The sequence below is a fragment of the Curtobacterium pomorum genome (assembly GCF_044497295.1).
In the GTDB taxonomy this organism is placed as follows: domain Bacteria; phylum Actinomycetota; class Actinomycetes; order Actinomycetales; family Microbacteriaceae; genus Curtobacterium.
This window is the reverse complement of record NZ_CP172409.1, coordinates 1,416,510-1,528,128: the sequence shown is the minus strand read 5'-3', so window position 1 is coordinate 1,528,128 and position 111,619 is coordinate 1,416,510. Positions and strand designations below refer to the sequence as shown.

The 111,619-nt window shown below is 69.8% G+C and carries 112 protein-coding genes, 1 tRNA gene and 3 rRNA genes (1 of these 116 running past the window's edge); 43 read left to right on the top strand and 73 right to left on the bottom strand.

All coding sequences use genetic code 11. The annotated features are described in order from the left end of the window. The 8 genes from ACGH48_RS07390 to ACGH48_RS07355 form a co-directional block, all read right to left on the bottom strand. A protein-coding gene (locus ACGH48_RS07390; RefSeq protein ID WP_396290833.1) for a beta-galactosidase crosses the window boundary here: on the bottom strand, positions 1 to 294 show its beginning. It extends 1,722 nt beyond the left edge of the window; only the first 294 of its 2,016 coding nucleotides appear in the window; its start codon is at positions 292 to 294; its stop codon lies beyond the left edge, outside the window. 92 nt (positions 295 to 386) lie between these two features. Then, positions 387 to 1,517, bottom strand: a complete 1,131-nt coding sequence (locus ACGH48_RS07385; protein ID WP_396290832.1) for an ROK family protein — start codon at positions 1,515 to 1,517, stop codon at positions 387 to 389. Between the two features lie 97 nt (positions 1,518 to 1,614). Beyond that, a 5S ribosomal RNA gene (rrf, locus tag ACGH48_RS07380) occupies positions 1,615 to 1,731 on the bottom strand. 147 nt (positions 1,732 to 1,878) lie between these two features. Further along, positions 1,879 to 5,006, bottom strand: a 23S ribosomal RNA gene (locus ACGH48_RS07375). Positions 5,007 to 5,425: 419 nt separating this feature from the next. Continuing rightward, a 16S ribosomal RNA gene (locus ACGH48_RS07370) occupies positions 5,426 to 6,947 on the bottom strand. Together the 16S, 23S and 5S rRNA genes form the textbook arrangement of a ribosomal RNA operon. 417 nt (positions 6,948 to 7,364) lie before the next feature. Continuing rightward, entirely contained in the window at positions 7,365 to 8,597 is a 1,233-nt protein-coding gene (gene rlmN, locus ACGH48_RS07365) for a 23S rRNA (adenine(2503)-C(2))-methyltransferase RlmN (RefSeq protein ID WP_123314398.1), read from the bottom strand. 90 nt (positions 8,598 to 8,687) lie between these two features. After that, on the bottom strand, positions 8,688 to 9,584 hold the full coding sequence (locus tag ACGH48_RS07360) for a C40 family peptidase (protein WP_396290830.1): 897 nt from the start codon (positions 9,582 to 9,584) through the stop codon (positions 8,688 to 8,690). A gap of 241 nt (positions 9,585 to 9,825) precedes the next feature. After that, a complete protein-coding gene (locus ACGH48_RS07355; protein WP_396290829.1) occupies positions 9,826 to 10,572 on the bottom strand; it encodes a pyridoxamine 5'-phosphate oxidase family protein in 747 nt (248 codons plus the stop codon). A gap of 34 nt (positions 10,573 to 10,606) precedes the next feature. On the opposite strand from ACGH48_RS07355, the gene ACGH48_RS07350 reads away from it, so the two are divergent. Then, complete coding sequence (locus ACGH48_RS07350) at positions 10,607 to 12,070, top strand: PLP-dependent aminotransferase family protein (RefSeq protein ID WP_396290828.1); 1,464 nt, start codon at positions 10,607 to 10,609, stop codon at positions 12,068 to 12,070. Between the two features lie 55 nt (positions 12,071 to 12,125). On the opposite strand, the gene ACGH48_RS07345 is transcribed toward ACGH48_RS07350, so the two are convergent. The 3 genes from ACGH48_RS07345 to ACGH48_RS07335 all read right to left on the bottom strand — a co-directional run bounded on the left by ACGH48_RS07345 (position 12,126) and on the right by ACGH48_RS07335 (position 13,824). After that, positions 12,126 to 12,638: a hypothetical protein gene (locus ACGH48_RS07345; protein WP_396290826.1), complete on the bottom strand. Its 513-nt coding sequence runs from the start codon at positions 12,636 to 12,638 to the stop codon at positions 12,126 to 12,128. A 98-nt stretch (positions 12,639 to 12,736) separates the two neighbouring features. After that, on the bottom strand, positions 12,737 to 13,612 hold the full coding sequence (locus ACGH48_RS07340; RefSeq protein ID WP_396290825.1) for an alpha/beta fold hydrolase: 876 nt from the start codon (positions 13,610 to 13,612) through the stop codon (positions 12,737 to 12,739). Positions 13,613 to 13,656: 44 nt separating this feature from the next. After that, positions 13,657 to 13,824 carry a hypothetical protein gene (locus tag ACGH48_RS07335; protein ID WP_185021522.1) on the bottom strand — a complete coding sequence of 56 codons (168 nt, stop codon included), beginning with the start codon at positions 13,822 to 13,824 and terminating at the stop codon, positions 13,657 to 13,659. 153 nt (positions 13,825 to 13,977) lie between these two features. On the opposite strand from ACGH48_RS07335, the gene ACGH48_RS07330 reads away from it, so the two are divergent. Together ACGH48_RS07330 and ACGH48_RS07325 are read left to right on the top strand one after the other, a co-directional pair. Next, positions 13,978 to 14,328 (top strand): GntR family transcriptional regulator, encoded by a 351-nt coding sequence (locus tag ACGH48_RS07330; protein WP_396290824.1) that lies wholly within the window; start codon positions 13,978 to 13,980, stop codon positions 14,326 to 14,328. Further along, positions 14,325 to 15,296: a DUF1648 domain-containing protein gene (locus tag ACGH48_RS07325; RefSeq protein ID WP_396290822.1), complete on the top strand. Its 972-nt coding sequence runs from the start codon at positions 14,325 to 14,327 to the stop codon at positions 15,294 to 15,296. The genes ACGH48_RS07330 and ACGH48_RS07325 overlap by 4 nt, the downstream gene beginning before the upstream one ends. 159 nt (positions 15,297 to 15,455) lie before the next feature. Here ACGH48_RS07325 and ACGH48_RS07320 read toward each other — a convergent pair whose 3' ends face one another. Further along, positions 15,456 to 16,217, bottom strand: a complete 762-nt coding sequence (locus tag ACGH48_RS07320) for an SDR family NAD(P)-dependent oxidoreductase (protein WP_396290820.1) — start codon at positions 16,215 to 16,217, stop codon at positions 15,456 to 15,458. 80 nt (positions 16,218 to 16,297) lie between these two features. Here ACGH48_RS07320 and ACGH48_RS07315 point away from each other — a divergent pair, with 80 nt between their 5' ends. Further along, a complete protein-coding gene (locus tag ACGH48_RS07315) occupies positions 16,298 to 17,905 on the top strand; it encodes a hypothetical protein (RefSeq protein WP_396290819.1) in 1,608 nt (535 codons plus the stop codon). Here ACGH48_RS07315 and ACGH48_RS07310 read toward each other — a convergent pair. The 6 genes from ACGH48_RS07310 to ACGH48_RS07285 are packed head-to-tail and all read right to left on the bottom strand — an operon-like array spanning position 17,880 to position 24,066. Next, complete coding sequence (locus ACGH48_RS07310) at positions 17,880 to 18,797, bottom strand: phosphogluconate dehydrogenase C-terminal domain-containing protein (protein ID WP_396290818.1); 918 nt, start codon at positions 18,795 to 18,797, stop codon at positions 17,880 to 17,882. The genes ACGH48_RS07315 and ACGH48_RS07310 overlap by 26 nt on opposite strands. Beyond that, entirely contained in the window at positions 18,794 to 19,639 is an 846-nt protein-coding gene (locus tag ACGH48_RS07305) for a sugar phosphate isomerase/epimerase family protein (protein WP_396290817.1), read from the bottom strand. Before ACGH48_RS07305 ends, ACGH48_RS07310 begins: the two co-directional genes overlap by 4 nt. Beyond that, entirely contained in the window at positions 19,636 to 20,436 is an 801-nt protein-coding gene (locus ACGH48_RS07300) for a triose-phosphate isomerase family protein (protein WP_396290816.1), read from the bottom strand. Before ACGH48_RS07300 ends, ACGH48_RS07305 begins: the two co-directional genes overlap by 4 nt. Then, positions 20,436 to 20,921, bottom strand: coding sequence for a ribose-5-phosphate isomerase (locus ACGH48_RS07295; protein ID WP_111086530.1), 486 nt, complete (start codon positions 20,919 to 20,921; stop codon positions 20,436 to 20,438). The genes ACGH48_RS07300 and ACGH48_RS07295 overlap by 1 nt, the downstream gene beginning before the upstream one ends. Positions 20,922 to 20,947: 26 nt before the next feature. After that, the gene (locus ACGH48_RS07290) at positions 20,948 to 22,672 is read right to left on the bottom strand and encodes a dihydroxyacetone kinase family protein (RefSeq protein ID WP_396290815.1); all 1,725 of its coding nucleotides are present in this window, start codon (positions 22,670 to 22,672) and stop codon (positions 20,948 to 20,950) included. Beyond that, positions 22,669 to 24,066 carry an MFS transporter gene (locus ACGH48_RS07285; protein ID WP_396290814.1) on the bottom strand — a complete coding sequence of 466 codons (1,398 nt, stop codon included), beginning with the start codon at positions 24,064 to 24,066 and terminating at the stop codon, positions 22,669 to 22,671. The genes ACGH48_RS07290 and ACGH48_RS07285 overlap by 4 nt, the downstream gene beginning before the upstream one ends. A 169-nt stretch (positions 24,067 to 24,235) precedes the next feature. On the opposite strand from ACGH48_RS07285, the gene ACGH48_RS07280 reads away from it, so the two are divergent. From ACGH48_RS07280 to ACGH48_RS07265, 4 genes are all read left to right on the top strand, one after another. Continuing rightward, on the top strand, positions 24,236 to 24,985 hold the full coding sequence (locus tag ACGH48_RS07280) for a FadR/GntR family transcriptional regulator (RefSeq protein ID WP_123314411.1): 750 nt from the start codon (positions 24,236 to 24,238) through the stop codon (positions 24,983 to 24,985). Between the two features lie 198 nt (positions 24,986 to 25,183). Beyond that, positions 25,184 to 25,867 carry a class I SAM-dependent methyltransferase gene (locus ACGH48_RS07275; protein ID WP_396290812.1) on the top strand — a complete coding sequence of 228 codons (684 nt, stop codon included), beginning with the start codon at positions 25,184 to 25,186 and terminating at the stop codon, positions 25,865 to 25,867. Between the two features lie 10 nt (positions 25,868 to 25,877). Continuing rightward, complete coding sequence (locus tag ACGH48_RS07270; RefSeq protein WP_396290810.1) at positions 25,878 to 26,714, top strand: DUF6807 family protein; 837 nt, start codon at positions 25,878 to 25,880, stop codon at positions 26,712 to 26,714. Next, positions 26,711 to 27,196 carry a tetratricopeptide repeat protein gene (locus tag ACGH48_RS07265; protein ID WP_396290809.1) on the top strand — a complete coding sequence of 162 codons (486 nt, stop codon included), beginning with the start codon at positions 26,711 to 26,713 and terminating at the stop codon, positions 27,194 to 27,196. Before ACGH48_RS07270 ends, ACGH48_RS07265 begins: the two co-directional genes overlap by 4 nt. A gap of 508 nt (positions 27,197 to 27,704) precedes the next feature. Here the strand turns inward: ACGH48_RS07265 and ACGH48_RS07260 are convergent. Continuing rightward, on the bottom strand, positions 27,705 to 29,141 hold the full coding sequence (locus tag ACGH48_RS07260; protein ID WP_396290807.1) for a protein kinase: 1,437 nt from the start codon (positions 29,139 to 29,141) through the stop codon (positions 27,705 to 27,707). 117 nt (positions 29,142 to 29,258) lie between these two features. Further along, positions 29,259 to 31,157 carry a family 43 glycosylhydrolase gene (locus tag ACGH48_RS07255; protein ID WP_396290805.1) on the bottom strand — a complete coding sequence of 633 codons (1,899 nt, stop codon included), beginning with the start codon at positions 31,155 to 31,157 and terminating at the stop codon, positions 29,259 to 29,261. A 106-nt stretch (positions 31,158 to 31,263) separates the two neighbouring features. Here ACGH48_RS07255 and ACGH48_RS07250 point away from each other — a divergent pair, with 106 nt between their 5' ends. Continuing rightward, entirely contained in the window at positions 31,264 to 31,863 is a 600-nt protein-coding gene (locus ACGH48_RS07250; protein ID WP_396290803.1) for a dihydrofolate reductase family protein, read from the top strand. Here ACGH48_RS07250 and ACGH48_RS07245 read toward each other — a convergent pair whose 3' ends face one another. The 3 genes from ACGH48_RS07245 to ACGH48_RS07235 form a co-directional block, all read right to left on the bottom strand. Continuing rightward, a complete protein-coding gene (locus tag ACGH48_RS07245; protein WP_396290801.1) occupies positions 31,864 to 32,343 on the bottom strand; it encodes a hypothetical protein in 480 nt (159 codons plus the stop codon). Between the two features lie 130 nt (positions 32,344 to 32,473). Next, positions 32,474 to 33,340 (bottom strand): ABC transporter permease, encoded by an 867-nt coding sequence (locus tag ACGH48_RS07240; protein WP_396290799.1) that lies wholly within the window; start codon positions 33,338 to 33,340, stop codon positions 32,474 to 32,476. Next, the gene (locus tag ACGH48_RS07235; protein WP_123314435.1) at positions 33,337 to 34,269 is read right to left on the bottom strand and encodes an ABC transporter ATP-binding protein; all 933 of its coding nucleotides are present in this window, start codon (positions 34,267 to 34,269) and stop codon (positions 33,337 to 33,339) included. The genes ACGH48_RS07240 and ACGH48_RS07235 overlap by 4 nt, the downstream gene beginning before the upstream one ends. Positions 34,270 to 34,359: 90 nt before the next feature. Here ACGH48_RS07235 and arr point away from each other — a divergent pair, with 90 nt between their 5' ends. Further along, a complete protein-coding gene (gene arr / locus ACGH48_RS07230; protein WP_396290796.1) occupies positions 34,360 to 34,770 on the top strand; it encodes an NAD(+)--rifampin ADP-ribosyltransferase in 411 nt (136 codons plus the stop codon). 93 nt (positions 34,771 to 34,863) lie between these two features. On the opposite strand, the gene ACGH48_RS07225 is transcribed toward arr, so the two are convergent. The 4 genes from ACGH48_RS07225 to ACGH48_RS07210 all read right to left on the bottom strand — a co-directional run bounded on the left by ACGH48_RS07225 (position 34,864) and on the right by ACGH48_RS07210 (position 37,897). Continuing rightward, on the bottom strand, positions 34,864 to 35,406 hold the full coding sequence (locus ACGH48_RS07225) for a cysteine hydrolase family protein (protein ID WP_396290794.1): 543 nt from the start codon (positions 35,404 to 35,406) through the stop codon (positions 34,864 to 34,866). A 26-nt stretch (positions 35,407 to 35,432) separates the two neighbouring features. After that, positions 35,433 to 35,918, bottom strand: coding sequence for a hypothetical protein (locus ACGH48_RS07220; RefSeq protein ID WP_396290793.1), 486 nt, complete (start codon positions 35,916 to 35,918; stop codon positions 35,433 to 35,435). 35 nt (positions 35,919 to 35,953) lie between these two features. Continuing rightward, positions 35,954 to 36,730 (bottom strand): hypothetical protein, encoded by a 777-nt coding sequence (locus tag ACGH48_RS07215; RefSeq protein WP_396290792.1) that lies wholly within the window; start codon positions 36,728 to 36,730, stop codon positions 35,954 to 35,956. A gap of 315 nt (positions 36,731 to 37,045) precedes the next feature. Beyond that, positions 37,046 to 37,897, bottom strand: a complete 852-nt coding sequence (locus ACGH48_RS07210) for an SDR family NAD(P)-dependent oxidoreductase (protein ID WP_396290790.1) — start codon at positions 37,895 to 37,897, stop codon at positions 37,046 to 37,048. 102 nt (positions 37,898 to 37,999) lie between these two features. Here ACGH48_RS07210 and ACGH48_RS07205 point away from each other — a divergent pair, with 102 nt between their 5' ends. Beyond that, complete coding sequence (locus tag ACGH48_RS07205) at positions 38,000 to 39,211, top strand: MFS transporter (protein WP_396290788.1); 1,212 nt, start codon at positions 38,000 to 38,002, stop codon at positions 39,209 to 39,211. On the opposite strand, the gene ACGH48_RS07200 is transcribed toward ACGH48_RS07205, so the two are convergent. Genes ACGH48_RS07200 through ACGH48_RS07190 form a run of 3 tightly spaced genes read right to left on the bottom strand, consistent with a single transcriptional unit; the run spans position 39,208 to position 42,491 of the window. After that, positions 39,208 to 39,744: a GNAT family N-acetyltransferase gene (locus ACGH48_RS07200; RefSeq protein ID WP_396290787.1), complete on the bottom strand. Its 537-nt coding sequence runs from the start codon at positions 39,742 to 39,744 to the stop codon at positions 39,208 to 39,210. The two genes, ACGH48_RS07205 and ACGH48_RS07200, sit on opposite strands and share 4 nt — an antisense overlap. A 4-nt stretch (positions 39,745 to 39,748) precedes the next feature. Next, a complete protein-coding gene (locus ACGH48_RS07195) occupies positions 39,749 to 41,506 on the bottom strand; it encodes an AMP-binding protein (protein WP_396290786.1) in 1,758 nt (585 codons plus the stop codon). Further along, positions 41,496 to 42,491 carry an amidohydrolase family protein gene (locus tag ACGH48_RS07190; RefSeq protein ID WP_396290784.1) on the bottom strand — a complete coding sequence of 332 codons (996 nt, stop codon included), beginning with the start codon at positions 42,489 to 42,491 and terminating at the stop codon, positions 41,496 to 41,498. The genes ACGH48_RS07195 and ACGH48_RS07190 overlap by 11 nt, the downstream gene beginning before the upstream one ends. 90 nt (positions 42,492 to 42,581) lie before the next feature. Here ACGH48_RS07190 and ACGH48_RS07185 point away from each other — a divergent pair, with 90 nt between their 5' ends. Next, entirely contained in the window at positions 42,582 to 43,148 is a 567-nt protein-coding gene (locus tag ACGH48_RS07185; RefSeq protein ID WP_396290782.1) for a TetR/AcrR family transcriptional regulator, read from the top strand. Between the two features lie 6 nt (positions 43,149 to 43,154). Here the strand turns inward: ACGH48_RS07185 and ACGH48_RS07180 are convergent, their stop codons facing one another. The 3 genes from ACGH48_RS07180 to ACGH48_RS07170 are packed head-to-tail and all read right to left on the bottom strand — an operon-like array spanning position 43,155 to position 44,967. After that, on the bottom strand, positions 43,155 to 43,814 hold the full coding sequence (locus tag ACGH48_RS07180; protein ID WP_396290781.1) for an HAD family hydrolase: 660 nt from the start codon (positions 43,812 to 43,814) through the stop codon (positions 43,155 to 43,157). After that, on the bottom strand, positions 43,811 to 44,452 hold the full coding sequence (locus tag ACGH48_RS07175; RefSeq protein ID WP_396290780.1) for an HAD-IA family hydrolase: 642 nt from the start codon (positions 44,450 to 44,452) through the stop codon (positions 43,811 to 43,813). The genes ACGH48_RS07180 and ACGH48_RS07175 overlap by 4 nt, the downstream gene beginning before the upstream one ends. Next, positions 44,449 to 44,967, bottom strand: a complete 519-nt coding sequence (locus tag ACGH48_RS07170; protein ID WP_396290779.1) for a GNAT family N-acetyltransferase — start codon at positions 44,965 to 44,967, stop codon at positions 44,449 to 44,451. Before ACGH48_RS07170 ends, ACGH48_RS07175 begins: the two co-directional genes overlap by 4 nt. A gap of 214 nt (positions 44,968 to 45,181) precedes the next feature. Between ACGH48_RS07170 and ACGH48_RS07165 the strand changes: the two genes are divergently transcribed. Beyond that, on the top strand, positions 45,182 to 45,865 hold the full coding sequence (locus ACGH48_RS07165; RefSeq protein ID WP_396290777.1) for a hypothetical protein: 684 nt from the start codon (positions 45,182 to 45,184) through the stop codon (positions 45,863 to 45,865). Positions 45,866 to 45,958: 93 nt separating this feature from the next. Here the strand turns inward: ACGH48_RS07165 and ACGH48_RS07160 are convergent, their stop codons facing one another. From ACGH48_RS07160 to ACGH48_RS07150, 3 genes are all read right to left on the bottom strand, one after another. Beyond that, entirely contained in the window at positions 45,959 to 46,783 is an 825-nt protein-coding gene (locus ACGH48_RS07160) for a helix-turn-helix domain-containing protein (protein WP_396290776.1), read from the bottom strand. Positions 46,784 to 46,827: 44 nt separating this feature from the next. Beyond that, a complete protein-coding gene (locus ACGH48_RS07155; protein ID WP_396290774.1) occupies positions 46,828 to 47,757 on the bottom strand; it encodes a hypothetical protein in 930 nt (309 codons plus the stop codon). A gap of 84 nt (positions 47,758 to 47,841) precedes the next feature. Then, positions 47,842 to 48,666 carry a helix-turn-helix domain-containing protein gene (locus ACGH48_RS07150; RefSeq protein ID WP_396290773.1) on the bottom strand — a complete coding sequence of 275 codons (825 nt, stop codon included), beginning with the start codon at positions 48,664 to 48,666 and terminating at the stop codon, positions 47,842 to 47,844. 136 nt (positions 48,667 to 48,802) lie between these two features. On the opposite strand from ACGH48_RS07150, the gene melA reads away from it, so the two are divergent. The 4 genes from melA to ACGH48_RS07130 all read left to right on the top strand — a co-directional run bounded on the left by melA (position 48,803) and on the right by ACGH48_RS07130 (position 53,475). Next, the gene (gene melA / locus ACGH48_RS07145; RefSeq protein WP_396290772.1) at positions 48,803 to 50,227 is read left to right on the top strand and encodes an alpha-galactosidase; all 1,425 of its coding nucleotides are present in this window, start codon (positions 48,803 to 48,805) and stop codon (positions 50,225 to 50,227) included. Between the two features lie 125 nt (positions 50,228 to 50,352). Beyond that, complete coding sequence (locus ACGH48_RS07140) at positions 50,353 to 51,657, top strand: ABC transporter substrate-binding protein (protein ID WP_396290771.1); 1,305 nt, start codon at positions 50,353 to 50,355, stop codon at positions 51,655 to 51,657. After that, complete coding sequence (locus tag ACGH48_RS07135) at positions 51,641 to 52,600, top strand: carbohydrate ABC transporter permease (RefSeq protein WP_396290770.1); 960 nt, start codon at positions 51,641 to 51,643, stop codon at positions 52,598 to 52,600. Before ACGH48_RS07140 ends, ACGH48_RS07135 begins: the two co-directional genes overlap by 17 nt. Then, positions 52,600 to 53,475: a carbohydrate ABC transporter permease gene (locus ACGH48_RS07130; protein WP_396290769.1), complete on the top strand. Its 876-nt coding sequence runs from the start codon at positions 52,600 to 52,602 to the stop codon at positions 53,473 to 53,475. The genes ACGH48_RS07135 and ACGH48_RS07130 overlap by 1 nt, the downstream gene beginning before the upstream one ends. A gap of 156 nt (positions 53,476 to 53,631) precedes the next feature. Here the strand turns inward: ACGH48_RS07130 and ACGH48_RS07125 are convergent, their stop codons facing one another. Together ACGH48_RS07125 and ACGH48_RS07120 are read right to left on the bottom strand one after the other, a co-directional pair. Then, positions 53,632 to 53,841: a cold-shock protein gene (locus tag ACGH48_RS07125; protein ID WP_111086735.1), complete on the bottom strand. Its 210-nt coding sequence runs from the start codon at positions 53,839 to 53,841 to the stop codon at positions 53,632 to 53,634. A 16-nt stretch (positions 53,842 to 53,857) separates the two neighbouring features. Further along, on the bottom strand, positions 53,858 to 54,967 hold the full coding sequence (locus ACGH48_RS07120) for an acyl-CoA desaturase (protein WP_123313590.1): 1,110 nt from the start codon (positions 54,965 to 54,967) through the stop codon (positions 53,858 to 53,860). A 133-nt stretch (positions 54,968 to 55,100) separates the two neighbouring features. Between ACGH48_RS07120 and ACGH48_RS07115 the strand changes: the two genes are divergently transcribed. Further along, positions 55,101 to 56,141 carry a LacI family DNA-binding transcriptional regulator gene (locus ACGH48_RS07115; RefSeq protein WP_123313589.1) on the top strand — a complete coding sequence of 347 codons (1,041 nt, stop codon included), beginning with the start codon at positions 55,101 to 55,103 and terminating at the stop codon, positions 56,139 to 56,141. Between the two features lie 60 nt (positions 56,142 to 56,201). Here ACGH48_RS07115 and ACGH48_RS07110 read toward each other — a convergent pair whose 3' ends face one another. The 4 genes from ACGH48_RS07110 to ACGH48_RS07095 are packed head-to-tail and all read right to left on the bottom strand — an operon-like array spanning position 56,202 to position 61,759. After that, a complete protein-coding gene (locus tag ACGH48_RS07110) occupies positions 56,202 to 58,580 on the bottom strand; it encodes a TIM-barrel domain-containing protein (RefSeq protein ID WP_396290767.1) in 2,379 nt (792 codons plus the stop codon). A gap of 16 nt (positions 58,581 to 58,596) precedes the next feature. Next, positions 58,597 to 59,508, bottom strand: coding sequence for a carbohydrate ABC transporter permease (locus ACGH48_RS07105; protein WP_123313587.1), 912 nt, complete (start codon positions 59,506 to 59,508; stop codon positions 58,597 to 58,599). Beyond that, on the bottom strand, positions 59,505 to 60,461 hold the full coding sequence (locus ACGH48_RS07100) for a carbohydrate ABC transporter permease (RefSeq protein ID WP_396290766.1): 957 nt from the start codon (positions 60,459 to 60,461) through the stop codon (positions 59,505 to 59,507). The genes ACGH48_RS07105 and ACGH48_RS07100 overlap by 4 nt, the downstream gene beginning before the upstream one ends. A 26-nt stretch (positions 60,462 to 60,487) precedes the next feature. Then, positions 60,488 to 61,759, bottom strand: coding sequence for an ABC transporter substrate-binding protein (locus ACGH48_RS07095; protein WP_396290765.1), 1,272 nt, complete (start codon positions 61,757 to 61,759; stop codon positions 60,488 to 60,490). 278 nt (positions 61,760 to 62,037) lie between these two features. Here ACGH48_RS07095 and ACGH48_RS07090 point away from each other — a divergent pair, with 278 nt between their 5' ends. After that, on the top strand, positions 62,038 to 63,861 hold the full coding sequence (locus ACGH48_RS07090) for a BCCT family transporter (protein WP_396290764.1): 1,824 nt from the start codon (positions 62,038 to 62,040) through the stop codon (positions 63,859 to 63,861). Positions 63,862 to 63,872: 11 nt separating this feature from the next. Here the strand turns inward: ACGH48_RS07090 and ACGH48_RS07085 are convergent, their stop codons facing one another. Both ACGH48_RS07085 and ACGH48_RS07080 read right to left on the bottom strand, forming a co-directional pair. Next, positions 63,873 to 64,325, bottom strand: coding sequence for a GNAT family N-acetyltransferase (locus ACGH48_RS07085; protein WP_396290763.1), 453 nt, complete (start codon positions 64,323 to 64,325; stop codon positions 63,873 to 63,875). 16 nt (positions 64,326 to 64,341) lie between these two features. Further along, the gene (locus tag ACGH48_RS07080) at positions 64,342 to 64,773 is read right to left on the bottom strand and encodes a bleomycin resistance protein (protein ID WP_396290762.1); all 432 of its coding nucleotides are present in this window, start codon (positions 64,771 to 64,773) and stop codon (positions 64,342 to 64,344) included. 122 nt (positions 64,774 to 64,895) lie between these two features. Here ACGH48_RS07080 and ACGH48_RS07075 point away from each other — a divergent pair, with 122 nt between their 5' ends. Continuing rightward, on the top strand, positions 64,896 to 65,162 hold the full coding sequence (locus ACGH48_RS07075) for a hypothetical protein (protein WP_396290761.1): 267 nt from the start codon (positions 64,896 to 64,898) through the stop codon (positions 65,160 to 65,162). A gap of 82 nt (positions 65,163 to 65,244) precedes the next feature. On the opposite strand, the gene ACGH48_RS07070 is transcribed toward ACGH48_RS07075, so the two are convergent. Then, positions 65,245 to 66,111: an SMP-30/gluconolactonase/LRE family protein gene (locus tag ACGH48_RS07070; protein ID WP_396290760.1), complete on the bottom strand. Its 867-nt coding sequence runs from the start codon at positions 66,109 to 66,111 to the stop codon at positions 65,245 to 65,247. A 57-nt stretch (positions 66,112 to 66,168) separates the two neighbouring features. Between ACGH48_RS07070 and ACGH48_RS07065 the strand changes: the two genes are divergently transcribed. Further along, entirely contained in the window at positions 66,169 to 67,200 is a 1,032-nt protein-coding gene (locus ACGH48_RS07065; protein WP_396290759.1) for an LLM class flavin-dependent oxidoreductase, read from the top strand. Positions 67,201 to 67,310: 110 nt separating this feature from the next. Here ACGH48_RS07065 and ACGH48_RS07060 read toward each other — a convergent pair whose 3' ends face one another. Together ACGH48_RS07060 and ACGH48_RS07055 are read right to left on the bottom strand one after the other, a co-directional pair. Further along, on the bottom strand, positions 67,311 to 68,525 hold the full coding sequence (locus ACGH48_RS07060) for a glycosyl transferase (RefSeq protein ID WP_123313578.1): 1,215 nt from the start codon (positions 68,523 to 68,525) through the stop codon (positions 67,311 to 67,313). After that, a complete protein-coding gene (locus ACGH48_RS07055; protein ID WP_396290758.1) occupies positions 68,522 to 69,370 on the bottom strand; it encodes an HAD-IIB family hydrolase in 849 nt (282 codons plus the stop codon). The genes ACGH48_RS07060 and ACGH48_RS07055 overlap by 4 nt, the downstream gene beginning before the upstream one ends. A 171-nt stretch (positions 69,371 to 69,541) precedes the next feature. Here ACGH48_RS07055 and ACGH48_RS07050 point away from each other — a divergent pair, with 171 nt between their 5' ends. Both ACGH48_RS07050 and ACGH48_RS07045 read left to right on the top strand, forming a co-directional pair. Then, positions 69,542 to 71,494: an alpha/beta hydrolase gene (locus ACGH48_RS07050; protein WP_396290757.1), complete on the top strand. Its 1,953-nt coding sequence runs from the start codon at positions 69,542 to 69,544 to the stop codon at positions 71,492 to 71,494. Between the two features lie 2 nt (positions 71,495 to 71,496). Next, positions 71,497 to 72,006 (top strand): hypothetical protein, encoded by a 510-nt coding sequence (locus ACGH48_RS07045; RefSeq protein WP_396290756.1) that lies wholly within the window; start codon positions 71,497 to 71,499, stop codon positions 72,004 to 72,006. Between the two features lie 159 nt (positions 72,007 to 72,165). Here the strand turns inward: ACGH48_RS07045 and ACGH48_RS07040 are convergent, their stop codons facing one another. Further along, positions 72,166 to 73,212, bottom strand: coding sequence for an alpha/beta hydrolase (locus ACGH48_RS07040; RefSeq protein ID WP_396290755.1), 1,047 nt, complete (start codon positions 73,210 to 73,212; stop codon positions 72,166 to 72,168). Between the two features lie 149 nt (positions 73,213 to 73,361). Beyond that, the gene (locus tag ACGH48_RS07035; protein WP_396290754.1) at positions 73,362 to 74,132 is read right to left on the bottom strand and encodes an NADPH-dependent F420 reductase; all 771 of its coding nucleotides are present in this window, start codon (positions 74,130 to 74,132) and stop codon (positions 73,362 to 73,364) included. Positions 74,133 to 74,188: 56 nt separating this feature from the next. Between ACGH48_RS07035 and ACGH48_RS07030 the strand changes: the two genes are divergently transcribed. The 3 genes from ACGH48_RS07030 to ACGH48_RS07020 all read left to right on the top strand — a co-directional run bounded on the left by ACGH48_RS07030 (position 74,189) and on the right by ACGH48_RS07020 (position 76,591). Further along, on the top strand, positions 74,189 to 74,578 hold the full coding sequence (locus ACGH48_RS07030) for a MerR family transcriptional regulator (RefSeq protein WP_123313571.1): 390 nt from the start codon (positions 74,189 to 74,191) through the stop codon (positions 74,576 to 74,578). Positions 74,579 to 74,656: 78 nt separating this feature from the next. Then, positions 74,657 to 75,448, top strand: coding sequence for an NAD-dependent epimerase/dehydratase family protein (locus tag ACGH48_RS07025; protein ID WP_396290753.1), 792 nt, complete (start codon positions 74,657 to 74,659; stop codon positions 75,446 to 75,448). Between the two features lie 126 nt (positions 75,449 to 75,574). Next, the gene (locus ACGH48_RS07020) at positions 75,575 to 76,591 is read left to right on the top strand and encodes a carboxypeptidase-like regulatory domain-containing protein (RefSeq protein ID WP_396290751.1); all 1,017 of its coding nucleotides are present in this window, start codon (positions 75,575 to 75,577) and stop codon (positions 76,589 to 76,591) included. 77 nt (positions 76,592 to 76,668) lie between these two features. Here ACGH48_RS07020 and ACGH48_RS07015 read toward each other — a convergent pair whose 3' ends face one another. Then, positions 76,669 to 77,382 carry an ANTAR domain-containing protein gene (locus ACGH48_RS07015; protein ID WP_396290750.1) on the bottom strand — a complete coding sequence of 238 codons (714 nt, stop codon included), beginning with the start codon at positions 77,380 to 77,382 and terminating at the stop codon, positions 76,669 to 76,671. 271 nt (positions 77,383 to 77,653) lie between these two features. Between ACGH48_RS07015 and ACGH48_RS07010 the strand changes: the two genes are divergently transcribed. The 6 genes from ACGH48_RS07010 (at position 77,654) to ACGH48_RS06985 (ending at position 81,516) form a co-directional block, all read left to right on the top strand. Then, positions 77,654 to 77,833: a hypothetical protein gene (locus ACGH48_RS07010; RefSeq protein ID WP_396290748.1), complete on the top strand. Its 180-nt coding sequence runs from the start codon at positions 77,654 to 77,656 to the stop codon at positions 77,831 to 77,833. A gap of 17 nt (positions 77,834 to 77,850) precedes the next feature. Beyond that, a complete protein-coding gene (locus ACGH48_RS07005; RefSeq protein ID WP_396290747.1) occupies positions 77,851 to 78,246 on the top strand; it encodes a hypothetical protein in 396 nt (131 codons plus the stop codon). Positions 78,247 to 78,350: 104 nt separating this feature from the next. Then, positions 78,351 to 78,617 (top strand): hypothetical protein, encoded by a 267-nt coding sequence (locus ACGH48_RS07000; RefSeq protein ID WP_396290746.1) that lies wholly within the window; start codon positions 78,351 to 78,353, stop codon positions 78,615 to 78,617. 57 nt (positions 78,618 to 78,674) lie between these two features. Next, positions 78,675 to 79,580 carry a hypothetical protein gene (locus ACGH48_RS06995; RefSeq protein ID WP_396290744.1) on the top strand — a complete coding sequence of 302 codons (906 nt, stop codon included), beginning with the start codon at positions 78,675 to 78,677 and terminating at the stop codon, positions 79,578 to 79,580. Beyond that, positions 79,568 to 80,860, top strand: coding sequence for a hypothetical protein (locus ACGH48_RS06990; protein ID WP_396290743.1), 1,293 nt, complete (start codon positions 79,568 to 79,570; stop codon positions 80,858 to 80,860). Before ACGH48_RS06995 ends, ACGH48_RS06990 begins: the two co-directional genes overlap by 13 nt. Further along, complete coding sequence (locus tag ACGH48_RS06985; RefSeq protein WP_396290742.1) at positions 80,857 to 81,516, top strand: ABC transporter ATP-binding protein; 660 nt, start codon at positions 80,857 to 80,859, stop codon at positions 81,514 to 81,516. Before ACGH48_RS06990 ends, ACGH48_RS06985 begins: the two co-directional genes overlap by 4 nt. Here the strand turns inward: ACGH48_RS06985 and ACGH48_RS06980 are convergent. Continuing rightward, entirely contained in the window at positions 81,500 to 81,871 is a 372-nt protein-coding gene (locus ACGH48_RS06980; RefSeq protein ID WP_396290741.1) for a hypothetical protein, read from the bottom strand. The two genes, ACGH48_RS06985 and ACGH48_RS06980, sit on opposite strands and share 17 nt — an antisense overlap. Before the next feature lie 121 nt (positions 81,872 to 81,992). On the opposite strand from ACGH48_RS06980, the gene ACGH48_RS06975 reads away from it, so the two are divergent. From ACGH48_RS06975 to ACGH48_RS06960, 4 genes are all read left to right on the top strand, one after another. Further along, positions 81,993 to 82,367: a hypothetical protein gene (locus ACGH48_RS06975; protein ID WP_340196230.1), complete on the top strand. Its 375-nt coding sequence runs from the start codon at positions 81,993 to 81,995 to the stop codon at positions 82,365 to 82,367. Between the two features lie 59 nt (positions 82,368 to 82,426). Then, positions 82,427 to 82,969 carry a VanZ family protein gene (locus ACGH48_RS06970; RefSeq protein WP_123313562.1) on the top strand — a complete coding sequence of 181 codons (543 nt, stop codon included), beginning with the start codon at positions 82,427 to 82,429 and terminating at the stop codon, positions 82,967 to 82,969. A 59-nt stretch (positions 82,970 to 83,028) separates the two neighbouring features. Next, a complete protein-coding gene (locus ACGH48_RS06965; RefSeq protein ID WP_396290740.1) occupies positions 83,029 to 83,505 on the top strand; it encodes a DUF6578 domain-containing protein in 477 nt (158 codons plus the stop codon). 358 nt (positions 83,506 to 83,863) lie between these two features. Continuing rightward, positions 83,864 to 84,514, top strand: coding sequence for a hypothetical protein (locus ACGH48_RS06960; RefSeq protein ID WP_396290739.1), 651 nt, complete (start codon positions 83,864 to 83,866; stop codon positions 84,512 to 84,514). Positions 84,515 to 84,559: 45 nt separating this feature from the next. On the opposite strand, the gene ACGH48_RS06955 is transcribed toward ACGH48_RS06960, so the two are convergent. Next, positions 84,560 to 85,096, bottom strand: coding sequence for a hypothetical protein (locus ACGH48_RS06955; protein WP_396290738.1), 537 nt, complete (start codon positions 85,094 to 85,096; stop codon positions 84,560 to 84,562). A 64-nt stretch (positions 85,097 to 85,160) separates the two neighbouring features. Further along, positions 85,161 to 85,676: a GNAT family N-acetyltransferase gene (locus tag ACGH48_RS06950; RefSeq protein ID WP_396290737.1), complete on the bottom strand. Its 516-nt coding sequence runs from the start codon at positions 85,674 to 85,676 to the stop codon at positions 85,161 to 85,163. A gap of 381 nt (positions 85,677 to 86,057) precedes the next feature. Here ACGH48_RS06950 and ACGH48_RS06945 point away from each other — a divergent pair, with 381 nt between their 5' ends. Further along, positions 86,058 to 86,585: a hypothetical protein gene (locus ACGH48_RS06945; RefSeq protein WP_396290736.1), complete on the top strand. Its 528-nt coding sequence runs from the start codon at positions 86,058 to 86,060 to the stop codon at positions 86,583 to 86,585. A 121-nt stretch (positions 86,586 to 86,706) separates the two neighbouring features. Here the strand turns inward: ACGH48_RS06945 and ACGH48_RS06940 are convergent, their stop codons facing one another. Next, positions 86,707 to 87,108, bottom strand: coding sequence for an NUDIX domain-containing protein (locus ACGH48_RS06940; RefSeq protein ID WP_396290734.1), 402 nt, complete (start codon positions 87,106 to 87,108; stop codon positions 86,707 to 86,709). 106 nt (positions 87,109 to 87,214) lie between these two features. Then, on the bottom strand, positions 87,215 to 87,853 hold the full coding sequence (locus ACGH48_RS06935; protein ID WP_396290733.1) for a LysE family translocator: 639 nt from the start codon (positions 87,851 to 87,853) through the stop codon (positions 87,215 to 87,217). Between the two features lie 139 nt (positions 87,854 to 87,992). On the opposite strand from ACGH48_RS06935, the gene ACGH48_RS06930 reads away from it, so the two are divergent. The 4 genes from ACGH48_RS06930 to ACGH48_RS06915 all read left to right on the top strand — a co-directional run bounded on the left by ACGH48_RS06930 (position 87,993) and on the right by ACGH48_RS06915 (position 91,669). Beyond that, positions 87,993 to 88,802 carry a hypothetical protein gene (locus ACGH48_RS06930; RefSeq protein ID WP_396290732.1) on the top strand — a complete coding sequence of 270 codons (810 nt, stop codon included), beginning with the start codon at positions 87,993 to 87,995 and terminating at the stop codon, positions 88,800 to 88,802. Between the two features lie 91 nt (positions 88,803 to 88,893). Further along, complete coding sequence (locus ACGH48_RS06925; RefSeq protein WP_396290731.1) at positions 88,894 to 89,295, top strand: NUDIX domain-containing protein; 402 nt, start codon at positions 88,894 to 88,896, stop codon at positions 89,293 to 89,295. A gap of 561 nt (positions 89,296 to 89,856) precedes the next feature. Then, positions 89,857 to 90,756 (top strand): hypothetical protein, encoded by a 900-nt coding sequence (locus ACGH48_RS06920; RefSeq protein WP_396290730.1) that lies wholly within the window; start codon positions 89,857 to 89,859, stop codon positions 90,754 to 90,756. Further along, on the top strand, positions 90,743 to 91,669 hold the full coding sequence (locus ACGH48_RS06915) for a hypothetical protein (RefSeq protein WP_396290729.1): 927 nt from the start codon (positions 90,743 to 90,745) through the stop codon (positions 91,667 to 91,669). The genes ACGH48_RS06920 and ACGH48_RS06915 overlap by 14 nt, the downstream gene beginning before the upstream one ends. A gap of 315 nt (positions 91,670 to 91,984) precedes the next feature. Here ACGH48_RS06915 and ACGH48_RS06910 read toward each other — a convergent pair. The 3 genes from ACGH48_RS06910 to ACGH48_RS06900 all read right to left on the bottom strand — a co-directional run bounded on the left by ACGH48_RS06910 (position 91,985) and on the right by ACGH48_RS06900 (position 93,604). Next, positions 91,985 to 92,058 (bottom strand) — tRNA-Pro (locus ACGH48_RS06910). Positions 92,059 to 92,195: 137 nt separating this feature from the next. Further along, positions 92,196 to 92,777: a hypothetical protein gene (locus tag ACGH48_RS06905; protein WP_396290728.1), complete on the bottom strand. Its 582-nt coding sequence runs from the start codon at positions 92,775 to 92,777 to the stop codon at positions 92,196 to 92,198. After that, positions 92,774 to 93,604, bottom strand: coding sequence for an endonuclease/exonuclease/phosphatase family protein (locus ACGH48_RS06900; protein WP_396290727.1), 831 nt, complete (start codon positions 93,602 to 93,604; stop codon positions 92,774 to 92,776). Before ACGH48_RS06900 ends, ACGH48_RS06905 begins: the two co-directional genes overlap by 4 nt. A gap of 70 nt (positions 93,605 to 93,674) precedes the next feature. Between ACGH48_RS06900 and ACGH48_RS06895 the strand changes: the two genes are divergently transcribed. Next, positions 93,675 to 95,165: a hypothetical protein gene (locus tag ACGH48_RS06895; protein ID WP_396290726.1), complete on the top strand. Its 1,491-nt coding sequence runs from the start codon at positions 93,675 to 93,677 to the stop codon at positions 95,163 to 95,165. A gap of 75 nt (positions 95,166 to 95,240) precedes the next feature. Continuing rightward, a complete protein-coding gene (locus ACGH48_RS06890) occupies positions 95,241 to 97,388 on the top strand; it encodes a RecQ family ATP-dependent DNA helicase (protein WP_396290725.1) in 2,148 nt (715 codons plus the stop codon). A 12-nt stretch (positions 97,389 to 97,400) separates the two neighbouring features. Here ACGH48_RS06890 and ACGH48_RS06885 read toward each other — a convergent pair whose 3' ends face one another. The 15 genes from ACGH48_RS06885 to ACGH48_RS06815 all read right to left on the bottom strand — a co-directional run bounded on the left by ACGH48_RS06885 (position 97,401) and on the right by ACGH48_RS06815 (position 111,430). After that, positions 97,401 to 97,922 carry a hypothetical protein gene (locus ACGH48_RS06885; RefSeq protein ID WP_123313552.1) on the bottom strand — a complete coding sequence of 174 codons (522 nt, stop codon included), beginning with the start codon at positions 97,920 to 97,922 and terminating at the stop codon, positions 97,401 to 97,403. A gap of 131 nt (positions 97,923 to 98,053) precedes the next feature. Next, positions 98,054 to 98,689, bottom strand: a complete 636-nt coding sequence (locus tag ACGH48_RS06880) for a hypothetical protein (protein ID WP_396290724.1) — start codon at positions 98,687 to 98,689, stop codon at positions 98,054 to 98,056. A gap of 133 nt (positions 98,690 to 98,822) precedes the next feature. After that, a complete protein-coding gene (gene der, locus ACGH48_RS06875; RefSeq protein WP_027464783.1) occupies positions 98,823 to 100,343 on the bottom strand; it encodes a ribosome biogenesis GTPase Der in 1,521 nt (506 codons plus the stop codon). A gap of 108 nt (positions 100,344 to 100,451) precedes the next feature. After that, a complete protein-coding gene (cmk, locus tag ACGH48_RS06870) occupies positions 100,452 to 101,147 on the bottom strand; it encodes a (d)CMP kinase (protein WP_173169681.1) in 696 nt (231 codons plus the stop codon). Between the two features lie 194 nt (positions 101,148 to 101,341). Next, a complete protein-coding gene (locus ACGH48_RS06865) occupies positions 101,342 to 102,454 on the bottom strand; it encodes a prephenate dehydrogenase (protein WP_396290723.1) in 1,113 nt (370 codons plus the stop codon). A gap of 26 nt (positions 102,455 to 102,480) precedes the next feature. Beyond that, entirely contained in the window at positions 102,481 to 103,272 is a 792-nt protein-coding gene (locus ACGH48_RS06860; RefSeq protein WP_228510267.1) for a pseudouridine synthase, read from the bottom strand. 1,258 nt (positions 103,273 to 104,530) lie between these two features. Then, on the bottom strand, positions 104,531 to 105,232 hold the full coding sequence (scpB, locus tag ACGH48_RS06855; RefSeq protein ID WP_396290722.1) for an SMC-Scp complex subunit ScpB: 702 nt from the start codon (positions 105,230 to 105,232) through the stop codon (positions 104,531 to 104,533). Continuing rightward, the gene (locus ACGH48_RS06850) at positions 105,222 to 106,025 is read right to left on the bottom strand and encodes a ScpA family protein (RefSeq protein WP_123313547.1); all 804 of its coding nucleotides are present in this window, start codon (positions 106,023 to 106,025) and stop codon (positions 105,222 to 105,224) included. Before ACGH48_RS06850 ends, scpB begins: the two co-directional genes overlap by 11 nt. Continuing rightward, positions 106,009 to 106,884: a ParA family protein gene (locus ACGH48_RS06845; RefSeq protein ID WP_111084609.1), complete on the bottom strand. Its 876-nt coding sequence runs from the start codon at positions 106,882 to 106,884 to the stop codon at positions 106,009 to 106,011. Before ACGH48_RS06845 ends, ACGH48_RS06850 begins: the two co-directional genes overlap by 17 nt. A gap of 55 nt (positions 106,885 to 106,939) precedes the next feature. Then, complete coding sequence (locus ACGH48_RS06840; RefSeq protein ID WP_396290721.1) at positions 106,940 to 107,791, bottom strand: SseB family protein; 852 nt, start codon at positions 107,789 to 107,791, stop codon at positions 106,940 to 106,942. Between the two features lie 4 nt (positions 107,792 to 107,795). Continuing rightward, complete coding sequence (gene priA, locus ACGH48_RS06835; protein ID WP_396290720.1) at positions 107,796 to 108,542, bottom strand: bifunctional 1-(5-phosphoribosyl)-5-((5-phosphoribosylamino)methylideneamino)imidazole-4-carboxamide isomerase/phosphoribosylanthranilate isomerase PriA; 747 nt, start codon at positions 108,540 to 108,542, stop codon at positions 107,796 to 107,798. 97 nt (positions 108,543 to 108,639) lie between these two features. Beyond that, positions 108,640 to 109,275 carry an imidazole glycerol phosphate synthase subunit HisH gene (gene hisH / locus ACGH48_RS06830; protein ID WP_123313544.1) on the bottom strand — a complete coding sequence of 212 codons (636 nt, stop codon included), beginning with the start codon at positions 109,273 to 109,275 and terminating at the stop codon, positions 108,640 to 108,642. Then, on the bottom strand, positions 109,272 to 109,874 hold the full coding sequence (gene hisB / locus ACGH48_RS06825) for an imidazoleglycerol-phosphate dehydratase HisB (protein WP_340196216.1): 603 nt from the start codon (positions 109,872 to 109,874) through the stop codon (positions 109,272 to 109,274). The genes hisH and hisB overlap by 4 nt, the downstream gene beginning before the upstream one ends. Continuing rightward, positions 109,871 to 110,977: a histidinol-phosphate transaminase gene (locus tag ACGH48_RS06820; RefSeq protein ID WP_396290719.1), complete on the bottom strand. Its 1,107-nt coding sequence runs from the start codon at positions 110,975 to 110,977 to the stop codon at positions 109,871 to 109,873. The genes hisB and ACGH48_RS06820 overlap by 4 nt, the downstream gene beginning before the upstream one ends. Positions 110,978 to 111,052: 75 nt before the next feature. Beyond that, complete coding sequence (locus ACGH48_RS06815) at positions 111,053 to 111,430, bottom strand: LysM peptidoglycan-binding domain-containing protein (protein WP_123313541.1); 378 nt, start codon at positions 111,428 to 111,430, stop codon at positions 111,053 to 111,055. Positions 111,431 to 111,619: the final 189 nt, after the last annotated feature.

Sequence of the window (111,619 nt, the reverse complement as noted above, 5' to 3'; positions counted from 1 at the left end):
GTGGGCGGTCAGCAGCCAGTTCGGCGGGGCGGCGGTCGGCGTCGCGAGGTCCACCGCGATGCCGTTCTCGTGCAGCAGGGCGATGACGTCGTCGAGCCAGTCGAAGGTGTACTCCCCCGGCGACCGCTCGAGCAGCGCCCACGAGAAGACCCCGATCGTGACCAGGTTCACCCCGGCCTCGCGCATCAAGCGGACGTCCTCGAGCCAGACCGCACGGGGCCATTGTTCCGGGCTGTAGTCGCCGCCGAACGACAAGCCGTCGGTCGGCCACGGGACGGTGGGGGCAGCGGTCACGGCATCTCCTTCGATGGGTGGACCGCACCAGCCTCCCGTCTCCGGCGACGTTTGTCAACGTGTGTAACTAACGCGTCGGGAGTGCTGCTTCGTCAGGTCTCGAGCAGCTGCCGGATCGCGACGACCGCACCCGCGCGCGCCCACTCCGAGAACTCGAACGGCTGCACCTCGACGGTCACCGGCTGCCGGTACGGAGCCAGGGCTGCCCGGAGTGCCTCGTCGACCGTCGAACGCGCCAGGTCGTACACCGGCAGTCCGTCCCCGGTCAGCACGATGGCGGCGGGATCGGCGATGTGGACCGCCGTCGCCAGGACGACTCCGAGCGCTCGGCCGGCGTCCACGAACGCGGATACGGCCCGCTCGTCGCCGTCGCGCGCGAGCTCGACGACCTGCTCGTACGTCGAGCCCTCCCGCCCGGCGTTGCGGACGATCACCGGGCTCGGCAGGAAGCTCGAGGCGCACCCCGCGTGCCCGATGCCGCAGTCGGGTCCCCCACCGAGGACCGGCAGGTGCCCGATCCGGCCGAGACGCCCGTGTTCACCGGTGGACACCTGCCCGTTCACGATGAGTCCGAGGCCGAGCCCCTCGCCGACGGTGACCAGGGCCATCGAGCCACGGCCGGCGCCGGCACCGAACCAGTGCTCCTTGACGGTCAGGGCATGGACGTCGTTCGCCGTGAAGGCAGCCAGCCCGGTGCGCTCCCGGACCATCCGCGCGAACGGGACGTCGGTCCACCCGAGGAACGGCGACGACGCCACGACGGCCTCTCCGCCCCGGACGAGCACGTCACCCGGCAGGGAGACCCCGACGGCACAGATCGCGGGGTGTGCGGCCCGGAGGCGCTCGTGCACCGCGCTGATCTGGTCGGCCAGGGCTTCCGGAACCGTGGACGCGACGGCTTCCTCGTGCAGGGCGAGCACGCGACCGCCCAGGTCGGTCACGGCGGCGTAGAGGCGCTCACGCGTCAGCTTCACCCCGAGGAACTCCCACTGCCCCGAGCTCGACTGCAGCAGCTCCGACGGCCGGCCAGTCGCACCCCGCACACCGGTGCCGACCTCAACGACGAGCCGGTGTGCCACGAGGATGCGCATCGCCCGGGTCAGGCTCGCCCGCGACAGCCCGAGCGACCGAGCGATCTCGGCGCGGGAAAGCGTGCCGTGGATGAGGATCTCCCGCAGTGCCAAGCGGGAACCCTCGGGCAGTGCCGGCCAGGCTTCGGTCATCGTTCCTCCGTCGTCGGCTGATCCTACGGCCTGCCCGGAAACGCAGAAAACCCCTGACCAGTGCTGGTCAGGGGTTCCCTGGTGTTACTGAGGTTAAGTCCGGCGGCGTCCTACTCTCCCACAAGGTCCCCCTTGCAGTACCATCGGCGCTGAGAGGCTTAGCTTCCGGGTTCGGAATGTGACCGGGCGTTTCCCTCTCGCTATGACCACCGGAACACTGTCGACCATGATCTGGTCTCAAACATGTCCCAGCTGCTACCCACGAATGGGCAGAGCGGTGTATTTAGTTTGATTCCCGATCGTCTGTCGGGAACCACAAAGTGGACGCGAGCCCGTGCAACAAGTGCACGGAAATCAGTGTGTTATCAAGTCTTCGGCTTATTAGTACCGGTCAGCTCCACGGGTCGTTAGTCCCCGCTTCCACATCCGGCCTATCAACCCAGTAGTCTGCTGGGAGCCTCTCACACTCAAGGTGCATGGAAATCTCATCTCGAAGACGGCTTCCCGCTTAGATGCTTTCAGCGGTTATCCGGTCCGAACGTAGCTAATCAGCGGTGCCCTTGGCAGAACAACTGACACACCAGAGGTTCGTCCATCCCGGTCCTCTCGTACTAGGGATAGATCTTCTCAAATTTCCAACGCGCGCAGCGGATAGGGACCGAACTGTCTCACGACGTTCTAAACCCAGCTCGCGTACCGCTTTAATGGGCGAACAGCCCAACCCTTGGGACCTACTCCAGCCCCAGGATGCGACGAGCCGACATCGAGGTGCCAAACCATGCCGTCGATATGGACTCTTGGGCAAGATCAGCCTGTTATCCCCGAGGTACCTTTTATCCGTTGAGCGACAGCGCTTCCACAAGCCACTGCCGGATCACTAGTCCCGACTTTCGTCCCTGCTCGACCTGTCAGTCTCACAGTCAAGCTCCCTTGTGCACTTACACTCGCCACCTGATTGCCAACCAGGTTGAGGGAACCTTTGGGCGCCTCCGTTACTCTTTGGGAGGCAACCGCCCCAGTTAAACTACCCATCAGGCACTGTCCATGAACCCGATCAGGGTCCTACGTTAGACATCCAGAGTGACCAGAGTGGTATTTCAACAATGACTCCACGAACACTAGCGTGCCCGCTTCACAGTCTCCCACCTATCCTACACAAGCCACACCGAACACCAATACCAAACTGTAGTAAAGGTCACGGGGTCTTTCCGTCCTGCTGCGCGTAACGAGCATCTTTACTCGTAGTGCAATTTCGCCGAGTTCGCGGTTGAGACAGCTGGGAAGTCGTTACGCCATTCGTGCAGGTCGGAACTTACCCGACAAGGAATTTCGCTACCTTAGGATGGTTATAGTTACCACCGCCGTTTACTGGGGCTTAAATTCAGAGCTTCGCCCAAAGGCTAACCCTTCCTCTTAACCTTCCAGCACCGGGCAGGCGTCAGTCCGTATACATCGTCTTGCGACTTCGCACGGACCTGTGTTTTTAGTAAACAGTCGCTTCCCACTGGTCTCTGCGGCCTTCAACGCTCACGGAGTAAATCCGGTCACGTGTCCGGCCCCCCTTCTCCCGAAGTTACGGGGGCATTTTGCCGAGTTCCTTAACCACGATTCTCTCGATCTCCTTGGTATTCTCTACCTGACCACCTGAGTCGGTTTCGGGTACGGGCGGCTGCAACCTCGCGTCGATGCTTTTCTCGGCAGCATAGGATCACTGATTTCCCCTTACGGGTACGCGTCGGATCTCAGGCACACAGACGACGGATTTGCCTATCGTCAGCCCTACATCCTTACACCAGGTTCACCTTACGGATACCATCGCCTGGCTCAGCTACCTTCCTGCGTCACACCTGTTCATACGCTAACCGCACCAGCATGGGGTCGAGCGTTAGACCGGCCACCATCACCCCGAAGGGATCCGGTCGTACCGGGTTAGGACTCTTAGCACCACTGGATTAGCTTGGGCGGTTGTTCGCCGGTACGGGAATATCAACCCGTTGTCCATCGACTACGCCTGTCGGCCTCGCCTTAGGTCCCGACTTACCCAGGGCGGATTAACCTGGCCCTGGAACCCTTGGTCTTTCGGAGGACGGGTTTCTCACCCGTCTTTCGCTACTCATGCCTGCATTCTCACTCGTGTAGCGTCCACGGCTGGATCACTCCGCCGCTTCACTCGCCACACGACGCTCTCCTACCACTCCGCACGACTGAACCACGAAGGCTTGTCAATGTGCGAAATCTACAACTTCGGTGGTGTGCTTGAGCCCCGTTACATTGTCGGCGCGGAATCACTTGACCAGTGAGCTATTACGCACTCTTTCAAGGGTGGCTGCTTCTAAGCCAACCTCCTGGTTGTCTATGCAACTCCACATCCTTTCCCACTTAGCACACGCTTAGGGACCTTAGTTGGTAGTCTGGGTTGTTTCCCTCTCGACGATGAAGCTTATCCCCCACCGTCTCACTGCTGCGCTCTCACTCACCGGCATTCGGAGTTTGGCTGACGTCAGTAACCTGTTGAGGCCCATCGGCCATCCAGTAGCTCTACCTCCGGCGAGAAACACGCAACGCTGCACCTAAATGCATTTCGGAGAGAACCAGCTATCACGAAGTTTGATTGGCCTTTCACCCCTATCCACAGCTCATCCCCTCCATTTTCAACTGAAGTGGGTTCGGTCCTCCACGACGTCTTACCGTCGCTTCAACCTGGCCATGGATAGATCACTTCGCTTCGGGTCTAGAACATGCGACTCAAACGCCCTATTCAGACTCGCTTTCGCTACGGCTGCCCCACACGGGTTAACCTCGCCACATATCACTAACTCGCAGGCTCATTCTTCAAAAGGCACGCCGTCACCCCTACTAAGGAGGCTCCGACGGTTTGTAAGCAAACGGTTTCAGGTACTATTTCACTCCCCTCCCGGGGTACTTTTCACCTTTCCCTCACGGTACTTGTCCGCTATCGGTCATCTGGGAGTATTTAGGCTTATCAGGTGGTCCTGACAGATTCACACGGGATTTCTCGGGCCCCGTGCTACTTGGGATACACATCCGGCCATAACACCATTTCGTCTACGGGGCTGGCACCCACTACGGCCCGGCTTTCAAACCGGTTCGACTATGATGCGCTGTAACCGCCCCAGTCCGGCAGAACTGAGTGACGTGTCCCACAACCCCGACCATGCAACGCCCGCCGGCTATCACACATGATCGGTTTAGCCTCATCCGCTTTCGCTCGCCACTACTCACGGAATCACATGTTGTTTTCTCTTCCTGTGGGTACTGAGATGTTTCACTTCCCCACGTTCCCTCTACCCGCCCTATATATTCAGGCGGGAGTCACCAGGTCACAAAAGCGCCCAGCGGGGTTTCCCCATTCGGAAATCCTCGGATCAGGGCTCGATTATCAGCTCCCCGAGGCTTATCGCAGATTTCTACGTCCTTCTTCGGCTCCAGATGCCAAGGCATCCACCGTTTGCTCTTAGAAACTTGACCACAAAGATTAAAATTGCGATCCGTCATCACCCACAACCATCAGCCCGAAGACCTCAGATCGATTGGATGACGCGAATCAAAGATGCTCGCGTCCACTGTGTAGTTCTCAACATACGATCGGCACCACACTCCCCACCGTCCAATGACAGTGCTTCATGCGGCCCAACGAAGGACCCTTAAGGCCCAACCCCCAACCCGCCTCACAGCAGATCAGGAAGCCTGGTCCCTCAGGACCCAACAACGTGCACCAGCCAGCCCGTGCGACACCAACCCGTTCCAACCCCGCAAGCGGAGCGTACTGAGGCCAGCACCATCGGTACCAGCTGCACTGTCAATGTTCCACCCATGAGCTACCCGTCGGACACGTTCGGTCCGAATCAGGCGCCTGGACACCACACGTGGTGCCAGATGCTCCTTAGAAAGGAGGTGATCCAGCCGCACCTTCCGGTACGGCTACCTTGTTACGACTTAGTCCTAATCACCGATCCCACCTTCGACGGCTCCTTCCACAAGGGTTAGGCCACCGGCTTCGGGTGTTACCGACTTTCATGACTTGACGGGCGGTGTGTACAAGGCCCGGGAACGTATTCACCGCAGCGTTGCTGATCTGCGATTACTAGCGACTCCGACTTCATGAGGTCGAGTTGCAGACCTCAATCCGAACTGAGACCGGCTTTTTGGGATTCGCTCCACCTTACGGTATCGCAGCCCTTTGTACCGGCCATTGTAGCATGCGTGAAGCCCAAGACATAAGGGGCATGATGATTTGACGTCATCCCCACCTTCCTCCGAGTTGACCCCGGCAGTCTCCTATGAGTCCCCGGCATAACCCGCTGGCAACATAGAACGAGGGTTGCGCTCGTTGCGGGACTTAACCCAACATCTCACGACACGAGCTGACGACAACCATGCACCACCTGTACACCGACCACAAGGGGGCGACCATCTCTGGCCGTTTCCGGTGTATGTCAAGCCTTGGTAAGGTTCTTCGCGTTGCATCGAATTAATCCGCATGCTCCGCCGCTTGTGCGGGCCCCCGTCAATTCCTTTGAGTTTTAGCCTTGCGGCCGTACTCCCCAGGCGGGGCGCTTAATGCGTTAGCTACGACACAGAAACCGTGGAAAGGTCCCTACATCTAGCGCCCAACGTTTACGGCATGGACTACCAGGGTATCTAATCCTGTTCGCTCCCCATGCTTTCGCTCCTCAGCGTCAGTTACGGCCCAGAGATCTGCCTTCGCCATCGGTGTTCCTCCTGATATCTGCGCATTCCACCGCTACACCAGGAATTCCAATCTCCCCTACCGCACTCTAGTCTGCCCGTACCCACTGCAAGCCCGAGGTTGAGCCTCGGGATTTCACAGCAGACGCGACAAACCGCCTACGAGCTCTTTACGCCCAATAATTCCGGACAACGCTTGCACCCTACGTATTACCGCGGCTGCTGGCACGTAGTTAGCCGGTGCTTTTTCTGCAGGTACCGTCACTTTCGCTTCTTCCCTACTAAAAGAGGTTTACAACCCGAAGGCCGTCATCCCTCACGCGGCGTTGCTGCATCAGGCTTTCGCCCATTGTGCAATATTCCCCACTGCTGCCTCCCGTAGGAGTCTGGGCCGTGTCTCAGTCCCAGTGTGGCCGGTCACCCTCTCAGGCCGGCTACCCGTCGTCGCCTTGGTGAGCCATTACCTCACCAACAAGCTGATAGGCCGCGAGTCCATCCCCAACCAAAAAATCTTTCCACCACCAGACCATGCGGCCAGTGATCATATCCAGTATTAGACGTCGTTTCCAACGCTTATCCCAGAGTCAGGGGCAGGTTACTCACGTGTTACTCACCCGTTCGCCACTAATCCACCCAGCAAGCTGGGCATCATCGTTCGACTTGCATGTGTTAAGCACGCCGCCAGCGTTCGTCCTGAGCCAGGATCAAACTCTCCGTAAAAAAATACAGACCCAACACCCGAAAGGTGCCAGACCGAGTTGATTCTGACTGTTGACTGTCTACTGACAATCTTCAATCCAAAAGGAATTGCCTCAAACCCAACCAACCCGAAGGAAGGCCAGGCACGAGGTCAATCAATAAATTGGCATTGACAATGTGCACGCTGTTGAGTTCTCAAGGACCAGACGCACTCCCCCGCTCGACACCCGAAGATGCTCCGCCAGAGAGGCTATGAAATCCGCTGCCCGGGGAAGAACCGTGGCGGACAAGATCTCCAGGTGGACCCAGGGACCGTCTCAGCCGTTCCGTTCTCCGCCGCCGTGGCAACGAGAGGTAACACTACACAGGCTCCGAGGGCCTCGCCAACCGTTGTCCCTCCCGGGCGTGTCGGCGCGGGAGGCCCCGTCGACGCAGGGTCTACTCGGCGGCAGCGAGCTGCCCGCAGGCCCCGTCGATCTCCTTGCCGCGGGTGTCGCGCAGGGTCGTCGGGATGCCCGCGGCGTTGAGTCGGCGGACGAACTCGTCCTGCACGTGCACCTCGGACGAGGTCCACACGGAGCCCGGCGTCGGGTTGAGCGGGATCGGGTTGACGTGCACCCAGCCCTTTCCGCGCTTGTTGAGCTTCTCGGCGAGCAGGTCGGCACGCCAGGCGTGGTCGTTCATGTCCTTGATGAGCGCGTACTCGATCGAGACACGGCGGCCCGTCTTGACGTAGTAGTTGTGCGCGGCGTCGATCGCCTCGTCGGCCTTCCAGCGCGAGTTCACCGGGATGAGCTCGTCGCGGAGTTCGTCGTCCGGGGCGTGCAGCGACAGTGCGAAGGTCACCGGGATGTCCTCCTCCGCCAGCTTGAGGATCGCGGGGACCAGCCCGACGGTCGAGATCGTGATGCCACGGGCGCTCATGCCGAGGCCGTTCGGCTGCGGCGCGACCATCAGTCGGACGGCGTCCATCACCCGCTTGTAGTTGGCGAGCGGCTCCCCCATGCCCATGAACACGATGTTCGTCACGCGCTCGGCGTCGACGCGGTCCTTGCCGCCCTTGCGGGGATCGCCACCGAGCTCCCCCGCGGCGATGGCCGCGTTGGCCCGAACGATCTGCTCGATGATCTCGGCGGTCGACATGTTGCGGGTCAGACCCGCCTGACCGGTGGCGCAGAACGGGCAGTTCATGCCGCAGCCGGCCTGCGACGAGACGCAGAGCGTGATGCGACCCGGGTACCGCATGAGCACCGACTCGACCAGGGCGCCGTCGTGCAGCTTCCACAGGAACTTGATGGTGTCGCCGTTGTCCGTCGCCAGGCGTCGGGTCTCGGTCAGCAGGGGCGGCAGCATCCCGGCGACGAGCTGCTCGCGCTGGGCCGCGGGCAGGTCGGTCATCTTGTCCGGGTCGGACGTGTAGTGCGTGAAGTAGTGGGTCGCGAGCTGCTTCGCCCGGAAGCCCGGCAGGCCGAGTTCCTTGACGCGTGCCTCGCGCTCCGCTGCCGTCAGGTCGGCGAGGTGGACGGGCGGCTTGCCACGCTTCGGCGACGCGAACTGCAGCAGCGGACGGCCGTCGGTGTCGGTCGCCTGCTTCCAGCCCTCGGTGCGCGGACGCACCTGCGGACGAGCAGACTGCTGCTGTTCGAACGGAGTGCGGGTCTCGGAAGCCATCGGACCAGGATACGGGAGGCCCGTGACACGGTGGTGCCGGACCCTCCGGTGGCCGGGATGGTCACCGTCGACGGCCCCGCCTGCGTCGGGTCAGCTGCCGGCGGGCAGCAGGCGCGCGAAGTGGTGCGCGGCCGAGTACATCGGCACGATGTCGACGACCTCGCCCGGGTGCGGGGCCTGCAGCACGAGTCCCTGGCCGAGGTAGAGGCCGACGTGGTCCTCGTCGTCGTACACGACCAGGTCGCCGGGCAGCGCCTCGGACTCGGGGATCGTCGTCGCGGCGGCGTCCTGCGTCGGCACGTAGTGGACGAGCGGGATGCCGACCGCGGCGTACGCGACCATCGTCAGGCCGGAGCAGTCGATGCCCTCGTGGCTCGCGCCGCCCTCGACGTAGGGGTCCCCCATGTACTGCAGGGCGGTCTCGACGATCGTGGCGCGGTCTCCCCCGGCGGACAGCGCCGCCGACAGGGCCGACTGCGCCTGGGCCGTCGTGACGCCGAAGCGCAGGTCGAGCGTCGGGTACGAGACGACGGTGGTCGTGGTGGTCATGCCGTCGGTGGTGACGACGGGGACCTTGACGTCGTGCGCCACGGTGAAGGTCTGCGCGGCCTGTGCGGTCGTCGTGCCCTGCTGCGTCTCCGCCGGGGTCGCCGCGTTCGCCGGCACGGCCAGCGTCAGGCTCGAGGTCACGGCGATCGCGGGTGCGAGCAGGATCGCGGCGCGCTTGGCGTTCGCGGCGCGGCGGATGTGCCGGGGGTCCACGGCGCGCTCGGCACGCAGCACGGCCGTCCGGCTCAGGACGGCCGCACCGGCGACCGAGGCCACGGGTGCCGAGGCGACGGGTGCGGGGCGCGACTGCATCCGGACGGTGCGGGTCGGCTTCGGGTGCTCGACGAACGTCGCCCGTGCGGCGGCGGGCCCGAGCGCCGAGCGCCGACCACGGGGACGCAGCTGCTGCGGTTCCGGCGACGGCGATGCGGCTTCCACCGCGGTACGCGGGGTCGCTCGCGAGAGCTGTCGGTCATCGGCTGCTGCAGGCAGGGCGTGGCGTCCCATGGGTCCTTCCGGGTCGGGACCGCTGGGCGATCCGGAAAGTAACGTATTGGTCACGGCCCGGATCGCGGCTGGGCAGTCCCGGAGTGTTCCTGCGGCTCGTCACAGGAACCGGCGGTCATCGCAGGTCGCTCGGATGCCGCGGATCCGCGATCCAGGCGCCGTGGACCCGGCCTCAGACGGACGCGACCCGCATGACGGCGGCGATCCGGGCCTCCCGGTCGGACGACAGGCGATCGAGGCGAGCCGCCAGCGCCACGACGGACGCGTCGACCGGGGCGTCCCCCGAGATGTCCCCCGGTACCGGGACGCCGGCGCGGACGGCGAGCGGCAGGACGCCGGCCCAGACCGTGTGGTCCTCGCCGTCGTCCGGTGCCTCGCCGTTGCCCTGGAAGCGCAGCTTCACGCTCGCGCGGTCGAGGGGCAGCTGCAGGACCTGGGTGGCGCGGACCTCCTTCGCGGTCGTCTCGCGGACCTCGTCGCGGCGGCCGGGCATGAGGTGGTCGGCGACCTGCCAGAGCGCCTCGGTGCGGAGCTCGGGCGGCACGACCGTCGCGGCGCCGGCGATCATCGCGCTGCGGTAGTTCGCCGAACTGTCGAAGGTCGAGCGGGCGAACACGAGCCCGTCCAGGTGCGTGACCGTCGCTGCGACCTGCACGCCGGCCGGTCCGGCCTCGAGGAAGAGGCCGCCGCCCGTCGAGCCGTGCAGCAGCAGGACCGGTCCGGTGCCGAGGTCGCCGACGCCGCACAGGAAGGGCAGCACGATCGGGTGGCCGCCGCGGACGAACCCGACGTGGGCGACGTGGGCCTCGGCGAGGATCGCGCGGAGCACGGCGGGGTCGTCGGACTGGCGCTCCCGGATGCGACGGACGCGCAGGTCGGGGCCGTCGGTGGGCTCGCACTGGTGGGGCGTGGTGCTCATGCGGGCCACGCTAGATTCGTCAGTGGTCCAGTACATGGACCAGATCGAGGTGATCCCGGTGGACCAGTCCGGCAAGACCGCGGGGGTCGTGGCGCGCATCCGGCGCATGGTGCACGACGGCACGCTGCGCGAGGGCGATCCGCTGCCCTCGACCCGGGCGTTGGCAGCCGAGCTCGGTGTCGCGCGCGGCACGGTCGTCGCCGCGTACGACCAGCTCGACGGCGAGGGCTGGATCCGGACGCGGCACGGTGCCGTGGCGCGGGTGGTCGCGTCGGCCGGCGCGGCCACCGCTGCCGTCCCGGTCGCCGCCCGACCCGGGGTCCGGCCGGCGGCGACCGACCCGAGCGCGGCGCCGTCAGCGTCGGTGGCGGCCACCGCGGCCCGGATCGTCGACTGCCGCCCCGGGGTCCCCGCCGTCACCGCGATCGCGCAGCGGGACTGGCGCGCGGCCTGGCGGGCGGCGGCCGACGCGCCACTGCGGAACGCGGTCGCGGACCCCCTCGGTACGGCGGAGCTCCGAGCGCAGGTCGTCGCGCAGCTCGGCCTGGGTCGCGGGTTCGCCCCGTCGGTCGACCGGGTGCTGCTGACCGCGGGGACGTCCGAGGCACTGTCGCTCGTCACCGAGGCACTCCGCGTGCACCTCGACCGCGCACCCGTGTTCGCGGTCGAGGACCCGGGGTACCGGACCGGTCAGCGTGCCGTGCTCAGTGCGGGCGGGACCGTGGTCGGCATCCCGCTGGACGACGACGGGATGGACCTCGACGCGCTGACGGCCGCCCCGCCGGTGGACGTCGTGCTCGTCACGCCGACGCACCAGTACCCGCTCGGTTCCGTGATGCCGGTGGCACGACGGCAGCGACTGCTCGCCTGGGCCGCGGCGACCGGCACGCTCGTGGTCGAGGACGACTACGACTCCGAGTTCCGGCACCGCGGCAGCCCCGTGCCCGCACTCGCGGCGCTCGACACCGAGGGGGTGGTGCTGCACGTCGGCGGGTTCTCGAAGACGCTCGACCCGCGGTTGCGCTGCGCCTACGTCGTGCTACCGGCTGCGGCGGCTCGTCCCGGTACCGCCCCTGAGCGCTCCGCCGCGGTGCTGGCTGCCCGTCGCGCCCGCGGCGCGGTCGTCGCCGAACCGGTGCAGGTCGCGCTCGCGCACCTGCTCCGGACCGGCGCGCTCCGCCGGCACCTCGGCCGGGTCCGACGCGACTACACGCACCGTCGCGCACGGATCGCGGCTCGGCTCGACGGCGTCGCCGGACTGGAGGCCCGTGCACTGACCGGTGGACTGCACGCGGTGGTCGTGTGGTCGGGTCCGGCGACCGGACGGGACGTCGCCGCGCGGATGGCGGACGGCGGCGTGCTCGTCTCGACGCTCGAGGAGTACGGGATGGCGCCCGGCAGCACGCCGGCCGGGATCGTGCTCGGGTACGGGGCGGTGACGGTCCCGGAGCTGGACCGGGCGCTGGACGCGCTGGTCGCGGCGGTCGAGCGGGCCTAGAGCCTTCGGTGGCGCTGGTGCCCCGGGTGCACTCGGTCCGCGGGGCGACCCGTGATCAGCCGCCGGTCTGGGCGGTCGCCACCACGTTCGAACCGGCCTGCTGGCACGCGGTGTTCAGGGTGCGCCCGACGAGCTCCCACTCGGGGCTGTCGTCGAGCGCCGGCCCCGACGTGGGCGCCGGGTGGGCGTCCAGGTACTCGAGTGCGTAGTCGATGGCGTCGTCGAGCCGCTCGTCGCTGCTCGACAGGTGCTCGTAGCCGAAGCGCTCCGCGGCGATGAGCGCCTCGTACTGCGCATCGGACAGGACACCGCGGGAACGACCGTCCGAGGCGTTCAGGGCGATCGTCGACAGCGCGCTGAGCTGCCCGCAGACGGCCGCGGCGCTCCGGTCCTCCTCCATCGGGTCCACCCTGGGGGACGCCGGCGCGTCCACCGCTGCGTCCGCTGACCGAGCGCTCGACGAGGTCGGCGCCGGTGCCGACGAGGCGTCGGCCGAGCACGACGTCAGGGAGACGGACGCGAGCAGTGCACCGACGACCAGGGGCAGCGCGAGTCGGAGGGAAGTCATGCCCGCCATCGTGGCAGCGAAGTGGTCAGATCCGGGGCGTCGTGTCGCGATCGAGACCTCGTCGGTACCGGATCGTGAGCAACCGGGCGAGCCGGTGGTCAGGGTCGCTGCAGGTGTGCGCGCACCTGTGCTTGCACGGCGGCGGCGTCGCGGTGGTCCCAGAGCGCGAAGTGCGTGCCGCCCGGCAGCGTGACGAGCTCCGCGCCGGGGATCGCTGCGGCGGCGCGGGTGCTGTCGTCCGGCCGGACCTCGGTGTCGGCGTCGCCGTGCACCAGGAGCGTGGGAGCCCGGACGGCACCGAGGTCGAGCGACCCCACGGCCGCGAGCTGGCGCACGTCGTTCTCCCAGCCGGTGCGTCTCGGCCCGGAGGCGTTGCCGGTGCGTGCGAGCCCGAGCAGGAACGCCCGCCGGTCGGGGTCGGCGAGGACGCCGGCGACGTGGACGCGGAGGGCCCCGCCGCGCAGGGTGCTCACGCCGGCCACTGCGGCGCGTGCTGCTGCGGCCGGGGCGATGCGCGCTGCGGCCGCTGCCATCCCGGCGCCGAACGCCGTGCCGGTCACGAGTCGTTCGGCCAGGCCGACAGGTCCGGGGACCCAGCGACCGGACACCCCGGACGCGACGGCGAGCGCACTGACCCGGTCCGGGTCGCGGACGGCCAGACGGTACGCGGCCGGGGCGCCACCGGACCACGCCAGCACGCCGACCCGGTCGATGCCGAGGTCGTCGAGGAGCGCGGCGAGCCGGTCGGCCTCGTCGTCGATCGTGGCGTGGTCGCTGTCGAACGGGGTGCCGAGGTACCCGGGCCGCGAGACCGTGACCACCCGGAAGTCCTCGGACGGCAAGAAGCCGGCCATCAGCTCGGCGACGTCGATGCCGCCGGGGCTGCCGTGCAGGACGAGCACGGGGACGCCGGTGTCGGAGCCTCGGGTCCCGACCTCGACGCCGTGGGTGACCGCTCGGGCCGAAGGGGGCATGGCCCGACGATACTGCGGGCTCGGCTGCGGCGTCGGCGTGCGGGTCAGCGGCCCTCGGGGCGCGCGGAGCCGCGGGTGCTCACGAGGTCGGCGAGGGACGGCTCGGCCTCGTCGGTGGGCACGGCCCAACCACGTCGGGCGGCCTTGCGGACGAGACGGTAGGTGGTGACCTGGACGGGCTCCACCCCGTCGGCGGATTCGTAGTTCGTCATCGTGGTTTCTCCCTGAATAGCGAGTGGTTCGCTGCAACCGAAAGTACCCGGGCGACGTACCCCCGGACGGGGGCCTGCGTTCCGTGGCCAATGGTCGGAGAACGCAGTGCGAGCACCCTGGAGTCGGCGGGATTGTTCGCATACAATGCGAACATGTTGATCACCGTCGACCCGACCGCTCGGGCCACGCTCGCCGAGCAGGTCGCGTCGCAGATCCGGTACGCGATCGCACGCGGCGAGCTCGCGAGCGGGGAGCGCCTGCCGGCGGCGCGCGACCTCGCCGCCGCGGTCGACGTCAACATGCACACGGTGCTGCGCGCCTACGCACAGCTGCAGGACGACGGACTGATCGAGCTGCGGCGGGGTCGCGGAGCCACCGTCCTGCGATCGGGCAACGCCTCGTTCGACCGGCTGCGCACGCTCGTCGACGAGCTGCGCGACCAGGCCGACACGCTCGGGGTCCCGCTCGACGACCTGTTCACGATGATCAAGGGGGCACGATGACGAACCGACCAGCGACGAACCGAACGCTGCGCACGACGACGCGCACGGCGGTGGTGGCACCCGGGCTGGTGGTGTTGCTGGCCCTGGTGATCGCGGCGCTCGTCGCCGCACCGAGCCTGCCGGACCGCATGGCCGTCCACTTCGGAGCCGACGGCACCGCGGACGGCTGGAGTTCGCCCTGGCCGGTGTTCTGGATCACGCTCGCGGTGGCCGCCGGCGCGGTGGCCCTGGCGTTCGCGGCGCTGCGGATGCCCGACCGCCGGACCGCCGCCACCCTGGTGCTCGTCGCCAACCTGTTCGCCGGCAGTCTGGGCACCGCCTGGATCGTGCTCGCCGCCACGAACACCGTCGGCGACGGGACGCTGTCCGGCTGGTGGACCGTCCCGTTCCTGGCCGTCAGCGCGGTCATCGCCGCGGTGCCGGTCGTCGCACTCGTCCGGTCGGCCGCCCCGGTGCCCGCGCACGACGTCGAACCGCTGTGCGTCGGGTCGGACACGCGGGTGGCGTGGCGCGCGCGCATCGGCAGTCGCTGGTTCGCGGCACTCGGGGCCGTGGTCGTCGGACTCGGCATCGGCACGGGGATCGCGATGGCGCCGGCCGGCGTCGGCACGGCCGTCGGGTTCGGAGCGGCGATGGTCGTCGCCGGGCTCGCCGTGCTGGTCCTCGCCCGGGTCGAGCTCACCGTGGACCGTCGCGGGATGCGGCTGACCTCCACCTGGACCCGCATCCCCCTCATACGCGTCCCGCTCGAGCGGATCGAGTCCTGCGGATGGGAGGACGTGTCGCCCGGACAGTGGGGCGGGTGGGGCTACCGGTTCTCCGGCCGCGGGGTCGCCTACGTGGTGCGGTCCGGGCCGGGGCTCGTGGCACGGCTCCGCGGCGGGCAGGCGAGGATGGTGACGGTGCCGGACGCTGCGGGCGGGGCCGCGGCCCTGGGCGCACTGCTCGCCCAGCGCACGCCGGCCTGACGGGGCCGCGCCGGGCCTCCCGGTCGGGGTGGTGGTGTGTGCCGCGAAGGCGACAGATCTCGTCGGCCGCGCGCCGTCACCGCCGCGGAAGCGACAGTGTGCCGTGAACCGTTCGCGGCACACTGTCGCTTTCGCGGAACGCCGGGCCTCCCGGTCGGGTCAGAGGCTCGTCATGCCGCCGTCGACGCGGAACTCTGCGCCCGTCGCGTAGGACGACTCCGCGCTGGCCAGGTAGACCATGATCCCGGTGACGTCGTCGGGGGTCCCGGGGCGCCCGAGCGGTGTGCGGGAGACGATCGCCGCGCGCGCCGAGGGATCGCCGGAGATCGTCCGGACGAGCCCGGTCTCGGTGTAGCCCGGCACGACGGTGTTCACCCGGATGCCGTCCCGCGCGTACGCCATCGCGGTCGCACGGACGAGCGCGTGGATGCCGCCCTTGGTCGACGAGTAGGCCGCGAAGTCGGCGCCCTCGCCGTTCAGGCCGGTGGGTGAGCCGGTCGCGATGATCGACCCGCCACCGCCGGCCGCGAGCATCGCCCGGACGGCGTGCTTCACCGTCAGGAACGTGCCCGTCAGGTTCACCGCCACCGTCCGGTTCCAGGTCTCGAGCGACACGTCCGCGACCGCGGCATCGTGGCCGAACAGCTGCACGCCGGCGTTCGCGACCACGACGTCGGGGGTCCACTCCTGCGCGGCGAGGGCGGCGAACCCGGCCGCGACGCTGCCCTCGTCGGCGATGTCCACGGTGAGCGGCAGTGCGCGCGGACCGGCTGCCGCTGCCGCGGCGTCCGCCACTGTCGCGTCCCGGTCGGCGTAGACCACGCGCGCGCCCTCGGCGACGAACCGGTCCGCGATCGCGCGGCCGATGCCGGAGCCCGCCCCCGTGACGAGTGCGGTGCTGTGGTCGAGTCGTGCGGTCATGCGGGCGCTCCGTCCTGGGAGCGTCGTCGCTCCACGGACCCATCATTGCCCAACCGGTTGACCGGTGGTAGTCATGCACCATGACCGTGACGTCGATGGGCACCGAGTCGTCGATCGGTGCGTGGCGGTTCACCCTGCGCGGTGCCGAGCTCGCCGACCTCGCGTACGACGGTGAATCGGTGCTGCGGGCGATCCGGTTCGTGACACGGGACCACGACTGGCGCACCGCCGACGACACCGTGCTCGCACGGACGCAGCCGTCCGGCACGGGCACCGGCGGACGCCTCCGCATCGAGGCCAGCAGCCGGTACGACGGCACCGAGGTGCTCCGGTACGTCCTCGAGGTCACCGTCGACGGCCCGACCCTGCACGTCGACGCGGTCGCCACCACGACGGTGTCCTTCCGCCGCAACCGCACCGGCCTGGTCGTGCTGCACCCGCCGACCCTCGCCGGTGTGCCGTTCACCGCCCGGCACCCGTCCGGCTCCGTCACCGAGTCCGCGTTCCCGACGTGGATCGCGCCGCACCAACCGGCCACCGACCTGTCGGGCCTGGACTGGTTGACGGGTCGGGTCGCGCTGACGCTCGACCTGGCCGGAGACGTGTTCGAGACGGAGGACCAGCGCAACTGGACCGACGCGTCGTTCAAGACCTACTCGACGCCGCTGTCCGAGCCGTTCCCCGTCGCGCTCGACGCGGGTTCCGTGGTCCACCAGTCGCTCATGCTGCGCGCGACGACGGACGATCGACCGGGAGGCACGGCCTCCCCCGCCCCGGACCTCGCGTTCCTGGACGGGCCGGCTCCCACCACCGTGGTCGACCCGCCGCCGACGCTCCAGCTGCTCGCCGCCTCGGCCCCGGCCGCTGCGCGCCCGACCGCGGCGCCGCTCGACGTGCCGGTCGTGGTGGAACCCGTGCTCGGCGACCCGAACGTCAGGGCCGTACTGGCGTCAGCTCGGCGCGATGCCGGCGGCGGGCCGCTCGACGTCCGGTTCGTCACCGACGACCCGGACCTGCTCCGTGCCGCGATCGACGACGTGCTCGACTCGGGCGCGGTCGTGCGGATCGGCGCGTTCGCCCCGACCACACACGTGACGACCCCGGCGTTGCAGCAGGCCCTGCGCGACGCCGCGGCTTCCGTGGGCGACCTCGAGGTCGTGGCGGGCACCCGCGCGCACTTCACGGAGCTGAACCGGACCGTCGACCTGTTCCGCGACTGGGACGGGCCCCTGACCTTCAGCGTGACGCCGCAGATGCACGACCGGTCGCCCGAACAGGTGACCGAGTCGATCCGGATGCAGCGCTGGGTGGTGAGCAGTGCCTCCCGGCTGGCCGCCGGCAGGGCGCTCCACGTCGGACCGGTGACGCTGCGACCACGGTTCAACGCGGTCGCGACGTCCGCGCGCCCGTCGGTGACCGACGCGACGATCGAGGCCGGGTACGGGCCGCAGTTCGTGCCGAACGCGACCGATCCGGAGCAGCACTCCCCCGCGGCGCGGGCGTGGTTCGCGGCGTCCGTGGAGGCGCTGACGGTGCCGGGGGTCGCCTCGATCACCCTCGCCGAGGCCTGGGGACCCCGCGGCGGGCGGTGGGTGCCGCGAAAGCGACAGATCCCCGCCGATGGTCGGCGGGAATCTGTCGCTTCGGCGGATCAGACGAACGTCAGCGGCGGACGGCGTCGATCTTGAGCATCTTGGCGATGACCGAGTCGAGCTCGCTGTCGTCGAAGACCTGCTTCCAGTCCTCCTTGATGAGCTTCTCGCGGCCGTAGCCCATCGCGATGTGGCACGCGTCGGAGAACGGGTTCGAACCACGGAGGCCGTTGGTCAGCGCGATCCAGGTGTGGCCGTAGAGCATGGCGCGGGCGGCCTCGCGGGGCACGCCGACACCGGTGACGGTCTCCTCGAGGGCATCGTTGAGGAAGTCGCCGATCATGCAGGCGATGGTCTCGACCAGGGTCGGCTCGAGCACGGCGAGCTGCTTCACCGTGACCCAGTGCACCTGGATGACGGGTGCGTACATGGTGGAGATGACGGCCTCGGCGATCGCCTTGGCACGCTCGTCCTGGTCGCCGAGGGACTCGGAGGCATCGAAGGCCGCGATGACCTCCTGCGGGGCGGCGATGCCACCGAAGGTGTCGTCCCACTCGGCCTTGGTGGTGCGCTCGAGGAACACCGACGGGTGGCACGGGTGCGCCACGGCGTAGTGGATGTCCTCGCGCTTGGCGAGCAGTCCGGCGTAGGCGGCGGCCGGGTCGAGCGTCAGGATCGTCGCGCCCGACTGCATGACGGGGACGAGCTGCTCCGAGATGGTGCCGAGCAGGACGTCCGGGACGGCGAGGATGACGACGTCGGCGGCCTTCGCGGCGTCGAGGCTGTCGGTGAGCTCGCGGCCCAGGGCCTGGATGCGCTCCTGACCCGCGGGCGAGGCCTCGCTGTAGAGCGTCGTGTACTCGCTCTTCGCGAAGTTGTTCGAGACGCGGGTGCCCATCTTGCCGCCGGCACCGATCACGGCGACGGTGACGTCGGCCGTACCGGATCCGGCAGCGACGGTGTGGGTGGTGGTGACGGTGTCGGTCATGATTCCTTGCTCCTGGTGTACTCGATGGTGTGTTCGGTCCACGCCGCCTCGATGCGGGTGGTGGTCTGTGCGGGCGTCTCGCCCGGGTGGGCCTCGGCGCCGGCGTGCTCGTCCTGCCACGGCAGCCAGAACTCGATGACGCGGTTGATCCCGCGGGCGTCGGGGTCGATCGCGGCGCGGACGGCGTCGTGGTCGACGACCCCGGTGCCGATCGGGACGCCGATGTACTGGAAGCCGACCCACCCCGGCGACCGGGTGAACCCGGAGTCCTTGACGTGCCAGTTGACGACGTGCGGTGCGGTCATCGCGACGACGTCGGCGGGGTGTTCGAGCCGTGCGACGGTGTTCGCCGGGTCCAGGCAGATGCCGAGGCGGTCGGAGCCGATCGCCTGCACCACCGCGACGAGGTCGGCGGTGGCGACGACCTCGTACGTCTCGAGGGCGAGCGTCACCCCGGCCGCCTCGTAGGCGGGGATCGCCTCGCGCAGGCGGTGTTCGGTCTCGACGGCGTCCGGCTGGTCGTCGCCGCTCGTCCACATCGACCGGACGAGCGTCGCGCCGAGCATCTGCGCGATGTGCAGGTACCGGGCGAGGTGCGCCGGGTCCGTGCCACGGGTGCCGACCTCGAGCGTGAGCCCGAGGTCGTCTGCGAGCGTCCGGATCGCGGTCAGCCGGTCGTCCGACGCGGTGTCGAGCGGCAGGTGGTCGCAGATCTGGAACAGGTCGACACCGTCGTGGGTCGCGGCGTCACGCAGGGCGTCGTCGAGGGACATCGGCGCCTCGACACGGTCGGACATGCGCCAGAAGTAGGCGTAGGTGGAGAGGCCGAGCAGGGAGGTCATGCGCTCGCCCCCAGCAGTTCGGCCTCGTCGAGGATCGTGCGGACCGCCGCGGGGTCGTGGGCGAAGCGGCCGAGGAACAGGCCGCCGATGCGGCCGTCACCGCGCGTGAGCAGACCCGGTCCGGCGCTGCCGCCGTAGATGACGACCGAACCGGCGAGCTCCGGGCGGGTCGACAGGTGCTGCTCGATGCCCGCGAGCACCGCGACGATGTGCTCGTCGGGCGCGGGCTCCGGCGCACCGATCGCCCAGACCGGCTCGTAGGCGGCGATCACGGGGCCGGCGAGCCCGTCGGCGACGGCCGTGGCGACGAAGCGGTCCAGCTGCGCGGTGACCTCGGCGACGGCGGCGGACGGGTCGCCGTCGGCTGCACGGTCGGTCTCGCCGATGCAGATGAGGGGACGCAGACCGTTGCGGAAGGCGGCGTGCACCTTGCCGGCGATGTCCTGGTCGGACTCGTGGAACAGGGAGCGGCGCTCGGCGTGCGCGATCTCGACCAGGTCGACCCCGATCTCGCGGAGTTCGCGGCCCGACACCTCACCGGTGAAGGCGCCCTCGTCGGCCCACGCCAGGTCCTGCGCGCCGAGGAGCACCGGCGTGCCCTCGAGCACGGCGTGCACCGGCACGAGCGACGGGAACGTCGGGATGACGAACAGCTCGACCGCGCCGGACTGCACCGCCGGGTGGGTCCGGGCGATGTCGGCCACGGCGGCCGCCCACTCGAGCGTCCGGGCGTGCCCGAAGTACATCTTGAGCGACACCCCGATCGTGATCGGGGCGGCCGCCGTGGTCGCCGGCATCAGGCGTCGGTCCCGACCGGGGCCGAGCCGTCGTAGGCACAGATCGCCGCGACCTTCGATGCGCTGGCACTCGAAGCGTCGAACGTGTAGCCGAGCCACTCCTTCGCCATCCGGCGCGCGACCTCGACGCCGACGACCCGCTGCCCCATGCAGAGGACCTGCGCGTCGTTCGACAGGACCGAGCGCTCCACGCTGAACGAGTCGTGCGCCGTGACGGCACGGATGCCGGGGACCTTGTTCGCCGCGATCGCCACCCCGAGTCCGGTGCCGCAGATCAGGATCGCCCGGTCGGCCTCGCCGTTCGCGACCAGGCGTGCGGCGTCGACCGCGACGTGCGGGTACGCGGTGTGGCCGTCCGCGTCGACGCCGACGTCGACCACGGAGACGACGCGCGGGTCGGCCTGCAGGTCCTGCTTGATGATCTCCTTGTAGTCGAACCCGGCGTCGTCCGAGCCGACGACGATGCGGAACTGCTGGTCACTCATGCGGGTGCCTTTCGTGGTGGTGTGGGTCAGGCGGGGACGGAGACGGTCGACAGGACCGCCGCGGTGATCAGGGCGAACGAGATCGCGCCGGCGTCGGGGGTGCCGACGGCGTCCTCGCCGTGGGTGCGAGCGCGACCCATCTTGGGCAGCAGGTCGGCGGTGGCGTCGGCAGCGGCCGTCGCGGCGGCGGACGCGGCCGACCAGGCGCTGACCAGGTCGTCGCCGGCCGCGACGCGGTCGGTGAGGACCTGGTCGAACGGGACGATCGCGTCGACCATGGTCTTGTCGCCGGGGACGGCACCGAAGGCGAGGACCGCTTCGACGGCCGCGTGCACGGCCTGTGCGACGGTGGCGGCTGACGGACGCTGGTCGTCGCCGAGGACGCGACCCAGTGCCTCCAGGGCGGCTCCCCAGATCGCACCGGACGTGCCACCGGCCTTGTCGGACCAGGCGTCTCCGGCGATGGCCAGGACGCTCCCGGCACCGGCGCCGCGCGCGGCGGCGTCCTGCGCGGCGCGGTCGGCGGCGGTCGAGCCGCGCTGCATGCCGATGCCGTGGTCGCCGTCACCGGCGACGGCGTCGATGCGGCCGAGCTCGTCGGCGTGGTCGTCGATGGTGACGCGGATGGCCGTGATCGCCGCGGCGACCCGAGTGGCGGACGCCTGCGACGCCTCGGTACCGGGCGTGACCGGTGCCTGCTCGTCCGCGGCGAGGGTCTCGGGTGCGACCTGCTCCTGCGGGACGGCGCCGCCCTTGCGGTACGCGGGACTGTCGGCGGGCGCTGCCCAGAGCTGCTCGAGTTCGTCGTCGACCCAGAAGAGCGTCAGCGAGACGCCGGCCATGTCGAAGCTCGTGACGAGTTCGCCGACCTCGGGTTCGACGACCACGACGCCGGCCGCGGTCAGCTTCCGCTGCACGGCGTTGAAGACGACGAAGAGCTCCTCGTACTTGACGCTGCCGAGGCCGTTCAGGATCGGGACGACGCGCTGGCCTGCGTGCGCGCCCATGCCATCCGGTAGCTCGGTCAGGAGCTTGTCGACGAGCAGGTCGGCGAGACCGTCGGCAGTGGGGACGTCGGCCTCGGCGATGCCGCGTTCCCCGTGGATGCCCATGCCGATGGCCATCCGGCCCTCGGGGACGGTGAAGAGCGGCTCGTCGGCGCCGGGCAGCGAGCATCCGGAGAACGCGACACCGAAGCTGCGGGTGCGGTCGTTGGCGCGGGTGGCGATCGCGGTGACCGTATCGAGGTCGTCCCCGCGTTCGGCTGCGGCGCCGGCGACCTTGAAGACGCACAGGTCACCGGCGATGCCCCGGCGCTTGTGCGCTTCGGAGCTCGGGGCGCTCGCGACGTCGTCGGTCACGCGCACCGTGCGGACCTCGATGCCGCTGTCGGCCAGTGCCCGCGCCGCGGCGTCGAAGTTCAGCACGTCGCCCGCGTAGTTGCCGTAGCTCAGCAGCACACCGCCGCCATGCTCGGACGCCTTCGCGACCGCCGTGACCTGCTGGGCACTCGGGCTGGCGAACAGGTTGCCCATCGCGGCACCGGCGGCCAGACCGTGCCCGACGAGTCCGCCGAACGCCGGGTAGTGGCCGGATCCGCCGCCGACGACGAGCGCGACGGTCCCCTCGGGGCTGGTGGTCGAGCGGGCGACGCCCCCGTGCACCTTGCGGACCCGGGACTGGTTCGCGGCCACGAAGCCGTCGACCATCTCGTCGGCGAAGTCGGCGGGGTCGTTGAACAGGCGGGTCATGCGTGGCTCTCCTGGGTCGTGGTCGTCGTGGCCTGCGCCGCAGCGTCGGCGTCACGCTGCTCGTTCCGCTTCGTGCCCCGGCCGAGCACGAACATCAGCACGCTCGACAGCACCATGAAGAAGCCGACGATGAACATCGGTACCTGGTAGCCGCCGGTCCACCCGCTGACCACACCCGTGATGTACGGGGCAGCGAAGCCACCGAGGTTGCCGATCGTGTTGATCAGCGCGACCCCCGCGGCTGCGGCGGCTCCGGTCAGGAACTGCGTCGGCACGGTCCAGAAGTTCGGCAGCGCGGCGAAGATCGCGCAGGCGGTGACCGCGATGACGGCGATCGTGGCGGCCGGGCTGTTCATGTACAGCGCGACCGGGATGCTCAGGCCACCGACGAGCGCGGGGACGGCGATGTGCCAGACCCGGACGCCGCGGCGGAAGGCGTCACGCGACCAGAAGTACAGGACGACCGCGGCGGGGACGTAGGGGATCGCCGTGATCATGCCCTTCTGGAACAGGTCGAACGTGGTGCCGAACTGCTCCTGGAAGCCGTCGATGATCGTCGGCAGGAAGAAGCTCAGCGCGTACAGGCCGTAGATGAAGCCGAAGTACACCGCCGCGAGCATCCAGACGCGGCCGGAACCGAACGCGGCACGGAGGCCGCCCTTGGCGTGACCGTCTCCCCCGCTCTTCTCCTTGTTCTCCTTCGCCAGGGCACCTTCGAGCCACAGCTTCTCGTCCTCGTCGAGCCACTTCGCCTGCGACGGCTTGTCCTTGAGGACGAAGAGGCACAGGATGCCGACGATGATCGCCGGGATCGAGACGCAGAGGAACATGAAGCGCCAGCCGGCGAGTCCGCCGAGCAGCCCCTCGTGGGTCATCAGCCAGCCGGCGAGCGGGGAGCCGATGACGCTGGTGAGCGGCTGCGCCAGGTAGAACAGCGCGAGCATCTTGCCGCGGTGGCGCGCGGGCACCCAGGTCGACAGGAACAGGATCGCGCCGGGGAAGAAGCCCGCCTCGGCGATGCCGAGCAGGAAGCGCAGCCCGACGAGCTGCGGGTAGTTCTGCACCCACGTGAAGAGCAGCGAGACGATGCCCCACGTGATCATGATGCGGGCGAGCCAGATGCGCGCGCCGAACTTGTGGAGCGCCAGGTTCGAGGGCACCTCGAGCACGAGGTAACCGATGAAGAACACGCCGGAGGCGAACCCGAACTGGGCGGCGGTCAGACCGAGGTCCGCCTCCATGCCGTTCGGGGCCGCGAAGGAGATCGCGGTGCGGTCGAGGAAGTTGATGAAGAACATCAGTGCCACGAACGGCACGATGCGGATCGCGATCTTGCGGATGGCCGTCTTCTCGACGACCGAGGTGGGGATGCCTCGCGTGGCGGGGATGTCCACGATGACTCCTGCTCGGTGGGGGTGGTACGACTCCGACCCGTGCTGCTGCGCCCGGATGGAGCGGGCGCATCGGTGCGCCTGGTCCAGTGTGCGGATTCCAGTTCGACTTGTCAACCGGTTGACCAAAGCACGCAAGCCCAACCGGTTGACCGAACGGTACGCTCACTGCATGCCCGCGTTCAGCCCGGACGATCCCCTCAACATCCGACTCGAACTCGAGTCCGTGCCCGCGGGTTCGCCCGCCTCCGAGGTCGCCCGACAGCTCGTGTCCCTGCTGACCGCGGGTGAACTGGCACCGGGCTCGCGGCTGCCGTCCGAGCGGATCCTGGCCGAACGGCTCGGCGTCGGTCGCTCCGCCGTGCGCGAGGCGCTGGCCGCCCTCGAGATCCTGGGCATCGTGCAGATCCGCCCCGGCTCGGGGACGTACCTGCAGGGCGGCACCTCGGACCTGCTGCCGACGACGCTGTCGTGGGGGCTCATGCTCGCCTCGAACCGCACCCGCGAGCTGCTCGAGGTCCGGTCGTCGCTCGAGCGCACGGTCGCGATCCTCGCCGCGCAGCGCGCCACGCCCGAGCAGGTCGCCGAGCTCGGCGAGTACCTCGTCCGACAAGAGGCCACCCTCGACGACCCGGAGGCGTTCATCGACGCCGACGTCCGGTTCCACGTCCTGCTCGCCCGAGCCGCGGGGAACGACGTGCTCGGTGATCTGCTGCAGAGCCTGCGGTCGATGCTGAGCGTGTGGGTCGGTCGCCGCGTCCAGACCCGACAGGCCACCGAGGCGGCTTACGAGGAGCACCGCGCGATCTACGAGGCACTGCGGGCCGGCGACGTGCCCGCCGTGCAGCGGGCGATGGACGAGCACATGGCCACGGCGAGCGCCCGCATCGAGAACGCGGAGCCCGTCCCGCCCGTCGAGTAGCGGGGGGGGGCGGGCGCGCGGGCGGGCGGGCGCGCGCTTCGTGAGCAGAAATGGTCGGGTCCGTGACGGCGACCCGACATCTTCTGCTCACGATCGGGCGGCCGGGAGGCGCGGTGCGAGTCCGCCTCGCACGGTGCGACGTTGCCGGGGCGGCAACAGGGCTTGGGACGGGTCCGGCAGGTGCGCTGGAGTGGGCGGATGCATGCACACGAGACCACCGCCGCCGCCGGCTCCCCCACCGCTTCGGCTCGCGAGTGGTGGGAGCAGCGGTACGCGGAGCGCGACGGGATCTGGTCGGGTCGGGTGAACGCGGTGCTGGCCGACGTCGCCGCAGAGCTGCCACCGGCGCCGGGCGACCGTGCGCGCCGTGCGCTCGACCTCGGCTGCGGTGAGGGCGGCGACGTCGTGTGGCTCGCCGAGCAGGGGTGGGACGCCCTCGGGATCGACCTGTCGGTGACGGCGATCGAGCGTGGCTCGCGGGCGTCGGTGGCGGCCGGGGTCGAGGAACAGACGGCCTTCGTCGCAGCGGACCTCGCCACGTGGGCGACGGCGGCGCGCTTCGACCTGGTGACGGCGTCGTTCCTGCAGTCGTGGCCCGTGGAGATCCCGCGCGCGGCGATCCTGCGACGGGCCGCCGGGTTCGTCGCGGTCGGCGGGCACCTGCTCGTCACGGCGCACGCTGCACCACCGCACGACGACCTGCCCTCCGAACTGCGGGAGTACCGGTTCCCGACGCCCGAAGAGGACCTGATGGCGCTGCAGCTCGACGACACCTGGGACGTCATCGCCGCCGAGCTCCGGCCGCGCACGGCGACGACGCCCGACGGCGACCCACACCAGGTCGTCGACAGCGTGGTGCTGGTCCGCCGTTCGCGCGGGTAGCGTCGGAGCGGTGAGCACCGACGACCACCGCCGCACGGTCGAGGTGGACGCGGTCGAGGTCGCTGTCGGTCGCGACGGCGCCGCGACCACTGCGAACTCGTCCCCTCGCCCGTACCTGCACCCGGTGCGGACCCTCGGCCGTACCGTCCTCACTGCCCACCACCCGGCCGACCACGAGTGGCACTGCGGAGTCGGAGTCGCGATCCCGGACATCGACGGCGTCAACTGCTGGGGCGGTCCGACCTACGTGCACGGCGAGGGCTACGTCTGGCGCGACGACCACGGCCGGGCCGACGTCGTGCGTGCCGAGCAGCACCCCGCTCCGCACGGTGGCCGCACGGTCCAGGAACTCGCCTGGCGCGGCCCCGACCACACGGTCGTCCTGCACGAAGGCCGCACCCTCGCGTGGTGTGCCGTCGACTCCGGCTGGGAACTGACGTGGTCGTCCTCGTTCCGGGCTGAAGGCAACGACATCGTGCACCTCGGCAGCCCCGGCAGCAACGGTCGGGTCGGTGCCGGCTACGGCGGGTTCTCCTGGCGGTTCGCCGAATGCACCGACGTGGTCGTCCGGACCGCTGACGCGCAGGGCGAGGAAGCAGTGCACGGCTCCGTCGCTCCGTGGGTCGAGTGGTCCGCGGTGTTCGAGGGTGCCCCGGCGACGGTCCGGCTCGAAGCACTCGACCACCGCGATCCCTGGTTCGTCCGGGTCGCGGAGTACCCGGCCATCGGCTCGGCCCTCGCCTGGCGTGAACCGGCGCTCGTGCGCCCCGGCGTCCCCTTCGTGCGCTCCTTCCGCGCGACGATCACCGACGGTGCCGTCCTGCCCGGCAATACGCTGGACCGATGAGCACCGCAGACTGGGAAGCCCGCGTCGCCGCACTCTGGGCCGACGAGACCATCGACGACCAGCAGCGCATCGAGCGGATGCGCGAGCTCGCCGCGGCTGCACCGCACCCGGCCCTCGGTGCCTTCGAGCTCGGCGGCGCGAACGACTCCGGCGGCCACGAGGCGGAGGCCGACGTCCACTATGCAGCGGCCACGGCCGCGGGACTCGCGGACGTCGATCCGGCCCGTGCCGCGCAGATGGTCGTCCAGCACGCCTCGACGCTGCGGAACCTCGGCCGGATCGACGAGGCAATCGCGATGCTCCGCGACGCACCGGAGCACCCATCCACCGGCGCCGCGCCGAAGGTGTTCCTCGCGCTCGCCCTGCGCAGTGCGGGCCGTCACGACGAAGCACTCCGGGTCGCGATCGAGGCCGTCGAGCCGACGCTCCCCCGCTACAACCGGTCCGTCCGCGCCTACGCCGCTGCCCTCACCGACGCCTGACGGTTCCCGCCCCGACCCGCGGGCGCTCGGTGTCGGGTCACCACGACGCGCTCGTGCCGTTCGCGACCCGACGGCGAGCGGGCGAAACACCGTGGTCCGTCCGGCATCCGACCCCGGCATTTCGCCCGCTCGAGCCGTCGGGAACTCCCACCCCACCCGCGAACGGGCAAAACATCCGGGTGTACCTGGCGCGCAACGCTGGCATTTCGCCCGCTCGTGCGAACGGGTGATCGTATTCCAGCGGATGCATGCGAGTTGCGGCATGCCTGCGCGAGCGGGCGAAATACCCGGGTGGAGGGGCCGCGCACCCCGGCATTTCGCCCGCTCGCCGGCTGACGGGCCGGTGCGCTGACGCGCCGGCGCGCGGACGGGCAGCGGGCTGACGGGCGCACGCTGACGGACGGGCGGCCGCCCGCGCAGGCGAGCGACGCACGCGACGCGACCGCAGGGCGGACGGGAGGCGCGGTGCGGGCCCGCACCGGGCCTCCCGTCCGACAGCGGCGACCGTCTAGGGCCGCGCGCCCTCCTGTTGCCCCGTCACCTGCGCGACCGGCAGGGAGTCGCTCGTCGTGCGGAGCGACTCCTGCCGGAGCTCGAGCTGCGTGACCGCGAGCGCGGCGAGGTCGTGCAGGTTCGCCAGGTCGGCCTCGGTCGCCTGCCGCGGCTTCGTGTCGAGCACGGCGAGCGTCCCGATGGGGGCTCCGTCGTGCTTGACGAGCGGCACGCTCACGTAGAACCGGATGCCGAGCGGCCCGGTGACGAGCGGGCTGTGCTGCATCTCGGGGTGGGTGGAGCCGTCGGGGATGACGACGGGGACGGGCACGGGCGCGAACCCGTTGCGGAAGTTGATGTTGCGCGCTGCTTCGTCGACGCCCTCGGCGATGTACGACTGCGACCAGGCACGGTCCTCGTCGAGCACCTCGACCAGGGCGATCGGGGCGTCGAACAGGCGGGCGGCCATCGCGGTGGTGCGGTGCAGGGCCTCGTCGGGCAGGGTGTCGAGCGTCGCCGGGCGGGCCGTGTCGGACTCGGCACGCGGCGTACCGGCCGCCGCGGACGACACCGCCGACGTGGTGTCGACGACGTGGTCCGTGCCGGCGGTCTCGGCGATGACGGCGTCGCGCAGCAGCGTCACGAGTTCGGCACCGGCTGGGCGGGCGGCCGGGTCCTGTGCGGTCATGGCGCGGAGCAGCTGCTTCCAGTGCTCGGGCAGGGGCTCGGGGACGACCGGGTCGCGGGACAGCCGAGCGACGGCGGACTCGACGAGCGAACCGGGGAACTCACGGCGCCGGGTGAAGCACTGCAGCAGCACGAGGCCGAGCGAGTACACGTCGCTCGGGGCGCCGACGTCGCCGCCTCGGGCCTGCTCCGGGCTGAGGTAGGCGGCGGTGCCCGTGGTGACGCCGTCGGCGGTGAGCCGCTCGACGCCCGCGGCGAGCGCGATGCCGAAGTCGGTGAGCCGTGCACGGGCACGGTCGGAGTCGTTGCCGTAGTCGACGAGCAGGATGTTCGACGGCTTGATGTCGCGGTGCACCACGCCGTGGCTGTGGATGTAGTGCAGCGCCTCGGCCATGTCGTAGCCGATCTCGGCGATGTGGCGTGAGGCGAGCGGGCCGACGGCGAGGCGTTCCTCGAGGTCCTGTCCGACGACGAGTGCCATCACGAGGTAGCGCTGGTGGGTGCCGTCGTGGCCGGTCACGACCCCGGTGTCGAGCAGGCTGACCAGGTTGTGGTGCTCAAGCGAGGCGAGCACGCCGAGCTCGGCCTCCTGCCGAGCGATGTCGACGGTGCCGGCGTGGAAGACCTTGACGGCGACGGGGCGGTGCAGGCTCTCGTCGATGCCGCGGTACACGACGGACATGCCGCCCTGGCCGATGGCGTGTTCGAGACGGTAGCGCCCGTCGAGCAGTGGGGCCGCGGACTGGGTGTCCTCGGTCGGACTCATCGGACCTCGTTCTCGGTGCGGGCAGGCGTCGGTGCATCTTCCCATCCCGACGGGGATCGTGGTGGCCCACGGCGTTCTCCGGCTGAACGGCGCCGGCGCGCCCGGCTCGGCAGCCCGTCACCGCCGGTGCGTCGCCACCGTGCTCACCCGCAGGTCCTCGAACGTGCTCGTGAACCCGGCGCCACCGAGCGAGATGAGCCCGACCCTCGGCGAGCTCCCGAGGTCCGCCGTCCAGGTCCCACCTCGGACGAAGTGCCGCCCGTCGACACTCGTGTACGCCGTGTACCGGTGCTCCCCGCGGACGGACCGGTGCACGATCCGGAGCGTGGTGGTGTCCCCGACCGGTCCGACGACCATGTTGCCGTAGCTCGGCGCCCCGGCCGGTTGCCCGGAGACCTGCTTGCCGAACTCCGTCTGCCGGGTGTTGAAGATCGAGTTCGACGTCAGCCGGAGGTAGTTGCCGTCGTCACCCCACACGATCAGTCCGCCCTGCACGTAGTTCTTGCCGTCACCCGTGGCAGGGGTGTCCACCGCGACGGTCGTCTGCAGCACGTAGTCGCCCCGCGGCGCCGGTTCGGACAGGACCGAGGCGAGTGGTGTCGCCGGTGGGTGGATGTCGGCGTCCTGCGTCTGCCAGCGGAACGTACCGCCGGCGACGGTCCAGGTCGAGCGGTCGGGTTCGCGGGTCCAGCGGAGCGCCGCGGGGAGCGTGCTCCCGTCGAACGACGTCGACAACGCGCGGATGGTCCGTCCGGGCACGTCGACAGGTGCAGTGGTCGCCCGGTAGGTCGCACGCTGCCCCGGCTGCGCGACCGGCCCCGGCTGCACCGTGTCGGACGGCCCCGCCCCGCCCCGCACGACGGGCCAGCCGTGCCGCCAGTCGAGCGGATCGATGAGCGCCGGCCGCTTCGTGTACGTCGGCTGCCCGGCGTAGTACGGGTCGCCCCGGTCGACCGCGTGGTAGACGATCCAGTCCTGGCCGGCGAGGTCGGTGACCACCGTGTTGTGCCCGGTGCCGACCCAGCGGTTGCCGTTCTGCGCGAGCAGGGGGGTCCCGCCGACCCGGGTGCTCGTGATCGCGACACCGTCCTGGTCGGTGAAGGGTCCGAGTGGGCTGCGCGACCGGGCGACGAAGACGCCGTACCCGGTGAGTGCGCCGTTGCAGCAGTTCGTGGCGGAGCCCATGAAGTACCACCAGCCGTCGTGGCGCATCAGGTAGGCGCCCTCGTACCGGTTGTCGATCGCGATCTGCCGTTCGCTCGCGGGGTCGGACCGGAGCCCGTCGGCGCTGAGGGTGCGGACGTTGACGCCACCGAAGTAGCTGCCGAAGTACAGGTACGTGGTGCCCTTGTCGGTGATGACCTCGGGGTCGAACGCCCAGCGCTGCCCGGTGCCGTTCGCGGCCGCCTGCGGAGCGACGACGGGGCCTCCGGAGTCCGTCCACGGACCGGTCGGGCTCGAGCTCGTCGCGACGCCCACCGCCGATCCCCCGCCGGTCGGTGCCGATGCCGAGGGCGTGTCCGACGCGGCGTAGTACAGGTACCAGGTGCCGGGACGACCACGCTCGCCCGCGCGGTACACGACGTCCGGTGCCCAGATCCCGTTGGCGGACCCGACCCACGCCGGTCGTGTCGGGAACGCGTCGTTCACGTACGTCCAGTGCGTCAGGTCGGTCGACCGGTACGTCGGCACGCCGTGCTGCACGAGGGAGCCGTCCGCGTTCTGCTCCGTCGCCGTCAGCGCGTCGGTCGTGCAGTACAGGTACCAGTTGCGGTCCCGTCCGACCCCGCGGATCGCGGTCGGGTCGGCGCAGCTCGCCGCCGTCTCGCCATCGGGCAGGCTGAGTGCGACCGGGTTCCGGTGGGTCGGCGCCGCGGCGCCGTGTCCCGCGCTGCTGTGTCCGGTGGTCCGGTCCGCCACGGGCGCGGACGCTGCGGCGGCGCCGACCGGGAGGCCCGTGGTCGCGACCGCCGTGAGCGTCGCGACGGCGAGGATGGTTGCGACTGTTCGGCGCACGGGGTCCTGCTCTCATCGTCGAGGAAGGGCTGCCTGCGCGAGCGTACGCTCGCGGGCAGCGGACCGGGACGGTTCCGTCCGGTTCCGCGTGACGAAGGAGTCAGCGATGCCCGCGAGGTTCGTGTACTGGATGAACGTGTCGATCGACGGCTTCGTCGAGCGCGACGAGGGCGAACTCGGCGACGTCGATGGACCCGAGTGGATGCGGATCGACGAGCCGCTGCACCGCGAGTTCAACGCCCGCGCGGCCGCGATGACCCTGTCCGTCGAGGGTCGGGTCGTCCGCGACATGATGGACCCGTTCTGGCCGGACGCCCGCACCGACGAGTCGATGCCGGCGTTCATGCGCGAGTACGGCGAGATCTGGACCGACCACCCGAAGATCCTGGTCTCACGCACCCGGACCAGCGCCGACCACAACACGCGGATCATCGGCGGCGACGACGCGATCGCGCAGCTCGCCGTCCTGCGCGAGGAGTCCGAGGGCGACATCGGTGTCGGCGGCCCGAACCTCGCGACGCAGTTGCTCGACGCGGGGCTGCTCGACGAGCTCCTGCTCTACACGCACCCCGCTGTGCTCGGCGCTGGCCGTCCGCTGTTCGATCCGCCGGCCTCGGGTGGACGGCCGCCGGTGCTGCTGGACCTGCTCGAGCAGCAGCAGTACCACAACGGCGTCACGCTGCACCGGTACCAGGTGCTGCGCTAGTCACTCCCCCGAGGGGCCTGGACCGATGATGACGAGTCGCCAGGCGCTCGGCCGGTCGCTGTCGAAGTCGTTGAACGCGACGCTGTCGACGCCCTTGCTCGACGACAGCTCGATCTGGTGCGGGCTGTCCGTGCAGGACATCGGATCGAGTTCGATGCTCTGCGATCCGCGCGCCGACACGGTCCGCACGATGCCGCGCATCTGCCCGTTTCCGTAGCACGAGAACTCGAGGTGGTCGATCGTCCGCGAGTCCGGGAACTGCACGCGGACGCCGGGCTCGAGATGGGCCGGGTCCTCGTCGCCGGGGCTCGTGTCGGCAGTCAGCACCCCGAGGACCGCGTCCTCGGTCTCGGTCCTCGCCTCCTGCTGCGTCTTCCACTTGGCGAGGGCCTGCTCGTCGACGGGCGGCGCCGACGTGCAGCCGGCGAGCAGGGCCACGACGGCGAGCGCCGGCAGGACCAGGGCGGGGAGGTGTCGCACGGTGCGAGCCTAGCGACGCCGTGGGGTCACTCGTCGCACGAGCAGTCGATGCGTGTGCAACGTGCGACGACCCACCTGTCGATCGACAGGTGGGACGTCGCAGAACGCGTGTGCAGCCCGAGCGGTCGGGTCAGACGTCGCGTCGACGTGCGACCGTCAGCGCGAGTGCACCCACGACGAACACCTCGGCCGCCAGGACGCCGAAGCCGCCCCAGCCGTTCAGGACGACACCGCTCGTCGGTCCGGCCTCCGCGCCCGAGGACGAGTACGCGAAGAGCTGGCTACCTGCCTGGTCGGGCAGGAACCGGAACACGTCACCGACCCAGTCGGCGTTCAACAGACCCGCGACCAGCGACAAGATCACCGGCAGGACGAGCAGGATGCCGAGCGTGATCGCGATGCCGCCGGCACTGGACCGGACCAGCAGACCGATGCCGTAGGCGAGCAGTGCGAGCAGCGTCACGTAGACCGACGAACCGAGGATCGGCATGAACACCGACGGGTCGCCGATCTGTGCGGTCGCGCCGTCGGAGGACAGCAACAGCGCCGACAGGAGCACGCCGATCCACGTCGACACCACGCTCACGACGAAGGTCGTCAGCGCGAGGACGGTCGCCTTCGCGAGGATCACGCCCGTACGCCGCGGGTCAGCCGTGAAGGTTGAGCGGACCTGACCGGTGCCGTACTCACCGGTGATGATCAGGACGCCGAGCACACCGACGACGAGCGCGCTGAGCGAGACGCCGGTGGTGTTGATGCTCACGAAGTTGGCGTTCATGACAGACTGCGGAGCGTTCTCCGGCACGACCACGAAGGCGCCGAGCAGCGCCGCCATGCCGATCGTCAAGACGACGAGGATCGCGTAGCACCAGATCGTCGACCGGATGCTCCGGAGCTTGATCCACTCACTGCGGACCAGGTGCGGGAACGACAGGCGGACCGAGTCCGGCATGGAAGCCGAGTGTGCCCAGGTGACGGGCGGGGTGGTGGCGCTCATCGGGTGCCCTCCGATCGGTACTCGACGTCGTCGCGGGTGAGGGCCATGTAGGCCTCCTCCAGGCTCGCGCCGGTCGGGGTGAGTTCGTGCAGTGCGACGCCGGCCTGGGCGGCGATGTTGCCGACCGTCGGTGCGTCGGGACCGACGACCAGGAAGGTGCCGTCCTCGCGCGGGGTGACGGTCGCGTTCGGCCCGATGGCCTGGAACAGCTGGTCGGGCGAGGGCGTCCGGACGATGACCCGGCTGCCACCACCGGCGGCACCGGGAGCGGCTCCGCCGCCGGCGACGAACTCGGCGATCGGGGCGTCGGCCAGGACCTTGCCGCGGCCGAGCACGACCACGCGGTCGGCGGTCTGCGCCATCTCGCTCATCAGGTGGCTGGACAGGAACACGGTGCGGCCGTCGGCAGCCATCCGCCGGGCGAGCTGCCTGACCCACAGCACGCCGTCGGGGTCGAGGCCGTTGACGGGCTCGTCGAGGATCAGGGTCTTCGGGTCGCCGAGCAGTGCGGCAGCGATTCCCAGGCGCTGCCCCATGCCGAGCGAGAACCCGCCGACGCGCTTCTTCGCGACCGACTCGAGGCCGGTCATGTCGATGACCTCGTGCACGCGGGCCTTCGGGATGCCGTGGGTCGCCGCGAGCGAGAGCAGGTGGTTGTAGGCGCTGCGGCCCGAGTGGACCGCCTTCGCCTCGAGCAGGGCGCCGACCTGTCGGAGCGGGTCGCGGAACGTCGTGTACGGCTGGCCGTTCACCGTCGCGCTCCCCGCCGTGGGCCGGTCGAGGCCCATGATCATGCGCATCGTGGTGGACTTCCCGGCGCCGTTCGGCCCCAGGAAGCCGGTCACACTGCCGGGTCGGACGACGAACGAGACGTCGTCCACGGCGGTCTTCGGACCGTACTGTTTGGTGAGGTGGCTGACTTCGATCACGGCGGCCACGCTATTGCAGCGGTGTCCGGCGGCGCGTCCGTCGGAAGGGGGATGTGTCAGGTGCGGGGGTGCCGGGACTAGCCTGACGCCGTGAAGCAGGCACAGGACGACGGACCGTTCTTCCACGGCACCAAGGCCGACCTCGTGCCGGGCGACCTGCTCACCGCGGGCTTCCGGTCGAACTACCGCCCCGAGGTGGTCATGAACCACGTCTACTTCACGGCGGTCTCCGACGGCGCCGGGCTCGCTGCCGAGCTCGCCGCCGGTGACGCCGAACCGCGGGTCTACGAGGTCGCGCCGACCGGTCCGTACGAGGACGACCCCAATGTCACCGACAAGAAGTTCCCCGGCAACCCGACCCGGTCCTACCGCAGCACCGAACCAGTACGGATCGTCCGCGAGGTCGCCGACTGGCCCCGACTCACGTCCGAAGCGCTGCGCCTCTGGCGCGAGCGCCTGGCCGCACTGCGCGCGGACGAGCGCGGGGAGATCATCAACTGAGCCGGCTGGCGGACGGGAGGCGCGGGGCGGGGCCGCCACGGGCCTCCCGTCCGCTCCGTCCCATCTCAGGGCCCCCAACGCGTCCTGCGGACGTCAGCGGCTGAGCGCGTCGCTCGTCGTGACGGTCGCGAAGCTGCCGTCGAGCGCCGCCATGAAGGCGGCGTGGACGCTCGCACCCGGGACGGTGACGCCCCCGGATGTCAGGTCCGGCGCCGCGCACGCGTCGGCGACGACCGTCGCGGTGAAGGCGAGTTCGTGTGCGGCCCGGGTCGTCGAGTCGATGCACATGCTGCTCATCATCCCGACGATGGTGACCTCGTCGACTCCGGCGTCGGTCAGCAGTTCCTGGAGTCCGGTGCCGATGAAGCTGTTCGGTGCGTGCTTCTCGATGATCGTCTCGCCGTCGACGGGCGCGACCGACGGGTGGAAGTCGAGGCCCGGCGTGCCCGGCACGAAGAACGTGGCATCGGGGTCGGTGGACACGTGGAACACGTGCACCACCAGGTCGCCGGCAGCGCGGAAGGAATCGAGCACCGCGCGGGCCGCGGCGGCGGCGGCCTCGGGTTCGACGAGGGGGAACGCCCCACCCGGGAAGTAGTCCAGCTGGATGTCGACGAGGAGCAGCGCGCGGGTCATGGGGTCAGTATGGCGTGCCGCGGGCCTCAGACCGGGCCGTGTCCGGGTTGTTCGTCGCCGGGGTCGCGGGCGAAGGCGAGGCTCTCCGCGATGATCGAGAGCACGACGTCCACCTCGTGGTCGTCGCGCGGCCCGTAGACGAGGAACTCGGTGCCGTGGTCCTCGTACTGGTGCGGGGTCACCCACCCGAGAGCGGTGAGCTCGACGCCGCGAGCCGCCGGCAGGCACAGGTGCACCGAGGTGTCGTCGACACCGTGCAGGTGCACGGGTTCGAGGCGCCCCTCGGGAGCGAGCGACGTCCACGGCACGACGTGGTCGGCACGGTCGCGGAGGAACAGTGCGCGCGACGACGCCGGCGAGACCTGACTGTGCCCCTCGACCACGTCCGGCAGTGCCAGGGCGTTCGCGACGAGTCGTCCCCACCGCTCCGGGGTCGCGCGGTCGGTGAGCTGACGTTGTGGCCCGTCGTCGGAAACGGACGGGCGGACACCGGGGCGAGGTGTGGAGATCACCGTTCGACGCTACCGGCGCGCTCCGCCGCCGCGGGTCACGGTTTCGCGCCGTTGCCGAACGAACCGTGCAGGGTCGTGTCCGCGAAGGCCGTCGTGTCGATCACGGCGCGGACGCGGTCGAGGACGCCCTGGTCCTCCGAGTCCACGCCGATGACGAGCGAACCGTAGTCGACGCGCATCGTGTACGGGATCGAGGCCTCGAGCCCGGTCACGTGCGGGGTCGCGGCGAGGGTCGCGAGTCCCTGCGCCACCGCAGTGGACGTCGACGTCGGGATCTGCTGGTCGAACGTGCCCTCGTAGTGGACAGTGCTGGCGATGTGCTCCTCGTCCGCCGGCACGGTCAGCGTCAGGGAGACGCCGGTCCACGCCAGTTCGGTGGCCATCGTCGTCGGGACGGCTCCGGCCTCGGCCGGGGTCGCGTCGGGGTCCATCGTGACCGTGAAGCGCGACGCGAAGTGGTTCGACGTGACCCACCGGGTGGAACAGGTCGGGTCGGGGGTGGAACTGGGGGTGTTCGTGGTCGTCTGCGTGGCCTCGGCGACGGACGGGAGCGCACGGACCTGTCGGAGCGCGGTGCCGACCTGGCTCGCGACGGCGGGGTCGAGGGTCGGCGCCGGGGTCTGTTCCGGTGTCGGGTCGGCTTGCTCCGGTGCTGGCACGTCGTCGCGCGGACAGGGCGCCGTCTCGGTGCCGTTCGATCCGTCGGACGACCGCAGCGCGTCGTGTGCCAGGCCCTCGACGGTCGAGCACGCCGTGAGCGGCACGGTGCAGGCAAGGGTGACGAGGAGTCCGACGACGAGACGAGAACGCACCGAACCAGTCTCGCCGCCTCGTGCTGCGTTGGGGAGCTGAACGAACTCGCTGTGTCCGGGGTGCTACGTGGCACTCGTGCGATGACGGGAGAGCTGCCCGTCCGGTGCCTGACCCGAACAGGGCCGGACGGACAACTCCTGATCCGTTACTGCGGGTTGTTCGGAACCGGGCCCCGGATCGATTGCCCGGGCGTACGAACGCGCCCACGTCGAAGTTCGGGTCGACGACGAGGGCGCGTCCGGTAACGGGTCATGAACGACCGGACTCATTCGGAGCCCCCGTTCGAGGGGTTTGGTCGTGTGCGGATCCCCGACTCAGCGCTGCTGGTCGTCCAGGTCGAGCGACGAGGTCAGTTCCGGGAACGCCCGCGCCTGCTCGTCCAGCTGCTGTGCCTTCCGCAGGACCCCCGCGACGCTGTCCGCTCCGGCCACGAGGCGCACCGGCGGCTCCGACATCTCGGTCAGCGCCAGGAGCGTGCGGGCGAGCTTCTCCGGATCGCCGCTCTGCTTGCCCTCCATGCCGCGGAAGAACCCCTTCGTCTGGTCGGACGAGGCACGGTAGTCGTCGAGGTGGACGTCACCCCAGAACGTGGAGCTGCCCTCCGCGAGCAGGTCGGTGCGGAAGAAACCGGGCTCGACGACGGTGGTGTGGATGCCGAACGGCAGAACCTCGTCGTGCAGTGCCTCCATCCACCCCTCGAGCGCGAACTTCGACGCGGCGTACGCGCTCCCTCCGGCGCCGGCGACGATGCCGGCGGTCGAGCTGATGGTGATGACCCGACCGGAGCGCTGTGCCCGCATCACGGGGAGCACCGCGCGGGTGACGTTCAGCGCACCGAAGAAGTTCGTCTCCATCTGCGCGCGGAACTGCTCCGGCGAGACCTCTTCGAAGAAGCCGCCCTGGAAGCTGCCGGCGTTGTTCACCAGCACGTCGATGCGGCCGAACCGTTCGATCGCGGCGTCGACCGCGCTCCGGACGGTGCGCTCGTCCGTGACGTCCAGCGCGACGGCGAGCAGCTCCTCGTGCTGGCCGACGGCTGCGAGGACGCGTTCCGGGTCCCGCCCGGTCGCGACGACGTGGTGTCCGGCGTCCAGGGCCGCACGCGCGAAGTCGGTGCCCATGCCGCGGCTGGTCCCGGTGATGAAGAAGGTCTGGGGCTCGGTCATGTCCCCATCGAAGACCACATCCGTGCAGTGAGTGAGGCTCTGCCCAGACGGGGTCGGGCAGAACCTCTCAGCCGCCCGCGGTCTGCATCTACCGTCAGGGACATGGACCACCTCGTGACGACGACCCCGTCGAACCAGCCCGCGAACACACCGCACGCCGACGACCGGCTGCCGTGGTTCCCGCTCGCGCTGCTCGCGGCGATCGGGTTCGTGCTCGTCGCGATGGAGACCATGCCCGCGGGCCTCCTGCCGGTCATCGCGGACGGCATGGGGACGTCGGAGGGCACGGTCGGGCTCTTCGTCAGCGCCTACGCGATCGGCACGGTCATCGCCACGGTGCCGGCGATCGCCCTCACCCGGAGTCTGCGCCGCAAGCCGTTGCTCATGACGGCCATCGCCGTGCTGGTCATCGCGAACACCCTCACCGCGTTCGCGCCGAACGTGACCGTCGCGCTCGTGACACGGTTCGTCGCCGGCGCGGCGTCCGGCGTCATCTGGGGCATGTTCGCCACCTACGCGCGGCGGATCAGCCCTGCCCGGTTCGCCGGCGTCTCGCTCGCCATCGTCTCCACCGGCGCGCCCGTCGGCTTCGCGCTGGGCACGCCCCTCGGGTCGTTCATCGGCACCGCTCTGGACTGGCGGTGGTCGTTCATCGGCCTCAGCCTCGTCGGGGTCGTCATCCTGGCCCTCATCGCCGTGTTCGTGCCGGATGCGCCGGGACAGACCGGCGCCGCGAAGCTCTCCGTCGTCAAGGTGTTCCGCATCCGCGGGATCGCGGTCATCCTCGCCGTCATCGCCACGTGGATGGTCGCGCACAACACGATCTACACCTACATCTCGCCGTACCTGCGGGTGACCGGTACCGACCTCAGCGCCGGGCTCGTCCTCCTCGTCTACGGCATCGCGGCGATCCTCGGCGTCGTCGTCACGGGCGCCCTCCTCGATCGACACCCCCGGCCGCTGCTGCACCTGAGCGTCGGACTGTTCGTCGTCACCGGTGTCGTGCTGCTCGTCGGCCACGCATCGCCGGTCGCCGTCCTCGTCGCCGCCGTCCTGTGGGGCATCAGCTTCGGTGGCGCCTCGACGCAGCTGCAGGCGGCGCTCACCACGGCCGGAGGAGAGAACGCCGACGTCGCCAGCGCGTTCCTGCCGGTCGCGTTCAACATCGCGATCTTCGTCGCCGGGGTCTTCGGAGCCGCGCTGTTGACCGCGTTCGACGGACTGGTCCTGGCCGTGGTGATGATCGTGTTCGGGGCGATCGCGGCGCTGCTCACCCTGGTGGGCCGGCGATCGGCGTTCCCGGCGCGGCTCTAGTCGGAGACCTGGAGCAGCGCCGGCAGAACCGGGGCCGGGTCCGTCGCCAGACGAGCGTGGGTCTCCACGTCGAAGCGTTCGACGCCGTACCGCAGCTTCTGTCGCTCGATGCCCTCTGCGGCGAACCCCGCGGCGGTGGCGACCCGGCACGACGCGGGGTTGTTCACCCGGTGCCCGAGCTCCAGGCGGAAGAGCCCGACGCCGAACGCCCAGGACGAGACGCTGGCGAGCGCCGTCGTCGCGAGTCCGCGTCCGCGTGCCCCGCGCGTCAGCCAGTAGGACGCCCGGGCCGTCCCGTGCCGGAACTCGATCGCGGTGAGCCCGACGTTCCCGACCGCGACACCGTCGTCCACGAGCGCCCAGTTCTTCGCGCGATCGCCGAACCCGAGGAACCGGCTGATGTGCTCGCGCGCCTGCGCCTCGTCGCGCAGGTCGGCGTCGGGGAACTGCGTGTCCAGGTCCGGCGTCGTCCGCCGGGCCAGGGGCAGCGCGGGTGCGTCGTGGACCGACCACGGGCGCAGGTCGACCGCCATTCGATCAGCCGGCGGCCGGCGGCAGCGGACGGGACGCGCGCAGTCCTGGGAACTGCTCGTCGCGCCACTCACCGTCGACGGGCACGCCGCTCACGGCGGCGCGCTCCTCACGCTCCCGCAACTCCACGCGTCGGATCTTGCCCGAGATGGTCTTCGGCAGATCCGCGAACTCGACCCGCCGCACGCGTGCGTACGCCGGGAGCGCGGTCCTGGCGTAGGCGAGCACCTGTTCGGCGGTGTCCGCCGTCGCCTCGAACCCGGCGGCGAGGGTGACGTACGCCTTGACGACGTTGAGGCGGGCGTCATCGGGGGCGGGCACGACGGCGCTCTCGGCCACGGCGGGGTGCTGCAGCAGGGCGCTCTCGACCTCGAACGGGGACACCTTGTAGTCGGACGACTTGAACACGTCGTCGGTCCGACCGATGAAGGTCAGCTCTCCGTCGGCGTCCCGGACCGCGATGTCGCCGGTGTGGAAGAAGCCGTCGCGCATCGACGCCGCGGTCCGGTCGGGGTCGCCGAGGTACTCGGCCATCAGGTTGACCGGCCGCTCGTCGAGGTCCAGGCAGACCTCGCCCTCGTCGCCGGGCTGCCCCGTGACGGGGTCCAGCAGCGTCACGGTGACACCGGGCAACGCACGGCCCATCGCGCCCGGGGTGACGGTGCTGCCGGGGGCGTTGCCGATGATCGCGGTGGTCTCGGTCTGCCCGTAGCCGTCGCGGATGGTCAGGCCCCAGGCGCGCTCGACCCGGTCGATGACCTCGGGGTTGAGTGGTTCACCGGCTGAGACGACCTCGCGCAGGGCCCGAGGGCGCGCGCCGAGCTCGGACTGGAGCATCATCCGCCAGGCGGTGGGCGGTGCGCAGAACGTGCTCACCTCGGCGGCATCCAGCTGGGCGAGGAGCGCGGCCGGATCGAACCGCGGGGTGTCGTGGACGAAGACGGTCGCCTCGGCGATCCACGGCGCGAAGAAGCAGCTCCACGCGTGCTTGCCCCAGCCGGGCGAGCTGATCGCCAGGTGCACGTCCCCGGTCCGGAGGCCGAGCCAGTGCATCGTGCTGAGGTGCCCGACCGGGTAGGACGTCTGGGTGTGCACGACCATCTTCGGCTTCGAGGTCGTTCCCGACGTGAAGTAGACGAGGCAGGGATCGTCGGTCTTGGTGACCACGACCGGTCGCGACTCCCCCGCGGGCGCTGCTTCGCCGAGGTCGGACGGGTACTCCGTCCAGCCGTCCGCGGCGCCGCCGATCACGATGCGGGAGAAGCCCCCGCGCACGTCGTCGTACTTCGCGGTCTCGCTGCGGTTCGTGACGACGTGCGCCACGGCTCCGCGGTCGACGCGGTCCTGCAGGTCGGCGGTGTCGAGCATCGTCGACGTCGGCAGGATCACCGCTCCGAGCTTGATCACCGCGAGCATCGTCTCCCACAGCTCGAGCTGGTTGCCGAGCATGACCAGCACGTGGTCGCCCTTCCGGACGCCGTGCTCGTGCAGGCGCACGGCCAAGCGGTCGGACCGGGCGGCCATCTCCGCGTAGCTGAGTCGCTGTTCCGAGCCGGCCGCGTCGACGATCCAGAGCGCGATGCGGTCGTTGCCCGCAGCGATGACGTCGAACCAGTCGTCCGCCCAGTTGAAGGTGTCGCCGAGGTCCGGCCACCGGAAGTCGGCACGGGCGGCTTCGGCGGACTCTGCGGAGAGCAACTGGTCACGGGCAGCGCGGTACGCGGCGGTCACGTTCGGGTTGGGCACGGACCGATCATGCCGCATCCGTCTGGTCGCCGATCCCGAACAGCCGACGTGCGTTCCCCGATGTGAACGCATCGCGGGCCGCGTCCGAGGGGAACTCCTGCAGGAACGCCTCGATCTCGTCGGCGGAGGGCCGCTGGAACGGGTGGTCGGTGGAGAACAGCAGCCGATCGGGCGTCGTGACGTCGAGCGCGTGCCGGAGCAGGGTGGGACTGAGCATGCCCGAGCTGGTGATGTGGACGTTGGAGCGGACGGTGTCGGAGACCTTCCGCTCGAGCCCGGCGACCCGCGACAGGCTGTCCGCGCGGTCGAGCCAGAAGAGCAGCAGCTCACCCCAGTGGCCCAGCACGATCTGCAGGTCCGGGTGCCGGTCGAAGGTGCCACCGACGATCAGGCGAAGTGCCGCTCGTGCCGCCTCGAGGTGCCACCCCCACCCGAAGGTCGCCAACCCGAGCTCGACCATCGGATCGAATCCCTCGTACGCCGCTTCGCGTAGACGCTTCGACGGGATCTGCGGGTGGATGAAGACTGGCTGCCCGAGCGACGCCGCGGCGGCGAAGAGGTCGTCGTGCCGCCGGTCGTCGAGCGGCACCTCGCCGGTCCGCCCGTAGACCATCGCGCCGACGCAGCCGAGGCCGGCGGTGCGCTGCAGCTCGGTGACGGCGGCAGCCGGGTCCGCCATCGGCAGGGTCGCGAACGCACGGAACCGGTCCGGGTGGTCCGCCACCGCGGCGATCGCGATGTCGTTCGCCTGCCGGCTCAGCGGGATCGCGTCCGCGGCGTCGAGCGGCTGCGCTCCGGGCGGGGCAAGGGACAGCACCTGCACGTCGATGCCCTGCTCGTCCATCGCCGCGAGCCGGGCGTCGCCGAGGTCACGGAGTCGCTCACCGTTGTCGCCGAGCTCGTCCAGCGCGGTGCTCGGGTCGCGGCGGTCCTCGGGCAGGGCGTTGACGGCGTCGGTCAGTGCCGGGTGGTTCCAGTGCTCTTCGATCGCGATCAGGTTCATCGGGGGTCCTCCGTCATGCCGTGCACGAACACTTCGCTCATCGGCGTTGAGTGAACCGTACACCTCGCTCAACGTCGTAGAGTCAGATGCATGGCCGAGACCTCACGCGACGCGAAACGCGCACAGACCGCCGAGCGCATCCGCGAAGCTGCGCGGCATCAGTTCGGTGCGAACGGGTACGAGGGCACGACGATCCGGAGCATCGCCGCAGCGGCCGGCATCGATCCGTCGCTCGTGATGCAGCACTTCGGGTCGAAGGCAGCGCTGTTCGCGTCCGCCGTGCAGCTGCCGGCCGTGTCGGACGGCGGGGGTGAGCGCGCGGCTGCCGACCACCTGCTCGACGTCCTGGGGATCCGGTTCGACGCGCTCCCCGCAGAGACGGCCGCCCTCGTCCGGTCGATGCTGACGGTGCCCGAAGCGGCGGACACCATGCGCGGCTACCTCGACGAGCGGGTCGAGAACCTGGCGCGGTCGCTCGACGGCGACGACGCGCGGCTGCGGGCGTTGCTGACCGTGAGCGGGATCCTCGGCATCACGATCACGCAGCACTTCCTGCGTCTCAGCGCGTTCGAGGGTGCGTCCCGCGACGACCTCCTCCGCGCGGCGCAGGGCTGGGTCGAGTCGCTCACGACGGAGTCCCGATCACCCAGTCGCTGAACCGGATCAGTCCAGACCGCGCAGCCACGTCTCGAGCCACGGCACGACCTCCGAGAGGTCCATCGTGTCGATCGCGGACGACGCTGCCGCCCGTGCTGCTCCGGTCGCGTTGAGTGCCAGTGCAGCCGGGACCACCTCGAAGAGCGGGATGTCCGATCGGCTGTCCCCGATCGCACAGCACCGCTCGATCGGCACGCCACGAGTCAGCGCGTACCGAAGCGCAGCGTCTCGTTTGTCGAACTCGTCGAAGTGCTCCGCCACCGTCCCGTCGTGGGTCTGGCCCGTCACCCCGACCCGCGGTCCGCCGTTGGCGACGAACCCGAACCGTCGTGCGAGTGACACCGTGACGGGCTGCCACGCGAGCGACGCGAGCACGGGGAGGACCTGGTGCGTGCGACACCACGCCACCACGAGCTCCACGCCGGTGAGTACCGGCAGGTCCTCGAGCCATCGCTCGACGGCCGTCGCCGATGCACCGCGCCAGCCTGCGGCGTCGATCTCGCTCACCTGTCGGTTCGTGAGGGTGCCGTCGGCGTACTGCCGCTCGGCCTCGTCCAACGCCTCCCGATGGCCGAGACGCGCGGCGAGGTGACTGCTGCTCGAACCGGTCGACACGAGGGTCCCGTCGACGTCGAAGAAGACGATGCCGCGGACCGGTTCCGTCACGGCTCCCGATCCTCCGGCATCGCGGCGCGGATCGCCGCGATCGTGTCCGCGGTTTCGACGTGCAGGTGCGCCCGGATCCCCATCGCCCGCGCAGCCTCGATGTTCTCCGGCACGTCGTCGATGAAGAGGACATCGGCGGGTGCGGCGTCGAGCCGGTGAAGCACGATCCGGAACGCCTCGGGGTCCGGCTTCGTGACCCCGATCTCGTGGCTGTAGGAGATCGGGTCGAACACGGCCGCGAACCCGAACCGTCGCTCTTCCTCCTCGCGCGCGCCGTCACCCGAGTTGGACAGGATCGCGAGTCCGACCTCCCCGCGCAGACCGGCGAGGAAGTCGAAGAGCGGCTGGTTCAACGTGCCGCAGTACGCGTCCCAGAAGTCGGCTCGCATCGACGCGAGCACCTCGGCCGAGGCTCCGAGGGCCGCGCCGATCTTTCCCCAGTACTCGTCGTCGACCCCGGTCCGCCGTGCGGCATCGGGCAGGTCGGCGTTCGACAACCGCGCCGAGAACTCCTCGTCCGTCAGACCGAACGCCGCCGCCCACCTCGTGCGGAACTGCCCGGGCCACGCTGCGTCGTCGACCTGCTCGAGCACCCCGCCGACGTCGAGCAGCAGCCACCGCACCCCACCGCCGGTCATGCGGAGGCCCCGTCGAGTCGACGGATCATCTCGAGCTCCCGCTCGTCGGGCGCGAGCACGTACGGCTCCGTCGCCCCGGTCGGCTCGTACCCGCGCCGCGCGTAGAAGGCCTGGGCCCGCAGGTTGCGCTCGTGCACGTGGAGTCGGAGCGCGTCGCCGTGGCCGGATGCCCACGACTCGATCGCGTCCAGCAGGGCATCGGTCACACCAGCCGCACCTCCGCGGTGCGACGGCGCCACGTACACGCCGACCAGCAACGGGCCGGTCACGGCGTCGGGGATGAACGACCCCATCGCACCGACCCAGCGGCCGTCGGCGTCGATCGCCACGAGTGCGGTGCCGCCGGTGTCCTGACCGCGCCGGCCCCGCGCACGCCACTCCGCCTCGTCGAGCTGCTCGGCGTCCGCCAGGTGCTCCGCGTAGGCCATCGGGGTGTCCCGGAGCATCTCCAGACGGAGCGCTCGGACGGCTTCCCAGTCGGCTTCGGTCGTCGGTCGGATCGTGATCCCCTGCATGGACCGAGCCTAGGACAGCGGGCGGTCGGCGAAACTCGTCCGAACTGGTTCCAATCGACTTCGGGCAGGGCGCCGAATCACCTGCACAGGCCGGGAACCACCCGGAGCGCTCACCAGCCGCACATTGCTGGTTCTCCACCCTGCACCAGGGTGCGTTCGGCGCGCACACAGCAGCCGCGCCGAGCGCGACACCTCAGCAAAGGAAACGATCACCATGCGCAAGAGCCTGAAGACCTCCATCACCCTCGCCACGACCGGCGCCCTCGTCCTCGGCGGTGCCGCGTTCGGCATCTCCTCCGCCCAGGCCGCCACCCCGAACGTGCACACGGTCTCCTCGTCGTCCGAGTCGAAGATCCCCGCACCCGTCGCATCGGTCCCCGAGGTCCTCGGCGGCTCCACCGCCGTGAAGCTCGACTCCGGCTTCACCGACGCCCTCACCGCCCTGAAGCTCACCCCCGGCGTCTCCGGCGACGCGACCCTCGCCGACGGATCCGTGTCGTTCCCGATCACCGCCGGCTCGGTCACGTACTGGTCGCCGGACGGCAACTACCGCCCCTACGTGCAGGGCCTGCTCAACCACGACGACTCCGGCCTCACCCTGAAGGCCGGCGACACCACCGTCACGCTCGAGAACTTCGTCGTGAACCCGGGCTCCTCCAAGCTCTACGGTGACGTCCTGGTCAACGGCAAGGTCGCCGCGTCCGACGCGTACCTGTTCGAGCTCTGGGGCGGCTCGCTCAAGCCCCTCCAGCTCGAGGGCGACAACGCCATCCTCACCGGCACCACCGTCCACATCTCCGAAGACGCCGCCGGCCTGCTGAACAAGACCTTCGGCACCGACGCCGTCAAGCGCGGCCTCCTCGTCGGCACCGCCACCATCACCGCACAGATCAAGTAACACCCCCACGTACTCCGGCTGTGCATGGCAGACCGGAACGGCCAACGCCCCGTCGCTCGCGACGGGGCGTTGCTCGTGTGTGGGGGCACCGGGTCAGCGTGCCCGTGCCCGGTACGCCCCCGGCGCAGTCCCGCAGGCTCGGGTGAAGTGCACGTAGAAGCTCGACTGCGACCCGAATCCTGCGGCGTGCGCGACCTCCGACGTCGTCATCGACGTCGTCGCGAGCAACCGCTGCGCCTCGGCCACGCGGCACCGTGTCAGGTACTCGACGATCGTGGTGCCGACGTCCTGCCGGAACACCGACATCGCGTAGTGCGGGTGCAGGTGTGCGGCCGCTGCGACGTCAGCGACCTCGATCGGTTCACGGAACCGGTCCACCACGAACCGCACCATGTCGATCACGCGGTGCATGGCATCCGCGGTGCCGTGCCCGCCGCCTGGCCGCAGGTCCACGGCGTCGCGGTGGTGCCGGAGCAGGCGACGCACGAGCGCCTGGGCCTCCAGGTTGGCGATGATCTCCGCACCGTCGTCCGCGAAGTCCCGCTGCCACGACCCGAGCATCGACTCGACGTCCCGGCCGGCAGCGGTGGTCGGCACGACGACCGGGCGGTTCAGGAGCATCGCTCCCAGGTCGTGGTCGGGCAGTCCCCACGCCAGCACCTCGGCCAGCGGGATGTGCACCCACCGGAACTCGCCCGTGCCGGTGCCGTCACCCACGAGCTGGTGCGGGGTCCAGCCCCAGAACAGTGCGATCTCGCCCGCGTGCACGCTGACCGGCGCACCGCCGAACCGGTAGTCGAGGTGCCCGTCGAGCACCAGGTTCATCTCGAGGTCGTCGTGCCGGTGGGACGACGCCATGAGCGGGGCCGGGCCGCGGTGGCTCCAGTACGCCGCTTCCATCGTCTCCACATCGAGCACGATGTCGAGACTACGTCAGCGAGGGTTGGCCCGCGGGTTCAGGCTCAGGAGGACGGCTGGTACCCCGTCACGGAGCAGTCGTCCACGGTGAGCGTGCCGCCTGCGGCGGCGGCGTTCATCGAGAAGACCTGCATCGCGAGCGAATCCCCGGCCTCCTGCACGTACCCAGTGGCATCGAGGCGCGTCCACACCCCGACGGTGAGCTCCCGGACGTCGAAGCCGGTCCACCCGGAGTGCGGAGCGATCGGTGTGGTCGGAGTCGTCGGCGGATCTGATGGGGCCCACTCCCGACTGCGGAACGCGACACTCGTGCCGGTCGTGCTCGGACGGACCCAACACGACGCCCGGAACCACGCGTGCCGCTGCGCATCGGTCGCCACGGTGCGCGTCGCGCCGACCGCACCGGCGGTGCTCGAGGCCGGAGTCACGGTGATCGCACCCTTGCCGTTGCGCGTCACCGTCGTCGTCCGGTCCACCGACCCGTTCCCCATCGGCACCCATCCATCCTTGCCTCGCTCGAAGCCGGGGTCGGAGAGCATCTCGCCGGGGGTGGTCACGACCGGGATCGACTTCGATGGCACGTAGGTCTGGACACCACAGGCGGTGGAGACGAACAACCGGTGCTGTGCGATCGCCAGGTTCCCGCCGGATCCGCCGTCCGCGCACGGTGCGACGAACTCACTGCGGCGGACGCCGGTCGACTCGTCGAGCGCCAGGACGGTCGTCTCGTCCGTGGATCCGCTCATCGACGTGATCCACACGAGACCGTTCGCGACCAGCGGGGCGCTGGCTGCATCCCACGGGAAGATGCTGTTCATCGGGAACGAGTGTGTCCAACGCACCGTGCCGGTGATCAGGTCGACCGCGCGCAGTGTGGCCGCCTTCGCGGGCGACGACGTGTCACCGTACGTCGTGAAGAAGCCCGTCCGGCCGTCGAACGCGATGGACTGGGCGGACTGCGGGAGCGTCCGCACGTACTCCGGCTGTGCATGGCAGACCGGAACGGCCAACGCCCCGTCGCTCGCGACGGGGCGTTGCTCGTGTGTGGGGACACCGGGTCAGCGAGCCCGCGCCCGGTACGCCCCGGGTGCACTCCCGCAGGCGCGGGTGAAGTGCACGTAGAAACTCGACTGCGACCCGAAGCCCGCGGCGTGCGCGATCTCCGACGTCGTCATCGACGTCGTCGCGAGCAACCGCTGTGCCTCGGCCACCCGGCACCGTGTCAGGTACTCGACGATCGTGGTGCCGACGTCCTGCCGGAACACCGACATCGCGTAGTGCGGGTGCAGGTGTGCGGCCGCTGCGACGTCAGCGACCTCGATCGGTTCGCGGAACCGGTCCACCACGAACCGCACCATGTCGATCACGCGGTGCATGGCATCCGCGGTGCCGTGCCCGCCGCCTGGCCGCAGGTCCACGGCGTCGCGGTGGTGCCGGAGCAGGCGACGCACGAGCGCCTGGGCCTCCAGGTTGGCGATGATCTCCGCACCGTCGTCCGCGAAGTCCCGCTGCCACGACCCGAGCATCGACTCGACGTCCCGGCCGGCAGCGGTGGTCGGCACGACGACCGGGCGGTTCAGGAGCATCGCTCCGAGATCGTGGTCGGGCAGTCCCCACGCCAGCACCTCGGCCAGCGGGATGTGCACCCACCGGAACTCGCCCGTGCCGGTGCCGTCACCCACGAGCTGGTGCGGGGTCCAGCCCCAGAACAGTGCGATCTCGCCCGCGTGCACGCTGACCGGCGCCCCGCCGAACCGGTAGTCCAGGTGCCCCTCGAGCACCAGGTTCATCTCGAGGTCGTCGTGCCGGTGGGACGACGCCATGAGCGGGGCCGGGCCGCGGTGGCTCCAGTACGCCGCTTCCATCGTCTCCACGTCGAGCACGACGTCGAGACTACGTCAGAGCCCGGTGCGCAGCGCACCGGACGACACCTCGACACACGGACCGATCCGAGGATCCTGGAACCCCACCGTCCGGATCCGGAGGACCGCACACCCCCGCGCTTCCTACCGTCGACACATGACCAAGATCACCATCATCGGCGCCGGCGGCTTCGTCTTCCCCTTCCGCCTCATCGGCGACCTCGTCTCCTTCCCGGCCCTGCAGGACGCGACGTTGCACCTCATGGACCTCGACGCGGGCCGGGTCGCCCGCACCGCGACCGCTGCCCGCGAGCTCGTCGCCCACCACGGCCTCGGCGTCGAGGTCCTCGAGACCACGGACCGTCGCGAGGCCCTGGCGGGTGCGGACGTCGTCATCATCACGTTCCAGGTCGGCGGCGTCGAGTCGTACAAGTGGGACGTCGAGATCCCCCGCAGGTACGGCATCGACCAGGCCGTCGGCGACACCGTCGGCCCGGGTGGCGTCTTCCGGTTCCTGCGGTCGGTCCGCGCGTACGAGGACATCGCCCGCGACGCCCTCGAGCTCTGCCCGGACGCCCAGTTCATCAACTACGCGAACCCGATGGCGATGGCCACGGCGTTCCTCAACGCGAAGGGGCTCCGGACGGTGGGGCTCTGCCACAGCGTGCAGGGCACGACCCGCATGCTCGCCCGCACGCTCGGCGTGCCGTACGACGAGGTCGAGTTCGTCAGCGCCGGCATCAACCACCAGGCGTGGATCCTCGAGTTCAGGCGTCGCAACGGCGAGGACCTCTACCCGCGTCTGCGCGAGGTGATGACGGCGAAGCACCAGCGGGGCGTCGCGGCGTCCGACCTGCACGACGACGACGGCGACCACAGCGAGGCTGCTGCGGCGGCGAGCAACTACGAGGGCGGCAACGAGCAGGTCCGCACCCAGCTGATGCGCTCGTTCGGGTACTTCGAGACCGAGTCGAGCCACCACGCCAGCGAGTACGTGCCGTACTTCCGCAAGGACCCGGAGACGGTGCTCGAGTACATCCCGGAGCGCTGGGACTACTACGAGATCTGCCTGGCGCACGACGAGCAGGGCGACGTGGACACGCAGCTCGAGAAGCTCAAGGCGGACCTGTCGCCGAGCGTCGAGTACGGCGCGAGCATCGTGAACGCGATCGTGACGGGTGTGCCGGCGGTGGTCTACGGCAACGTCCCGAACGCCACGGGCGTGATCCAGAACCTGCCGTCCGACGCCTGCGTCGAGGTCGCGTGCCTGGTCGACGGCAAGGGCGTGCAGCCGACGTCGTTCGGTGAGCTCCCGCCCCAGCTCGCGGCGATCAACCGCACCAACACGAACGTGCAGACCCTGGCGGTGCGCGCCGCGCTGACGGGCAACGTCGAGCACGTCCACCACGCGGTCGCGCTCGACCCGCTGACGGCGGCGCACCTGACGCTCGACCGCATCGCCGAGATGACCGACGAGCTCCTGCACGCGCATGCGGCGCTGCTCCCCGAGTCGCTGCGTCCCGCGGACGCGGTCGCCGCTGACCAGGCGGCCGGCCGGGAGGCCCGCCCCGCGCTCGTCTGAACCGTCGCGCCCGACGCGGGGTCGGGTCCAGAACGCGACCCCACGTCGGACGCGCGGCGCCCCGTGTGCGCACCCCGCGCCTCCCGGCCGACCTGCACGGCACCACGACCTCAAAGGAGAGGACCATGCCGACCCGACCATCCCCCCAGCTCGCCAGACGGGGGTTCCTCGCCCTCGCCGGCATCTCGCTGACCGGCGCGCTGGCAGCGTGCGCCGGCGGCGGCACGACCGGCCGCGGCGGGACGAAGCACATCCGCCTGTCCACCTGGAACATCCCGACGGACATCACGAGCTACCAGGCGATCGCCGACGAGTTCGTCGCGGCGCACCCCGGGACGAGCGTCGCCGTCGAGGTGACGACCGGGCAGTTCCACCAGTGGTTCATCACCCGGCTCGCCGCCGACCTGGCGCCGGACGTCATCCGGATCACCCCGCAGCAGATCGGCCGGTACGCCGCGAACGGCAGCCTGGTCGACATCTCGGGGGCCGTCCCGGCGGACTACCGGAAGGACTACAGCGGCCCGTTCTGGGCGATCGGCGCACGGGACGACGGCGTGTACGGCGTCTTCCAGCACACCGACAACTTCATCACGTACTACAACCGCGACGTCATGGAGCAGATCGGTGTCACGCCGCCCGAGGCCTTGGCAGACGCGTGGACGTGGGACGAGTTCCTGGAGATCGCGAAGGAGGTCAAGCAGGTCACCGGCAAGTACGCGTTCGGCTACGGCTGGTCCTCGCCCGAGACGGCCTACCGGTGGCTGCCGCTGGTCCACCAGAACGGCGGCGCGTTCCTCGGCGAGGACGGTGCCACCCCGTCGATGGACACCCCTGAGGCGATCGACGCCCTGGCCTTCGGCCGGAAGTGGTACGCCGAGGGCCTCGCGACGACGGGCAACCTCAGCAAGAGCGGCGGCGGCGACGTCTCGCGGAACCTGTTCCTGACCGGGCAGATCGGCATGATGCTCAACAACCCGGAGTCGATCGCGCAGCTCGACACCGACATGCCGGACAACTGGGGCACGGCCCCGATGATCCGGAACGTCGGCGAGGCGAGCGACCTGGGCGGCAACGCCCTGGCCGTCACGAAGTCGAGCAAGCACCCGGAGCTCGCGGCCGAACTCGTGGCGATGATCACGTCCCGGTCGAAGATGCAGCAGTTCTGCCACGACGGGAACTGGCTGCCCGCCCGGAAGTCCCTCGATGCGAAGGACATCGGGTACGCCGCGAACACCGACACGATGCAGCGGTTCATCGACCAGGGGACGACGATCCCGCTCTCGATGGTGAAGGCCGAGAGCGGCGAGTACTTCAGCTCGCTCAACGCGGTGTTCGCCGACTACCTCGACCTCTGCCTGCTCGGTCAGCTGAGCCCGAAAGAGGCCTCGAACCAGATGATGGAGGCGATGCGCAGTGTCACTGCGAACTGAGACCGCGCCGGTCCGCACCACGGCGTCCACCGCCCCACCGACCGGCGGACTCCCCGCGGGCGGCGGAGCCCGACCGCGCCGGGGCCGCTTCGTCCCGTACGTGTTCATCGGCCCAGCTGCGCTGCTGTTCCTCGGGTTCTCGCTCGTCCCGATCGTCACGGCGATCGCGCTGAGCTTCCAGGACTCCAGCACCTCGCTCGGGGACGGCACCTGGGTCGGCGGGGAGAACTTCGTCGACATGGGCTCCGACCCGCTCATCGGCACGGCACTCCGGAACACGCTCGTGTTCACGCTCGGCACCGTGCCGACCTCGATGGCGATCGGGCTCGCGCTGGCCGTCGCCCTGAACCGGCCACTGCCCGGGCGCTCGGTGTTCCGCGCCCTGTTCTTCGTGCCGATGGTCGCCGCCGGCGTCGTGGTGGGCGTCATCATGTCGTGGATCTTCAACGGCGACTACGGCGTCGTGAACAACCTGCTCGAGGCGCTCGGGCTGGGGCGCGTGCCCTGGCTGACCGCTCCGGGGTGGGCGATGGCGACCCTGGTGGTCGTCGTGGTCTGGACCCGGATCGGGTTCTGCATGGTGATCTACCTCGGCGCGCTGCAGTCCGTGCCCGCCGAGCTCAAGGAGGCCGCCGCGATCGACGGCGCCTCGCGCTGGGTCCGGTTCCGGACCATCACCTGGCCGCTGCTCCGTCCGACGACGTCGATCCTGCTCATCCTGAACGTCGTGTTCTCGTTGCAGGCCTTCGACGTCATCTACGTCATGACCGGCGGTGGCCCCGGCTTCTCGACGACCGTGCTGATCCAGTACGTGTTCCGGTCCGCGTTCATCGATGCCCGGATGGGCTACGCCGCGGCGCTCGGCCTGGTGCTCGTCGCGATCCTGCTCGTGTTCACGCTGCTCCGGCAGCGCGCCAACCGCAAGGCGGAGGAGATGCTCTGATGGCCGTACTCGATGTCCGTGGTCCCCGCCGCCGTCCGGCTGGAGCCCGCGCCCGGCGCCGGCCTGGTCGCTGGGTGCTCGTCGCCGGGCTCACCGCCCTGGCGATCCTGATGGTGTTCCCGCTGTACTGGATGGTCGTCTCGGCGCTCACCCCCGGCGGGCAGTCGCAGAGCGGCACGTTCTCGCTGTTCCCGACCCGGCCGACGTTCGAGAACTACACGCAGGTGTTCAGCACGCAACCGGTCTGGCGGTGGCTCGGCAACTCCGCGCTCATCACCAGCGTCGGCACCGCGCTGAGCGTCGTCGTCTCGCTGATGGCCGGCTACGCCCTGGCGAAGTTCCGGTTCATGGGCCGGGGCCTGCTGTACTCGGCGTTCCTCGTGACGATCATGATCCCGATCCAGGTCACCCTGGTGCCGAGCTTCCTGGTCGTGGCGAAGATCGGCCTGGTCGACTCCCCCTGGGCGGTGATCCTGCCGACCGTGTTCGACGTCGTCGGGATCTTCATCGCCCGGCAGTTCATGCTCGGGGTGCCGGACGCCCTGATGGAGGCCGCTCGGCTCGACGGCGCCGGCGAGTTCCAGACGTTCTTCCGGGTGGTGCTGCCCTCGTGCGGTCCCCTGGTCGGCGTACTCGTCATCCTCGGCTTCATGACCCGGTGGAACGACTTCCTGTGGCCGCTCGTGGTCCTGCAGGGCAACGAGAACCTGACCGTGCCGGTGGCCCTGTCCACGCTGACGAACAACCCGGCGTTCAGTTCGCCGTGGGGAGCCGTCATGGCCATCGCGACCGTGACCGTACTGCCCCTGCTCGTGGTGTTCCTGGCGTTCCAGCGGCAGTTCGTGCAGGGCATCGCCTCGACCGGCATCAAGTAGCGCGGGGGCGCGGAGGCACCTGGCGGAATCGGGCGTACCTGCCCATTTCTTTCGACCAGGTACGCCCGATTCCGCATAGCAGCGCAGTGGACATGGGAAAGAAACGACGGGAGGCACGGCGCCAGCTGGCACCGTGCCTCCCGTCCGTCGTCCGCGTCAGCGGATGATCGAGATGTTGTCCGCCTGCGGGCCCTTCTTGCCGGGGCCCACGTCGTACTGCACGTGGTCGTTCTCCTCGAGCGACCGGTAGCCGGTCGTCGCGATGATGCTGGAGAAGTGGGCGAACAGGTCCTCGGACCCGTCGTCGGGGTGGATGAAGCCGTACCCCTTCGCGTGGTCGAACCACTTCACGGTGCCGGTCGGCATGGTCGACAGCACGGGGTCAGTGGATGCGCAGTTGCGCGACCATGGGGCAGGCGAACGGGTCGCGGGCAGCGAGCCCGACCCGGTTCAGGTACCGGACGACGATGCCGTAGGAGCGCAGCAGGGTGGTCTCGGTGTAGGGCACGTCGAGGGTGTCGCAGTGGTCGCGGACGAGCAAGCGGGCCTGCTTCAGCGCCGGGCGCGGCATCGACGGGAACAGGTGGTGCTCGACCTGGTAGTTCAGGCCGCCCATCAGGAACGAGACCCACCAGCCGCCGCGGATGTTGCGCGACGTGCGGACCTGGCGCGAGAAGAAGTCGACCTTGGCGTCGTGCGCGATGGTCGGCATGCCCTTGTGGTTCGGGGCGAACGAGGCGCCCATCATCACGCCGAACACGGCGAGCTGCACACCGAGGAACGCGCAGGCCATGCCGAACGGCAGGAACCAGAACACGACCGTCAGGTAGATGCCGAAGCGGGCGACGAGCAGGGCGGCTTCGAGCCAGCGGTGCTTCACGTCGGCCTTGGTGCCGTTGCCCGTGACGATGCTCTGCACCGCGTACCGGTGCAGGTTGAGGCCCTCGAGGGTCAGCAGGGGGAAGAACAGCCAGCCCTGGAACCGCATGAAGGTCGTCATGAGCGGACCCTTGACGGCGGCGGCGTCCTCCGGCAGGAACCGGATGCCGTCCGGCGCGATGTCGGGGTCCTTGCCGACGGTGTTCGGGTTGCCGTGGTGGCGGGTGTGCTTGTTCATCCACCACGAGTAGCTGAGGCCGACCAGGAAGGTGCCGAGCCAGCGGCCGGCGTGGTCGTTCCACTTCTGCGAGGCGAAGACCTGGCGGTGCGCGGCCTCGTGCGACAGGAACGCGAACTGCGTGAAGATCACGCCGAGCGCGCCGGCGACGATCAGCTGGAACCAGGAGTCACCCAGGAACGCGAACGCGACCCAAGCGAGGGCGAAGGTGACGATGAGTGTGCCGAACAGCGACCAGTAGAACCCGGTGCGGCGGCGGAGGAGTCCGTTCTCCTTGACCTGCGCGAGCAGGGCGGAGTAGGTCGAGGTGCCCTTGGGGCTTCCTGTTCCTGGACGAGTACGTGTGTAGCCCGGAGCGAGCGGAGTGGTGGTCAAGAGGACCAACCTTCCGGTGCGGACCGGCCCTTCGACCGGTTCGTGGTAGTTCACGCGATTGCGCTTGTTGCGACCCTAGGGCCTGAAGGTGCGATTCCACCTGACAATCCGCCTGCCCCACTACGGTGATCGGATGGGCAAGGTCACGCTGCAGGACGTCGCCGCGCACGCGGGCGTCTCGATGAAGACCGTGTCCAACGTCGTGCGTGGCTACCAGCACGTCAGCCCACCGATGCGCGACCGGGTGCAGGCCGCGATCGACGAGCTGGGGTACCGCCCGAACGTCTCCGGACGGTCGCTCGCCACCGGCCGGTCGAACATGCTCGCGTTCGCGTTCCCCGACCTCCGGCGGCCGTACTTCGCCGAGCTCGCGCACGTGTTCTCCCGCGTCTGTGCGCAACGCGGCTACCAGCTGCTGCTCGAGGAGACCCTCGGCGAGGCCGACGGCGAGCGCTCCGCCGTGCGCGGTCGCGAGGCCGGGGTGGTCGACGGCGTCGTCATCCACCCCCAGGTCCTGACCCCCGAGGCGATCGACCGGATCCGTGGGGACACCGCCGTGGTGTTCCTCGGCGAGGACGTCCGCCCCCAGCACGCCGACCAGGTGGTCATCGACAACGCGGGCGCGGCGGCGCAGGCGGTCGCGCACCTGGTCGCCCTCGGTCGCCGGCGCATCGGGTTCTTCGGACACGAGACCGGTCCGGAGTCCCGCACCTCCGGGCTGCGACTCGACGGCTACCGCGCGGGGCTCGCCGCCGCGGGGCTGCCCGTCGACGATGCGCTCCTGGTCCCCCGCGAGGTCGGCGACGCCGCCGGTGCCGAGACCGCGTTCGGTCGGGCGCTCGACGCCGGGCTGCGGGTCGACGCACTGCTGTGCCGCGACGACCTCGCCGCCCTCGGGGTGCTGCGGGCGATGCGGCTGCGCGGACTCGACGCGCCGCGGGACATCGCCGTGGTCGGCTGGGACGCGATGGGGCTCGGTTCGAGCCTGGTGCCGAGCCTGACGTCCGTCGCGCCGGACACCGTCGCACTCGCGGACACCGCCCTCGACCTGCTGCTCGAGCGCATCGACGGCTCGGCGGTGCCGGGGCGGCTGGTCACGGTCGGACACCGGCTGCTGGTGGGCGAGAGCGCGCCGTTCGCGGACGGCTCGGTGCAGGGCCGAGTCTCGGCCTGAGCGACACTCCTCGTGGCGATCCGCCCGAGAAGTGTCGCCCAGCGCGAGTCTCGGGGCCGCTCAGCGCTCGCCCGGGTGCACGCTCCCCAGGAGCTCGACCACGACGGCACGCAGGCTCTCGGGCAGGTCGACGGTGCCGAGCTCGACGATCCGGTCGGCGCGCGGCAGGTCCTTCGACACGATCTCCCACGCGGCGAGCTTCTCGGCGTTGCCGGCCTGTGCGCGCTCGAGGGCACGCCGGACGGCCTCGCGCGCATCGACGCCGACCACCGGCGGCCCGGTCAGCGTGACCGCTCCGCCCGTCGCCGCGTCGACCGTCAGGTCGACCGAGAACCGGTCCGCGCCGCGGGCCGCCACGACCTGCCCGTCGGCCGGGGCGGCGAGGAACGTGATCCGCCAGTCGCGCCGGGCCGGGACGACGTCGATCGCGCCCGTGGTGGCGTGCACGCGGAACTCGGCGAGCGCCGCGTCCCACGTCAGGCGGGTCGAGGCGGTACGGTCGGTGTCGCCCTCCTGGTCCTCGACCAGGGTGAACGAGCCGGAGGCACCGGGGGCCACGAGGACCTCGAACGCCGTCGGGTTCGCGGTGGCGTCGAGTTCGTCCTCGGCGGCGAGTGGCAGCACCCCGCCGTCGCGCAGCAGGACGGGCACGGTGTCGAGGGTGCGGTGCAGGTCGACGAACCGGTCGCCGGCGTACACCGTGCCGGTGAAGACGTCGGTCCACGTCCCCGGCGGCAGCCAGGCCCGTGCGGATCCGTGCAGGGTGACCGGGTCGCGTGGTGCGACGATCGGGGCGATGAGCAGCTCCGACCCGAAGGCGTAGGTGTTCGGCACCCGGTACGCCTCGTCGCGCCGCGGTTCCAGGTGGTACAGCGGACGGACGAGCGCGGTGCCCTCGGCGGTGCGGTGGTTCATGGTGTGCAGGTACGGCACCAGGCGGTGACGGAAGCGCAGGGCCTCCCCCATCGCGGTGCGTGCCTCGGCCGGGAACACCCACGGTTCCTTGCGGATGAACGGGTTGTTGGCGGAGTGCAGTCGCATGATCGGCGAGAACACCCCGAACTGCACCCAGCGCGTGGCGAGCTCGTCGTCGCGGACACCGCGGGTGTGGCCGCCGATGTCGTGGCTCCACCAGGGGTAGCCGATGTTCGCGGCGGTGGCGGTGAACTCGGGCTGGAACGCCAGCGACGCCCAGGACACGACGGCGTCGCCGGAGAACCCGACGGCGTAGCGGTGGCTGCCGGGGCCGGCGTAGCGCGAGAAGGTCATGCCCTGGTCTCCGGCCCGCGCCGAGTCGAGCAGGTGGAAGTGGTTGAGCAGCCAGAGCGGGTCGACGCCGGGCAGGCCGCTCTCGCTGCCCTGCTGCCAGTCGATCCACCAGAAGTCGACGCCCTGCGCTTCGAGCGGCCGGTGCAGCTGGTCGAAGTACGCCTGCAGGAACCGCCGGTCGGTGGGGTCGAACGGGATCGGCTGTCCGGTCGCCGGGTCGATCCCCATCGCCTCGGCCACCGCGGCGTAGGCGTCCTCGAACGCGCGGACGCCGTCGGCGGGGTGCAGGTTGAGCGTGGTGCGCATCCCCCGCCGGTGCAGCTCGGCCAGGAAGGCCCCTGGGTCGGGGAACAGCGACGGCTCCCACGAGTAGCCGGTCCAGCCGTCGCCGAACTGCGGCGGCACGGAGTCGACGCGGTGCCAGTCCATGTCGATGACCGCGACCGAGAACGGCAGGCGTTCCTCGGCGAACCGGTCCATGAGCTCCAGGTACGACGTGTCGCTGTACGGGTGGTAGCGGCTCCACCAGTTGCCGAGCGCCCACCGGGGCAGGCGTGTGGGTGCACCGGACACCTGGTGGAAGGCGCGGAGTGCGGCGTCGAAGTCACGGCCGTACGCGAACACCGTGACGTCGCGGCGGCCGGGCACGCGGGTGCCGATCCAGCCGTCGTCCTCGAACAGGAACGACTCGCTGTCGTCGAGCACGGTGATGCCGTCGCGGGCCAGGATGCCGGGTTCGAGCGGCATCCGTCCGTCGACGTCGTCCAGGGTGCGGCCGGTACCGCCGAGATCGCGGGGCTCCTGTCCCCAGCGCCAGCGGTTCGCGTCGGGGCCGATGGTCTCGACGACCAGGCCGCTCGGGCTGAACGGACCGCCGTCGTATCGGAGCCGGGCCCGTTCGGTCGTGATGACGATGCCGCCGGCGCCGCCAGCGCCCTCGACTGCGGCACCGACGCGCTCCGTCGTGAACGCCGGCACCGGCACCCGTCGTCGGATCGCGAACGTCGAGGCACGGTCCTCGAACCCGCCGTCGTCGCTCCACTCGATGCGGAACGTGCCGGCGTCCAGGACGGTGATCCGCCAGTGCTCGCCGGTGACGACAGCAGCGGGGTCGGCCACCGGGTCGGATCCGGGGAACGGCCGGATCGTCGGCAGTGTGGTCTCGGTCATGGTCACGTCGTACCCCTCAGCTCTTGACCGCGCCCTGTGTCACGCCGCTGATGACCCAGCGCTGCGCGAACAGGTAGACGATGATCGTCGGTGCCATGGCCATCAGGTACGAGGCGAAGGCGACGTTGTAGTTCGTGCCGAACTGGCTCTGGAAGATGTTCTGCACCACGGGCAGTGTCTGCAGGGTCGGGTCGGCGGTGATGAGCGACGGCATCATGAAGTCGTTCCACGACGCCAGGAACGCGAAGATCCCGACGGTGGCGTTCATCGGCCCGAGCAGCGGCAGGATGATCCGCCAGAAGATCTGCCACGTGCTCGCGCCGTCGATGCGGGCGCTCTCCTCGAGTTCGACGGGGATCGACCGCAGGTACGCCGAGTACAGCAGCACGCTGAACGACAGTTGGAACATGGCGTGCAGGATGCCGACGCCGATCGGGTTGTCGAGTCCCATCTGGGCGGTCAGCTTGATCTGCGGCAGCGCCACGACGGGGAACGGCAGGAACATCGCCGCCAGCAGGTAGACGAACGACCACCGGAAGAACCGCTTGTGCCAGTTCCGGACGATCGCGTACGAGGCGAACGAGCTGAGCAGCAAGGTCGCGACGACGGTGAGCGCTGCGACACCGAGCGACACCGAGAACGAGACGGGGAAGCGCGTGAGCTCCCAGGCCGACGCGAACGAGCCGGGGTTGAACGGGAACGGCAGCGACAGGGCGTTGCCGTCGACGGACTGTTCGCTCGTCTTGAACGCCATCGCGACGGTGACGTACAGCGGGATGAGCACCGTCAGCGCGGCGAGTCCGAGCACGACGGTCAGGGTCCAGTTCGTGCCGCCGAGGCGTCGGCGGTGACCGCGGCCCGGTCGTCGCGCGTCGCCGGTGGTCACCGTGCGGGTGTCGGTGGGTGGGCGGGTGTCGATGGCGGTCATGCGAGTCGCAGGTTCCTTCCGCGGGTCGCCGCGAGCTGCAGCACGGAGATGAGGACGGTGATGATGAAGAACACGGTCGCGTTCGCCATCTGGTAGGCGTAGTCGCCGCCGGTGAAGCCGCCGAAGATGGTCATCGCGACGCTGCTCGTCGCGCTGCCCGGGCCGCCGTTCGTCAGACCGACGATGACGTCGTAGGCGCCGAGGTAGCCCTTCACGCCGAGCACGGTGTTGATGACGATGAAGCCGCCGAGCAGCGGGAGCGTGATCGCCCGCAGCTGCTTCCAGCCGGTCGCGCCGTCGAGCGAGCTCGCTTCGTACAGCTCCTCCGGGATCGAGGTGAGCCCGGCGGTGTAGATGAGGAGGGCTCCCGGCACGGTCTGCCAGGCGGAGACGATCACGATCGCGACCCAGGCCAGGTTCGGGTCGCCGAGGATGCTCTGCTCCAGCGGTCCGAACCCGACGCTCGTGGCCAGTGCCGGCACGGTGTTCGAGAACAGGAAGTTGAACACGTAGGCGACGATGATCCCGGAGATCACCATCGGCATCACGAAGATCGACCGGAGTCCGGCGGCGAACCGGATCTTCTTCGCCAGCGCGATCGCCAGTGCCAGCGCGATGACCTGTGTGACGATCACGGTGACGACGGCGAACCCGAGGGTGAAGCCGTACGAGGCGAGGATCGCCGGGTCGGACACGAGCGCCCGGTAGTTCTCGAGCCCGAGGAAGTCCCACTGCCCGAAGCCGAGGTAGTCGGTGAAGCTGTAGAAGATGCCGACGCACGCGGGTGCGACGACGAAGGCCGTGAACGCGATGAGCGCGGGCACGAGGAACAGGTAGTACATGCCCTCGGTCCGACGGAGGGAACCGACGCGGCGGTGCGTGCGGGCGGCCGCGGTGGCCGGCCCGGACGTCGCCGGGTCGGTGTCGCGGGAGAGCGGGGTCTGCATGGTCATGGTGGCTCCTGGAGTCCTGGTCCGGCTCAGACCGTCGCCGAACGGCCGGCGAGACGCCGCCAGTCCGAGTCGAGCCGCTGCAGCATCGAGGTGAAGTCCCCGCTCCGGATCGCCGACTGCAGGTAGTTGCCGAGCGGGATCGAGGTGGGGATGAACGTGCCGGCGCCCTGGTAGAACGCGGCGTCGTCGACGTACTGCTGCAGGCCCGCGAGTCGCTCGTCCTGCTGCGGCGGCGCGTCCTCGGTCGGCGAGTACGCCAGGTTGTCGCGGTTGTACGCGTCGATGACCTCGGGCTGCATGAGGAACTCGACGAGCTCCTTCGCCTCGTCCGGGTGCTGTGACGCGGTCGGGATCCACAGGCCGAGGTCGATGTTCACGCGCGCCTGCCGGTCGGCGGGGTCGTTCGACACCGGCAGCGCGAACGTGCCGACCTCGAGCTCCTCGTTCACGAGCGCGATCTGTCCGAGCGCCCACGGCCCCTGCAGGTACATCGCGGCCTCGCCCTTGCCGAACGCCAGGTTGCCGTCCGCGTAGGCACGGGTGGCGTGGTCGGGGTTGAAGAACGTCGAGATGGTCTTCGCACGCTCCATCGGCACCGCGAAGTCCTTCTCGAACGACACCGCGGAGTCCGGCCCGACGTCGGTACCGAGCGCCTTCATCTTCGTGAAGAACGACCCGGTGTCCACCAGGCTGCCCACGGAGTAGTCGAACAGGCCCTGCCACAGCGTCCACGTGTCGCGGTCCGTCGCGTAGATCGGTGTGACGTCGGCCTTCTGGAGCGTCCGGCAGACCTCGACGAACTCGTCCCACGTCGTCGGCACGGGCAGGTCGTGGTCGGCGAAGATGCGCTTGTTGTAGATGACCCCGGCGGCGGCGAGCGAGTACGGCAGGACGCTCGTGCGGTCCTCGAACTTCGCGTACTGGTTCGTCAGGATGTCGATGTCCGGCCGGACGCGCGCCGCCGACGGCAGATCCCCGAGGTCGCTCAGCACGCCGCGCGAGATGTACCGCGCGAGTTCCAGGTTGTCGTTGAAGCAGCCGACGTCGGCCGGCTCACCGCGGACGAACTGCGGCGCGATCGCCGCCGTGCTGTCGTGCACCACCGACAGCCCGGAGCGCCCCTTCTCGAAGCGCCGCAGCAGCGCGTCGAAGTACGCGATGACCTCCTGCTTCTGCTCGTAGAAGCGCAGCGTCGTCGCACCCCCGGCCGCTGCGCGCGGTGCCGCGCACCCCGCGAGCGCCATCGTGCCGAGCGCGATCCCGCCGGCTGCTCCGGCGAGGAACCCCCGCCGGCTCACGGCCGCGCTGATCGTTCCGGTCCTGCTTCCCACCATCGGGCAACTCCCTCGTGCGCGTCGTCGCGCACGTCTTGTTTACAGCGCTGTAAAACGGAAGTCAACGTTGTAATCGCACCTGACGGGGTGCAGGCGACCAGCAGCCGGACGGGAGGCGCGGGTCGACCCCGCCCCGCGCCTCCCGTCCGGCAGTCGTCAGCGCGACCGCCGCGCGCACCGTGCGCACGCCGCCATCCGGTGCGACACGCCTGAGCGAACGCACAGAGCCGCCGCCAGGCACCATGGAACGCATGCCAAGCACCACCTCTGCTCCCCCGTCCAGCCCAGGAACGACGACCTCGGAGGTCCGGCGGTGGGTGTTCTGGCCTGCCGCCGTCCTCGTGCTCGGGTTCGTGGCGTTCACGCTGGTCTCGCCGTCGAGTGCCGAGGCGATGTTCGTCGGCCTGCAGGACGGCATCGTCCGGAACTTCAGCTGGTACTACGTCCTCATCGCGGCCTTCTTCGTCGGCTTCTCGGTGTTCGTCGGCTTCAGCAGGTTCGGCGACATCAAGCTCGGCAAGGACCGGGACGAGCCCGAGTTCTCGACGGGCTCGTGGTTCTCGCTGCTCTTCGCGGCGGGCATGGGCATCGGCCTCGTGTTCTACGGCGTCTCGGAACCCCTCAGCCACTTCGCCTCGCCGCGTCCCGGCGTGACCGGTTCGGAGAGCGAGCTCGCGCAGCAGGCACTCACCCAGACGTTCCTGCACTGGGGACTCCACGCCTGGGCCATCTACGTGGTGCTCGGCCTCGCACTCGCGTACGCCATCCACCGCCGCGGCCGTCCGGTCTCGATCCGCTGGGCCCTCGAGCCACTGCTCGGCAACCGCGTGCGTGGCGGCTGGGGCAACCTCATCGACGTGCTCGCCCTGGTCGGCACCGTCTTCGGCGTCGCGACGTCGCTCGGCCTCGGCGTGATCCAGATCGGCGCCGGGCTCCAGAACGCGGGGATCGCCGACAGCGGCATCGTCAGCCAGATCGTCATCATCGCCGCGATCACCGCCGTCACCATCGTCTCGCTCGTGACCGGGGTGGCGAAGGGCATGAAGATCCTGTCGAACTTCAACCTGCTGCTCGCCGCAGCGCTGCTGCTGTTCGTGCTCATCGTCGGCCCGACCCAGTTCCTGCTCCGCGACTTCGTGCAGTCGATCGGTTCGTACCTGCAGAACGTCGTCGGTCTGTCGTTCAACGTCACCGCGCAGCAGGGCGCCGAGGGCGAGGCCTGGCAGGGCGCGTGGACCACGTTCTACTGGGGCTGGTGGATGTCGTGGGCGCCGTTCGTCGGCGTCTTCATCGCGCGCATCTCGAAGGGCCGCACCGTCCGCCAGTTCGTCTTCGGCGTCCTGCTCGTGCCGACCGTGCTCACGTTCCTGTGGTTCGCCGTCCTCGGTGGCGCCGCGATCCATCGCGAGACCGACGGCGGCGGCGGGCTCGTCGGCGCGGACGGCTCGGTCGACGTCGAGGGTTCCCTCTTCACCCTGCTCGGCGATCTGCCCGCCGGCACCGTCCTGGTGTTCGGCGCGATCCTGCTCATCGGCGTGTTCTTCGTGACCTCGTCGGACTCCGGCGCCCTGGTCATGGCGATGATCGCGTCCGGCGGCGACATCGAGCCGAAGAACTGGCTGCGGGTGTTCTTCGCGTTCGTCTCGGCCTTGCTCGCGGTCGCCCTGCTGCTGAGCGGTGGCCTCGATGCCCTGAAGACCGCGGCGATCACCACGGCGTTGCCCTTCAGCGTCGTACTGCTGCTCACCTGTTGGTCGACGATCATCGCGTTCACCCGGGAGCGGCGGGCGTACGACAGGGCCGAACGCGAGGTCCTGCTCGAACACGTCGGCGCGTACTACGGGCTCGAGGTCGACGGGCCGTCGGAGCGCGCGCCGCGATCCGCGTTCGGTCGGCCGTGGGCCGCCGTCAAGAAGCGGGTGCGCGGCGGGTCGGGACCCTCTGGTGCCGCCGTGCTGGACGACGTCCCGGTCCGACCGCAGTCGGTCTCACCCGACCCGGCGGTCGACGCGAGTCTCGACGACGAGCCGGCTGCGGAGAGCGCACGGCGCCCCACGGAGGGATGACGGACGGACCCTCAGAGGTGCTTCTCCATGCAGTAGCTCGTCGGGTCGTCGGTGTACGGCGCGAACCGCGGGACCTGGCGGTACCCGAGCTTCTCGTACAGGGCGATCGCCGCGACCTGCGGCAGGCCGGTCTCCAGTTGCAGCGTCGAGATGCCCACGTCACGTGCATGGGCTTCGAGCGCCTGGAGCAGGGCTCGGCCGACCCCGAGTCCTCGGGCGTCGTCGGTGACGAACATCCGCTTGATCTCGCCGGATCCGTCGCGCCGATCGACGATCGCCGCCGTGCCGACGGCCACGTCACGCTCGCGGGCGACGAACAGCGAGACCCCGTCGGCTTCCAGGGCGTCGACGTCGAGGCCGTAGTAGTTCTCGGCCGGGTACAACGCCAGGGCGAAGGCATCCCCCTGGCGGAGCAGGCTGCGGACGTCGTCGCTCCGAGGGCTCTCGATCTGGATGGAAGGCACAGCCGATCCTACGAGTTCAGTCGGCCGCTGGGCGCCGTCCCGCCGAGGACTGGAACCGCACCAGGTACCCGTCCGGGTCCTGCACGAGGAACTGGTCGACGCGCGCCTGCTCGGTCCCGACGTCGTACCACTTCGTCTCGGGCTGCATGAAGAGCTCCGTGCCGGCACGGAGCAGGGACTCGGACAGCGCACGGCTGTCGGGCACGGTGACCTGGAAGTTCACGCCCCGGCCGAGCGGTCGTTCGAGCGGACCGGTGATCCAGTTCCGGCCGACCCTGGCCTGTTCGAGCATGAGGTGGGCGGTGCCGAGGGCGACGTACGCGAAGCGCTCCTCGGGCCGGGCGTAGCGGATCTCGAAGCCGCACAGGCCGCACCAGAACGCGAGGCTCCGGTCCAGGTCGGCGACGAGGAGTTCGGGGACGAGAGCGGGCTCGGGGGTCTCGGTCACAGCACCATCGTGGCATCGGAGCAGCACGACGCGCGTCGAACGTGGGTCGGATGCCGGGGCAGGAATACGTCGATGCGGGGTCGTGCGAGGATTCGTCGACCACATCGACGAAGGGCTCGATCATGACCACCGCGCGCACGTTCCACCTGGTCAGCACGATCGGTCTGGCCATCGGGTTCCTCGGCGTCGGTGCCGTGATGTTCGACGCGAACTACGGCCCGGAGGGTGGCGGCGCCAACATCGGCCTCGGGCTGCTGATGCCCCTGTGCCTCGGCTCTGGCGTCATCGGCATCGCGATGGGCATCGCGGCCCTCGTGACGACGTGGTCGGCCGGCCGCGGCGCACGCTCGCGCCAGCCGCGCCCGGGGCACCTCCCCGAGGTTCCATGACCTGCCGCGTGCATGTCGCCGAGGTTCCACGGGCAGGCTCCGCGGCGCGTGAGATGCCGAGATTCTGGAACCTCGAGCGCGCTCACCAACCCGGCACGGCCACCCGCACCGCGCTGATCCGACCGGAGCGCGTCTGCGCCGTCACGGCCGGGTCGTAGCTGTCGGCGGTCGCCAGGTAGAGGGTGCGACCGTCCTCGCCACCGAGCGCACAGTCGATCGCGCACTCGCCGGGTGCATCGATGCGGTCCGTGACCTCGCCGCCCTCGAGGACCCGCAGGAACTCCCCCGTGTCGACCGAGCAGACCCAGATCGCGCCGTCACGGTCGACGGTGCTGCCGTCCGGGGTCACGCCGCCGGGCAGGGCTGCCCACTCGCGCCGCCCGGTCAGTGAACCGTCGTCCTCGATGTCGAACGCGGTGAGCCGGCCGCCCCACGTCTCGCTGACCACCAGGGTCCGGGTGCCGGGCAGGATGTTGGCGCTGTTCGGGAACACCAGGCCCTCGGCGGCGAGCCGGACGGAGCCGTCGGGGTCGATCACGTAGAGCGGGCCGGGGCGCAGCTCCTCGCCCGCGTAGAGGTCGTACCCGAAGGCACCGATGTAGGTCCGGCCGGTGTGGGCGTCGACGACCAGGTCGTTCACGAGGGACGACTCGATGGTGGACAGGTCGGCGAACACCGAGGTGCTGGCGTCCGGCTCGACGGCGACGACCGTGCGGGACTCCATCGAGCTGATGACCAGCCGCCCGTCGGCCAGCCACCCGAGTCCCGACGACTGCCCGTCGACGGTGGCCTCGAGCCGGGGGCCGTCGGTCGAGGCAGGGTCGACCGAGAACACCTGGCCGGTGTGCATGTCGGAGTACCAGAGCCGCCCCTCGTGCCAGCGGTTGCCCTCCGGGAAGCGGATGCCGGAGATGACGATGTCGGTCGCAGAATCCAGGGTGATGTGCACGGATCCACCCTGCCAGCCGGACCCCCGCGCCACCCGATGGTCTGGCACGATCGACCCATGCCCCTCGACGGAACTCCCCTGCACCGGCTCGGCTTCCTGACGATCGGGTCGTTCGACCCCGCCCGACCGTCCGAGGGCCACGAGGACACGCTCCGCATCATCGAGCGTGCGGAAGCGCTCGGCTTCGACAGCGCGTGGCTGCGCCACCGGCACCTGCAGCACGGCATCTCCTCCCCCGTCGCGGTGATGGCCGCGGCGTCGCAGCGGACCTCGCGGATCGACCTCGGTACCGCCGTCACGCCGATCGGGGCGGAGAACCCGTTCCGCCTGGCCGAGGACCTCGGCACCGTCGACGTGCTCCTCGGTGGCCGACTGAACCCCGGCTTCTCGGTCGGCACCCCGATGAACTTCGACCTGTACCGCGAAGCGATCTACCCCGACACCCTCGAGCACGAGGACCTGGGCAACGACCGGCTCCTGCGCTTCCGCGACCTGGTCCGCGGCGACCACGTGACCGGAACCGACACCGTCGAGCGTCGGGGCATCGAGGAGTTCGCGAGCACCGTGCAACCGCACAGTGGCGGCCTGGCCGACCGCATCTGGTACGGCACCGGCAGCACGAAGTCCGCTGTCTGGGCGGGCGAGAACGGCTTCCACCTGCTGACGTCGAGCGTCACCCGCAGCGAGAACGGCACGGACTTCGCGACCAACCAGCGGGCCCAGATCGACGCCTACCTCGACGTCCACCCCGACCCCGACTCCGCCCGTGTCTCGCAGGGGCTGGTCGTCATCCCGACGGACACCGCGACCCGCGAGCAGGAGGCCTGCTACCGCGCCTACGTCGCGAGCCGCTCGGGGCGTGTGGGTGTGCCGATGGGACCCGCGGGGATGCTCTTCGCCGCCGACCTGGTGGGGACCTCTGCCGAGATCGCGGACCGGTTGCGTGCCGACGCCGGCTACCAGGCGGTCACCGAGGTCGCCTTCGCACTGCCGTTCTCCTTCGAGCCGGACGACTACGCGCAGATCATCACGGACATCGCCGAGCACCTGGGTCCGCAACTCGGCTGGGCGCCGGGACCGGCGGCCTGAGAACGGCGCCAAACCGACGGACGGGAGGCACGGGGCCAGCTGGCACCGTGCCTCCCGTCCGCCGTTGACTCGCGCCCAGGGCGCGCGCAGGGCGCGCGCAGGGCGCCGGATCAGTCCTGCTGGTCCGCCTCCACCGCGTCCCGCAGCCGGTCGAGCACGTCCGGGACCGCTGAGCGCACCCGGCTCCAGCTCGGGATGAACGGCTTGTCGTTCGGCCGCGCCGTGAAGGCGCCGCCGGCGTCGAGGATCGCCTTGGTGAAGAGCTCGACGGCGGCTTCTTCCGCGTGCTGGTCGAACCCGAGGCCGCTCATCTCCGCCTCGTGCCGGTAGACCTCGACGATGTCGAGCGCGTTCCGGTAGTACGTCGCCTTGAGGACCCGGAACGAGTCCGAGGTGAGCGGCACGCCCATCGTCGCGAGCTTCCGCAGCAGCGACTGCACGATGTCGTTCCCCATGCGGGCGAGCCCCCCGGTCCCGTCGGCCTCGGCGAGGGGTTGGTGCTTGTGGTCGTACGCGTCGGCGATCTCCACCTGGCACACCTGGCGCGTCGCGTAGTCGCGGTACACCTCGGAGAGCATGCCGATCTCGAGGCCCCAGTCCCCCGGGATCTTCAACCCGTTCAGCACGTGCGCGCGCATCGCGAACTCGCCGGACAGCGGGTACCGGAAGCTGCTGAGGTACTCCAGGTACTCGGACTCGCCGTAGACCTGGCGGAGCGACCGGAGCAGCGGACCGACGAGCAGGCGTCCGACGCGCCCGTTGATCCGGCCGTCGGCGACGCGGGCGTAGAAGCCCTTCGAGAACTCGTAGTCGAACGCCGGGTTCGCCACCGGGTAGAACAGCCGCGCGAGCATGCCCCGCTCGTACGTGGTGATGTCGCAGTCGTGCAGCGCGATGCACTCGGCGCGCTCCGACGCCAACGCGTAGCCCGTGCAGTACCAGACGTTCCGGCCCTTGCCCGGCTCGCCGGGAGCCAGCCCCTCGCGCTCCAGCTCGGCGTCGAGCTCCCGCAGGCGCGGCCCGTCGTTCCACAGGATGCGGTGCCGCTGCGGCAGCCGTGCGAAGAACTCCCGCGCGTGCTCGAACTGCGCGCGGTCGGCGCGGTCCAGCCCGATCACGATCTCGCTGAGCCAGTCGGCCTCGGCCAGCTCGTCGACGATCCGTGCGAGCGCGGGACGCTCGAGCTCCGAGTACAGCGCCGGCAGGATCAGGCTCATCGGGCGCTTCTCGGCGAACCCGCGCAGGTCGTCCTCGATGCTCGCGGTGCTGCGGCGGCCGAGGTCGTGGAACGTCGTGATGACGCCGTTCTGGTGGAAGTCGCTCATCGGTGGCTCCTGACGGACGGGGTGGTGAACCGGGTGAGGCCCTCGGCCCAGCCCTGCGGGCCGGGGGCGGTCGTGCGGTGGACGCGCTCGGGGCGGTCGTCGGCGAGGGGTCCGGGTGCCGGGCCGTGGCCGCGCACGACGACCGCCAGGTCGACGGCGTCGAGGAGCGCGGTGTCGTTCGGGCCGTCGCCGAGCCCGATGGTGCGCGGGACGGTGCCGGTGCGGCGCTCGTGGTCGGCGACGAGCAGGCGGACCGCGGTGCCCTTGTCGCGTCCGGCCGGCAGGACGTGCCAGAAGCGGCCCCCGCGCACGAGGTCGAGGCCGGCCGCGGCGAGCGCCCGTCGGAACGTCTCGGCGCGGTCGTCGTCCTCGGCGTGCCAGAACAGGACCTCGGAGGCTTCGCGCTGCCGGGCGGCAGCCGCCGCCACGACGTCGAGTCCGGTCCACGCGGCGACGACCGCGTCGGTCTCGCCGCCGAACGTCGCGAAGTGCAGGTCCAGGTCCGCTCGGATGCGGTCGAGATCCGCACGGAGCCGCGCGAGATCGCAGTCCGCGGGGCCGACGCCGTCCGCGGACCCGGCGCCGTCCGGCGGCCCGGTGATCACGCTGGCGTCCGGTCCGACGGCGATCGCGCCGTTCTCCGCGACGAACGCCTGCCCGTCCAGACCGGTCCGCCGCTGCAGGGCGGTGATCTCGGCCCGGGTCTTGCTGCTGCAGAAGACCACCGGCACGCCGTCCGCGCGCAGGCGCTCGAGCATCGGCAGGGCAGCGTCGAACGAGTAGTCGTGGTGGTCGAGGAACGTCCCGTCGAGGTCCGTGACGACCATCAGGTCGGGTGGTGGCATCGTGCTCCGCTCGCGGCTGGCTGGGCTGCGGGCGACGATGCCCCGGACCACCCTGCCATGCGCGCGAGTCCGGTTGGTGAACAGGGGCGGCTCGGTTCCGTGGTGCGCGCTGCGTGCCCGGTCGCTACAGTCGTGGTGGGGCGCCGGGGACCAGGCGTAAGGGGGAACACCGTGGGGGAAGTCCAGTACGACGACGTGGCAGCCGATCTGCTCGCGCAGGCAGCGTCCAACGCTGCCGAGACACTGCGCGGCCAGGGAGCCGGACGGCGCACCGCCGCCGAGAGCGCACTCGACGGCTTCGACGGCGCCTACGCGAAGCGGTTCGAGGAATCGGCGCAGATCGAGGCGGACGACCGACCGAAGCTCGCCACCGTGCTCGACGACCTCAGCACGCAGGTGAACGCGACGACGGCCGCCGCCGCGGACGAACGGGCGCGCCAGGACGCCCTCGCCGCGTGGCAGGTGCGCCAGGACGAACGCGACCGGGCAGCCGCAGATGCTCCGACCGACTTCGTCCGGCTCCCGGGCGTCCAAACCTTCGACTTCAAGCCTTCGGAAATCCCGATCGCGCCGCCGAGCATCTCCGCCGCGTTCTCCGCACGGTCCCGGACCCGGACCGGCAGCGGCACGTCGGGCGGGAAGAGCTCGGCCGATCCCGAGTACCTCCGGTCCTTCACGAGCACCGCTCGCGCCTTCGACCGCTCGGCCGGTGCGGACCGGACGACCCTGCAGAACGCCTGGTCCGGCTTCACGAGCAGCTGCGGGTGGGCGAAGATCGACAGCTCGACGTTCCTGCATGGTTTCGACCGCTTGCTCGAGGAGAACGGCGAGGACGCAGCCTGGGTGGACCGCATCGCCGACGCCTTCGAGCGCGCCGGCGGCGAAGGATCGATCTCGAACGCGACGCTCGACGTGTCCGCCGCCGCAGAACTGCCGCCGACGTTCCAGGAGATGCTGAACCCGGACCTCTCCGCCGACCAGGTCGCCGCACTCTGGGCAGCGCTCGGCTACTCGAAGGCCGACGCCAACGACCTGCGGGCGCTGCCGCTGCCGGTCCTCAGCGTGCTCGGCAACCTCGAGGGCGTCGACTACTGGGCGCGGGACACCGCCAACCGGACCGTCCTCGACGCCCGCATCCGGGCCGCGAAGCAGGAAGTCGAAGACCTGGAGTCCACCATCCCCTACGACAACGGGGCGGGGTGGGCGCGTGCCTCGGAGAACCTGGAAGCGCTGCAGCAGATCGACACCGCCAGTCGGTTCGAGCAGGGCAGCACGGCCGGCGAGCGCTTCATCCTCTCGTTGACCGACGACGTCCCGCCGCTGGCAGCGGTGTCCATCGGCGACCTCGACACCGCCGACAACGTCACCTGGGCCGTTCCGGGGATGGGCTCTGACACGACCGGCATGATCGGCTGGACCGACTCCGCCCAGCACATCTACGACCAGCAGGCGGACACCGGGCCCGAGGACCGGGCGGTGATCTCCTGGATGGGCTACAAGACGCCACCGCAGCCCGTCATCTCCGGCAAGCTGGACTTCGGGGTCCTCGGCAGCGACTACGCCGAGGCCGGCGGGGACAACCTCGCCGCGTCCATCCGCGGGTTGGACGCGGTCCGCAACGGGGATGCACCCACGACGAACATCGTCGCCCACTCGTACGGATCGACGACCTCGGCCTACGCCCTGACGCAGGACGACGTCCAGGTCGACACGTTCACGACCATCGGCTCCGCCGGACTCCCGAACTCGGTCGACGACGCCGGTGACCTCAACGCCGACCACGTCTACGCCGGCCAGGCACGGGACGTGTGGGCGATCGACCCGGCGAAGGGCGACCAGTGGGCGTGGACCGGGCGCCTCAGCCCCGAACACGGACAGGACCCCACCGCACCCGACTTCGGCGCCACGGCCTTCGGCGCAGACGGGTCCGGCCAGCTCAACCCCGTCGAGGACCACGCGACCCACACCGAAGACGAACGCGGCTACCTCGACCCCAACACCGAGTCACTCACCAACATCGGGTTCGCCACCACCGGGCACCCCGAGCTCATGACCGATCCCCAGCCGAAGGGGATGACCGACTTCCAGAAGTCGCTCCTGGAGAACCCGCAGTGGACACTGTGAACGTGAACCAACGAATCCGTGGCGCCGCCCGCACCAGCGTCGGCGTCACCCTCATCCTGACGGCGACACTGACCGTCGTCGGCTGCAGCAACTCTCCCGGAGGCAAGACAGTGGATCCGTCCGAAGCGAAGAAGTCGATCGTCGACACCGTCAAGGAGTCGACCGACGCAGTCGGCGGCGAGTGGACCGTGTACCGTGGCCCGGCTGCCGAGGTCTGCACCCAGTCGGGCGGCGACGGCGACGGTGCCCGTTTCGTGTACATCCTGGAGCGGAGCGACACCGACGGCACTGACCCCGCCGCCGACATCCGGACGGTCGAGGAGCTCTGGAAGTCGAAGGGGATCACGACGGAGCGGTTCGAGAGCGGCGGTTCGGACCCGCTCACCGGCATCCGGGGCGCGGACGGGCCCGTCACCTCGATCGGCTTCAACGCGTACCCGCAGCGGTACAGCATCACCGGTGTCTCGAAGTGCTCGGACGGTGATGTGAAGGACCTGCGCAGCCCCGAGTGAGGCGGGCGCCATGGTCCGCTGGTCGCGCCGTGACACCCGCCCTGACGGGAGGTGGGCCCCACCCGCCGGTACCGGCGCACCGTGCCAGCGGGGTGACGGCCGTGCCGGGAGGGACGGTGCCAGCTGGCACCGGGCCTCCCGTCCCGCTCGTGGGGACGTCTACCGAGACAGCCCCGTCACGGGGCCGTCCTGGCGCCCGGCTGCGCGACTGATCGGCGAAGGATCGCCGAGCAGTCGTCGGGTCCAGTCCGCAAGGGCCGCGGTCGCGGTCCTCGAGATCGCGGCGTCGGGCATCATGCTCGTGAACCCGTGGAAGGCACCGGGCCACACGTGGAGCTCCGCGTCGACCCCCGCTGCCCAGAGGCGGCTCGCGAAGGCGACGTCCTCGTCGCGGAAGACCTCAGCACTGCCGCAGTCGATGTAGGTGCGCGGCAGTGCCGACAGGTCTGCAGCACGAGCCGGAGCGGCGTACCCCGAGACGTCAGGGGTGGCGCGGCGTGGTCCGAGGTACGCATCCCACGCGAAGCGGTTCATCTGGCGGTCGGCGACCCCGACGCCGTCGATCTGCCGGGTCGAGACGGTGTCGTCTCGGTCGTCGAGCATGGGTGACACGAGGATCTGCGCCATCAGGTCGGGACCCTGCCGGTCACGGGCGAGCAGGGCCGTCCCCACGGCGAGTCCACCGCCAGCGCTCTGCCCCGCGATGACGATCCGTGCCGGGTCGATGCCGAGCTCGTCGGCGTGCGCCGCCACCCAGACGAGACCGGCGTAGCAGTCCTCCACCGGGTACGGATCGGGGTACTCGGGTGCGAGGCGGTAGTCGACGCTGAGGAGGACCACGTCGTGGTCGAGCAGCCAGTCGTCGAACGATTCGAGGTTCCCGAGGTGGTGGCCGAACATCATGCCCCCGCCGTGGATCGAGAAGACGGCCGCGGTCGCGCTGGTCGCACGGGTCTCCTCAGTGCGCTCGACGCGGTCGATGATCGCGAGGTCGACGGGGTCGCCGAGGTGCCCCGGCACGGTGACGGTGCGCCGCTGGTACCCGCGGGAACGCAGGCGCTCGTCGACGACGTCCTCGGGCACGTCGAGCTGTCGCATGCGGGGCAGCATCTCCGCGGTGAGGGTGAACGGACCGCGGGCCTCGAGCGCCGTCAGGAAGGTCGCGAGTTCGGGGTCAAACGGCGGGCGGGCGATGGGGTCGGACACGGGCGCACTCCTTCGATGAAGAAGTGGCGACTCCCGTGAGACGCGTGTGCGGTCCCGCCTGCCGGAGCAGCGCGGGCTTTTTCCCTCTGCCGACGACAGTAGTGCACACGACACCACGGGTCGCACACCGCTGTACACGGAAGCGGGCGTCAGCTGTAGGACGCGCGGTTGATCGCCACGAGGAATCGCCCCTCCGTGGCGTCACCACCGCCTCGGACGTAGTCGCCGATGACCTCCATCGCCAGGTCGCGGCGCTTCGGCACGCGCTCCTTCTCGGCGGCGGCGAGCCAGTCCGGCATCTCGGCGCGCGTGCGGTCGGTGCAGTAGACGGGGGAACCAGGCTGCTGACGCCACGACTCGGCGAGGACGCCGGCGTCGACGGCGTCGAAGCCGGTCTGCTCCACCAGCTGCATCGCGAGGGCACGATCGGCGTCACGGTCGGCCGCCACGGGGATCGCCACGCGGCGCGGGTCGCCGGGCTCGGAGGCCTTCGCATCGAAGGACTGCGAGGTGATCGCGTTCCACGCCTTCACGACGGGGCGTCCGAACAGCTCCGACAGCCACACGCTCTCGGGAACGCCCTCCTCGAAAGCGCGCACCGAACCGTCGCGCATCGGGTAGTAGTTCGAGGTGTCGATGACGACTGCGCCTTCTGGAGCGGAACGGACGTACTCGGCGATGTCGGCGTTGCGGTTCATCGGGACCGAGACGATCAGGACGTCGACTCCATGCGCGACGTCGTCCGCGGCGACTGCCCTGGCTCCGGTACGCAGCGCTGCCTCGTCGATCGTCTCGGGGCCGCGCGAGTTGGCAATCATCACGTCGTGACCCTGCCGGCTCAGGCGTCGGGCGATGGTGGAGCCGATCGACCCTGCACCGATGATCCCGATCGTCAGGTGGTCTTCTTCTGCAACAGACATCCCACTAGGATCAACCTTCTCATTAGTGTGAAGGTCAAATCGCCCGAGGAGGACGCATGCGCATCGGAGAGCTGTCGAAGCGAACGGGTGTGCCGTCTCGCATGCTCCGCTACTACGAGGAGCAGGGGCTGATCACTCCGAGGCGTCTGGACAACGGGTACCGGGAGTACGACGAGTACTTGATCGATCGCGTGGGCAAGATCAAGGGCCTGATCGACGCGGGCATCCCCACACGCATCGTGTCGGACATCCTCCCCTGCCTCGGGCAACCCCAGACGATCGTCGTCGAGAACGCCGAGCCCGGGTTGTTCGCCCTGCTCGAGACCGAACGCGACCGGATGACCGAGAAGATCGACTTCCTGGTGCACAACCGGGACGCCATCACCAGCTACCTCCGGGCCCTCGAACTCGCCGGCATCCAGTCACCGGAGACCCGGGCGAGCTAGTCCGGTTCGCCGTTCCGGGCCGGACTGACGGTCCGTCGTCAGGACTTCGCCAGGCAGTTCGGCCAGTACGATCGCACGATGTCGAGCATCGCCGGAAGCCGTTGGGTCATCACCGGTGCTGCCGGGAACATCGGGTCAGCACTCCGGTCGGCGCTGTTGGAGCGTCACGCGGTCCTCGTCTCCACCGACATCCGTCCGATCACCTCCCGCGCCCCACACGAGTCCTCCGCAGAGGTCGACCTCGCCGACCTGGAGAACCTGGTGGAGCTCTTCGCCGGAGCAGACGGCGTGGTCCATCTCGGTGGCATCGCCGACGAGGCCGACTTCCACGACCTGGCCGAGGCCAACATCCTCGGGACCTACCACGTGCTCGAAGCCGCCCGGCGGGCCGGGGTACGACGGGTCGTGTACGCGAGCAGCAATCGCTTGACGGGCTCGTACACCGCGGGTGACCACGTGACGCCCGACATGCCGCCGCGACCTGACGGTTTCTACGGGGTGTCGAAGGCCGCGGGGGAAGCGCTCTGTCGGCTGTACGCGGACAAGTTCGGGATGAGTACCATCACGTTGCGCATCGGCAGTTACGAGGAGCAGCCGTCGTCCGCTCGAGAGCAGCGGACGTGGCTCAGCCCCTCGGACGCGATCCGCGCCTTCGTCGCAGCGATGACGACGACCGAACACACCGCAGTGTTCTACGCCGTCTCCGCGAACACCGATGGCTGGTGGGACCTCCAGTCCGGGGAAGCCGTCGGTTTCTTCCCGCAGGACGACGCGGCCGCATGGAGCACGCGGGAGCTCATCGACCCGGACGTGCCGCAAGGTGGGAGGTACGCCACCCCCGAGTACTCGACAGACCGGATGCGCCGGTAGGCGATCGTCGACCGGGCCTGCTCCCGAGGCCACGCTCGGGCGCGGCGACCACCGGACGAGCCTTCCCCACCGCCCGCCCGACGCGTACAGTCCCCCGCAAGGTACGACTGGTGAGCGGGGAACGCGATGCGACTGATCACGGGGACGACACTGGTCGTGGCGCTTGCCGCAGCCGCGATGGTCGGGCTGGCGCCGCCAGCGGCTGCGGCCGGGTCGGGAACGATCACCGTGCAGCTCGCAGCGCCGGACGGCACCGCGATCCGGCTGGCGGACGTCGAGCTCGCGGCGATCGGCATCGACGCCGTCGTCGGGAACGCCACCACCGACGATGACGGCACCGCGACGTTCACCGGCATCCCCGCGCCGGACACGGTCACGGTGACGACACGGCAGCTCCCGCCGCACGGAACGGCGACCTACGCACCCGGACTCCGCTCGGACGTCGCGGTCCGCGGCGGCTCGACGGTCGCGATCACCGTGCCGCTCGTGATCGGCGCCACCGTGCAGGGCGATGTGGTCGGCCCCACGGGGCCCGCCGCTGGGCGCCTGATGTACGCCTGGAACGAGGACACCTCGCAGGTGTTCCGGACGACCTCGGACAGCGCAGGCCAGTACCGGTTCGTCGGGTTGAGCACCGGGAAGTACCGCATCGAGGCGTACGCCAGCGGAACGGCGTCGCCCGCAGTCTGGAAGACCCGGGTGTACCAGCAGCGTGGGCCCGTCCCTGCTTCGCAGGTGACGTTGTCGAGGCACTACGCGCACAGCGACTACGGCCTGGTCGTCTACGCGGCGACTTCGTCCCGCGCCCCCTCGGCGCAGCTCAGTGGCGCGAGCGTCACGGTGACGGACACGACGACTGGGGCGTCGTTCTCGACCCGGTTCTCGACGCTGCTCGACAGCGAGCAGACGGCGCAGTTCCAGATCCCCTCCGGGCAGTACGTGGTGGAGCTCCGGACAGTGGCGACGACCGCGACGCCGGCGCGTGCGCTGTGGCTCGGGCGTCCGGGCGGCGTGTACCAGTACGTGGCCGGCAGGGCGCAGGCCGTCCCGGTGAAGGTCGTGTTCGGCGGGTTCAACGGCTGGGGCGGGGCGGTGCCGGAAACGTCCGTGGCCGTGGCCGCTTCGACCGCAGCCACGTCTTGATCCACATGGCGACGCTCCGGGGCGACCGAAGCGGAAACGAGCGGAGCCGTCGACGCCGGGCGCGTGGCCGAGTACAACTAGCCGAGGGTGGTCCGTCCGGCGAGGACGGCGAGGGCGACCTCGGCGAGCGGGAGCTGGTTCCGCCGCGCGTGGTCGCGCAGCAGGGAGAACGCGGTCGCGGTGTCCACCCCGTTGCGGTTCGCGATCCACCCCTTCGCCTGCTCGATCACCGTGCGGCTGTCGAGCGCTGCTTGCAGCTGCCCCTGCGTCGTCACCGCGTCGTCGATGGAGCGCTGCTGCAGGAGCGAGATCGCTGCGATGTCGGCGAGCGCTCGGGCGGCGACGAGGTCGTCCTCGTCGAACGCGCCGGCGGACTCGCCGAACAGGTTGAGCGATCCGATGACGGTCGTCCGGAGCCGCAGCGGGATCGAGTGGACAGCCGTGTACCCGGCGTCAGCCGCAGCCCGGCAGAAGTGCGGCCATCGCGGCTCGGCCAGCCGGACGTCGGGGATCGAGACCACGCTCCCGGTCCGCGCTGCCTCGAGACAGGGCCCGTCGCCGACTTCGAGCTGCAGGAGCTCGAGCAGTCCGCTGTGGTGCCCCACCGAGGCGGTGATCTGCAACCGGTGGTCCGAGCCGAACAACATCAGCCCGGCAGCGTGGACGTCGAACAACGCCGCCGACTCGTCCACCAGGTGCTGCAGCCGCCCGCTGAGGTCCTCTGAACTGGTGGCACTGCCGACCAGCGCGATGATCGTCTGCAACAGTCTTCGTTCGCGGTCGGCGCCCATGGGGTCACTCCAGATGCTGTGATCAGAAGTGGCCGGTCGTGCCCTGCTCCAGCAGTCGAAGACCGCTTGCCGCCACGCTACGGCCCCGGGATGCGAACACGCCTGGCGCGGGTTCACGTCACCCCGGTGATCCGATCGCAGACGCGCCGTGACGGGTGATGACGGAGCAAGCCGGCGCCGCTCCGCCGATTCGAGCTGTGTCCGATCGCCGATCCTGCAACGGGTGATCACGGTCCTTGCACCGGCGGTCGGTCAGACCTACGCTGCCCACATGTGGTGGTGGATCGGAACCGGTGTCGTCCTCGCGGTGCTGCTCGGGCTGTGGTTCGTCATGCACCGCTGGACCGACTTCGGCGCTCGGGCGGCGAAGTTCGAGGGGACTGACCCTGAGATCGCGGACGCTCTTCGGCAGGCCGAATCGGACATCGCGCGGGGGCGCATGTACTTCTGACGCTCGCTCGCGCGCTGGTGGTCGTCCTGGACGTCATCGAGGGTGATGTCGAACACCCGCCGCAGGGACTCCCACACCGGCTCGTCGGCGGGGCGCTGATCGAGTGCTTCGGCCATCCGGTCGCCGAAGAGGTCGTACATGCCGATCACGAGAGCGTCCGGGCTCGACACGAGATCCGGGAACGCTGTCACAGCATCCAGCAACTCGACCACCCCGAGGTCGGCCAGCTCGAACTGCTGGTCGAATGCGCTCCTGGTGGAAGTGGAGGTCGACGCATCGACGGACGGGAGGCCCGGTGCCAGCTGGCACCGGGCCTCCCGTCCGTCCGTGGTTCCGCTGCAGATCCCCGATCGCGTATCCGGGGCACGGTCGCGACCGAGAACACGTTGCTCGACAAAGCGTTCTACCTCTGACATGTTAACCACTGAACGGTTGGACTTCACCGTTCGAGGAAGGAGCAGTCAATGAGCAAGATCGGTCAGCAGGCTCGTCGAGTTGCGATGGCGCAGGAACCGGGATGTCGGTGTTCGCGGTGAACCACCGTGGTGCAGCGGAGCGGAAGACGATCAACGGGACGACGCACAAGCGCTCGCACGGTTGGACGACCTGGGCAGGGGTGCAGCACTACACCCGTGCGCGGCTCGAGCACGGCAGCCGCATCATCGCGGACTCTGGCCGGAAGTGGGGCAAGTCCGGCACCGAAGCACTGACTGTGTGGAAGCCGTTCCGGCCGAATCAGCCCGGCAGCGGTGTCGGCACCGCGAAGACCTACTACGGCAAGTGACACATCGCAGCGGGTGCGAGCCGACAGCTCTCACCCGCTGCGGCGTGAGGAGACGACGTGACCAAGCGACAGCTCACGGTGACAGCTGGCCTGGTCTTGCTGGCCATGCTGCTGACCGTGCTGATCGGAGTGTTCGACGCCCGTCGACGTGTCGTCGCCGTGGAGGGCAACGACCTCCGCGCTGGCCAGAGCGCGTGGGTGACCGCGACGCTCGACGAACTCCGGCGTGCCAGGAGTGCGTTCGAACCGGGAACGAAGGTGTTCGTGGGCCTCGAGGAGAAGGTCCGCGCCGTCGCGGTCCTGTCGGGACGGTGGACAGACGTCCCACTGCACGACGGGCACGCACTGACGGGGCGCGCCGGCGAAGCCCTCGTTGGCGCTGACGTTGCCATCCGCGGTGACTACATCGCGGTCGATGGCAAGCCGTACAACGTGGTGGGACGTCTCGGCGTCCGTGCCGACAGTCTCCTGTCCGATGACGTGGTCATCGCCGATCCCTCGCGGTTCTCCGCATCAGCACAACGACTGCTCCTGGACGGCCCGAACAGCGTCCACCACTACAGCGCACAGTTCCCTGGCCGAAGCGTCGAGATCATCGACGACGGCGCGAACCGCAGGACGAACGTCGACGCCGTGTCGCCGGTCCTGGTCGCGCTCGGCGCGCTCGTCATCATGCTCATCGCCGTGGTCGCAGGTCTTCAGGCTGGACGATGGGAACTCCGCACCGCCGCCGTCCGCTTCACCACCGGGTTCCCACCGCTGAACACCCTTCGCAGCGCGGCCGCCCGAGTCGCTGTGATCGGCACCGCCGCCTGTACGACCGCCCTCGCGGGCGCGGCGGTCGTCAGGCAGAACACCACCCTCGACCTCGACGTCACCGCCGCCGTCATCGCGGTCGGAAGCGTCGTGTTTGCCGTGTCCGTCGCTTCGTTCTGGCAGGGAAGCCGTCGATGGAACTGCTGAACGACCTCCGGTCCAACTGGCCGATCATCGTCGCCAAGATCGTCCTGCTCGTGCTGCTCGCACTCTGCTGGTACAACGTGGCGTCGTTCACCCAGTCCACATCGCAGGCCGTGGCCCAGGGACTGTCCGCTGATGCCGACGTCGACCTCTACACGGTGATCGACGATCTCGCCCCGGACGCTTTCGAAGCGATCCGGCGAGACCAGCACGCGCTCGACGAAGTCGCCTCGTTCGTCGATCGCATCGACGACGAGCCCGGATTCGACTTCATCTCCTCGTACGACCAACCCGTCACCGTGCAGGACTTCCGCGGCGACGACCGCTTCGACGTCGGTTACGGCACCGAGTACACACGCAACGGGAAGTACCAGGACGAATCGGGGCGAAGTGTTCAGGACATCAAGTCCATCCAACTCAACGAGACCGCCTACGAGTTCGCGGGGCTCTCCGTGCAGGACGGTGAGCCGATCGAGTGGGATGCCGTCGACTGGGGGTCCGGCCAGATGCCGGTGCTCCTGGGCGCTGAGTACTGCGGCGTGTACGAGCTCGGACAGCGACTCACCGGCTCGGTCATCCTGCAGGAGCACGAGCTCGAGGTCGTCGGTTTCCTCGAACCGAACAGTGCCATGTACTTCCGCGGTGATGCCAACCACTACCTCGACGACACCGTCATCGTGCCCTACCCGCCGACACTCGCCGAACTCGACCGAGTAGCACTCGACCGGCTGGATCCCGAGCTGTTCGGACGCTTGGTGTTCCAGGTACTCAACGCCGACCTCGCCGTCGATCGCAGCCTCGATTTCAGTGGCGTCGTCGCGCGACTCGACGAGATCGGAGACGACACCGGCTTCAGGTCGTACACGTTGCTCGGAGTACCGACCTACCTCGTGCAGCTCTCCCTCGTCCGCCAGCTCATCCAGGACAACCTGGTGCTCGTCACCGCGCTGCTCGTCTCGCTCACCGCGGGAGTGGGCATCATCACGGCGTTCCTCAACCGACTCCTGCATCACCGTCGAGCGCCAGTAGCGCGGGTGCACCATCTCCTCGGAAAGAGCCCGAACCACACGAACCGACTGTTCCGCGCAAGCCGCCTGACCGAATACACCGCCGCACTCGGGCTGTTCCTCGCGACCAGCGCGCTGCTCCCCAACGACAGCGCCACGGCTCGACTCGGCGCTGGCACCGTCCTCCTGCTCTGGTGCGTGGTGGACGGCGCTGTCAGCCGACGAGCCGTCCGCATCGAACTGACCACCCAACGCCGGAGAGGTACCCCACGATGATCGCGCTGCGCGACGTCTCGAAGACGATCACCGAGCCCGACGGATCGACCCGAACACTGTTCGACCGACTCGATTTCGACCTTCGCGACGACGATCGGTCAGTAGCCATCACCGGGCGCAGCGGATCCGGCAAGAGCACGCTGCTCCGGATCCTCGCCGGCCTCGACACCGACTTCGAGGGGACCTACGAGCACGACGGGCACGTGCTCGAGCGCACCGCGTCCAGGATGGCGGCGCACCGAATCCGACACATCGGCATCGTCACCCAGGACCACAGCCTCCTCGGCGACCGCAGCGTGCTCGACAACGTACGGCTCGGCGTTCCTGCTCGCGCTGACTCCGCTGACCGAGCACATGAGGCTCTCGAGGCGGTCGGCATCAGTCACCTCGCTGGCAAGCGCCCACGACGACTCTCGGGAGGAGAAGCGCAGCGCGTCGCGATCGCTCGAGGCATCGCGAAGCGCCCTGTCGTCGTCCTCGCCGATGAGCCCACCGGCGCACTGGACGAGACGACCGAAGACGACATGCTCGCCCTCTTCGATCAGCTGCAGCAAGCAGGAGGCAAGTTCGTGATCGTCACCCACAATGAGCGCGTTGCACAGCGATGTGGACGCCAACTCCAGCTGCACCACGAGCATCTCATCGCGCGCGGCTGAAGAACTCGGCGAACATCTCCCGTTTCGCCGCGTGCGAATCGAGGTCGAGCTCCAGTCCTTCCATGTTGAGGTCGGTCCCGAACAGTCGCAGGATTCCCGGGCCGTTCGACCCCGCGGTCTCGAGGGACACCGAGAACAGCGTCGGCGACGTCTCGCCAGCAGCAATCCGCCGGGCTTGTGCGAACGCCGTGCGGTACGTCGCCTCAACGATGCGGACCACGCTGACCGAGGAGCTGGTGGCGTCCCAGTCGGGCGCGACCATCTCGCCGCTCGGTGCATGGAAGAAGTGCACGACGAACGTGTCGCGCTCACCTTCGGTGCCGTACCGCCGTTCGTCCACGTCCTCGATCTGCACGGACTCATCCTGTCAGCGCACGCTGGGGCGTTCGAGCGGGTGAACCAGCAGGGCGCTACGCTCGGCTCGACCTCGGTTCACGGAGACCGCTGGCGGAGCAGAAACGATCGAGGCAATCCCCATGAAGACGCGTTTCGCGAGCACGTTCCGCAGAAGGAACGCTGCTCGAGACGACCTGGTGATCATCTGGGCTCTCAACGTGGTCGGGATCGTCGCCGTGGTCACGTCGTCCGGCTACGTGTTCAACGAGAACCTGTACGCCTACGGGCTCTGCGCGACCCCTCCACACACCGGCTGCTCGGACGCACCCTGGTTCAGCAGCATGAGCCTCTCGTTCTTCGGAGGCATTGCCGCGGTGGGCGTCGGCGCTTTCCTGGGCCTCCGGCGGTACGGAAATGGCCGTCGCGGCATGTGGTTCCCGCTCGCTGCACTCGGAGCGGTGGCTGCGTTGACGGGATTGTCGATCGCCATCCTCACGATCGCGACTCCGTTGTAGTCCTGCTCGCACCGAGTCGGATCGGCGTCCAGCAGCTCGGCGTCACTAGGCTTCTCCGGATGTCTTCCAACCCGTTCGGCGAAGTCCCCGTCCTGCCGGTCGCCATTCCCGTCGGCGTGGTCGTGTTCGTCGTCCGACTGGCGCTCCTGCTCCGCGGACGGCGCTTCACGTGGCCGCGTGCTGCCGTCGCGGCCGCGATCGCCGTCTACGCCGCAGGAATCATCGCGAACACGATCTTCCCGATCTTCCTCCGCCCGACGCCGAGCGACGAGCCGTGGGCACCGGCACTGGCGTTGATCCCGTTCCACGACTACGAACTCGCAGATGCGCTCACCAACGTTGCCGTGTTCGTACCGCTCGGCATCCTCCTCCCGCTCCTCATGCGTCGTCCGTCGTGGTTGCGGGTGCTCCTCACCTCAGCGGCGGTCAGCCTGACGATCGAGCTCCTGCAACTCGCCGCGCAGAAGCTGTTCTCCGGTGGTCACGTCGCTGACATCAACGACTTCATCTGGAACACATTCGGTGGGGCCATCGGCTACGCGATCTTCGTCTTGCTCACACGCGTACCGATCGTCGCCGTGCTCGTGAACCGGTTCCGCTGACGCTCGACCGCTCGGGCCTCACGCACCGCCTGAGCTGCAGCACCGTCCGCTTGCGATCGGTGAGCGGTCGCTCGCACCGAGACCTCGAACGCCGGGCGGATAACCTTCGGGACATGCCGCCCGAACAGCGTCCGCCGGAGAGCATCGTGCCGCCTCTGGAGGACGGGGAGCGCGACGTCTGGCTCATCGAGTGGCAGGTCGCGGAGGACGCCTTCGACGTCGCCGTTGGCGAACACGTCAGGTGGGACGTCGTGGACGCCGACCGGAGTCGTCTCGGCCATCTCGGCGGCCGACGCCTGGTGACCAAGGAACGCAACACCTACTCCGAGGAACTCGGTGCCGGGCCAGAGCGGCCGATCGTGGGTGTGGTCACCCGGATCGACCAGGTGTCGGTACGGTACGGGCCGTCCGCGAACGGCTCGGGGCAGGAACCGATCCCTGGCTCTGCGATGCAACACGCCGCGCGGGCACTGGCACCACGAATCCCGCACGAGGGGACGATCGTCGGTTGGGTCGTCCGCATCCGGGTCGACTGAGGCCGCGGGATCGCGTCCGGTTCGGCGTCGAGCCGTGCCCACCGGGGTAGGACGCCTCCTTCTTCCGCGCCCACGACGCCGGAGATACTCGTGCCGAGGAAGCCATCGGGCGAGGGCGGTGGTCCTTCCGACCGGGCACGCCACCCGCTGAAGTTCAGCCCCTCGGTGGCCTGCGATTCGCGCGGACGACGATGACGGCGGAGATCATCACGCAGAGACCACTGACGGCGGTGAAGTACGGCCCTGGCCGGGAAGGATCGAGAGCGATCAGCACGACGTCGGCCAAGAACACGACCAGCGCGCTCCTCCCGTCCGGTAGCCAATCCCTTGCCGGACGCAGTCGTACGCTGTGCGAGTGGTGAGCATGATCATCCTGGTGATGGCCGAGTACATGGTCGACGATTCCCCGCTGTGGTACCGCGGATCGCGGTCCAGAGAACACTTCGGGGTTGCCGAGGCCACGGACCTCGGACTGAGCGCGTCACTCCGGCACGACCTGCAGGCATGGAACGACGTCTTCGAGCAGGTGAGGCAAGAGGTATTCGACGATCGTGACGAGTCGCGCGCAGTCCCGTCGACCTCGGCGTCCCCCGAAGTGTTGGAAGCTCACCGAGTCGAGTCCTTCACCCTCGCGAGTCGCGTCCAGCTCGAGCTCGGTGACGACGTCCACGTCTGGTGCGGCGCAGGCAGTGGCATCGACATGGTGACCGAGTCGGGGACGGCCGTCGTGCTGCCGAACGGACGACCGGGCACCGATGTCGAGTTCCTGCGTGACGGGAAACGCGACGTCAGATCGGCGCGTGCTGCGGGCGCACGTGAGGGAACAGCCAAAGCAATCGTCCACTGGCGTGCCCTCACCGAACGAGCCGGGACCCCGTTCGGCGACGCCGAGACCCGCGCCCTCGGACTCCGAACAGCCGGGCGCCTGCAGGGCGACGTCGGACCTCGCGCCCAGGTCATCTTCTACGCCAGCGCGTCCGCGCCATACCGGGTCGACGAATTCGACTGAGGTGGCCAAGCACGACAACCGATCGGTTGTCGGAGGGGTCAGCGATCACGGACTTCGCCGAGCCAAGTCGTTCCGGCGGTAGTACTCCTCCAAGGCCGCGCGGTCCGGCAGGAACACCTTCGGCCGATCGAACTCGTCGAAGGCGTGTCGATACCGGAGACGGCTCTTCCTGGCGGGTCCGAGCAGGAACCGGACCATCTCGATGCGGACACGGTCGCGAGTACCGTCCAAGCTCCCAGCGCGGTCGGGCTCGAAGAGACTGCGTCGGAAGTACCGGCTGATGCTTGCTGCCGTCGAGGCGTCCAGGAGCACCAGACCAGTCGCTCGCCGTAACCGGCCGGGCAACCAGCGCGAGTAGTTGCCCTCGATGACCCACTGCTCGGTGTTCATCGCCTCGTTGTGCATGCGCTCGAAATCGGTGTCCGGACGCTCGACCCACTGTGTTCCGGGCAGGTGGCGGTACTGGTCGAGGTGGATCACAGGGAGCGAGCGGGCCCGGCCGATGGCTGCCGCGAGGGTCGACTTGCCGCTGTTCGATGGCCCCAGAATGCAGATTCGCTGGCCGAGGTCGTCGAGGTCCATCTGGCGAGTTTCGCAGGCGCACCGCTGGCCGGCCCCTCGTCCACGTTGACCCGTGCGGTATTGGCTACCGGACCAGCTCGCGTTCGTAGAGGCTGGAAGCGAGTTGCCGCCCACCGTCAAGGGCACTGACCGTCACGTCGCGGACGTGCCGGAACCCTTGCTCTTCGTAGAAGCGCCGCAGACCCGGGTTGTCCGTCGCGCAGTCGAGCCGCACGAAGGCCGCCCCGCGCTCGGCGGCTCGCTGCCCTACCCACACCAGCAGTCGCTGCCCTAGCCGGCTGCCACGATGCGTCTGCGCCACGGCCAACCGGTGCACGTACACAGCGGAATCGTCCTCCGCGCCCCACGTCTCGGAGTCCGAGTCGGACACCGTGACCATCGCCACGACCACCTGGTCCTGACTCACGACGAAGAGATTCCCCTGCTCTGCGTCGCGCAGCAGAACCGCGTCCGGCACCTGGTCCTGCCACTGATCGATCCCACGCGAGCGGAGCCACTGCCTCGCACCGTCGATGAGCCTCTGAGCCGCAGGAACGTCCGCGGCCGAGGCCGCTTCGACCGCCAACACGTCTTGATCCACGAGACGACGCTACGGGCGGACCTCAGCGGACACGAGCGGAACCGCCGCCGCTGACCGTCCGGTCGCCGATCAGGCGAGTACGGACACCGGCTCGCACTCCCCTGCGATCGGAAACGCGTCTCATACGGCGTGCTCGTCTGGTGGAGTTCTCGTGGTTGACGTGGTGGGGGCTCATGGTCATCGCGCTGACGAGGCTTGTGCTGATCGGGCGCGCTGCCGTCATGGCGGTTCGAAGAGATGGGGTCGCACTCGACAGCTGACTGCTGGCAGACCGAGATCGACTCGGTACGGGAACAGCCACCGAGGTCCCCATCTGACCCTGGGGTAGAGCGGCCGGTACGCTCCGACCATGAGCGTCAGAACTCCCTGGTCTACGCGACGGTGAGCATCGAGTCGTTCGACGTTGAACCGGTCGACCATCGCAGGTTGTTTCGATGGCTGCTCGGTCTGGTGGCTGCTGTCACTGGTGTTCTTGCGATCATCGGGTGGCCATTGCCGGCTGCGCCGGGACGATACGTGACGTCCGATTCATGGGAACGCACGACCGCCTTGATCGAAGCGTGGTGGACACACGACGGTTGGCGAATGTCGGGGGCGTCATGGTTTTGGGGCGGAGTCGCGATGGGCGCGACAACTGGCGCCATCGCGATCTGCGCCGGGAAGGAACGGACTTGGCGCAAGACATGGTTGCTGACCGTGCTACCGGGCGGAGCCATCGCGGCGCTGGGCCCGTTGGTCCAGGTCGTGTTGGGCATTCCGTGGTCGAATTACTCACAGAACCACGACACCCGCTCCACGATCATCGTGTACGTGGTCGGACTGGCGCTGGCGGTGGGCCTGCCATTTCTGCAGGGGTCGGTGATGCACGGCCGCGAGCAGAGCGAAGGCGACAGCGCGTTCCGACCTTGACTCAATGAGGTCGCCAGTCCAGGACGAGTTGCCGACTCGAAGCGTTGTCGTCGGATGACCGCCGCAATCCGAGTCGTCCATCCTGCAACGCTCTCCGGTGATGAGTCCGGTACCCGATCCCCTACCGGCGCGCTTTGAGGACCAGCTGCACCGCTTGCCTCGCCGTTTCCGGCACCAACGGGATTTGGGTGAGCAAGGCAACTTCCACCCACCTCGGCACGTACTGGTTCAGTTCTGATGCTCGTTCGATCTCTGGGCCACCGAGTACCAACGGACCAGGACGCACTTGGGCTGCGAAGTAGGCCGCTGGAGCGGCGCTATCCACTGGCACGTCGAGCAGATCACCGATGATCGCCTCAAGGCCAGTCTCCTCGCGCAGTTCGCGCCGGCAAGCCTCGCGGAGGCTCTCACCTTCCTCCACCCCACCACCAGGAAGCACCCAGTAGTTCCGACCGTCCTTCAACCGATCGATGACGAGCAGGCTCTCGTCTCGGATGACGACGGCCGCTGATCTGACGCGCATCCGGCTAGCACACCACGAAACGCCTGTTCGTGTCCCACAGCCCGGCGTCGAGGGGTCCCGAATGTCGATCGGCTACCGGACTGATCCGGAGATCCGCTCGGACCGCTCAGTGATGTTCCAGGGCGAGGCGTGCGCCGAAGCCGATGAGCACGACGCCCGCGACGCGGTCGATGATGCGTCGAGCGCGCTCGTGGACGAGCCAGCGACGGGCAGCATGCGCGGCGATGATGATGCCGGTAAGCCATGTGAGACCGAGGACGTCGTGCACAGCGGCGAGGAGGAGACCCATACCGAGGTGCGAGACGCCGTCAGGGATGAACTGCGGGATCGTCGCAACGTAGAACACGCCGATCTTCGGGTTGAGCAGGTTCGTCCACATTCCCGTGAGGAACGCCCTCCAGAGCGGCGCTGCCCGCTCGGACACCGATGCGGCCACTGTGTCGAGTTGGCCGCGCTGGAAGCTCTTCACGACAAGGGAAACACCGAGGCACGCCATGTACGCGGCGCCCCCAATGGTGACAAGCCGGTACGCCACTTCGGATGCTGCCAAGAGTGCGGCAGCACCAATCGCCGCCGCCGCACCCCAGATCAGGGCTCCAGTGTTAATCCCGAGCGCCGTCACGAACGCATGCCTGCGGGACTGCGTGAGGGCGCTGCGTAGGACCAGGGTGGTGTCGAGACCCGGGATCACCGTGAGCACCGCCGCGACAGCGGCAAATCCGAGCAGGGCTGTGGTGATGGTCACTGGACCACTGTATGAGCGGCCGCGACGATCGCCGACGATAGACACCTCCATCAGCGCTGGCGAGGCTGTCCCAGTAACCAATCGTCGACTGAGACTGCTTCGCGCGAGACACCGGCGTCTGCGGTGCCATGCTGACGGGGTGATTCTGCTGACCGAAGCCGCGCGTGGTGAGTGGATTGTCGAGCGCGCTGGCCGATGGGCGACTGTCGGCGGTGTCGCTGGCAAGGGCTTCGAGGCGTACGCGAGGCTGCTGCACCCGGTAGATGCGCACCGTACTGACCCGAACACGGTCGACGAGTGGGGCAATCCCGTCGATGTCGAGCACACGCGTTGGCGGTGGGCCGAGGTCGCGCGCCGCAACGGCCGGGTGATGCATCCCCTGGCGCAGTGGTGGCGCATCACTGACGAAGAGCAGACCAGGGACTGGTCGGATGGGTGGCGTGTCGGTCAGTCCGACGACGGGTGGTTCGACCCGGAGGATCTCGCGGTGCTGACCACGCACCTGCGGGCCACGACACGGACCCCGGACGACCTGGTCATCGGAGCGTGGGAAGGCACCGGCAATCCGCCCTGGGCAGAGGGAGGTCGGAACGCGCTCGCGCGCGCTCGCATACAGATGCACTGGCCAGGTCGGGACATGTGGTTGTTCAGCTCGAGCCTGGGCGAGCTTGCGGACCCGATGTGGGCGCAGCGCACCGTGCCTGGATGGGAATGCAGCCGCTGGGGCCAGGAGGGTCCCTACACGTCGCTGATCTGGCCCGAGGATCACGCCTGGGTCGTCGCGTCGGAGGAAGACTGGGACTCGACGATCGTCGCCGGCTCACCCGCACTCGTCGACAGCATCCTCGCGGACGACCGCTTCGAGACCTTCGAGGTGCACGAAGATGACGACCTGAGCTGGGACGGCGATCTCCTCAATCCCCGCCGACAGCCGAAACCAGGGCCCTGAGACGACCAGACGCCCGGGAGGGATCGTCAATCGAGGCACCTTGATGCCGGGCCGTGGCACTCGGCCAGGTGTTTCGTGGTGAGCTAGCCGGATGCGCATCAGATCAGCGGCCGTTGTCCTCCGAGACGAGAGCCTGCTCGTCATCGATCGGTTGAAGAACGGTCGTCACTACTGTGTGCTCCCTGGTGGCGGGGTCGAGGAAGGCGAGAGCCTCCGCGAGGCTTGTCAGCGCGAGTTGCGTGAGGAGACAGGCCTTGAAGCGAGCATCGGCGACCTCCTCGACGTACCAGTGGATAGCGCCGTTCCCGCGGCTTACTTCGTGGCACAAGTGCGTCCTGGTCCATTGGTACTCGGGGGTCCGGAGATCGACCGTGCCTCGGAGCTGAACGAGTACGAGCCGAGGTGGGTGAAAGTGGGCTTGCTTGCGCACATCCCGTTGATGCCGGAAGCGGCGAGGGAAGCGGTCAAGCTGGTCCTCGAAGCGCGCCGCTGAGGGATCGTTAAACGGGCGATGCGCGATGAGACGCCCAAATAGGCGCCCGTGCCACTGCCTCTCGTTCAACGCGACTGACGAGCGATCAAACACGCCGGCTGGCAATACGGACGCCCATCCAACAAGGAAGCCGGACTAGTCGCCGAATTTGGCGTTCAGGGTGCTCCTCGAGGTCACGGGCCCAATCGAAGGCGTCGTTGGCCGGGATCAGCGGGTCGCCATCGGGGTCGTCTTGCACGAACCAGTTCCACCTGAGCAACTTCTTCACCTGATCCTTAACGAGATGGCGCCGGTACGGGTACGCGGCCGGTCGTGGACTACGAAGGCCATCGGGGTCAAGTTCCTCGAGAGCGGCAAAGATCACACGACGTGGGTGTTGTCGTATACCGTGCATCCGGACCCCGAGCCGTGTCCCGGTCCGGGGGCTATGAGGAGCTACGGCGACAAGTACGGGTGACGCTGTTAGCCCTGAGCGAACAGGCTAAAACCGGCGTGGCCAGCAATCACAGCGGGTCCGATAGCCCTGCTAATCTCCTCAGCAAATGACAGAAGGGGGCATTCATGGCTGACGAGGACGCCACCACGGAAGAGACCGGTGACGCGACGAGCACTGCTGCAGTGAAGCCGCGGTCTAAGCACGGTGTTCCGCGCGTGGGGCTCGAAGTAATCGACCAGCAGGCGCAGAAGATCTGGGTCGCGGCTCGCCGCTCGGAGGTCGCACCGGAAGTTGTTGCACGCGCACTGTCCGGTCGCGAAGACACTAAGGCGAGCGGCGGCGGGTGGCGCGCCCGGCTAACGCCGCTCAAGCTTTTCAAAGTTGTGGCGGTGTCGAAGGAGGGGAAGATCCGGCTAACCGAGCTGGGTGTTGCACTCGCGAACACGGCCGACGTCGAAGGACGCGCGGCAGCACTCAAGACTGCGGCGCTGAACATCGCCGCCTACGAGACCATCCTGCGCCGGTACGACGGCGGCGAACTCCCCGCGCTGACGCCGATCAAGAGTGAGTTTGAGTTCGGCTGGGATATGTCAGCTGCCGACGCCTCTACGGTCGCCGAGCTATTCGTGGCAGGCGCGAAGTATGCGGGCCTCGTAGGCGATGACGGGGTCGTGCGACTCGACGGCGCACACCCGGCGACTGAGGCCGACGACGCCGAAGCGGAGAACTCCGAGGACGAAGGTGGCACGGCCGACACCGTAGATGACGATTCAGTCATCGAACAGCACGAGGCTGAGTTCGCGCCGCCTACGCGGGAGCAGACTTCCGACCTTCCCGGGTTTACGCCTGCTCCTGCTCCTGCTCCTGCTCCTGCTCCTGCGCAGAGCATCACTCCTGCCGCGCCGATTGGCGCGCCGCCGGTGGCGCTGAACGTGAAGCTCGACATGTCGGGTTGGGACGCCGACGACGTGCTGCGAGTGCTCGCCGCGCTCGGGTACGAGGGCACAGCGAGTGCTGAGTCCTGACGACGCGTATCTGCTTTTCGACACCAGCCAGGAGCGGATGCTTGCAGCGTTGAAGTCAGTTGCCACCGATGATTACGTCGACGGGGACACGACGACCATCCTGGAGGACGTAGGTCTGATCGAGAACAACGGCGATTGGGCGCTGACTCCCGCCGGGTCAGCCCTCTACCGGGCGGCGTTCGTCGTGCGCGATGACGATGCGACGAACCGGTTGCTCGGTCAGGCTCTCCGCGTGTTGCTCCCGATCCAGGCGATCGCGCAGGAACTCGGTTCGTCAGTGACGGTGCCCGAGCAGGGCGTGATTGATCTGCTCGTTCTGCATCGCCTGCTCGACCGGGACTTCACGGTTGAGCGGGCGCGAGCGACCCTCCGGTGGCTCAACACGCTTCGGGTGCTCGTCTACTCGCAGAAGCAGAAGACTGTGCGGTACGTAGCCGACGATCCCGAAGCCGCCAAGGTCGGTGAGGTGGAATCCCTGGCGGCGATGATCTCGCCCCGGACGCCCTACTCGAACGTCGCTCGACTGCGGCGCGTGTTGCGAGTCCAGGCGGGCGTCGTCACCTGGGCCGATCAGCACTTCGGTGCGCGCGCGTTCGAGGAGTTGGTCGACGAGCTTGACACGACCAAAGTCACTGAACTGCGCATCATCTCCGGGCCGAACGTCGTGTCAGCGAAGAACTTTAAGGACTACGAGCGGTTCCGTGACGAGATGAAGCTGAAAGGCATCGCCGTGGAGTGGCGGGTCGACGCCACTCGTGAATGGCACGACCGGTGGCTCGTAGACGGCAAGTCAGCCCACAACGTGCCGCCCGTGAACAGCTTGTTCGCCAATCAGTACTCGGAGATCCTGCCTACGAAGGAGCGACCCCCGGTCGACGAGTGGTGGTCTCGGGCAACGTCACGAACCGAGTAGCGGTCAGCTTAGGAGCCGACGGTCGGATGGGTTCACGGCAAGCCCGCAACTCGACCTATCCCTAGACGGAGAAGCGCGTCGCGGAGGCGCGCCACGAGGTCAGCAAGGATAACCCGACGACCGATAGCCGGTCCCCCCGCGGACTGCCGTACCGGACTCGAACCGGACGCCGCTCCGAGAAGAGCCGAGTCTCACATGGGTGGTCCGCTGATTGTCGCAGTGAGGGAGCCCTATGCGTACGACCCACGACAGCCGCCGGAACGAAGAAGCCCACCGAGATCCTCGGTGGGCTTCTTCGTGTCAGACACGTTTCGGTCGGGCTGACAGGATTTGAACCTGCGACCCCTTGACCCCCAGTCAAGTGCGCTACCAAGCTGCGCCACAGCCCGCGAGTTCCGGAGAACTCAGGATCCCGGAGGATCCTCGCCCACGTCCGACCGGAGCGCGAGCGACCGGTCCAGCATAGCGGACGTCAGACCACCTCCGTGCCACGGCGAGTCGGAGCAACGCGACCCGAACGTGACGCTCAGCCCGGCCGCACCACCTCGCGCCGCGCCGCCAACCACGGCAACCCGAGCCCGACGAGCAACCCACCGGCCCCGTCCGCCGCCAGGTCCCCGATCGTGTCGTCGTAGCCGACGTAGATCGCCGAGTCGACGAAGTTGTGCCCGAGCCACTCCCCCATCTCCCACGCCGCCCCGATCGCGAGTCCCGCACACAGTCCGAGGATCGCGACGACCACCCGTCGCTCCCCGTCCGGCGCCGGCACCGCGCGCAGGTCCGACCCGATGACGTACAGCACGGCGGCGAGCAGTCCCGTGAGGACGACGTGCATGAACTTGTCCCACAGGAACACGCTCGTGTACCACTCGAGCACGCTCGACCACCCGGCGAGGAGCACGAGCACGCACACTGCGAGGTCGAACGCGGGCCGCAGCCCGAGCATCCGCGGCACCACGACCCCCAGCAGCGACAGCGCCATCACCGGCAGCGCGGTTCCGCCCCACCCGATGCTCGCGACGACCAGGCTGACGAGCGTCAGGGCACGCACCACGTCGGCCACCAGGAACCTCGGCCGCAGGAACGTCGGCCCGAGCGTGGCGATCACGACGCCCACCGCACGACCGCGTGCACGGCAGCGTGGTCGGAGGGCCACACCCCGCCCGGCCGCCGGTTCGACACGGCGACCCGCTCGACGCTCGCGTCCGGCGTCACGAGGACACCGTCGATGCGCCGGCCGCCGACACGCGGACTCCCGTAGTGCGGGTACGTCCCGTACGGCTCACCCACCTGCCGGGAGGCCCGCCCCCAGCTGTCGACGACACCAGCGTCCGCCAGTGCTCGCCATGGTGCGGATCCTGCCGGGCTGTTCCAGTCGGCCATCACGACGGCGGGCAGGCCGCGCTGTCGCACGATCCGGCCGAGCAGTTCGGCGGATCGCAGCCGGGCCCACGGCGAGGCGACGTCGAGGTGGGTGGCGATCGCCAGGAACCGGACGCCGGTCGCGCGGTCGTCGACGACGGCGCCGACGGCGTGCCGGGGGAACGACGTGGCCCACGAGCGGGATCCCGGACGGTGCGGCGTGCGGGAAAGAGCCCACGTGCGGCGCTCGACGACGTCGAGGCGCGAGCGGTCGAGGAAGAGCCCGACCTGTTCACCACCGCCGCGCGCGCCGCGCCCGGCCAGGACGGGTTCCCAACCGGACCCGAGGCCGGCCGTCAGGTCGTCTGCCTGCGCGGGGAGGGCCTCCTGGACGGCGAGGACGGTGGGCGCTTCGGACGTGACGAGCGCGGCGATCGCGTCGCGGCGACGCTCCCAGGCGTCCGGGTGCGCGGGCGGCCGCGGCACGCGGCGCCGCACGTTCAGGGTCATGCAGTGGACCTCGGGCGACCGGACGGCTCCGATGAGAGGGTGGTCGTCGGGGTGGTGGGGCATGCCTCCCTTCTACGAGACAACACCCGTCGGATTCCCAGGGACCTCTCCGCGTGGCTCGTAGGGTGGCCCGATGCGTTCTCGTCCCACCCCTCGTGTCCTCGTCGCGATCGCGGTCTCCGGACTGCTGCTCGGAGCCGCCGGGTGCACCTCGAGCGGCCCGGACACGAGCCGCCCGACACTCGCGAAGGCCACGGCGAAGACGGTCACGGTCGCCGACGCCTCCGACGCTGCAGCACGGTCGGTGCGGGTGAGCAAGGCCCTGTTCGCGAGTGCTCCCGGCGCGATCGTGGCGACGGCCGACGATGCCGACGCGATCTCCGATGCCGCGAAGGCCGCGGCGAGCGCCCACGTTCCGGTCCTGCTGACCGCGAAGCAGGAGCAGGACACGAAGGGCGGCGCTGCCGTCGCCCGCGAACTCGACCGGCTCGGGGCCGACTGGTACCAGGCCGAGGGCGACGTGTCGGTCGACACGGACGTCGACGAGCGGAATGCGCCGGAGGGTGGCGACGCGCCGGAGTCGACCCGGGCCTCCCGGCAGGCGACCGTGGTGGTGGCGGACGCGAACGCGGACGCTGCTGCCGTGGCGACCGCCAAGGCCGCAGGAGCGAAGGTCGTGACCATGCCGGAGGGCGTGACCGACCCGGCTGCCGCACCCGACGTGGTGACGGCGCTGCACGAGCGAGCGGAGCACCCGACGGTCCTGGTCGGTGCGGCGTTCGACGCGCTGCAGGACCCGGAGTGGACGGTGCGGGCAGCCGAGGGCGGGTTCCAGCTGCGGAACGGCGGCCAGCGGCCGTTCGACGGGCACCGGTACGTCGCGCTGTACGGGGCTCCCGGGGCGCCGGCGCTGGGCGTGCTCGGCGAGCAGGGGCCGGAGGCCACCGTCCGGCGTGCTGAGCAGGTCGCGAAGCCGTACCGGGCCGAGTCCGACGAGCTCGTGACGCCCGCGATGGAGGTCATCGCGACCGTCGCCGCCGGGGACGCCGGAGCCGACGGCGACTACTCGACGGAGCTGCCGGTCTCGACGCTCGAGCCCTACGTCGATGCCGCCCACGACGCCGACATGCCCGTGATCATCGACCTGCAGCCGGGCCGGTCCGACTTCCTGTCGCAGGCGAAGAAGTACGAGTCGCTGCTGAAGAAGCCCGGCGTCTGGCTGGCGCTCGACCCGGAGTGGCGGCTGACGAAGGACCAGGTGCCGCTCGAGCAGATCGGTAGTGTGTCGGCGTCCGAGGTGAACGAGGTGTCCTCGTGGCTGGCTGCGCTCGTGCGCGACGAGGGGCTGCCGCCGAAGGCCCTGGTCCTGCACCAGTTCCGGCTGTCGATGATCCAGGACCGTTCCGCGCTGGAGACCCACCCGGAGCTCGACATGCTCGTGCACGTCGACGGGCAGGGCTCGCAGCCGGACAAGCAGGCGACGTGGAAGGCGCTGCACCAGGGCGCGCCCGAGGGGCTGCACTGGGGCTGGAAGAACTTCTACGACGAGGACACGCCCATGCTGACGCCGTCGCAGACCATGCAGGACGTGCAGCCGACGCCGTCGTTGGTCACCTACCAGTAAGCGCGTTCCGTCGCGTTGTCCACAGTCTGGAGGCGCGGGTCGGGTTTCGTCGGATGCTCCTGACAGCATGGGGGCATGGACACCCCCACCGCCGCTCCGTCTGTCGTCTCGCCTTCTGCAGACATCGCCGCCGAGGCACAGCAGGCGCTCGCTGCGCTCACCGGGCGCCCCGACGCGGTCTTCCACCCCGGCCAGCTCGAGGCGATCTCCGCCCTGGTCGAGCACCGACAGCGTGCCCTGGTCGTGCAGCGCACCGGGTGGGGCAAGTCCGCCGTGTACTTCCTCGCGACCCTCCTGCTCCGTCGCCGTGGTGGCGGCCCGACTGTCCTGGTCTCGCCGTTGCTGGCGCTGATGCGCGACCAGGTGGCAGCGGCTGCCCGCGCGGGGGTCCGTGCGGTGTCGATCAACTCCGCGAACGCGCACGAGTGGGGCGAGACCCAGGCAGCCCTTGCCCGCGACGAGGTCGACGTGCTCCTCGTCTCCCCCGAGCGCCTGAACAACCCGAAGTTCCGCGACGAGCAGATGCCGACCCTGATCGCCCGGATGGGCATGCTCGTGGTCGACGAAGCGCACTGCATCTCGGACTGGGGCCACGACTTCCGGCCGGACTACCGCCGCTTGGCCGAGCTCATCCGCTCGCTCCCCCACGGAGTCCCCGTCCTGGCGACGACCGCAACGGCGAACGAGCGCGTGGTCGAGGACGTCGCCGAGCAGCTGACCGCCGGCCCGGCCGACCCGGTCTTCACCATCCGTGGGTCGCTCGCCCGGGCCTCGCTGCGGCTCGGCGTGCTGACGCTTCCGGATGCCCGGCAGCGGCTCGGCTGGCTGCTCGCGCACCTCGGCGACCTGCCCGGCAGCGGCATCATCTACACGCTCACGGTCTCGGCGGCCGAGGACATCGCCCGACTGCTGCGCGACAACGGGTACGCCGTCCGTGCCTACACGGGGCGCACCGACACCGACGAGCGGGAGCAGCTCGAGCAGCAGCTCAAGGGCAACGAACTGAAGGCCCTGGTCGCCACGAGCGCGCTCGGCATGGGGTTCGACAAGCCGGACCTCGGGTTCGTCGTGCACGTCGGCGCTCCCTCGTCGCCCGTCGCCTACTACCAGCAGATCGGTCGTGCGGGTCGTGCCACCGACAACGCCGACGTGCTGCTGCTGCCCGGGCGTGAGGACCGCGAGATCTGGCAGTACTTCGCCAGCGCGTCGATGCCGACCGAGGCCCGCGCGTCGGCCGTGCTCGGCGCCCTGTCCACCGACACCGCGATGTCGACGGTCGCCCTCGAGGGCCTGGTCGACATCAAGCGCTCCACCCTCGAACTCCTGCTCAAGGTGCTCGACGTCGACGGGGCGGTCCGACGCGTCACCGGCGGCTGGGTCTCGACCGGACAGCCGTGGCAGTACGACGCCCCGCGGTACGAGCGGGTCGCTGCGGCACGCGCTGCCGAGGCCGCGTCGATGCTCGACTACGAGTCCACCTCGGCCTGCCGCATGCAGCTGCTGCAGCAGGACCTCGACGACCCCTCCGCAGAGCCGTGCGGCCGCTGCGACAACTGCGCCGGGGCGTGGTTCCCGACCTCGGTCTCCGACTCGGATTCGTCCGGTGCGGCTGCCGCGCTCGACAAGGTCGGCGTCGAGATCGCCCCGCGTGCCCAGTGGCCCTCGGGGATGTCGTCGCTCGGCGTCTCGGTGCGGGGCAAGATCGGCGCCGACGAGCTCGTGCAGCCCGGCCGCGCGGTGGCGCGTCTGACCGACCTCGGCTGGGGCGGACCGCTGCGTGCACTGTTCTCGCCGTCCACACCCGACGCCCCGATCTCGCGCGAGCTCGTCGACGGCTGTGTCCGGGCGCTCAAGGACTGGCCGTGGGAGACCCGGCCGACCGGCGTCGTGGCGATGTCCTCGCGGTCACGGCCGCAGCTCGTGGGGTCGCTCGCCCAGGCGCTGTCGACGATCGGGCGGCTGCAGTTCCTCGGCACGCTCGACCGGAACGGCGGCACACCCCGCGGCGACGGTGCGACGAACAGCGCTTACCGGTTGTCCGGCGTCTGGGACACGTTCCAGGTCGAGCCGGAACTCGCGGAAGCGCTGCAGTCGCACCGGGGCCCGGTGCTGCTCGTCGACGACCTGGTCGACAGCCGGTGGACGGTGACCGTCGCGGGCCGCGAGCTCCGGCGTGCCGGGGCCGCCGCCGTGCTGCCCTTCGCGCTGGCCACGGTCGCGTAGCCGCCGCGGGCGCTAACGGCGGGCGGGCTTGGGGAACGTGGCGCGCATGTGGTCGGTGGTGAGCACGTCGCCGATGCCGATCATGAGCAGTGAGAACACGATCTGCTCGATCACCATCCAGAACGGGTACAGCCCGGGGATGGCCGCGACGATGAGCGTCACGATCGGGAAGATCCGGCTGAACAACCGCACGCGCTGGTACGCCCAGTAGTACCCGAGCTGCGCCCGCCACGCGAACACGTAGAGCGTCAGGGTGATGAGCAGCACGACCGTGGCCCGGAACCACACCGCCCACGGCACGGTCTCCCCCGCACGCGTCAGCAGCACGGCGACGACGATGGCAGCGAGTCCGACGATCGTCTCGGCGACGAGCAGCCACCGGATCCAGCGGAACGACCGAACGGTGTCGGGGTGCTCGAGCATGTCCTGGCGGATGACGTACCCGCCCTGACGGCCTCCGGCCAACCGGTCGAGCCGGAGTCGACACCACGCGCGGTCGGCGAGACCACCGAGTCCGTCGTTGCGCTGCGTCACCAGTACATCGTGCCGCATCGAGCGACCGCCGACGTACCGCGCGGGTACCGACGCCGACCCCGAACGACGTCATCGAGGTCGCACGACGTCGACGATGTCGTTCCGGGTCGGCGTGGGACTGCCCAGTCGGCTCAGTCGCTCGGGACGAGCGCCGCGCCACCCAGCACCGTGCCGGTCGCCGCGTCGAGCAGGACGAGGGAACGGACCTCGTCGGGCAACGTCCACGGCTCGCCGAGCACGACGGTCAGCCCCTCTTCGAGACCGGCGGCCTGGAAGACGTCGAAGGACTCCCCCGCTGGCGTCCACGTCGGGTCCTCCCCACCCGTGACGGTCCCACCGGACAACACGATGTCGACCGGCCCCGTCGTCCCCGTCTCCAGGTGCGCGATCTCGACCGCCAGCGTGGCGTCGCCCGTGTTCCCGGCGATGTGGACGTGGCCCGAGGCAGCAGCGCCGTCGATGCCGACGATGTCCCCGGAGACCGGCGGAACCCGGCGCCACCACGGTTCGATCGGCGACGAGTCGACCGGTTGCACGGCCGGGGACTCCTCGGGCAGGGGTTCGCCCAGGCCGTTCGACGGCCGCAGCCCCTCCGCGGGGGACCGCGCGGGTTCGGGGACGGCTCGATCGGAGCGGGTGACGAGGTCGTCCTCGGCTGGGGCGTGCGAGACCGTCCAGAGCGACACCGAGCCGACGACGACCACGGCGACGAGGGCTCCCACCAGGGCGAGCCGACGTCGATCCGTTCCCCACCGCCCGATGCGCACGCTCCCATGGTGCCGCACCGACGCTGCGGACGCGATCCGGGCCTCCCGGCCGAACGCGAACGCGAACGCACAACGCACAACGCACAACGCGCCCCGTGCAGACGGGACGCGTTGTGCGTGGTGCAGCTGCGACTCAGCGCTTCCGGCGCTCGCGCACCCGCATGTTGACGTTGATCGGGGTGCCGGAGAAGCCCCAGACCTCGCGGAGTCGACGGGTGATGAACCGTCGGTACTGCGGGTCGAGGAACGCCGACGTGAAGAGCACGAACGTCGGCGGCTGGCTCGACGCCTGGGTCCCGAACAGGATGCGGGGCTGCTTGCCGCCGCGCACGGGGTGGGGGTGCTCCTGGACGAGCTCCGCGATGAAGGCGTTGACCTTGCCGGTGGGGATGCGGGTGTCCCACGACTCGAGGGCGGTCTCGAGCGCCGGCACGAGCTTCTCGAGGTGACGGCCGGTACGGGCGGAGATGTTCACGCGCGGGGCCCAGGCGACGTGCGCCAGGTCCTGCTCGATCTCGCGCTCGAGGTAGCGGCGACGTTCGTCGTCGAGCAGGTCCCACTTGTTGTAGGCCAGGACGAGCGCACGGCCCGACTCCAGCACGAGGTCGATGATGCGGAGGTCCTGCACGGACACCGGCTCGGTGACGTCGAGGACGACGACGGCGACCTCGGCCTTCTCGAGCGCGGCGGTCGTGCGGAGCGACGCGTAGAAGTCGGCGCCCTGCTGCATGTGGACGCGCTTCCGGATGCCGGCGGTGTCGACGAACCGCCACACCTTGCCGCCGAGCTCGATCTGCTCGTCCACCGGGTCGCGGGTGGTGCCGGCGATGTCGTTCACGACGACGCGCTCTTCACCGGCGGCCTTGTTGAGCAGCGAGCTCTTGCCGACGTTCGGGCGGCCGAGGATCGCGACGCGGCGGGGGCCGCCGACCTCCTGCTTGGCGACGGCCGAGGTGTCGGGCAGCGTCTTGATGATCAGGTCGAGCAGGTCCGCGACGCCACGGCCGTGCAGGGCCGACACCGGGTGCGGCTCGCCGAGCCCGAGGTTCCAGAGCTCGTAGGCGTCGAGTTCGCGGCGCTCGTCGTCGGCCTTGTTCGCGACGACGATGACGGGGCGGTCGGTGCCGCGGAGCATCTTGACGACGTGCTCGTCGGTGGCGGTGATGCCGACCGTGACGTCGACGACGAACAGGACGGCGTCGGCGAGGTCGATCGCGACCTCGGCCTGCGCGGCGACGGACGCGTTGATGCCCTCGGCGCCGGGCTCCCAGCCGCCGGTATCGACGAGCGTGAAGCGCTTGTCGTTCCAGTCGGCCTTGTAGCTGACGCGGTCACGCGTGACGCCTGGGACGTCCTGCACGACGGCCTCGCGACGACCGAGGATGCGGTTGACGAGCGCGGACTTGCCGACGTTCGGGCGGCCGACGATCGCGAGCACCGGGTAGGCGGGCAGGTAGTGGACGCCGTCCTCGCCGACCTGGCCGGCCTCGAGCAGGGCGAGGTCCTCGTCCTCGAGGTCGTACTCCTCGAGCCCGGCGCGGAGCGCGGTGGCGCGCTGCTCGGCCTCGGCCTCGTCGAGTCCGGCGAGCCGCTCGCCGAGGGCGTCGTCGTACTGGGGGAAGTCGTCGTTGTCCGGGTTGTCCAACTGAGCCATGGTGGGTTCCTCGCGAGCGGCCGGAGCCGCGGTGTCGGTGGCCGTTCCCGGCCGGGCCGGAGTTCCGGCCGTGGTGTGACCAGGCGGCCGAGGCCGTCCGGTCGTGCGTCAGTGCGTGGCCGCGCGGGCCAGGTCGACGACCGCCTGCACGGTCTGGTCGAAGTCGAGGTCGGTGGAGTCGAGCGTCGTGACGCCGTCCGCGGCGTTCATGAAGTCGACGACCTTCGCGTCCGCCGCGTCTCGGCGAGCGAGTGCGGCGGAGGTCTCTGCGGCCGACTGGGTCGTGACCTCCGCCGAGCGCCGGGCCATTCTAACCGACTCGTCGGCCGTCAGCAGGATCCGGACCTCGGCGTCGGGTGCGACCACCGTGGTGATGTCCCGCCCCTCGGTGATGATGCCCGGTGCGTCGGTCTTCCGCATCACGTTCCGGAACAGCTGCACGAGGCGGTGCCGGACGTCCGGGAGCTTGGCGATGTGGGCGACCGCGCCCGTCACGTCCGGGGTGCGGATCGCGTCGGTGACGTCGGTCTCCCCCACGCGCACGTAGTAGTCGTCGGGGTCGGTGCCGATCGCGTAGTCGAAGGTGTCCCAACTCGCCAGGATCGCCGCCGCGTCGTCGAGGTCGACCCGCTGCTGCAGGGCGTGCCAGGCGAGCGCACGGTAGGCGGCGCCGGTGTCCTGGTAGCCGTAGCCGAGGGCACGGGCGGCCGCGCGGGACACGCTCGACTTGCCGCTGCCCGCGGGGCCGTCGACCGCGATGACGATCTTCGCGACGTAGGCGCCGTCGGTGAGACCGGCCGGCACCGGGGCACTGGTCGAACCGGGCTCGCCGCCGGGTTCGCCGAGGCCGCCCGCCGGACCGCCGAGTGCGCCGCCGTCGCCGCTGCCGCTGAGCGGACCGCCGGCACCACCCTGGCCCGGGGTCGGCAGACCGGTGTCGGGCCCGTCCGGGCCGCCGGTCACACCGGATTCGTTCGTCGCTGCGTTCGTGTCGTCGTTCAGGCCCATGCTGCTGCGATCCTCCATCCGCGCCCCTCGAGTTCCTCGACGAGTCGCTGTTCCTGCTCGGGCAGCACCGACACCTCGACGATGCCGATCTGCGCGCCCGGTGAGTGCTCGAGGCGCATGTCCTCGAGGTTGATGCCGATCTCCCCGATGAACGTCAGGAGCGCGGCGATCTGCCCGGGGGTGTCGTCGACGAGGACGACCACCTGGGCGAAGCGCTTGGTGGTGCCGTGCTTGCCCGGCAGCCGTTCGACACCGCGGTTGCCGGCGGCGATCGTCTCGGCGATGGTGCGCGGCGATCCGGCGCCGTCCGGGTCGCCGAGGGCGTCGATCACGCGCGAGAGGTCGTCGCGCAGGTCGGTGAGCACCGGCCGGATGTGCCCGGCGTTCGCCCCGATGATCTGCACCCAGAGTCCGGGGTCGCTCGCGGCGATGCGCGTGACGTCGCGGACGCCGCCGCCGGCCAGGCCGAGCGAACCGTCCGGGGCGTCCCGCAGACGTGCGGCCATCAGGCTCGACACGAGCTGCGGCGCGTGCGAGACGTACGCCACGGCGAGGTCGTGCGACTCGGGGTCCATCGGCACCACGGTGGCCCCGACGTCGAGCGCGAGGTCCTCGACCACCGCGGCACGCTGGTACGTGATGCCGTCGTGCCCGGCGATCACCCACGGGCGTCCGACGAACAGGTCGGCGCGGGCGGCGGTCGGACCGCTGCGCTCGCGTCCGGCCATCGGGTGCGAGCCGATGTAGCGGGTGACGTCGGCTCCGGCGGCAGCCAGGGCGGTCAACGGACCGGACTTCACGCTGGCGACGTCGGTCACCACGGCGTCCGGGTAGGCGGCGAGCTCACGCTCCACCACGGTCGCGACGACGTCCGGCGGTACCGCGACGACGACGAGCTCCGGCTGGTCGCCGGCTGCCGGTCGACGCCCGGCGCCGTAGTCCACGGCGAGCGCCAACGCGGCCGGCGACACGTCGTCGAGGACCACGTCCACGCCCTTCTCGCGCAGGGCCAGCCCGATCGAGGCGCCCAGCAGCCCGGCACCGACGACCCGGACCGGGCCGCGCAGACGGCGGTCGATGTCGGTCGGGGTCACGTCGGTCACCGGGCAAGCCTACCGACCGAGCACGGTCAGTCCGCCGTCTCGTCGTCCCACTCGTCGTCCTCGCCCTGGTCGAGGGCGACGTCGCGGTCGTCACGAGCGGAGGGCTTGGCGTCACGGACCGTTCCGAGCAGCTTGCCGACCTCGACCGTGCCGAGCTCGCGCATCTTGCCCGGCGGCAGGCTGCCGAGGTGCAGCGGCCCGAACGAGCGACGGACGAGTTCGAGGACCGGGTGGTCGACGGCCTCGAGCATGCGTCGGACGATCCGGTTGCGGCCGGAGTGCAGCGTGATCTCGACGAGCGACTCACCCCGCGAGGACTCGAGCAACCGCACCTTGTCGGCCTTGATGGGACCGTCCTCGAGCTCGACGCCCTCGGTCAGACGCTGCACCACGGCGGGGTTCACGTTGCCGTGCACCTTCGCGATGTACGTCTTCTGCACCCCGAACGACGGGTGCGCCAGCACGTGCGCCAGGTCGCCGTCGTTCGTCAGGACGAGCAGCCCGGAGGTCTCGGTGTCCAGGCGGCCGACGTTGAACAGGCGCTCCTCGTAGCGGTCCACGAACTCGGTCAGGTCGCGGCGACCGCGCTCGTCCTGCAGGCTCGAGACGACACCGGTCGGCTTGTTCAGCACGATGTACCGCCGCGAGGAATCGATCTGCACCGGCACGCCGTCGACCGAGATCGCGTCGGTCGCGGGGTCGACACGACGCCCGAGGGCGTCCACGACCTGGCCGTTGACCGTCACGCGGCCCTCGACGATCAGGTTCTCCGCGACTCGGCGAGATGCCACGCCCGCAGCGGCGATCACCTTCTGCAGGCGCTCCCCCTCTGCCTGGAGGCCCGGCTCGGCCCCGGCAGGCGCCGTCCCGTCCGCCGCGTCCCAGTCCTCGATGATCGGCCGTTCGGGCGTGCCCTCCACCGGGATGCCGTTGCTGTCGCGCTCACCGCTCGGCTTCGGCGTGGTGCGGCCGTTGGCGGCGTTGCTGCTCTTGCCGGGGCGGTCGCTGTTGCGGACGCTCGTGGTGCCGCCGACGTAGCGACGACCGTTGTGCCACACGCGGCTCTGCTGGCCGTCGGGGCCGCGGCGGTCGTCACGATTGTCACGCGGGGCCGAGCGGCGGTCGTCGCGGTTGTCGCGAGGCGCGGCGTTGCGGTCGTCGCGGCCGCGGTAGCCGCCGCGGTCGTCGCGGTTGTCGCGCGGAGTTGAGCTGCGGTCGTCGCGGCCGCGGTACCCGCCACGGTCGTCGCGCGGCGCCGAGTTGCGGTCATCGCGACCCCGGTACCCACCACGGTCGTCGCGCGGAGCCGAACTCCGGTCGTCGCGGCCGCGGTAGCCGCCACGGTCATCGCGCGGAGCCGAACTGCGGTCATCGCGGCCGCGGTAGCCGCCACGGTCATCACGCGGAGCCGAGTTGCCCCGGTACCCACCACGGTCGTCGCGCGGAGCCGAACTGCGGTCATCGCGACCCCGGTACCCACCACGGTCATCACGCGGAGCCGAGTTGCGGTCATCGCGACCCCGATACCCGCCACGGTCATCACGCGGAGCCGAGTTGCCCCGGTACCCACCGCGGTCATCACGCGGAGCCGAGCTGCCCCGGTACCCACCACGGTCATCACGCGGCGGGGCGCTGCGGTCGTCGCGGCCACGGTAGCCACCGCGGTCATCACGCGGAGCCGAGTTGCCCCGGTAGCCACCACGGTCATCACGCGGCGGGGCGCTGCGGTCATCGCGACCCCGGTACCCACCACGGTCATCACGGGGCGGGGCGCTGCGGTCGTCGCGCCCGCGGTAGCCACCACGGTCATCACGCGGAGCCGAACTGCGGTCATCGCGACCCCGGTACCCACCACGGTCACCACCGCGGTCGTCGCGCGACGGGTACCCGCCACGATGGTCGTCGTCACGCGGCGGACGTGCGCCCCCGCGGTCGTCGCGCCCGTACCCGCCGGAGCGGCCACCGGCACTGGAGCCGGCCCCGCCGCGGCCGGGAGCCGAACGCCCGGGGCGATCCGGGCCTCCTGAGCGTCCGTTGCGGTCGTCTCGGTCTCGGGGCGCGCCGCGCCCCCGGTCGTCAAACCCGGCCATCGGGGATCCCTTCGTTCTGCCCGAAGCCGTCCGCACCGTCGTCCAGGAGGGGCGAGATGAGCGGCAGCTCGTCGAGCGAGTTGATGCCGAGCTGCTGCAGGAGCAGATCGGACGTGACGTAGTTGATGGCGCCGGTCTCGGAGTCGGTGAACGACTCCTCGATGAGACCGCGCGCGACCAGCGTTCGGACGACGCCGTCGACGTTGACGGCACGGATCGCCGCGATCTGGGATCGCGTGATCGGTTGCTTGTAGGCGACGACCGCCAGGGTCTCGAGCGCGGCCTGCGACAGACGCGAGGGGCGCTCGGCCTCGACGAACTGCTCGACGACGGCGTCCAGGTCCTGGCGGACGTAGAAACGCCAGCCGCCGCCGACCTCGCGGAGTTCGAACCCGCGTCGGATCGTGCCGTCGACACCGTCGAAGTCCGCGACGAGGCGCTCGATCGCCTGGCGGACGGCGGGCACCGGGGCGTCCACGGCGGCGCCGAGTGCGACGAGCGACTGGGGCTCGTCGGCGATCATCAGGATCGCCTCGAGTTGGCGGTCGAGCGGGATCGCCTGGTGCGCCTGCGGGGCGCGGTCGTGCTCGGCGCGCTCGTGGATCGCGTGCTCGATCGCGCGGGCATCGGCCATCTCGTCGGCGCCGCCGGGCTCGGCGCTGGACGCGTCGTGTGCGTCATCCGTCATAGTCGGCTCCCAGGTTGGCGAGGCTCTCGTCGGACCAGTCCTCGGCGGTCCATCGGAGCGTGAGTTCCCCGAGCGGCTCGAGTTGTTCGAACGAGATCGATGCGTTCCGGTACAGCTCCAGGATCGCGAGGAAGCGAGCCACCACGATACCCGTCTGGTCGACGCCCGCGACCAGTTCGCGGAACGAGACGCCCTCGCCGTCGCGTGTCCGCAGGATCGAGACGACGATCGCGGCCTGCTCGCGGATGCTGATGAGCGGCGCGTGCAGGTGGTCGAGACCGACCGTCGGGATCTCCCGCGGGGCGAACGCCAGCGCCGCCAGCGCAGCGAAGTCCTGCACCGACAGCGTCCACACGAGCTCGGGCGTGCGCGCGCGGAACCGCTCCTCGAGCCGGACGCTGCGGACGTGCCGACGCGACTCCACGCCCCAGCGTTCGCCGAACCAGTCGGCGGCCTGCTTGAACGCCCGGTACTGCAGCAGCCGCGCGAACAGCAGGTCGCGGGCCTCGAGCAGGGCGACGTCCTCGGCGTCCACGAGCTCACCCTGCGGCAGCAGCCCGACGATCTTCAGGTCGAGCAGGGTCGCGGCGACGACCAGGAACTCGCTGGCCTCGTCGAGCTCGTCCGCCGACTCGGCCTGGCGCACGTACTGGATGAACTCCCCCGTGACCGCGCCGAGCGAGACCTCGGTGATGTCGAGCTCGTGCTTCGTGATGAGCGACAGCAGGAGGTCGAACGGGCCGTCGAAGTTGGCGAGTCGGACCCGGAACCCCGGCTCAGGCGACGGCGCCACGCTGGACGAGCTCTCGTGCGAGCTGCCGGTAGGCGTGGGCGGCGGCGTGGTCGGGCGCCGTCTGGGTGATCGGCCGCGCGGAGACCGTGGCGTCGGGGAACTTCACGGTGCGTCCGATGACGGTGTCGAGGACCCGGTCGTCGAAGGTGTCGACGACGCGCTCCATGACCTCGCGCGAGTGCAGGGTGCGGGAGTCGTACATGGTGGGCAGGATGCCGTCGAGCGTCAGTGCCGGGTTGAGACGGTCGCGCACCTTGTCGATCGTCTCGATGAGCAGGGCGACACCGCGCAGGGCGAAGAACTCGCACTCGAGCGGGATGAGCACGCCGTGCGCCGCGGTCAGGGCGTTGACGGTGAGCAGACCGAGCGACGGCTGGCAGTCGACCAGGATCACGTCGTAGTCGTTCGCGACCTTGCGCAGCACGCTCGCCAGGATCTGCTCGCGGGCGACCTCGTTGACCAGGTGCACCTCGGCCGCGGACAGGTCGATGTTCGCGGGGATCACGTCGAGCCCCGGGGTGTTCGTCGGCTGGATGACCTGGATCGGGTCCTTCACGGCGCCCATGAGCAGGTCGTAGACGGTGTGGATGTCGTGCGTGCGGACACCGAGACCCGCCGAGAGCGCACCCTGCGGGTCGAAGTCGACGGCCAAGACCTTGCGGCCGTACTCCGCCAACGCTGCACCGAGGTTGATCGCCGTCGTGGTCTTGCCGACGCCGCCCTTCTGGTTGCAGAGGGCGATGATGCGCGCGGGGCCGGTGCTGTCGAGTTCCTCGGGCACGGGGAACTCCCGGACAGGACGACCCGTCGGACCGATGGAGGTCGCGCCGGTGGGGTTGGTCGTCGGGTTCGTGCTCACCCGGCCATCGTACCGGCGACGCCGCCCGGGCCGAGGCCGCACCGCCGCGCGCGGCTCAGGCGGCGCGGAGGGCCACGCGCATGCTGTCGACGCGTTCGGCGATGACCGGGTCCGTCGACCACCGCTGCTGCAGCCGGCCGACGAGGTCGCCGACCTGCTCGCGGTCGAGCCCCGGGTGCAGCGCCAGCCCGACGGTCAGCTCCGGCCCGGCGAAGCGTCCGACCGGGTCCCCGGGGGTCAGTTCGACGCGGGCGACGCTGCGCTCCCCCACGACCGAGTCCGCGAACGCCTGAGCGACCTCGGGGTCCTCGAAGCACGGCGTCCACGGCAGGTCCTGGCCGAGCGCCCAGACCGCGGGACGGCGCAGCACGAACTCGGTGTCGGACTTCGGGTCGAGCACGACGAGCTGGGTCTCCTCGCTCGCCGCGGCCATCGCCACCCGGCGTGATTCGACGGGTACGGGCCGGGCGTCGGCGTCCCACACGTGCATCGCGTCGACCGAGGTGAACGCGGGCATCACGCTCCGCCCGTCCGGCCCTGCGACCGTCACGATGGAGAGTTCCTGGGTCTTGTCCACCACCTTGCCGGCGTCGGTCTCGCCGAGGTCACCGGCCTCGGCGATCAGCGGGATGAGCAGTCGGGCGGTGCGCAGCGCCTCGATGACCGCCGCCTGCGAGGCACCGGCGGCCAGGCCCGTGATCGCAGCGGTCACCGCAGGGTCGGCCAGACCGTCGTCGTCGGCGAAGGCGGTGTCGTGGTGGTCGAACGTGCGGCCCTCCCACGCGAAGCCGGCCGAGTCCGCCGCGCCACCCGGGGTGTGCGCGTCGTCGACGCCGTGCGCGCCGTCCGACCCGGCGCCGGGCTCGACGTCCGGCCCGGTTCCGCGCCCGTTGGAGATCCCCGCCACGCCGCTACTCCGAGGCGATGTCGAGCGCGGCCGGCAGCGTGAACGCCCCGGAGTACAGCGCCTTGCCGATGATCGCGCCCTCGAGCCCGAACGGCACGAGCTCGCGGAGTGCCCGCAGGTCGTCGAGTGTCGAGATCCCACCCGAGGCGACCACGGGCTGGTCGGTCCGGTCGCACACCTGGCGCAGCAGCTCGACGTTCGGGCCCTGCAGCGTGCCGTCCTTCGTCACGTCGGTGACGACGTAGCGTGCGCACCCCGCGGCCTCGAGGCGGTCCAGGACCTCCCACAGGTCGCCGGCGTCCTCGGTCCAGCCGCGGCTGGCGAGGGTCGTGCCCCGGACGTCGAGCCCGACCGCGATCTGCTCGCCGTACTCGCCGATCACCCGAGCGGCCCAGCCAGGGTTCTCGAGGGCCGCCGTGCCGAGGTTGACGCGCGCGGCACCGGTCGCGAGGGCCGCCTCGAGCGAGGCATCGTCGCGGATGCCGCCCGACAGCTCGACGGACACGCCCTCGACCTCGCGGATCGCGTGCGCGATGACCGTGCGGTTGTCGCCCCGCCCGAAGGCCGCGTCGAGGTCCACCAGGTGGATCCACTCCGCGCCCTGGTCGCGCCAGGTGCGTGCGGCGGAGACGGGGTCGCCGTAGCCGGTCTCGCTGCCCGCCTCACCCTGGGTCAGCCGGACCGCCTGGCCGTCGACGACGTCGACGGCCGGCAGCAGGACGAGGGGCGAGGTGTCGGTGAGGTCGGTCATGGTCCTGTCGGTTTCGTCGCGGTGGAGAAGGTGCGGTGTTCGGACTGGAGGCCCGTGGCGCGTCCGGCGGCGCCGTCGCGCCCGTCGCGGGCCGGGTTCAGAGCGAGCGCACCCAGTTGGTCAGCAGGCGGATGCCCGGCTCGCCGGACTTCTCGGGGTGGAACTGGGTCGCCGTGAGCGGCCCGTTCTCGACCGCGGCGATGAACCGCTGCCCGTGCTCGGCCCAGGTCAGGCCGGGAGCACGGAACGGCCCGTAGGCGTCGAGCGGGAAGTCGGTCACCCCGTACGAGTGCACGAAGTAGAACCGCTCGTCGTGCAGCCCGTCGAACAGCACGGAGTCCTCCGGCGCCTGGACGGTGTTCCAGCCCATGTGCGGCAGGACCTCGGCTTCGAGCTGCTCGACGGTGCCGGGCCACTGCCCGAGCCCCTCGACGTCGGCACCGCGCTCGATGCCCCGCGAGAACAGCACCTGCATGCCGACGCAGATGCCGAGGACGGGACGGCCGCCGGCCAGACGGTGGTCGACGATCTCGCCACCCTGGACGCCTTCGAGCTGGTCGATGACCGCGGCGAACGCCCCGACCCCGGGCACGAGCAGCCCGTCGGCTCGGAGCGCCGCCTGCTTGTCCGAGGTCAGCGTGACGTCGGCACCGGCCCGCTCGAGCGCCTTCGCCGCGGAGTGGACGTTCCCCGACCCGTAGTCGAGGACGACGACGTTCGGCTTCGCGGTCACAGTGCGCCCTTCGTGGAGGGGATGCCGTCGACGCGCGGGTCGAGTTCGACCGCCTTGCGCATCGCTCGCGCGAACGCTTTGAACTCGGCTTCGGCGATGTGGTGCGGGTCCCGACCCCCGAGCACACGGACGTGCACGGTGATGCCGGCGTTGAACGTGATCGCCTCGAACACGTGGCGGATCATCGACCCGGTGAAGTGCCCGCCGATGCGGTGGAACTCGAACCCGGCCGGCTCGCCGGAGTGCACGAGGAAGGGGCGCCCGGAGACGTCCACGACCGCCTGGGCGAGCGCTTCGTCGAGGGGCACGAGGGCGTCGCCGTACCGGCCGATGCCGGAGCGGTCGCCGAGTGCCTGCTTGAGGGCCTGGCCGAGCACGATGCCGGTGTCCTCGACCGTGTGGTGCACGTCGATGTCGGTGTCACCCGTCGAACGCACGCGGAGGTCGATGAGCGAGTGCTTGCTGAACGCCGTCAGCATGTGGTCGAAGAACGGCACGCTCGTCGAGATGTCGGACGAGCCGGTGCCGTCGAGGTCGAGCTCGAGTTCGACGCTCGATTCGCTCGTACTGCGGCTGATCGAGGCGGTGCGGGCGGTCATGCCCCAACCCTAACCGGCGGCTGCTCGGCGGCGACCTGACGCATGGCGTCGAGGAACGCGGTGGTCTCCTCTTGCGTTCCGGCGCTCACCCGCAGGTGGTGCGGGATGCCGAGGTCGCGCACGATGACGTCCCGCTCGAGCAGGGACTCGAACGCGGCGTGCGGGTCGGCGACCCCACCGAACAGGACGAAGTTCGACCACGTCTCGTACGTCCGGTAGCCCATGGCCTGCAGCTCCGTCACCATCCGGTCGCGCTGCTGCTTGATGTCGTCGACCATCGCGAGCATCTCGGGCGCGTGGCGCAGCGCCGCGACGGCTGCAGCCTGCGTCAGGACGGAGAGGTGGTACGGCAGCCGGACGAGCCGGAGGGCGTCGATCACGGCGGGGTGCGCGGCCATGTAGCCGACACGGGCCCCGGCGAAGGCGAACGCCTTGCTCATGGTGCGTGAGACGACGAGACGCTCACGGCCCGGCAGCAGCGTGAGCGCGCTCGGGGCGTCGGACGGCATGAACTCGGCGTAGGCCTCGTCCACCATCACGATGCCGTCGGTCGCGGAGTACGCGGCCTCGATCGTCTCGATCGGCAGCGGCGTGCCCGTGGGGTTGTTCGGCCCGCACAGGAACACGATGTCCGGCCGGTGCTGCTCGATCGCCGCCACCACGGTCTCCGGCGAGATGCGGTACTCGTCGTCGCGCTCCGCCGGGATCCAGGCGGTGCCGGTGCCGGACGCCAGGATGGAGTGCATCGAGTACGTGGGCGGGAACCCGAGGACCGTCCGACCCGGGCCGCCGAACGCCTGCAGCAGCTGCTGGAGGACCTCGTTCGACCCGTTCGCTGCCCACAGCTGTTCTGCCGACAGGCCGTGCCCGAGGTAGCGAGCCAGTGACTCGCGGAGCTCGGTGAACTCGCGGTCCGGGTAACGATTGACCGTTGCCAGCGCCTGTCGGATCGAGGCGACGATGTCGTCAGCCACGTCGTCCGGCACCGGATGCGTGTTCTCGTTGACGTTCAGCTGGACGCGGACGTGCTTCTGCGGAGCGCCGTACGGGCTCTGACCGCGGAGGTCGTCTCGGATCGGGAGGTCTTCGAGCGTGAATGCCACCGATCCATCGTAGGCCGCTGAGCGCGACCCGCGACCAGCCGTCTGGACGGGACTGCCCACCACGACGGGCGGCGACTACTGGCCGGAGGTGTACTTCGTCGGGATGGCGATCTGCTCGCCGGCCTGCAGCCCCGAGCCGTCGAGAGCGTTGAGGCTGATGACGTCCTGCACGAAGTCGCGCGGGTCGGCGTTCGGCGCGGTGTCCTCAGCCAGCTGCCAGAGCGTCTCGCCCGGCTGGATGGTGACGGTGTCGAAGTGCGTCCGGGCTCCACCGGCGGCGGCGTCACCGGCGGACGCCTGCCCGCCGTTCAGGACGAAGAAGGCGACGACGATGAGGAGAGGGAGTGCTGCGAGCGTCGTGAAGACGATGCGCCCGCGGCGCGTCAGGCGCAGGCGGACGCGTGCGGCGGGGGCCGCGGTGCGCTGGATGTCAGCGATGGCGATGGTGCTCATGTCGTTCTTGCCTTCCCGTTCGGGTGAACCGAAGTCGTGTACCGAACATAGTTTCGAATCGGACGTCGCACAAGTCCTGGGAGAGGATTTCTGCGGGGTTTTCTTGCGACACGCTCGAACAGGTGTTTGTCCGGGGTTGACCGGTCGGATACTGTTTCGATCGACTGGGACAAGTCAAGCGGGGACCAC

Excerpts from the sequence above, each read along its gene's own strand:
- ACGH48_RS07325 (WP_396290822.1), top strand. The coding sequence starts at position 14,325 with ATGACGAACCGACCAGCGACGAACCGAACGCTGCGCACGACGACGCGC.
- ACGH48_RS07190 (WP_396290784.1), bottom strand. The coding sequence starts at position 42,491 with ATGAACCTGATCGCGATCGAAGAGCACTGGAACCACCCGGCACTGACC.
- ACGH48_RS07335 (WP_185021522.1), bottom strand. The coding sequence starts at position 13,824 with ATGACGAACTACGAATCCGCCGACGGGGTGGAGCCCGTCCAGGTCACC.
- ACGH48_RS06990 (WP_396290743.1), top strand. The coding sequence starts at position 79,568 with ATGGAACTGCTGAACGACCTCCGGTCCAACTGGCCGATCATCGTCGCC.
- priA (WP_396290720.1), bottom strand. The coding sequence starts at position 108,542 with ATGACCGACCTCACCGACACCTCGCCCCTCGTCCTGCTGCCGGCCGTC.
- ACGH48_RS07210 (WP_396290790.1), bottom strand. The coding sequence starts at position 37,897 with ATGACCGAGCCCCAGACCTTCTTCATCACCGGGACCAGCCGCGGCATG.
- ACGH48_RS07320 (WP_396290820.1), bottom strand. The coding sequence starts at position 16,217 with ATGACCGCACGACTCGACCACAGCACCGCACTCGTCACGGGGGCGGGC.
- ACGH48_RS07260 (WP_396290807.1), bottom strand. The coding sequence starts at position 29,141 with ATGAGTCCGACCGAGGACACCCAGTCCGCGGCCCCACTGCTCGACGGG.
- ACGH48_RS07100 (WP_396290766.1), bottom strand. The coding sequence starts at position 60,461 with ATGACCATGCAGACCCCGCTCTCCCGCGACACCGACCCGGCGACGTCC.
- der (WP_027464783.1), bottom strand. The coding sequence starts at position 100,343 with ATGGCTCAGTTGGACAACCCGGACAACGACGACTTCCCCCAGTACGAC.
- ACGH48_RS07200 (WP_396290787.1), bottom strand. The coding sequence starts at position 39,744 with ATGGCGGTCGACCTGCGCCCGTGGTCGGTCCACGACGCACCCGCGCTG.
- ACGH48_RS07035 (WP_396290754.1), bottom strand. The coding sequence starts at position 74,132 with ATGTCTGTTGCAGAAGAAGACCACCTGACGATCGGGATCATCGGTGCA.
- ACGH48_RS07000 (WP_396290746.1), top strand. The coding sequence starts at position 78,351 with ATGTCGGTGTTCGCGGTGAACCACCGTGGTGCAGCGGAGCGGAAGACG.
- ACGH48_RS06955 (WP_396290738.1), bottom strand. The coding sequence starts at position 85,096 with ATGGACCTCGACGACCTCGGCCAGCGAATCTGCATTCTGGGGCCATCG.
- ACGH48_RS07355 (WP_396290829.1), bottom strand. The coding sequence starts at position 10,572 with ATGAGCACCACGCCCCACCAGTGCGAGCCCACCGACGGCCCCGACCTG.
- ACGH48_RS07165 (WP_396290777.1), top strand. The coding sequence starts at position 45,182 with ATGCGCAAGAGCCTGAAGACCTCCATCACCCTCGCCACGACCGGCGCC.
- ACGH48_RS07195 (WP_396290786.1), bottom strand. The coding sequence starts at position 41,506 with ATGCGGCATGATCGGTCCGTGCCCAACCCGAACGTGACCGCCGCGTAC.
- ACGH48_RS07350 (WP_396290828.1), top strand. The coding sequence starts at position 10,607 with ATGGACCAGATCGAGGTGATCCCGGTGGACCAGTCCGGCAAGACCGCG.
- ACGH48_RS06920 (WP_396290730.1), top strand. The coding sequence starts at position 89,857 with ATGGCTGACGAGGACGCCACCACGGAAGAGACCGGTGACGCGACGAGC.
- ACGH48_RS07300 (WP_396290816.1), bottom strand. The coding sequence starts at position 20,436 with ATGCCGGCGACCACGGCGGCCGCCCCGATCACGATCGGGGTGTCGCTC.
- ACGH48_RS06970 (WP_123313562.1), top strand. The coding sequence starts at position 82,427 with ATGTCTTCCAACCCGTTCGGCGAAGTCCCCGTCCTGCCGGTCGCCATT.
- hisB (WP_340196216.1), bottom strand. The coding sequence starts at position 109,874 with ATGACCGCCCGCACCGCCTCGATCAGCCGCAGTACGAGCGAATCGAGC.
- rlmN (WP_123314398.1), bottom strand. The coding sequence starts at position 8,597 with ATGGCTTCCGAGACCCGCACTCCGTTCGAACAGCAGCAGTCTGCTCGT.
- ACGH48_RS07090 (WP_396290764.1), top strand. The coding sequence starts at position 62,038 with ATGGAACGCATGCCAAGCACCACCTCTGCTCCCCCGTCCAGCCCAGGA.
- ACGH48_RS07075 (WP_396290761.1), top strand. The coding sequence starts at position 64,896 with ATGACCACCGCGCGCACGTTCCACCTGGTCAGCACGATCGGTCTGGCC.
- ACGH48_RS07250 (WP_396290803.1), top strand. The coding sequence starts at position 31,264 with ATGCCCGCGAGGTTCGTGTACTGGATGAACGTGTCGATCGACGGCTTC.
- ACGH48_RS07310 (WP_396290818.1), bottom strand. The coding sequence starts at position 18,797 with ATGACCGACACCGTCACCACCACCCACACCGTCGCTGCCGGATCCGGT.
- ACGH48_RS07295 (WP_111086530.1), bottom strand. The coding sequence starts at position 20,921 with ATGAGTGACCAGCAGTTCCGCATCGTCGTCGGCTCGGACGACGCCGGG.
- ACGH48_RS07060 (WP_123313578.1), bottom strand. The coding sequence starts at position 68,525 with ATGAGCGACTTCCACCAGAACGGCGTCATCACGACGTTCCACGACCTC.
- melA (WP_396290772.1), top strand. The coding sequence starts at position 48,803 with ATGACCAAGATCACCATCATCGGCGCCGGCGGCTTCGTCTTCCCCTTC.
- ACGH48_RS07170 (WP_396290779.1), bottom strand. The coding sequence starts at position 44,967 with ATGCAGGGGATCACGATCCGACCGACGACCGAAGCCGACTGGGAAGCC.
- ACGH48_RS07225 (WP_396290794.1), bottom strand. The coding sequence starts at position 35,406 with ATGACCCGCGCGCTGCTCCTCGTCGACATCCAGCTGGACTACTTCCCG.
- scpB (WP_396290722.1), bottom strand. The coding sequence starts at position 105,232 with ATGACGGATGACGCACACGACGCGTCCAGCGCCGAGCCCGGCGGCGCC.
- ACGH48_RS07055 (WP_396290758.1), bottom strand. The coding sequence starts at position 69,370 with ATGCCACCACCCGACCTGATGGTCGTCACGGACCTCGACGGGACGTTC.
- ACGH48_RS06815 (WP_123313541.1), bottom strand. The coding sequence starts at position 111,430 with ATGAGCACCATCGCCATCGCTGACATCCAGCGCACCGCGGCCCCCGCC.
- ACGH48_RS07330 (WP_396290824.1), top strand. The coding sequence starts at position 13,978 with ATGTTGATCACCGTCGACCCGACCGCTCGGGCCACGCTCGCCGAGCAG.
- ACGH48_RS07020 (WP_396290751.1), top strand. The coding sequence starts at position 75,575 with ATGCGACTGATCACGGGGACGACACTGGTCGTGGCGCTTGCCGCAGCC.
- ACGH48_RS07025 (WP_396290753.1), top strand. The coding sequence starts at position 74,657 with ATGTCGAGCATCGCCGGAAGCCGTTGGGTCATCACCGGTGCTGCCGGG.
- ACGH48_RS06900 (WP_396290727.1), bottom strand. The coding sequence starts at position 93,604 with ATGCCCCACCACCCCGACGACCACCCTCTCATCGGAGCCGTCCGGTCG.
- ACGH48_RS07065 (WP_396290759.1), top strand. The coding sequence starts at position 66,169 with ATGCCCCTCGACGGAACTCCCCTGCACCGGCTCGGCTTCCTGACGATC.
- ACGH48_RS07345 (WP_396290826.1), bottom strand. The coding sequence starts at position 12,638 with ATGACTTCCCTCCGACTCGCGCTGCCCCTGGTCGTCGGTGCACTGCTC.
- ACGH48_RS06985 (WP_396290742.1), top strand. The coding sequence starts at position 80,857 with ATGATCGCGCTGCGCGACGTCTCGAAGACGATCACCGAGCCCGACGGA.
- ACGH48_RS07130 (WP_396290769.1), top strand. The coding sequence starts at position 52,600 with ATGGCCGTACTCGATGTCCGTGGTCCCCGCCGCCGTCCGGCTGGAGCC.
- ACGH48_RS06895 (WP_396290726.1), top strand. The coding sequence starts at position 93,675 with ATGCGTTCTCGTCCCACCCCTCGTGTCCTCGTCGCGATCGCGGTCTCC.
- ACGH48_RS07140 (WP_396290771.1), top strand. The coding sequence starts at position 50,353 with ATGCCGACCCGACCATCCCCCCAGCTCGCCAGACGGGGGTTCCTCGCC.
- ACGH48_RS06940 (WP_396290734.1), bottom strand. The coding sequence starts at position 87,108 with ATGCGCGTCAGATCAGCGGCCGTCGTCATCCGAGACGAGAGCCTGCTC.
- ACGH48_RS07275 (WP_396290812.1), top strand. The coding sequence starts at position 25,184 with ATGCATGCACACGAGACCACCGCCGCCGCCGGCTCCCCCACCGCTTCG.
- ACGH48_RS07305 (WP_396290817.1), bottom strand. The coding sequence starts at position 19,639 with ATGACCTCCCTGCTCGGCCTCTCCACCTACGCCTACTTCTGGCGCATG.
- ACGH48_RS07115 (WP_123313589.1), top strand. The coding sequence starts at position 55,101 with ATGGGCAAGGTCACGCTGCAGGACGTCGCCGCGCACGCGGGCGTCTCG.
- ACGH48_RS07110 (WP_396290767.1), bottom strand. The coding sequence starts at position 58,580 with ATGACCGAGACCACACTGCCGACGATCCGGCCGTTCCCCGGATCCGAC.
- ACGH48_RS07030 (WP_123313571.1), top strand. The coding sequence starts at position 74,189 with ATGCGCATCGGAGAGCTGTCGAAGCGAACGGGTGTGCCGTCTCGCATG.
- ACGH48_RS07280 (WP_123314411.1), top strand. The coding sequence starts at position 24,236 with ATGCCCGCGTTCAGCCCGGACGATCCCCTCAACATCCGACTCGAACTC.
- ACGH48_RS06925 (WP_396290731.1), top strand. The coding sequence starts at position 88,894 with ATGCGCATCAGATCAGCGGCCGTTGTCCTCCGAGACGAGAGCCTGCTC.
- ACGH48_RS07010 (WP_396290748.1), top strand. The coding sequence starts at position 77,654 with ATGTGGTGGTGGATCGGAACCGGTGTCGTCCTCGCGGTGCTGCTCGGG.
- ACGH48_RS07105 (WP_123313587.1), bottom strand. The coding sequence starts at position 59,508 with ATGACCGCCATCGACACCCGCCCACCCACCGACACCCGCACGGTGACC.
- ACGH48_RS07385 (WP_396290832.1), bottom strand. The coding sequence starts at position 1,517 with ATGACCGAAGCCTGGCCGGCACTGCCCGAGGGTTCCCGCTTGGCACTG.
- ACGH48_RS07315 (WP_396290819.1), top strand. The coding sequence starts at position 16,298 with ATGACCGTGACGTCGATGGGCACCGAGTCGTCGATCGGTGCGTGGCGG.
- ACGH48_RS07265 (WP_396290809.1), top strand. The coding sequence starts at position 26,711 with ATGAGCACCGCAGACTGGGAAGCCCGCGTCGCCGCACTCTGGGCCGAC.
- ACGH48_RS07015 (WP_396290750.1), bottom strand. The coding sequence starts at position 77,382 with ATGGGCGCCGACCGCGAACGAAGACTGTTGCAGACGATCATCGCGCTG.
- ACGH48_RS07125 (WP_111086735.1), bottom strand. The coding sequence starts at position 53,841 with ATGCCGACCGGCACCGTGAAGTGGTTCGACCACGCGAAGGGGTACGGC.
- ACGH48_RS07185 (WP_396290782.1), top strand. The coding sequence starts at position 42,582 with ATGGCCGAGACCTCACGCGACGCGAAACGCGCACAGACCGCCGAGCGC.
- ACGH48_RS07175 (WP_396290780.1), bottom strand. The coding sequence starts at position 44,452 with ATGACCGGCGGTGGGGTGCGGTGGCTGCTGCTCGACGTCGGCGGGGTG.
- ACGH48_RS07240 (WP_396290799.1), bottom strand. The coding sequence starts at position 33,340 with ATGAGCGCCACCACCCCGCCCGTCACCTGGGCACACTCGGCTTCCATG.
- ACGH48_RS07290 (WP_396290815.1), bottom strand. The coding sequence starts at position 22,672 with ATGACCCGCCTGTTCAACGACCCCGCCGACTTCGCCGACGAGATGGTC.
- ACGH48_RS06890 (WP_396290725.1), top strand. The coding sequence starts at position 95,241 with ATGGACACCCCCACCGCCGCTCCGTCTGTCGTCTCGCCTTCTGCAGAC.
- ACGH48_RS07340 (WP_396290825.1), bottom strand. The coding sequence starts at position 13,612 with ATGCCCCCTTCGGCCCGAGCGGTCACCCACGGCGTCGAGGTCGGGACC.
- ACGH48_RS07205 (WP_396290788.1), top strand. The coding sequence starts at position 38,000 with ATGGACCACCTCGTGACGACGACCCCGTCGAACCAGCCCGCGAACACA.
- ACGH48_RS06975 (WP_340196230.1), top strand. The coding sequence starts at position 81,993 with ATGAAGACGCGTTTCGCGAGCACGTTCCGCAGAAGGAACGCTGCTCGA.